At 59.7% G+C, this 113219-nt stretch carries 109 protein-coding genes and 2 tRNA genes (1 of these 111 cut by a window edge); 57 read left to right on the top strand and 54 right to left on the bottom strand.

All coding sequences use genetic code 11. The features are described from left to right. Positions 1-441: 441 nt before the first annotated feature. Positions 442-648, bottom strand: coding sequence for a hypothetical protein (locus PQQ86_RS15735; RefSeq protein WP_408268379.1), 207 nt, complete (start codon positions 646-648; stop codon positions 442-444). Between the two features lie 14 nt (positions 649-662). Here PQQ86_RS15735 and PQQ86_RS15730 point away from each other — a divergent pair, with 14 nt between their 5' ends. Continuing rightward, complete coding sequence (locus PQQ86_RS15730; RefSeq protein WP_408270309.1) at positions 663-908, top strand: plasmid related protein; 246 nt, start codon at positions 663-665, stop codon at positions 906-908. 3 nt (positions 909-911) lie between these two features. Next, a complete protein-coding gene (locus tag PQQ86_RS15725; RefSeq protein ID WP_408268377.1) occupies positions 912-1577 on the top strand; it encodes a hypothetical protein in 666 nt (221 codons plus the stop codon). Here PQQ86_RS15725 and PQQ86_RS15720 read toward each other — a convergent pair whose 3' ends face one another. After that, positions 1578-1892, bottom strand: coding sequence for a helix-turn-helix transcriptional regulator (locus PQQ86_RS15720; protein WP_408268375.1), 315 nt, complete (start codon positions 1890-1892; stop codon positions 1578-1580). 210 nt (positions 1893-2102) lie between these two features. On the opposite strand from PQQ86_RS15720, the gene PQQ86_RS15715 reads away from it, so the two are divergent. Continuing rightward, entirely contained in the window at positions 2103-2681 is a 579-nt protein-coding gene (locus PQQ86_RS15715) for a hypothetical protein (protein ID WP_408268373.1), read from the top strand. Between the two features lie 409 nt (positions 2682-3090). On the opposite strand, the gene PQQ86_RS15710 is transcribed toward PQQ86_RS15715, so the two are convergent. Continuing rightward, positions 3091-3621, bottom strand: a complete 531-nt coding sequence (locus tag PQQ86_RS15710; protein WP_408268371.1) for a hypothetical protein — start codon at positions 3619-3621, stop codon at positions 3091-3093. A 1012-nt stretch (positions 3622-4633) separates the two neighbouring features. Here PQQ86_RS15710 and PQQ86_RS15705 point away from each other — a divergent pair. The 3 genes from PQQ86_RS15705 (at position 4634) to PQQ86_RS15695 (ending at position 6791) form a co-directional block, all read left to right on the top strand. Beyond that, the gene (locus PQQ86_RS15705) at positions 4634-4918 is read left to right on the top strand and encodes an H-NS histone family protein (RefSeq protein ID WP_408268369.1); all 285 of its coding nucleotides are present in this window, start codon (positions 4634-4636) and stop codon (positions 4916-4918) included. A 549-nt stretch (positions 4919-5467) separates the two neighbouring features. Beyond that, positions 5468-5659 (top strand): hypothetical protein, encoded by a 192-nt coding sequence (locus tag PQQ86_RS15700; protein WP_408268367.1) that lies wholly within the window; start codon positions 5468-5470, stop codon positions 5657-5659. A gap of 331 nt (positions 5660-5990) precedes the next feature. Beyond that, entirely contained in the window at positions 5991-6791 is an 801-nt protein-coding gene (locus PQQ86_RS15695) for a DUF2634 domain-containing protein (RefSeq protein ID WP_408268365.1), read from the top strand. 91 nt (positions 6792-6882) lie between these two features. Here the strand turns inward: PQQ86_RS15695 and PQQ86_RS15690 are convergent, their stop codons facing one another. The 3 genes from PQQ86_RS15690 to PQQ86_RS15680 form a co-directional block, all read right to left on the bottom strand. Then, a complete protein-coding gene (locus tag PQQ86_RS15690; RefSeq protein WP_408268362.1) occupies positions 6883-7701 on the bottom strand; it encodes a hypothetical protein in 819 nt (272 codons plus the stop codon). 204 nt (positions 7702-7905) lie between these two features. Further along, on the bottom strand, positions 7906-8859 hold the full coding sequence (locus PQQ86_RS15685; RefSeq protein ID WP_408268359.1) for a hypothetical protein: 954 nt from the start codon (positions 8857-8859) through the stop codon (positions 7906-7908). Between the two features lie 250 nt (positions 8860-9109). After that, entirely contained in the window at positions 9110-9856 is a 747-nt protein-coding gene (locus tag PQQ86_RS15680; protein WP_408268357.1) for a hypothetical protein, read from the bottom strand. A 212-nt stretch (positions 9857-10068) separates the two neighbouring features. Here PQQ86_RS15680 and PQQ86_RS15675 point away from each other — a divergent pair, with 212 nt between their 5' ends. Next, a complete protein-coding gene (locus PQQ86_RS15675) occupies positions 10069-10509 on the top strand; it encodes a hypothetical protein (RefSeq protein ID WP_408268355.1) in 441 nt (146 codons plus the stop codon). Here the strand turns inward: PQQ86_RS15675 and PQQ86_RS15670 are convergent. From PQQ86_RS15670 to PQQ86_RS15650, 5 genes are all read right to left on the bottom strand, one after another. Beyond that, on the bottom strand, positions 10494-11654 hold the full coding sequence (locus PQQ86_RS15670; RefSeq protein WP_408268353.1) for a hypothetical protein: 1161 nt from the start codon (positions 11652-11654) through the stop codon (positions 10494-10496). The two genes, PQQ86_RS15675 and PQQ86_RS15670, sit on opposite strands and share 16 nt — an antisense overlap. Positions 11655-12145: 491 nt before the next feature. Continuing rightward, entirely contained in the window at positions 12146-13168 is a 1023-nt protein-coding gene (locus tag PQQ86_RS15665; RefSeq protein WP_408268350.1) for a hypothetical protein, read from the bottom strand. Next, positions 13168-13437, bottom strand: a complete 270-nt coding sequence (locus tag PQQ86_RS15660) for a helix-turn-helix transcriptional regulator (protein ID WP_408268348.1) — start codon at positions 13435-13437, stop codon at positions 13168-13170. The genes PQQ86_RS15665 and PQQ86_RS15660 overlap by 1 nt, the downstream gene beginning before the upstream one ends. A 191-nt stretch (positions 13438-13628) precedes the next feature. Further along, positions 13629-14351 carry a hypothetical protein gene (locus tag PQQ86_RS15655; protein WP_408268345.1) on the bottom strand — a complete coding sequence of 241 codons (723 nt, stop codon included), beginning with the start codon at positions 14349-14351 and terminating at the stop codon, positions 13629-13631. A gap of 531 nt (positions 14352-14882) precedes the next feature. Continuing rightward, positions 14883-15089: a cold-shock protein gene (locus PQQ86_RS15650; RefSeq protein ID WP_007180614.1), complete on the bottom strand. Its 207-nt coding sequence runs from the start codon at positions 15087-15089 to the stop codon at positions 14883-14885. 552 nt (positions 15090-15641) lie between these two features. Here PQQ86_RS15650 and clpS point away from each other — a divergent pair. Both clpS and clpA read left to right on the top strand, forming a co-directional pair. After that, positions 15642-15956: an ATP-dependent Clp protease adapter ClpS gene (clpS, locus tag PQQ86_RS15645; protein ID WP_006050100.1), complete on the top strand. Its 315-nt coding sequence runs from the start codon at positions 15642-15644 to the stop codon at positions 15954-15956. Continuing rightward, positions 15953-18250, top strand: coding sequence for an ATP-dependent Clp protease ATP-binding subunit ClpA (gene clpA, locus PQQ86_RS15640; protein WP_074282414.1), 2298 nt, complete (start codon positions 15953-15955; stop codon positions 18248-18250). Before clpS ends, clpA begins: the two co-directional genes overlap by 4 nt. 131 nt (positions 18251-18381) lie before the next feature. On the opposite strand, the gene dut is transcribed toward clpA, so the two are convergent. The 6 genes from dut to PQQ86_RS15610 all read right to left on the bottom strand — a co-directional run bounded on the left by dut (position 18382) and on the right by PQQ86_RS15610 (position 25873). Further along, positions 18382-18828: a dUTP diphosphatase gene (dut, locus tag PQQ86_RS15635; protein WP_054042650.1), complete on the bottom strand. Its 447-nt coding sequence runs from the start codon at positions 18826-18828 to the stop codon at positions 18382-18384. Between the two features lie 14 nt (positions 18829-18842). Beyond that, on the bottom strand, positions 18843-19862 hold the full coding sequence (locus PQQ86_RS15630) for an LLM class flavin-dependent oxidoreductase (RefSeq protein WP_408268341.1): 1020 nt from the start codon (positions 19860-19862) through the stop codon (positions 18843-18845). Positions 19863-19944: 82 nt separating this feature from the next. Next, entirely contained in the window at positions 19945-21159 is a 1215-nt protein-coding gene (gene coaBC, locus PQQ86_RS15625) for a bifunctional phosphopantothenoylcysteine decarboxylase/phosphopantothenate--cysteine ligase CoaBC (RefSeq protein ID WP_408268338.1), read from the bottom strand. Positions 21160-21363: 204 nt separating this feature from the next. Further along, positions 21364-21870 (bottom strand): signal peptidase II, encoded by a 507-nt coding sequence (lspA, locus tag PQQ86_RS15620; protein WP_093638890.1) that lies wholly within the window; start codon positions 21868-21870, stop codon positions 21364-21366. Further along, positions 21870-24707, bottom strand: coding sequence for an isoleucine--tRNA ligase (gene ileS / locus PQQ86_RS15615; protein WP_408268335.1), 2838 nt, complete (start codon positions 24705-24707; stop codon positions 21870-21872). The genes lspA and ileS overlap by 1 nt, the downstream gene beginning before the upstream one ends. A gap of 170 nt (positions 24708-24877) precedes the next feature. Then, on the bottom strand, positions 24878-25873 hold the full coding sequence (locus PQQ86_RS15610) for a bifunctional riboflavin kinase/FAD synthetase (protein ID WP_408268333.1): 996 nt from the start codon (positions 25871-25873) through the stop codon (positions 24878-24880). Between the two features lie 118 nt (positions 25874-25991). Here PQQ86_RS15610 and purN point away from each other — a divergent pair, with 118 nt between their 5' ends. The 6 genes from purN (at position 25992) to nadC (ending at position 32924) form a co-directional block, all read left to right on the top strand. Further along, on the top strand, positions 25992-26645 hold the full coding sequence (gene purN, locus PQQ86_RS15605; RefSeq protein WP_408268331.1) for a phosphoribosylglycinamide formyltransferase: 654 nt from the start codon (positions 25992-25994) through the stop codon (positions 26643-26645). Beyond that, positions 26642-27901: an RsmB/NOP family class I SAM-dependent RNA methyltransferase gene (locus PQQ86_RS15600; RefSeq protein WP_408268328.1), complete on the top strand. Its 1260-nt coding sequence runs from the start codon at positions 26642-26644 to the stop codon at positions 27899-27901. Before purN ends, PQQ86_RS15600 begins: the two co-directional genes overlap by 4 nt. 74 nt (positions 27902-27975) lie before the next feature. Next, positions 27976-29331, top strand: coding sequence for a mechanosensitive ion channel family protein (locus PQQ86_RS15595; RefSeq protein WP_408268326.1), 1356 nt, complete (start codon positions 27976-27978; stop codon positions 29329-29331). Between the two features lie 203 nt (positions 29332-29534). Then, entirely contained in the window at positions 29535-30731 is a 1197-nt protein-coding gene (locus PQQ86_RS15590) for a DesA family fatty acid desaturase (protein ID WP_054042639.1), read from the top strand. Positions 30732-30873: 142 nt separating this feature from the next. Then, positions 30874-32013: a quinolinate synthase NadA gene (nadA, locus tag PQQ86_RS15585; RefSeq protein WP_408268322.1), complete on the top strand. Its 1140-nt coding sequence runs from the start codon at positions 30874-30876 to the stop codon at positions 32011-32013. Further along, positions 32013-32924 carry a carboxylating nicotinate-nucleotide diphosphorylase gene (gene nadC, locus PQQ86_RS15580; RefSeq protein WP_408268319.1) on the top strand — a complete coding sequence of 304 codons (912 nt, stop codon included), beginning with the start codon at positions 32013-32015 and terminating at the stop codon, positions 32922-32924. Before nadA ends, nadC begins: the two co-directional genes overlap by 1 nt. Positions 32925-33008: 84 nt before the next feature. Here the strand turns inward: nadC and nadB are convergent, their stop codons facing one another. The 4 genes from nadB to radC all read right to left on the bottom strand — a co-directional run bounded on the left by nadB (position 33009) and on the right by radC (position 36344). Next, positions 33009-34607: an L-aspartate oxidase gene (gene nadB, locus PQQ86_RS15575; protein ID WP_408270308.1), complete on the bottom strand. Its 1599-nt coding sequence runs from the start codon at positions 34605-34607 to the stop codon at positions 33009-33011. Positions 34608-34845: 238 nt separating this feature from the next. Next, positions 34846-35013, bottom strand: coding sequence for a 50S ribosomal protein L33 (gene rpmG / locus PQQ86_RS15570; protein WP_006050116.1), 168 nt, complete (start codon positions 35011-35013; stop codon positions 34846-34848). A gap of 10 nt (positions 35014-35023) precedes the next feature. Further along, complete coding sequence (rpmB, locus tag PQQ86_RS15565; RefSeq protein WP_007180631.1) at positions 35024-35257, bottom strand: 50S ribosomal protein L28; 234 nt, start codon at positions 35255-35257, stop codon at positions 35024-35026. 241 nt (positions 35258-35498) lie between these two features. Next, positions 35499-36344, bottom strand: a complete 846-nt coding sequence (gene radC / locus PQQ86_RS15560) for a RadC family protein (protein WP_408270305.1) — start codon at positions 36342-36344, stop codon at positions 35499-35501. A 200-nt stretch (positions 36345-36544) separates the two neighbouring features. Between radC and PQQ86_RS15555 the strand changes: the two genes are divergently transcribed. The 7 genes from PQQ86_RS15555 (at position 36545) to PQQ86_RS15525 (ending at position 43603) form a co-directional block, all read left to right on the top strand. Next, positions 36545-37000 (top strand): FKBP-type peptidyl-prolyl cis-trans isomerase, encoded by a 456-nt coding sequence (locus PQQ86_RS15555; RefSeq protein ID WP_408268316.1) that lies wholly within the window; start codon positions 36545-36547, stop codon positions 36998-37000. A gap of 2 nt (positions 37001-37002) precedes the next feature. Continuing rightward, positions 37003-37962 (top strand): 4-hydroxy-3-methylbut-2-enyl diphosphate reductase, encoded by a 960-nt coding sequence (gene ispH / locus PQQ86_RS15550; RefSeq protein ID WP_408268312.1) that lies wholly within the window; start codon positions 37003-37005, stop codon positions 37960-37962. A 542-nt stretch (positions 37963-38504) separates the two neighbouring features. Next, on the top strand, positions 38505-39704 hold the full coding sequence (locus PQQ86_RS15545; RefSeq protein WP_408268310.1) for a branched-chain amino acid ABC transporter substrate-binding protein: 1200 nt from the start codon (positions 38505-38507) through the stop codon (positions 39702-39704). Positions 39705-39934: 230 nt separating this feature from the next. Then, positions 39935-40885: a branched-chain amino acid ABC transporter permease gene (locus PQQ86_RS15540; protein WP_074282431.1), complete on the top strand. Its 951-nt coding sequence runs from the start codon at positions 39935-39937 to the stop codon at positions 40883-40885. Positions 40886-40898: 13 nt separating this feature from the next. Then, positions 40899-42068 (top strand): ABC transporter permease subunit, encoded by a 1170-nt coding sequence (locus tag PQQ86_RS15535; protein ID WP_325045347.1) that lies wholly within the window; start codon positions 40899-40901, stop codon positions 42066-42068. Between the two features lie 18 nt (positions 42069-42086). After that, positions 42087-42887, top strand: a complete 801-nt coding sequence (locus PQQ86_RS15530) for an ABC transporter ATP-binding protein (RefSeq protein WP_408192355.1) — start codon at positions 42087-42089, stop codon at positions 42885-42887. Then, entirely contained in the window at positions 42887-43603 is a 717-nt protein-coding gene (locus tag PQQ86_RS15525; RefSeq protein WP_063497113.1) for an ABC transporter ATP-binding protein, read from the top strand. The genes PQQ86_RS15530 and PQQ86_RS15525 overlap by 1 nt, the downstream gene beginning before the upstream one ends. Before the next feature lie 111 nt (positions 43604-43714). Here PQQ86_RS15525 and PQQ86_RS15520 read toward each other — a convergent pair whose 3' ends face one another. Both PQQ86_RS15520 and PQQ86_RS15515 read right to left on the bottom strand, forming a co-directional pair. After that, entirely contained in the window at positions 43715-44182 is a 468-nt protein-coding gene (locus PQQ86_RS15520) for a GNAT family acetyltransferase (RefSeq protein WP_408268304.1), read from the bottom strand. 18 nt (positions 44183-44200) lie between these two features. Then, positions 44201-45385, bottom strand: coding sequence for an acetylornithine transaminase (locus tag PQQ86_RS15515; protein WP_408268302.1), 1185 nt, complete (start codon positions 45383-45385; stop codon positions 44201-44203). A 67-nt stretch (positions 45386-45452) separates the two neighbouring features. Between PQQ86_RS15515 and PQQ86_RS15510 the strand changes: the two genes are divergently transcribed. Continuing rightward, the gene (locus tag PQQ86_RS15510; RefSeq protein ID WP_408268299.1) at positions 45453-45719 is read left to right on the top strand and encodes a hypothetical protein; all 267 of its coding nucleotides are present in this window, start codon (positions 45453-45455) and stop codon (positions 45717-45719) included. Between the two features lie 40 nt (positions 45720-45759). Here PQQ86_RS15510 and PQQ86_RS15505 read toward each other — a convergent pair whose 3' ends face one another. Beyond that, positions 45760-46791: a CDP-6-deoxy-delta-3,4-glucoseen reductase gene (locus PQQ86_RS15505; RefSeq protein ID WP_408268297.1), complete on the bottom strand. Its 1032-nt coding sequence runs from the start codon at positions 46789-46791 to the stop codon at positions 45760-45762. Positions 46792-46885: 94 nt separating this feature from the next. Between PQQ86_RS15505 and PQQ86_RS15500 the strand changes: the two genes are divergently transcribed. Beyond that, entirely contained in the window at positions 46886-47920 is a 1035-nt protein-coding gene (locus PQQ86_RS15500) for an NAD-dependent epimerase/dehydratase family protein (RefSeq protein WP_408268295.1), read from the top strand. A gap of 120 nt (positions 47921-48040) precedes the next feature. On the opposite strand, the gene PQQ86_RS15495 is transcribed toward PQQ86_RS15500, so the two are convergent. Continuing rightward, complete coding sequence (locus PQQ86_RS15495; RefSeq protein ID WP_175050916.1) at positions 48041-48229, bottom strand: hypothetical protein; 189 nt, start codon at positions 48227-48229, stop codon at positions 48041-48043. A gap of 168 nt (positions 48230-48397) precedes the next feature. Continuing rightward, a complete protein-coding gene (locus PQQ86_RS15490) occupies positions 48398-49108 on the bottom strand; it encodes a pseudouridine synthase (protein WP_408268293.1) in 711 nt (236 codons plus the stop codon). 94 nt (positions 49109-49202) lie between these two features. On the opposite strand from PQQ86_RS15490, the gene PQQ86_RS15485 reads away from it, so the two are divergent. From PQQ86_RS15485 to poxB, 10 genes are all read left to right on the top strand, one after another. Further along, a complete protein-coding gene (locus tag PQQ86_RS15485) occupies positions 49203-50462 on the top strand; it encodes an MFS transporter (RefSeq protein WP_408268290.1) in 1260 nt (419 codons plus the stop codon). Positions 50463-50626: 164 nt separating this feature from the next. Beyond that, positions 50627-51592, top strand: coding sequence for a MurR/RpiR family transcriptional regulator (locus tag PQQ86_RS15480; protein WP_408268289.1), 966 nt, complete (start codon positions 50627-50629; stop codon positions 51590-51592). Continuing rightward, a complete protein-coding gene (locus PQQ86_RS15475; protein ID WP_408268287.1) occupies positions 51589-52581 on the top strand; it encodes an isoaspartyl peptidase/L-asparaginase family protein in 993 nt (330 codons plus the stop codon). The genes PQQ86_RS15480 and PQQ86_RS15475 overlap by 4 nt, the downstream gene beginning before the upstream one ends. Positions 52582-52681: 100 nt before the next feature. Next, positions 52682-54604 carry a dipeptide ABC transporter ATP-binding protein gene (locus PQQ86_RS15470; RefSeq protein WP_408268285.1) on the top strand — a complete coding sequence of 641 codons (1923 nt, stop codon included), beginning with the start codon at positions 52682-52684 and terminating at the stop codon, positions 54602-54604. Positions 54605-54718: 114 nt separating this feature from the next. Then, entirely contained in the window at positions 54719-56281 is a 1563-nt protein-coding gene (gsiB, locus tag PQQ86_RS15465; RefSeq protein WP_408268282.1) for a glutathione ABC transporter substrate-binding protein GsiB, read from the top strand. A 108-nt stretch (positions 56282-56389) separates the two neighbouring features. Further along, the gene (gsiC, locus tag PQQ86_RS15460) at positions 56390-57310 is read left to right on the top strand and encodes a glutathione ABC transporter permease GsiC (RefSeq protein WP_097390202.1); all 921 of its coding nucleotides are present in this window, start codon (positions 56390-56392) and stop codon (positions 57308-57310) included. A 7-nt stretch (positions 57311-57317) separates the two neighbouring features. Continuing rightward, positions 57318-58223 carry a glutathione ABC transporter permease GsiD gene (gene gsiD, locus PQQ86_RS15455; RefSeq protein WP_408268279.1) on the top strand — a complete coding sequence of 302 codons (906 nt, stop codon included), beginning with the start codon at positions 57318-57320 and terminating at the stop codon, positions 58221-58223. Then, on the top strand, positions 58220-59410 hold the full coding sequence (locus tag PQQ86_RS15450) for a DmpA family aminopeptidase (RefSeq protein WP_408268276.1): 1191 nt from the start codon (positions 58220-58222) through the stop codon (positions 59408-59410). Before gsiD ends, PQQ86_RS15450 begins: the two co-directional genes overlap by 4 nt. Continuing rightward, positions 59410-60243, top strand: a complete 834-nt coding sequence (locus tag PQQ86_RS15445; RefSeq protein WP_408268274.1) for a M55 family metallopeptidase — start codon at positions 59410-59412, stop codon at positions 60241-60243. Before PQQ86_RS15450 ends, PQQ86_RS15445 begins: the two co-directional genes overlap by 1 nt. A gap of 152 nt (positions 60244-60395) precedes the next feature. Continuing rightward, entirely contained in the window at positions 60396-62120 is a 1725-nt protein-coding gene (gene poxB / locus PQQ86_RS15440; protein WP_408268271.1) for a ubiquinone-dependent pyruvate dehydrogenase, read from the top strand. Positions 62121-62290: 170 nt separating this feature from the next. On the opposite strand, the gene PQQ86_RS15435 is transcribed toward poxB, so the two are convergent. Further along, positions 62291-63265 carry an alpha/beta fold hydrolase gene (locus PQQ86_RS15435; RefSeq protein WP_408192333.1) on the bottom strand — a complete coding sequence of 325 codons (975 nt, stop codon included), beginning with the start codon at positions 63263-63265 and terminating at the stop codon, positions 62291-62293. A gap of 214 nt (positions 63266-63479) precedes the next feature. Here PQQ86_RS15435 and PQQ86_RS15430 point away from each other — a divergent pair, with 214 nt between their 5' ends. Together PQQ86_RS15430 and PQQ86_RS15425 are read left to right on the top strand one after the other, a co-directional pair. Continuing rightward, positions 63480-64865, top strand: coding sequence for an amino acid permease (locus PQQ86_RS15430; protein ID WP_408268268.1), 1386 nt, complete (start codon positions 63480-63482; stop codon positions 64863-64865). Between the two features lie 141 nt (positions 64866-65006). Next, positions 65007-65231, top strand: coding sequence for a DUF6900 domain-containing protein (locus PQQ86_RS15425; RefSeq protein WP_408268266.1), 225 nt, complete (start codon positions 65007-65009; stop codon positions 65229-65231). A gap of 96 nt (positions 65232-65327) precedes the next feature. On the opposite strand, the gene PQQ86_RS15420 is transcribed toward PQQ86_RS15425, so the two are convergent. Both PQQ86_RS15420 and hemN read right to left on the bottom strand, forming a co-directional pair. After that, positions 65328-65412 (bottom strand) — tRNA-Leu (locus PQQ86_RS15420). Between the two features lie 106 nt (positions 65413-65518). After that, positions 65519-66904, bottom strand: a complete 1386-nt coding sequence (gene hemN, locus PQQ86_RS15415; RefSeq protein ID WP_408268264.1) for an oxygen-independent coproporphyrinogen III oxidase — start codon at positions 66902-66904, stop codon at positions 65519-65521. A 232-nt stretch (positions 66905-67136) separates the two neighbouring features. Here hemN and PQQ86_RS15410 point away from each other — a divergent pair, with 232 nt between their 5' ends. From PQQ86_RS15410 to PQQ86_RS15400, 3 genes are all read left to right on the top strand, one after another. Next, positions 67137-67466, top strand: a complete 330-nt coding sequence (locus tag PQQ86_RS15410) for a YkgJ family cysteine cluster protein (RefSeq protein WP_408268261.1) — start codon at positions 67137-67139, stop codon at positions 67464-67466. Positions 67467-67555: 89 nt separating this feature from the next. Then, complete coding sequence (locus PQQ86_RS15405) at positions 67556-68149, top strand: DUF1439 domain-containing protein (RefSeq protein WP_408268258.1); 594 nt, start codon at positions 67556-67558, stop codon at positions 68147-68149. Between the two features lie 77 nt (positions 68150-68226). Continuing rightward, positions 68227-69063, top strand: coding sequence for an undecaprenyl-diphosphate phosphatase (locus PQQ86_RS15400; RefSeq protein WP_408268255.1), 837 nt, complete (start codon positions 68227-68229; stop codon positions 69061-69063). Between the two features lie 83 nt (positions 69064-69146). Here PQQ86_RS15400 and trmB read toward each other — a convergent pair whose 3' ends face one another. Further along, complete coding sequence (gene trmB, locus PQQ86_RS15395) at positions 69147-69941, bottom strand: tRNA (guanosine(46)-N7)-methyltransferase TrmB (protein ID WP_408268252.1); 795 nt, start codon at positions 69939-69941, stop codon at positions 69147-69149. 383 nt (positions 69942-70324) lie between these two features. Between trmB and PQQ86_RS15390 the strand changes: the two genes are divergently transcribed. After that, positions 70325-70708 carry an aggregation-promoting factor C-terminal-like domain-containing protein gene (locus PQQ86_RS15390; RefSeq protein ID WP_408268249.1) on the top strand — a complete coding sequence of 128 codons (384 nt, stop codon included), beginning with the start codon at positions 70325-70327 and terminating at the stop codon, positions 70706-70708. A 3-nt stretch (positions 70709-70711) separates the two neighbouring features. Next, entirely contained in the window at positions 70712-71191 is a 480-nt protein-coding gene (locus tag PQQ86_RS15385; RefSeq protein ID WP_408268246.1) for a hypothetical protein, read from the top strand. A gap of 358 nt (positions 71192-71549) precedes the next feature. Here the strand turns inward: PQQ86_RS15385 and PQQ86_RS15380 are convergent, their stop codons facing one another. Next, positions 71550-71831, bottom strand: coding sequence for a helix-turn-helix domain-containing protein (locus PQQ86_RS15380; protein ID WP_408268244.1), 282 nt, complete (start codon positions 71829-71831; stop codon positions 71550-71552). A 151-nt stretch (positions 71832-71982) separates the two neighbouring features. On the opposite strand from PQQ86_RS15380, the gene PQQ86_RS15375 reads away from it, so the two are divergent. The 3 genes from PQQ86_RS15375 (at position 71983) to PQQ86_RS15365 (ending at position 74632) form a co-directional block, all read left to right on the top strand. After that, complete coding sequence (locus PQQ86_RS15375) at positions 71983-72813, top strand: hypothetical protein (RefSeq protein ID WP_408268241.1); 831 nt, start codon at positions 71983-71985, stop codon at positions 72811-72813. A 10-nt stretch (positions 72814-72823) separates the two neighbouring features. After that, positions 72824-73621 carry a hypothetical protein gene (locus PQQ86_RS15370; RefSeq protein ID WP_408268238.1) on the top strand — a complete coding sequence of 266 codons (798 nt, stop codon included), beginning with the start codon at positions 72824-72826 and terminating at the stop codon, positions 73619-73621. Between the two features lie 66 nt (positions 73622-73687). Then, on the top strand, positions 73688-74632 hold the full coding sequence (locus PQQ86_RS15365; protein WP_408268235.1) for a hypothetical protein: 945 nt from the start codon (positions 73688-73690) through the stop codon (positions 74630-74632). A gap of 165 nt (positions 74633-74797) precedes the next feature. Here the strand turns inward: PQQ86_RS15365 and PQQ86_RS15360 are convergent, their stop codons facing one another. From PQQ86_RS15360 to PQQ86_RS15340, 5 genes are all read right to left on the bottom strand, one after another. After that, positions 74798-76000 carry a hypothetical protein gene (locus PQQ86_RS15360; RefSeq protein ID WP_408268233.1) on the bottom strand — a complete coding sequence of 401 codons (1203 nt, stop codon included), beginning with the start codon at positions 75998-76000 and terminating at the stop codon, positions 74798-74800. Next, positions 75997-78060 (bottom strand): PIN domain-containing protein, encoded by a 2064-nt coding sequence (locus PQQ86_RS15355; protein WP_408268230.1) that lies wholly within the window; start codon positions 78058-78060, stop codon positions 75997-75999. The genes PQQ86_RS15360 and PQQ86_RS15355 overlap by 4 nt, the downstream gene beginning before the upstream one ends. Beyond that, positions 78057-78527 (bottom strand): hypothetical protein, encoded by a 471-nt coding sequence (locus PQQ86_RS15350; protein ID WP_408268228.1) that lies wholly within the window; start codon positions 78525-78527, stop codon positions 78057-78059. The genes PQQ86_RS15355 and PQQ86_RS15350 overlap by 4 nt, the downstream gene beginning before the upstream one ends. 349 nt (positions 78528-78876) lie before the next feature. Continuing rightward, positions 78877-80235 carry a relaxase/mobilization nuclease domain-containing protein gene (locus PQQ86_RS15345; protein WP_408268225.1) on the bottom strand — a complete coding sequence of 453 codons (1359 nt, stop codon included), beginning with the start codon at positions 80233-80235 and terminating at the stop codon, positions 78877-78879. Continuing rightward, on the bottom strand, positions 80232-80636 hold the full coding sequence (locus PQQ86_RS15340) for a plasmid mobilization protein (RefSeq protein ID WP_408268222.1): 405 nt from the start codon (positions 80634-80636) through the stop codon (positions 80232-80234). The genes PQQ86_RS15345 and PQQ86_RS15340 overlap by 4 nt, the downstream gene beginning before the upstream one ends. 577 nt (positions 80637-81213) lie before the next feature. Here PQQ86_RS15340 and PQQ86_RS15335 point away from each other — a divergent pair. Both PQQ86_RS15335 and PQQ86_RS15330 read left to right on the top strand, forming a co-directional pair. After that, complete coding sequence (locus PQQ86_RS15335) at positions 81214-84300, top strand: TrlF family AAA-like ATPase (RefSeq protein ID WP_408268219.1); 3087 nt, start codon at positions 81214-81216, stop codon at positions 84298-84300. A gap of 197 nt (positions 84301-84497) precedes the next feature. Further along, on the top strand, positions 84498-85655 hold the full coding sequence (locus PQQ86_RS15330) for a helix-turn-helix domain-containing protein (RefSeq protein ID WP_408268217.1): 1158 nt from the start codon (positions 84498-84500) through the stop codon (positions 85653-85655). A 1-nt stretch (position 85656) separates the two neighbouring features. Here PQQ86_RS15330 and PQQ86_RS15325 read toward each other — a convergent pair whose 3' ends face one another. Continuing rightward, positions 85657-86652, bottom strand: a complete 996-nt coding sequence (locus PQQ86_RS15325; protein ID WP_408268215.1) for a hypothetical protein — start codon at positions 86650-86652, stop codon at positions 85657-85659. A gap of 189 nt (positions 86653-86841) precedes the next feature. Here PQQ86_RS15325 and PQQ86_RS15320 point away from each other — a divergent pair, with 189 nt between their 5' ends. From PQQ86_RS15320 to PQQ86_RS15310, 3 genes are all read left to right on the top strand, one after another. Then, positions 86842-87360, top strand: a complete 519-nt coding sequence (locus PQQ86_RS15320) for a hypothetical protein (RefSeq protein ID WP_408268213.1) — start codon at positions 86842-86844, stop codon at positions 87358-87360. A gap of 127 nt (positions 87361-87487) precedes the next feature. Continuing rightward, complete coding sequence (locus PQQ86_RS15315; protein ID WP_408268210.1) at positions 87488-88786, top strand: Spo0J and IME4 domain-containing protein; 1299 nt, start codon at positions 87488-87490, stop codon at positions 88784-88786. 342 nt (positions 88787-89128) lie between these two features. After that, on the top strand, positions 89129-89503 hold the full coding sequence (locus PQQ86_RS15310; protein WP_408268207.1) for a hypothetical protein: 375 nt from the start codon (positions 89129-89131) through the stop codon (positions 89501-89503). 22 nt (positions 89504-89525) lie between these two features. Here PQQ86_RS15310 and PQQ86_RS15305 read toward each other — a convergent pair whose 3' ends face one another. The 7 genes from PQQ86_RS15305 to PQQ86_RS15275 form a co-directional block, all read right to left on the bottom strand. After that, positions 89526-90500, bottom strand: coding sequence for a replication initiation protein (locus tag PQQ86_RS15305; RefSeq protein WP_408268205.1), 975 nt, complete (start codon positions 90498-90500; stop codon positions 89526-89528). A 65-nt stretch (positions 90501-90565) separates the two neighbouring features. Beyond that, positions 90566-91195 (bottom strand): hypothetical protein, encoded by a 630-nt coding sequence (locus PQQ86_RS15300; protein ID WP_408268203.1) that lies wholly within the window; start codon positions 91193-91195, stop codon positions 90566-90568. A gap of 3 nt (positions 91196-91198) precedes the next feature. Beyond that, positions 91199-92599, bottom strand: a complete 1401-nt coding sequence (locus PQQ86_RS15295) for a tyrosine-type recombinase/integrase (protein ID WP_408268201.1) — start codon at positions 92597-92599, stop codon at positions 91199-91201. A 108-nt stretch (positions 92600-92707) separates the two neighbouring features. Then, positions 92708-92781, bottom strand: a tRNA-Gly gene (locus tag PQQ86_RS15290). Positions 92782-92867: 86 nt separating this feature from the next. Continuing rightward, positions 92868-93431 carry a YggT family protein gene (locus tag PQQ86_RS15285; protein ID WP_093638987.1) on the bottom strand — a complete coding sequence of 188 codons (564 nt, stop codon included), beginning with the start codon at positions 93429-93431 and terminating at the stop codon, positions 92868-92870. Positions 93432-93649: 218 nt separating this feature from the next. Further along, positions 93650-93970 carry an EthD family reductase gene (locus tag PQQ86_RS15280; protein ID WP_408268198.1) on the bottom strand — a complete coding sequence of 107 codons (321 nt, stop codon included), beginning with the start codon at positions 93968-93970 and terminating at the stop codon, positions 93650-93652. A gap of 77 nt (positions 93971-94047) precedes the next feature. Beyond that, positions 94048-94986, bottom strand: coding sequence for a Rossmann-like and DUF2520 domain-containing protein (locus PQQ86_RS15275; protein ID WP_408268197.1), 939 nt, complete (start codon positions 94984-94986; stop codon positions 94048-94050). 243 nt (positions 94987-95229) lie between these two features. On the opposite strand from PQQ86_RS15275, the gene PQQ86_RS15270 reads away from it, so the two are divergent. The 3 genes from PQQ86_RS15270 to PQQ86_RS15260 all read left to right on the top strand — a co-directional run bounded on the left by PQQ86_RS15270 (position 95230) and on the right by PQQ86_RS15260 (position 97170). Further along, complete coding sequence (locus PQQ86_RS15270) at positions 95230-95391, top strand: hypothetical protein (protein WP_167470520.1); 162 nt, start codon at positions 95230-95232, stop codon at positions 95389-95391. 365 nt (positions 95392-95756) lie between these two features. Continuing rightward, positions 95757-96059, top strand: a complete 303-nt coding sequence (locus PQQ86_RS15265; RefSeq protein WP_408268194.1) for a hypothetical protein — start codon at positions 95757-95759, stop codon at positions 96057-96059. A gap of 145 nt (positions 96060-96204) precedes the next feature. Further along, the gene (locus PQQ86_RS15260; RefSeq protein WP_408268192.1) at positions 96205-97170 is read left to right on the top strand and encodes a threo-3-hydroxy-L-aspartate ammonia-lyase; all 966 of its coding nucleotides are present in this window, start codon (positions 96205-96207) and stop codon (positions 97168-97170) included. 80 nt (positions 97171-97250) lie between these two features. Here PQQ86_RS15260 and PQQ86_RS15255 read toward each other — a convergent pair whose 3' ends face one another. Both PQQ86_RS15255 and PQQ86_RS15250 read right to left on the bottom strand, forming a co-directional pair. Continuing rightward, complete coding sequence (locus tag PQQ86_RS15255; RefSeq protein ID WP_408268189.1) at positions 97251-97928, bottom strand: LysE family translocator; 678 nt, start codon at positions 97926-97928, stop codon at positions 97251-97253. A gap of 125 nt (positions 97929-98053) precedes the next feature. Next, positions 98054-99622, bottom strand: a complete 1569-nt coding sequence (locus PQQ86_RS15250; RefSeq protein ID WP_408268186.1) for a UbiD family decarboxylase — start codon at positions 99620-99622, stop codon at positions 98054-98056. A gap of 609 nt (positions 99623-100231) precedes the next feature. Between PQQ86_RS15250 and PQQ86_RS15245 the strand changes: the two genes are divergently transcribed. Next, entirely contained in the window at positions 100232-101416 is a 1185-nt protein-coding gene (locus PQQ86_RS15245) for a transglycosylase SLT domain-containing protein (protein WP_408268184.1), read from the top strand. Positions 101417-101563: 147 nt separating this feature from the next. Here the strand turns inward: PQQ86_RS15245 and PQQ86_RS15240 are convergent, their stop codons facing one another. The 4 genes from PQQ86_RS15240 to ribBA form a co-directional block, all read right to left on the bottom strand. After that, complete coding sequence (locus PQQ86_RS15240; protein WP_408268182.1) at positions 101564-102760, bottom strand: pyridoxal phosphate-dependent aminotransferase; 1197 nt, start codon at positions 102758-102760, stop codon at positions 101564-101566. A 141-nt stretch (positions 102761-102901) separates the two neighbouring features. Next, entirely contained in the window at positions 102902-103336 is a 435-nt protein-coding gene (gene nusB, locus PQQ86_RS15235; protein WP_054037337.1) for a transcription antitermination factor NusB, read from the bottom strand. Beyond that, positions 103333-103839 (bottom strand): 6,7-dimethyl-8-ribityllumazine synthase, encoded by a 507-nt coding sequence (gene ribH / locus PQQ86_RS15230; protein ID WP_054037335.1) that lies wholly within the window; start codon positions 103837-103839, stop codon positions 103333-103335. The genes nusB and ribH overlap by 4 nt, the downstream gene beginning before the upstream one ends. Positions 103840-103889: 50 nt before the next feature. Next, positions 103890-105026 (bottom strand): bifunctional 3,4-dihydroxy-2-butanone-4-phosphate synthase/GTP cyclohydrolase II, encoded by a 1137-nt coding sequence (gene ribBA / locus PQQ86_RS15225; protein WP_408268179.1) that lies wholly within the window; start codon positions 105024-105026, stop codon positions 103890-103892. 203 nt (positions 105027-105229) lie between these two features. Between ribBA and ilvD the strand changes: the two genes are divergently transcribed. After that, positions 105230-107092 (top strand): dihydroxy-acid dehydratase, encoded by a 1863-nt coding sequence (gene ilvD, locus PQQ86_RS15220; RefSeq protein WP_408268178.1) that lies wholly within the window; start codon positions 105230-105232, stop codon positions 107090-107092. A 159-nt stretch (positions 107093-107251) separates the two neighbouring features. On the opposite strand, the gene PQQ86_RS15215 is transcribed toward ilvD, so the two are convergent. From PQQ86_RS15215 to PQQ86_RS15200, 4 genes are all read right to left on the bottom strand, one after another. Then, entirely contained in the window at positions 107252-107887 is a 636-nt protein-coding gene (locus PQQ86_RS15215) for a riboflavin synthase (protein ID WP_408268176.1), read from the bottom strand. A gap of 15 nt (positions 107888-107902) precedes the next feature. Continuing rightward, the gene (gene ribD, locus PQQ86_RS15210) at positions 107903-109072 is read right to left on the bottom strand and encodes a bifunctional diaminohydroxyphosphoribosylaminopyrimidine deaminase/5-amino-6-(5-phosphoribosylamino)uracil reductase RibD (protein WP_408268174.1); all 1170 of its coding nucleotides are present in this window, start codon (positions 109070-109072) and stop codon (positions 107903-107905) included. Positions 109073-109144: 72 nt separating this feature from the next. Continuing rightward, positions 109145-110428 carry a glutamate-1-semialdehyde 2,1-aminomutase gene (gene hemL, locus PQQ86_RS15205; RefSeq protein ID WP_408268171.1) on the bottom strand — a complete coding sequence of 428 codons (1284 nt, stop codon included), beginning with the start codon at positions 110426-110428 and terminating at the stop codon, positions 109145-109147. A 91-nt stretch (positions 110429-110519) separates the two neighbouring features. After that, positions 110520-111017, bottom strand: coding sequence for a hypothetical protein (locus tag PQQ86_RS15200; protein ID WP_200576154.1), 498 nt, complete (start codon positions 111015-111017; stop codon positions 110520-110522). A gap of 249 nt (positions 111018-111266) precedes the next feature. Between PQQ86_RS15200 and PQQ86_RS15195 the strand changes: the two genes are divergently transcribed. The 3 genes from PQQ86_RS15195 to PQQ86_RS15185 all read left to right on the top strand — a co-directional run. Next, complete coding sequence (locus PQQ86_RS15195) at positions 111267-112487, top strand: Bcr/CflA family multidrug efflux MFS transporter (protein WP_408268168.1); 1221 nt, start codon at positions 111267-111269, stop codon at positions 112485-112487. A gap of 190 nt (positions 112488-112677) precedes the next feature. Next, a complete protein-coding gene (locus PQQ86_RS15190; protein ID WP_408268166.1) occupies positions 112678-112908 on the top strand; it encodes a hypothetical protein in 231 nt (76 codons plus the stop codon). A 78-nt stretch (positions 112909-112986) separates the two neighbouring features. Beyond that, positions 112987-113219 carry the 5' portion of a RidA family protein gene (locus PQQ86_RS15185; protein WP_408268163.1) on the top strand. It continues 172 nt past the right edge of the window, so the window shows 233 of its 405 coding nt (coding positions 1-233); its start codon is at positions 112987-112989; the stop codon falls past the right edge of the window.

Below are 113219 nucleotides of genomic sequence, written 5' to 3'. Positions count from 1 at the left end.
CTGCCAAACACCTGAAATTGCTTGATTTGCACAAAAAATAAGCAGACTTGCCCGTTTTTCCTACGAAGAGTGTGCCCCGGACGCAACGTTGCACTGCAGCAATAATTACAAATCTTTCGTTGTTGGCGAGCGGGACGTGGAGCGGCTGACGCTTTGAATCCATGCTTTCCCGCTTAGCGTGGGAAGGATGGCCCACTGGTGGGGCTGTAATCGGGTCAGAGAGCGATTTCTACGTCCGGAAGTCCCTAGGAAATCTCTTGCAACACCCGGGTCGGGCAAAATAGCGGGCCGGGATGCCGTTTGATCGATCCCTTTTATTTATTCGGCCATTTGTGTTACATTTCGCTCGATGAGTGGCCGATTTGGGGCGTTTTTCGACCATTTATGAAGAAAAATGCCAGTTTTTCGGTGTCCGCCTGATTCGCTCAGGTGACTTGACCATCAACCTCGACTTCCGGCATCTTCACGCCCGGCAACTGCCTCCGATAACGTCTCCGCTGAGCCGAAACGTACTGCTGCAGCCTCGCGTTTCAGCTTTTTCACCCAACTTGAGCCTTTGATACCGGAATCCAGCCGGGGATGACGCTCGCGCAAAATATTCAGTACACCTGACAATGAAACAGAGCAGCCGAAAATTTCTTTTTCCACTAGGCCGCACCGTGATGACGCCCGGCGCACGCGAACTGATGCACCGCACCGGAACTCACCCCTTCCAACTATTGCTGCGACACCAGCGCGGTGACTGGGGCGTGCTGGATGCAGAGGACCGCGCCGCCAATGAACGCGCCGTGATATTGGGCGGGCGACTCCTGAGTGCGTACGAAGTCGGTCCAGGCAAGGAAAAACTTTGGGTGATTTCGGAGTGGGACCGCAGTGCGACCACGATTTTGCGCCCGGACGAGTACTGACCCATGAGCTTCGTCGTGCAGCGGTTTCACCCGCTCATCCGTCCGGGTCAGAGTTTGAGTGCGGCTGGATCGAAGCTTCCCGTTCATAGTCAGCAGGGCCAGTGGGATTCGGCGTGCGCGCTGTATTGCGTAGCGATGGCACTGCAGATTACCGGGCTGATTACCGACTCATCGTGCATCGCCACGCATCGGCGGCGGCTTGAAGCTGCATTCTGGAAAAGAGCAGTCAGCTACTTCTTCACGGGGGCGACGTTCCGGGAACTTGAAGCGCTCATTGCGGAGCTCGACTGCGGCATGCGAACGAAGGTTGCCGAAAGTGGGGTGCACCGGGAAGTCATCGCATTCATCGAGCGCGAACTGGCGAGAAAGAGACTGGTGATATGCAGTTGGCGCGGAGTCGGGGAATCGCATAGCCACGCGGTACTAGCGATCGGCGTTCAAGGTGTCGAGGATGCCCGTCGGTTCGATGGGCAAACACTGCTGCTACTCGATCCTGCCGAAGGGCCACCCGCGAAAATGGCGACGTGCAACGCGCGACTTCACTATGCGGGCAGGGAACCCGGCAAGTGGCCACGATACGCAACGTACACCACCATCGACGCGACGTTTTCGGTCGTACTGAACGGGGCAATCTCTATCGACGGGAGCGAGCCGCAGAAGCCTCCGTAGCTACCGAAGTGGTCGGCGCTTAGGCTGAGGGCTGACATCTGTGCGGTGCTCATCGGATGGCTTGAGGGCGAGCTTCAATGGCTCAAACAGGTCAGACAACGTAATGCCAAGCACGTAGCAGATAGTCGCCAGCGTCTCTACCGTGGGATTCGCGATGCCGCGCTCGATAGCACTGACGCGAGTCCGATCTAGACATGCCTCGTACGCCAGTTCCTCCTGAGACTTATCTGCTTCGATCCGACATGCTTTGACGCGCTTGCCCACGGCTGTCGCCACTGCGTTACGCCGGTCTCGGATTTTTGGTTTCGTAGCCATGGCGTACAGAATGCGTTTCCGACGCCTTCATAACCACGGTTTATAATAGTCTTTTAAATGAAGTTTATAGGCATCATGTTTACGGTAAAATCGCCTCGCTTTGGGTTGCTGCAAGGGTGGCTAACAGGAAACGGGGATGGAAAACATGTTGCATATCCGGATCGCGGTCAATTCTGGATATGTGAATGCAATCGAAGGAAATCAAAAACCATGAAAATTTCACGAATTTCAGCTATTGCTTTAGCGGCCCTCGCACCTGCCATCGCGAACGCCCAACTGAGCCAAATTCTTGGCGTGATCCATTCGGCTCAAATCGCCGTCGCCCAAACGGCGCAAGTTCAGCCTCAGCAAGACACCGCGCAATTGCAGGCGCAGCAAGCTCAGCAGAAGCGGATTGACTACCAGACGCAGCATCCCGTGTGCAACGCCAACTGCCCGCTCGACCCTGCGGACCAAGCGAAGTACGACGCGCAACAGCGACGGGACCAACAGGAAGGACAGCAGCAGCTACAAGCTGCCCGGAATGTATTGGCGATATGTCCCGATCTGGCAAACGCAAAGTTCAACTCCGCCGAACGGATCATTCGCTGCCGGAACAAAGGACTTACGGAGGAACAGCAAATGACGGTTGTGGGCGGATTGCCGCCTTTGGCCCAGGCATATGCGGCGTCTATGGTCCAAGACGTATACGAGGACAACGTCACTGATCCGAGCAGAGGGAAATCAATCTCCGACTATTACAACGCTTGCCTCCAACGCGGGACGCCATGCGCCCGACCGAAGTGGTAAGCAGCTCCGTTGACTAGCTGACTTCTGGCCATTCTGGTCGAGGAAGTCAGGAAAGAATTCGCTGTCGAATCCCTCGCGCTTGTGGCGATACCGACGGGCGGCTTTGTGTTCGCGAATCGGAAGATGTTTTTCAAGTACCGGTTCTGAATCTTGCGCGGCCTCGGAAAAATTCTGAGTTACTGTAGTACACGCACTTCTCCTGCGAGCAGCGCATTGCTGCTCGCAGGAGGGCAACTCTGATTCGGTGATCGCGTCGCTCACAACGTACCGCAACTGACACTCCTCGACCCGTTGCAGGCGGTGATTTTGACGCCACAGAGCTGAGGGCTGTTAAGCGCACGGAAGTGTCGAGCGGGAGTCCTGCCTTTAAATGCAGCAGAATCGGAAAGGAAGATTGCTCTACGACGGCCTAGCAGAGCACATTGTCGTTGGTTGCATGATGGTACCAAAACTCAAAGGCTTTATAGAGCACTTCAATTCCATCACGCACTCCTTCGTCGTCGATGATCTCCAGGCGACCTACGGCGTTTTCTACCTCCGATGTCTTATCAACATCGTCTGGGGTCATTCGCGCCGCCGTGATCCCCGCGCACACAACGTGCTTCGAGCCATTACAGATGGATTGACAGACATTCAACTCGGGGCACGCGCTTACGGCCCACTTAACAAGGTCGTCCTTCGTCAGTCGACGCCCAGTCACGCCCAGCAGGTCTTTCAATTCCGGCTTGTCGCGGGCTGCGGCAGCTATCCCGTTCCACACCCAGTCGTTCATATGCCACAAGGTGATCGCGCAATTAATCGCAGCATCACGACGGTCATCGTTCGATGCTGCGTTTGTGCACCGCTGATATTCGCGCCAAGCCTTCTTGACCATAGAGTGTGCTGTGTTCAATCCGAAGCTTCCGGTCGCAGACAGAAGATGATTGCTCATAACGCTCATAGTTTGATCCTTTGATGTGCCTCGTTGTCGTTGCGATTTTGAAACAGGTATAGAGCATCGAACGCCACGAGAGCAGATCGCGTTCGATCGCCGCCAGCCTACCCGAAAGCTGCCTCCGACGGGCGACTCCCTGTGGCCGATCACTGTCCCGCGCGGCCCGCATATGTGGTGCGATCTCCGAAATGCGTCGCGCGACAGCACGCGATGTGTTGAAGATGATCGACGAGTATAAGAGAACGGTCACGGCTCGCCAGCAAGCCGACATTCTATGGTGATCTATAAGGCAACTATCGAATGGGATAAAAATGACTGAAGACAGGAATTTCGACAACGCCGAGCGTGCCGACCTGCTATGTTTTCTTGTGCTGGCACAATTCATCGGTCACGCAAGCACGGGCGACTGGCTACGGACTGGTCACTTAGTAGAGGCCGCGCGGATGTGGACGGCGTCAAATTCGGCGGACTGTGACTGGCTCGATCGGCGAAGCTGGCGCGGATTTCGGCTGATCTTGCGCCTCAGTTCCTGACATTTCCGTGGTTCATGGGCCCGGCCAGAATGGTCGCGATGTTCGTAGATGGCTGGCGGCTGAATTACCGCTTGCCAATCATGCGAGGCATGCTTGATGTGTGCGTGGAACATCTGACGCAGCATCGGTGAAAACTCAGTCCAAAGGCGGCGGGTAGCTAGACTGGACTTATCGTCATGAGGCCTTCGCTGCAAAAAACGTTCGCTCTCCCTTTGAGGCGTCCGGGAATTATTTGACGCTAGTTCTGCAAGGACAGCTTCCCGCTTGTTAGCAAACCTTATCCAGTCCAACCCGAAAAACCATTCTTGGCCGAACCCGGAAATCTGAGAATTTGGTACTACCAACTCTTGTGGCGCTTCAGCTGTTTCCGTCTTCGCTTGTCGTCCCGGTCGCGGAACGCCTACGGATAACGGAGCAGTAGAAGGCAAATCTGATAGCATCGGTATCGGAAATTTTTCCTGTAACCCTATCTGGAGATTGAAACCATGGCGAGCAAGTCCGTTGCTGAATTGCGGGCGCAACTTGAAAAGACACAGGCGGAACTGGAAGCGGCTATCGCGGCAGAGTCAGTGGCTGTGCTCGCTGACATCCGCGAGAAGGTTGCACTCTATGGCTTCACCGAAAAAGATGTGTTTGGTCGCCGCCGAGCCGTCGGCCCGGTGGAAGCGAAATATCGGGACCCAGAAAGTGGCGAGACGTGGACCGGCCGCGGGCGAGCTCCGGCCTGGATCAAAGACGCGAAGAATCGAGATAAATTCCTGATCAAATAGCTATCCACAAAGGAGTCGTCAAGGCTCCCTTTATGCGCAGGTGTCGCTGTGGCTCTCAAAGAGAGCGGCAGCGCATCGACGGACGACAATTGCAACGCATCAGGCGTGTGTGTGCCACTGAGCCGCACGAAATAAACCCGTTCAGCGTTCAACGACGCACCCAACGTGTTTGATGCATTGCTATCCGAATAATCAGACGTAGTTTGGTTGTCGATGTTGCGAATGGCGTCGATGGTGGTGTGGTGGTGGCACTGGACGGCAATGTCGAACCAGATGGCCGCGATACCAGACGTGTTTGCACACTACACGCGGGCGCGCTTCTGCTGTCACTGGCGAGAGCATTATCAGCAACACTGCCAGCAAGCTCAATAAAACAAAGAATTTCGACACAGTGCCCCCGGTTCAATGCGCGGCATTTTACCTCGGAGCAACCACGCCGGATCGTCGTTCGCCCGAACTCGTTCAGCGATGGGATAATATCGACAGCGTTCGGGCGGTAGTTATCTGGCGCCCCAACAGACCTCAGGCAGAGCAGGTAGGAGATAGACCGTGGACTATAACGTTTCCTACGAGCACAGCCTCGCGAGTGCGCCGAACGATTTCATTGTTCATGTGCCGTCCCAGTTAGTCACCGACGTTCCTGCGACCGTGCCGCGTGCCCTGCTACCCGAATTTCTCGCCGATCTTATCCGGCAGCGTTCACCGCAGATCGGTCGAATCCGAAATTTGCGCCTTCTTTGACAACTCGGGGACCCAAGGTATGGCCGGACCAAATCGTCACGACTTTTCGGAGAAGACCAAGAGATTGCTCGCACTTCGGGCGGATCATCGGTGTTGCTTTCCTGGCTGCGAAATCCGAACTTCCAGTCCGGGCGAGGAGTCGCCAAGTGCCATTGTGAGCATCGGTGTGGCGGCTCACATCCACGCAGCGTCCCCCGGAGGACCTAGATATCTTGAAGGAATGACAGCGGAGCAACGCTCTGACATCACAAACGGCATCTGGATGTGTGCGAACCACAGCGTCCTCATCGATAGAGAGCAGGTGCGGTACCCGGCAGACGCATTGCTCAGGATGAAGTCGGATCACGAAGAGCGGCTGTCGCAAGGAATGCATGCGGGGTCCGAGTCAAATCATCCGACGGATTTTGTCGCCATCGGCCAGAGTCTTGTTTTCTCCGGTGAACTCATCGGAGCAAGCGGAACGGAATGGCGTGTGCGCATCGATCACTTCCTGATTGGTGACCTGTCCGAACTGATTGACTTCGGCGAGCGTTTCTCTCACGTTGATCCATACGATCGCTATATTCTGGTTAATGCGTTAGGTGACGGGCGGCAATTGATTGCGGCACCTAAATGGGAGAAGACACATGAGGGATATGTTGTGTCGTGCGCTGTGCGCGCGGGTTTTCCGCGCACGAACGTACACCGACTGCCAGCGGACCTGGCGCTCAACGAGGCGCACGACCTATTCTTGGTGAACGGAGACCTTGCAATGGTGTCCGGTTTGGATGCGTTCCCGCAAAAGATCAAGATGTGCCTCTCGACGCTTCGCGGCGAAGTTTTATTCCATCGGAACTTCGGGACGCGAATCAAAGAGTACTTCGATGACCTCAAGGGGTCGTCATGGCTTCCGCGTCTCATCAAACTGGAAGTTATCCGCTTGGCCTGCATACCTTACCGCGACCCCGTCGGGTTGCGGGAATACACGCCGATGCATAGCGTGAAGCGTGTTCGGAGTGTCGATCAGGTCGCGAGTGACGCCGAAGCGGACTGGCAGCCTTTCCGGTTTCTGCTTGACGTCGAAGGTGTTGGGCCTTGGCAGTGCGATATCTCAATCTTCATCCCTCGGGGCCAACGACAACACCTTGGATGATAAAACCCGGTTTGGGCGCGTACGGATTTGGCTTGTGCGTTGACCACGTTCGCTCAGTGCTAAGACCTGTTCCGTGAAACTGGTCTGCGCATCAGGGCCATTTCCTCTTGCGCAGTACGTACCCGCGTTCATCATAGAGCCACTCCAGAAATTCTTGCATCTGCGGGAACGGAGGAACTGACAAACCTAACCCATACGCCCGGCGGCTTAAGTCTGAAATAAGGTCTCTCACCGGGGATAGCAATCTGACGACGTAAAGCACCGCGTGCTTTGTTGCTTGTTGGTGAAGTCCCGGCAGTAAGAGGGCCTGCTCTGTCGAGAGTGGCTTCGTGTCCAGCCCTTGCATGAGTGTAAAAGTCTTATCCGAGATCGCTTCCGATATGATCTTCGCGGTTTTGCCTATTCGCGCCTTTGATCGGGGCGAGATATCTACGCGCAGGATCGATTCGAGGATTTCGTTGAAGTGACTGAGTGGGTCCTTACGTGCAGGTGGGGCACTCAATGCATCGAGGTTGTGATATCTGGTCGTTTGCGCGAAATCACTCAGCAGCGCGAGTATTTCTCGGGCAATTGGTTGCAGGTCATCTACTTTGGGAAGCGTCATATCTTCGTCGTACGGGATCGTAGCGCATGACCGATAGAGTTGCTGAATGTCATGTCCGTACTCTTTCAGTTGCTTTCGCGTGGGCACCTTCAGATCATTCTTCAACATATGATCGATAATAACCGTTGCTTTCAGCAGACGCTCGAAACCTATCGATAGGTTGAATAGGGCCGCGTAGAACGCGCCCTTGTTGTGCACATCCGCTGAGCGAAGCTCGGTCAATCCCGTCGTCAGGCACGAAGAGATCAAATGTCCTTCCTGCTGGAGCAAGAGGAATGATGACGGCAACGATGAGATAGTTGGCATGTTTTTCTGGTAACCGCGCAGGGCACCTTAGGCGGTGTAGCGATGGAATACTACCTAACAATGTCATGATATCCGCGGGGGGCGCTTCCCGCTTATAACGCCGATAATATCGAGCGCTGCGATTTCGAAATCGCCCGCCTGCCGTGCCTCGCGGATATGTCTGGAAGACAGCAGGGAAACAACGCGGTCTCGCTGCATGCGCTCTCAACTACGGTGGCCGTGTGTGCTTGGAATCTTGTGGCGCACGGAGCCGCGCAAGAATGCTTCGATGCTGATCAGTCGTTCTTCACGATCACCTTTTCGTTGCCACGGAGCACCAAGAACGAAAGTGTGAGATGTGCCGTACTTCTGTTTGGCCGACAGGCTGCTATCCGGTTGCAGTTCCCACTCCGGCTTTATCTCGAGGAGCGAGGTGCCTACCACCGAAACGTCAAGAGCCCACGAGAATTCGTTTCGACGGTACCAGTCTTCTTTTACCATGGCGAAGTATGCTTCGCGCTCATCGTCCGACAGGCGGTACAACGCCGCGACACGCTCCATGGCGATATCCAGCCGCCCCCTAATTCCGGCTAGGCCGAGATGAAATGTTTCGTGGCAGTCGGCGCATACTGGAATCAGCTTGACAAGGCGCTGAACACCGCACAACGCGCCTCGATGAGTTTGCCCGTCTTCGCCGGGTTCATAGTACTTCCAGATTTCATGGCAATCCAGCTTTCCTGCGGCACCGCAAAGCAGGCATCGATGTCCCGTTTCCATAAACGCGGATTGGCGGAGTCGATTCCAGCATGGCCACGTCAAAAGGTTCGAGAGACTTGATCCCCATGACGTTTCTGGAATCGAATCGGCAAGAAACGGTCGTACGCTCCTTTTGGCGGCATATGGCAAAAAATCTTCGATCGGCGGCAGATCGGCACCGGATTCTCCGAAGAGGAATACGCCATCTTCCCCTACAAGGACGCCTGCAGCCGCGTTTGCACATTGTCGAGCTTCCTGCTGCTTGAGAAGAAACAGTCGGTTCCGACTGTCGAACAGCACTTTACTGAGTTCGGATATCGTGCAGATTCCGCGCAGTTGCCAAAGAAAGGTGCCGGAGTCATCTCGAACCCTGAAGTCGCATCCGTCAATAACCACCGTTCGGAATTTACGAGTGAGTGTCATCGTTTTTTTTAGAAGCAATGCCTACGAATCGGGTCGACGCTGCCCTCAGCCGCTGACCCGGCCCTCTGCATCTGTGCCGGACTGCAAGTCGTAGCACAAGCGATGTGCAGCCCTCCCGTTAACAGGCAACCATGGCATCGCCCGCGAATACCTGGCATTCTCCGTGGACCAAGGCGGGGACCGGCGATTAGGTAAGCTAGTGCATCCGCCAAATATTGAATGCGATTGCCAATCGAGTTCGCTACCCACATCACACATTCACTTGCCGCTTCACCACAGAACGCCCACCTTCATCGACGAGTTTCTTTTCAGCGATCTTGAAGACAAGGTGTAGGATCGACCACATCAACCCAAAAATGAGAGCCGCTACCGCAAGACCGACCCACTCTCGAGCGGGGTGTGTCGTAGCAGGATCATTGAAGTTCATCAAAAGCTCGCTAAAGGGCTTCGATAACCCGGCAGCAAGAAAGAAGATCACACCCGCCGCTGCGATCATAGTTGCGAGCCAGCCGACCGCGGTCAAGAAGGGCATATTGCGCCCCGCCGACACCTCTTTCCCGACGACAGTGGCAGGAACGTACGCAACCCGCTGCGGTGCCTTGCCTCGCGTGATCAAAAATCGCGTCTCGTACTTTGCCCGTTCCCAGTCATGCTTCAGCAACAGAGCGACTCGCGCCGTTACGTCATCAAGAGCGACCAATCGTTGTGTGGCAGGTGCGGTCACTATACGATCGATGTTACTGAGAATCGAGCGATCAGCTTCGTCCTGAGGGTTCAGACGAAGCTGAAACTGAAGACGCAGACGCTGAACTTCTTGAAGCTGTCCATTTCTCGTAGCCATCGTGAGCTTGTCCGCGAGTTCGCGGATATGTTCACGCCATTTTGTCCGTTCTTTCGTAACGCTGTCGACGTGGATATTGCGCGCAGCAACCCGCATGGTCGCGAATGCGCTGATAATAGCGCCGGTCGCGGCAGCCCCTAGAATCTCGGTAAGCATTTTCTGGTTTCGATATATGTGATAAGCAAATCGATTACGTACACTATATCGACATGACGACAGTGAAACTTGAGAACCACCGATGAAGGGAGTTCGCTGGCCTTAAAAAATGCGCAGCGCATACAGCCATATTGGCGCTATGCGTCTTTGGATGTGCGCGTTGATTGATAGCGCGCCCAATGAAGGGGATTCTGGAATATCGGGGTTGCCAAATGGCAAATGCAGAACTGAGCTTCACGAGAGAACCGTCACCGACCTCGGATCAAAAGAGGGAGTTGGCCGCGACACTGGTGTTGCTGGCTTTGACGGCGCAGCGGGTGCTCCGCGTTGCCGACAAGTTCGATGCATGGACCCCGACGCTTGGCGCGTGCCATGAGAACGTTAGGCGCTGGGTTGAGTCTCATCCCGCTCACAAGGCTGTGCGCGGCTGGCTCGACGTGTCGTTTCTGGCGCTGCCGCCTGCCAGGCGATTCACCGCACACTCGGTCGTTGCCGACGAGCATGGCGATCTTTTTGATGTGACGTTGGGTGCATCTGATCCGGGGTGCACATTCATCCGGCACCCCGGTAGTGACGAGGATTTTTTTTACTACGCATTCACACCTGGTGAGCACACCATCGAATATGTACCACCGGTTCAGGCAATTCGATGATCGAGTTTGCTGGCCGTCGAAGTATGGTTGCACTGCGTGCGCGTTTCCGCTCGCGCTACGGGGCTTGCTGCGCGCGGCGCAACGTCTTCCAGCGGCGGAGCTTCTCGCTGACTATTGCTTTCGTTGTTGGCATGGAACGCAGCAGCAGGGAATAGCCCCGTTTTACGCAACTCCGCGCACGCCTGTGCCCACATGGTATCCGGCTTCCACCAGCTGGCCTTATGCGAGCGCCAGAAAGCATTTATTTCACGCACATCCGACGTTCCTTTGTAGTGCTCAAGCGCGGCCTTCACGCCGCGATCACGGCACAGCGACATAAACTCATCTTCCAGCTTCTTTGGCAGCGTCGAACCTTGGCCATTCAGGTCGGCAAACGTGAAGCGAGCAAACCGGTTTTCGAGTTCACCGAGTTTGTGCAGCAGCAGACCGCGCAACTTCTTGCCACGCACTTCAACGCGTACGACAGGCGGTGCGCCATGCAGTTGCTCTAGCTGTTTGATGAAGTTCGCCGTTAGCGGCTCGTTGCGGCGGCCGTGCTTTGCAATGTTGAGGATCGCGCGGTGCCGACGTTCCGCGCTCTTGTCGTAGACCGAGGTCATGTAGTCCGACTTTTCGCTGCCGAAATTGTAGGTTTCAATGATCCCTGCCGAGTTCACCGTTTTGCCGAACACGGTGAACTGCTGCGCGTTACTGTAGGAGATCAGCATACGGCTCAGATCAGCATGCACGATATCAACCGCGAAGTCGATGTGATTCAGTAACGCACGGCGCGTCAGGCTACGATACGACGCCCCGACAATGCGCGTCATAATTTCGTGAAAATGCTCGACATCACCGACCGCGAACTTTGCCGGGTTCATCGTTACTGAGATGCCGCCCTTCTGGCGCTTGAGATCAAGAGCGCCAATCTGCACCAGCGCCTTCGATTTGCCGGGCAGAGGAATGTTGAAGCTGAAACGATACCGTTTGAACTTGACGAACGCGGGCGTGCAGAAGCCATCGTCAATCTCTTTTTGAATGCGGCGACGAGCACGTTCGAACAATGCTTGCTGATTGGCAAGCGGCTCGCAACCCCATGGCAACAGGAATACAAGACCGTCAACGACGGGTCTTTTCGGAGTGGGAGTTTTAATGCATAACTTCATGATGGGGCCTTCGAGAATTTGTTGAGCGGGCGTTCTTGTGCGAACGTCGGTTGCATCAGCATCATGCGATCAGGCGCATCGAACAAAGCAACGCCTACTGGATGGCTATTCGATTCGTGAGTGCGGCTGCGTGTGAATGCGCCTGCACGCGTGTCAGCGATACACGTTCATTTACATTTTTGGCGCGAGAGGGCAAGTGCACGGATTTGCGAACTGCGCTGTATTGAGCGTCCGGACTGCTACTACTATGAATATCTAGTACATACAGGGGATACACTCTTATTAGACTCTTCGCGGCCGGATGAGCGGATGTGTCTGTCCATCGCAAGGCAACATTAGCGCGGTGTTCTACTGGGAGTGTGAATGGTGACTGAATCCTCAGCACGGGACGATGCTTCGAGAAGCACAACACCGACTGTACTTCCGTTGCCGCTTATGGCATCGATCGGCGTAGCGCCGGTTGCGTGAGTTGCAACCGGCGCGCGCAACGACTACGCGAGCGCTTCGGACTCGTCGGGATGATCCGGCGAGCCTTTGCCAGCGTCATCGATTTCGAGTGCCTCAGCGTGCTGCGCAATCGACTCGTCCGACATTGCCTGACGACGAACTGGGCGCATTCCGTCGAGGCACCGCTTTACGCTCGACTTGTGTCGGTCGACCAATTCGCCGATTTCGGCGAGCGATTTACCGGCGGCGCGGAGCTTCCAAATGAAGCGATCGCGCAGCGACTTTGCAACGAACGGTTCGAACGTCCGCACGTAACCATCGTCAGTCAATGTGACGTTACAGATTACCTTGCCGTAGCCGAGTCCGTGCATGTCGGCGAGTCGCAACGCTTCGATGGAGAAGGCTAGATGTGCGCCGGGGTCTGGTTCGCAAGCTGCCACTTCGAGGTATTCGTCGCAGAAGTCCCGGATGCTTGGCACTTGTTCCTTGCTCGGGCACACGATGACCAGCAACACGTAAGCTTCCGCTTTCTGCGCAGTGGCTCGAATCTCGCACATCCCGGCGATTAGATGTTCCGGAGACAACGAATCGCAGGACTGCGCGAGCGTCACCCAGCCGTTTTCGGCATCTTTAATGATGGGGAGCAGCGTTTCCAGTCCCTCATCGTTGCAGAACTTGAAATTCGGGCGCGAGCCGGAAATATGGAAGGTACGTTCGATCGCGGTTTCGATTCGCTTCTCCAGTTCCGCACGTGCCTCAAGTTCATCCATTGCCTGCGGCATGCCGGAGTGCAAGGACCACATGAACTCCGCGGCCGGAGCTGGGATATCGGCAACCACGCCGAAATTCAAGTACTGCGCTTCGATTGCATCGCGAGCGTCGCGGACCAGATGCTTGTCGGGGACCACCATAACCGTTAGCCCGGTCAACGTCGGTTTGAGGAATTTGCGGAGCGCATCGATCGCTGTTACGTGAGTATTCTCGGTACCCGAAGTGCAGGTGCCCGTTGCTTCTTGAGGCAACTGTTTTTCCGCTGTGGCTGGCGTGGGGCGCTTCTTGAACGGCATTACGCACCCTCCGAGATGGTGACACCGCCGATACGGTTGTTCTCGGTGAACGCCTCAGCTACGGCTCCTTTAGCGTCGCGTTCTGCGATGCGTCGAGCAATATAGGCCTGCACTTCGCTCAGTGGCCACGCGACCATGCGTGGCCCGATGCTTACGCCTTTCTTGAATTCGCCATCTGCAATGCGCTGGTACAACGTGCTGTTCGACCAGCCCGTCATTTCGAGGACCTGACGCTTGCGAATCAGCGCCTCAACTAATGCTTCACTCATTTTCCAACTCCGTTCAGATTGATTCGGATAGGTCTCGTCAGACCCGATTCGGCTAACCTGAACGGATTGAACAACGGGAGCAGTGCGACTTTGGTGCATCTTCCCAGACGTCGCGAACTTACCGCGAAATCGGTGCAACTTCCCAACCAGAGGGAAGGGAAATTCCCAAAGTATTCAAAAAAGATGGTCCGTCAGTCGATCCTGAAGAAGTCGTCCAGTGCTGCGGCTGCCGCTCTGAAGCGTTTGCGGTTCGCTTCCGCGCCGAACCCCGAAATGCTCGGCTTGCCGTGTCGCTTAGCCGTGGATGCAACGATCTTGTTCACCTCCTTGGCTATCTGTGACTTGTTGAGCTTGCCTCCGGAAATCAATAAAGCTCGGTCGATATCGCTGTCTCCTTGTAAGGCTTTCTCAAGGAGCGTGAGCAGCGCACCCATGCGTACCAGGTCGTACCGCTCCCCTTTGGGCGCGTCTTCGAGAGAGTGTGTGGATGATGCTGTAGTCGCCAAAGCCACTTCGGTCGACGACAGTCCCGCCTCGAACATGCTTAGGTCATTCCAGCCGATGTCTTTCGCGAACGCTAGAAATTTGTCGAACATCACGAAGCGATCGCCCGGGTTCTTTCCAGCTCGCAGATGTTCAATTGCTGGCAGATGTTCGTGCACGCTATATCGAGCGATAGCTACTTCGCAGCGGCGTCTGTATTCCTTGTACCGCTCGGCATCGTTCGCGCGTAGCACGTGCCGGTTTTGGACAGTCGGATTCACGTTCATGGAGAGCAGCACAGCAACCCATAGGCGGCCGCCGCCTTTCTCACGCCATGTTTTCCAGTCGGGGGGCGAGGGTAAAGCATTAACTGTCACATGATGTGCTGCGGTGTTGATGTCGTTGGCAGATTTGTACGGATTCGACGCCATGTTGCTGAATATTTGTGTGTGGTGGTTTCTACTGGTACTTGTGCTGGGTGGGTTCAAAATCGGTTGCAGAACAGGATACCTCGCTTACCGCGTTCGACGTGGCCGTCGCATCTGGGCCGACGTACGAAGACGACGCATTCCCTATGGCAGTCGGGAGTTAATGAGGGGTAGATTGAGGGGAATTGGATGTATGTAATTTTCTTCGTCAATAGCAGAAGGGGTTTGCGGAGAATTTACATAGAATGATCGAACATGTAAGCGATTCGCGCTGGTTTTTCCAGCCTGAGTCAAAACCCCGGTGCCGTGAGGCGGCCGGGGTTTTTTTACGGCCAGCGGCAGCGGGTGAGCATCGAAAGTGTTCGGAAAGGAGACGAATGTCCGATATTTGGGTATTCGCGTTATCGAGGTCTCAAACGACGCTTCAAACGACACCTCAAGCGATGGTCGCGATTTGCCGTAAATCAGAATGTGCCACCCAAAAAAAGAAACCCGGCATAAAGCCGGGTTTCAAAGGACGGGTAACGAACAGTATCAGGCTGGTGCCTGAATGTTCGATGCCTGTTTGCCTTTCGGGCCTTGCACGACCTCGAAGGTTACTTTTTGACCTTCCTTGAGGGTCTTGAACCCATTCATCTGGATGGCCGAGAAGTGTGCAAACAGATCCTCACCACCTTCGTCAGGCGTGATGAATCCGAAACCTTTTGCGTCATTGAACCATTTGACCGTACCAGTTGCCATTCCAACTTCCCCTGTAACTCATGTCACTACCACGAGCCCTCGAAAAGCTCGACGACCGCGCGATGCAGCCGCTCCCTCCTCACAAGCTCACCATCGGCATTTTTTCGATTTATGGCTCAGTGAAAAAAGTGCCAGCTTGATTGTTGAGGCTCTTTATTCGAGTGTCAAGAAAATTTTGAGACGCCGTTGTCGCGTTGCAAACAGGCGTTTTCCAGGGTTTTTCCCGCTTTTGTTTTCTTATGTGCGGTTGCCCAAGCGGGCTGTCTTGAAAAGTCGCATAATCGACTCACATGCTGTTCTGCGGGTCGCACACTGTCCGCTGGCCGGGGGCAGGCCGCCAGCCAGCACGGGCAGGTTGTGCGATACTCGATCCGACTGCGGCGCAGCACGGCCGCGACGCATCACAGGATAGGGGCCGGCTCCGCAATCGGCTCGTCGAATGACGCACCGCTTGGGGTATTTACCCATCAGGCGGGAGCGAACGGGCTCACCGGCCGGTTGGCCGGGTTTTGACAGGATTGCGGGCCTGTCCTAGTTGTTTAGAATGGGTGTATGGCGATTATCCCGGACAAGCAGGACGGCACCGTACTGGAGCGGCAGGAAAAGAAGCTGAAGCCGCCTTCCATGTACAAGGTAGTGCTGCTGAATGACGACTTCACGCCAATGGAATTTGTCGTGATGATCGTGCAGGAATATTTCAATAAAGATCGTGAAACCGCAACGCAGGTGATGTTGAAGGTGCATCGCGAGGGCAGGGGAGTTTGTGGGGTCTATACGCGGGACATCGCGTCGACCAAAGTCGAGCAAGTCGTTACCCACGCACGGCAGGCCGGGCATCCGCTGCAGTGTGTGATGGAGGAAGCATGATTGCCCAGGAACTGGAAGTCAGCCTGCACATGGCGTTCATGGAAGCACGCCAGGCGCGGCACGAATTCATAACGGTCGAACATCTTTTGCTGGCACTGTTGGACAATCCAACAGCGGCGGAGGTGTTGCGTGCATGCGCGGCCAATATCGAGGATCTGCGCCAGAACCTGCGCAACTTCATTCATGACAACACGCCGACCGTGCCTGGCACGGACGACGTCGACACGCAGCCCACGCTGGGTTTCCAGCGTGTGATCCAGCGCGCGATCATGCATGTGCAATCCACCTCGAATGGCAAGAAGGAAGTGACCGGCGCGAATGTGCTGGTGGCGATCTTCGGCGAGAAGGATTCGCATGCGGTGTACTACCTGCAGCAGCAGGGCGTGACGCGTCTGGATGTGGTGAATTTCATCTCGCATGGCATTGCCAAGACCAGCAGCACGGACGCCGCGAAAGCGAGCGACGCGAATGCCGAGTCCGACGAAGCCGCTGCGCAGAAGGAAACGCCGCTCGCCCAGTTCACGCAGAACCTGAACCAGATGGCGAAAGACGGCCGCATCGACCCGCTGATCGGGCGCGAGTCGGAAGTCGAGCGCGTGGTCCAGGTGCTATGCCGTCGCCGCAAGAATAATCCGCTGCTGGTCGGTGAGGCCGGCGTCGGCAAGACCGCGATCGCCGAAGGGCTCGCCTGGCGCATTACGCGCGGCGAAGTGCCGGATATTCTGGCCGATGCGCAGGTGTATTCGCTCGACATGGGCGCGCTGCTCGCCGGCACCAAGTATCGCGGCGACTTCGAACAACGCCTGAAGACGGTCCTCAAGGAATTGAAGGAACGTCCGCACGCAATCCTGTTCATCGACGAAATTCATACGCTGATCGGCGCGGGCGCTGCGTCGGGCGGCACGCTGGACGCATCGAATCTGCTGAAGCCGGCTTTGTCGTCGGGCACTTTGAAGTGCATCGGCGCGACCACGTTCACGGAATATCGCGGCATCTTCGAAAAAGACGCGGCTTTGTCACGCCGTTTCCAGAAGGTCGACGTGACCGAGCCGACCGTCGAACAGACGGTGGCGATCCTGCGTGGCCTGAAGTCGCGTTTCGAAGAGCACCACGGCGTGAAGTATTCGTCGGGTGCGCTGTCGGCGGCGGCTGAGTTGTCGGCACGCTTCATCACGGATCGTCATCTGCCGGACAAGGCGATCGACGTGATCGACGAAGCGGGTGCGGCGCAACGCATCCTGCCGAAGTCGAAGCAGAAGAAAACCATTGGCAAGAACGAGATCGAAGAAATCATCTCGAAGATTGCTCGTGTCCCGCCGCAAAGCGTGTCGCAAGACGATCGCAGCAAGCTGCAAACGCTGGATCGCGATCTGAAGAGCGTGGTGTTCGGGCAAGACCCGGCCATCGACGCGCTGTCGGCCGCGATCAAGATGGCGCGTGCAGGCCTCGGCAAGCTGGACAAGCCGATCGGCGCGTTCCTGTTCTCCGGCCCCACGGGCGTCGGCAAGACGGAAGTGGCGAAGCAACTGGCGTTCACGCTGGGGATCGAGCTGATCCGCTTCGACATGTCGGAATACATGGAGCGTCATGCGGTCAGCCGCTTGATCGGCGCGCCGCCGGGCTACGTGGGTTTCGACCAGGGCGGTTTGTTGACCGAAGCCGTCACGAAGAAGCCGCATTGCGTGCTGCTGCTCGACGAAATCGAGAAGGCGCATCCGGACATTTATAACGTGCTGCTGCAGGTGATGGACCACGGCACGTTGACGGACAACAACGGCCGCAAGGCGGATTTCCGCAACGTCATCATCATCATGACGACGAACGCGGGCGCCGAGGCAATGGGCAAGGCGGTGATCGGCTTCACGAACCGTCGGGAAACCGGCGACGAGATGGTCGACATCAAGCGCATGTTCACGCCGGAGTTCCGTAACCGTCTGGACGCAACGATCAGCTTCCGCTCGCTCGACGAAGAAATCATCATGCGCGTGGTCGACAAGTTCCTGATGCAACTGGAAGATCAGTTGCACGAGAAGAAGGTCGACGCGCTCTTCACCGACGCGCTGCGTGCTCACCTCGCGAAACACGGTTTCGATCCCTTGATGGGTGCGCGGCCGATGCAACGTCTGATCCAGGACACGATCCGTCGTGCGCTGGCCGACGAGTTGCTATTTGGCAAGCTGATGAACGGCGGGCGCGTGACGGTCGACGTGGATGCGGAAGACAAGGTGCAGTTGACCTTCGACGAGCATCCGGCGCCGCGTAATCCGAATCCGGAAGCGGTTGAGGTTGAATAAGTCGGTCGAGTAAACGTTTCGGTTTCATCTGAAAGCAGAACGGCGCGGGTTGAACCCCGCGCCGTTCTGCTTTTTGCGTTGTGCGAAACGCTTGTTGGCAGCAAGCGGAGCTTCAACGCCTATCGTTAGTTCTAGTGCTTGCCGGTGCTGCCGAACCCACCCGCGCCACGCTCGCTGGTTTCGAAATCGTCGACGATATTGAACTCAGCTTGCACGACCGGCACGATCACGAGTTGCGCGAGGCGTTCCATCGGATTCAGCACGAACGTGGTCGTGCCGCGATTCCACGTCGATATCATCAGTTGCCCTTGATAATCTGAATCGATTAGGCCGACCAGGTTGCCAAGCACGATGCCGTGCTTATGACCCAGACCCGAACGCGGCAGGATCAACGCGGCATAACCCGGATCGCCGACGTGAATCGCGAGACCTGTCGGCACCAGTGCGGTTTCGCCGGGTTTGAGGGTTAACGGTTCGTCGAGACAGGCGCGCAGGTCGAGCCCCGCGCTGCCGGTGGTTGCGTAGGCCGGGAGTTGTTCGCGCATGCGCGCATCGAGAATCTTCAGGTCGAGTTTCATGCAGGTTCGAAGGTTTAAGGAGTGGAGGCCGGGCGTCCGAGTTGGAACGCGTCGGCGAGAAGTTCATAGGAGCGCAGCCGGGCGCGATAGCTGCCCGCTACGGTGAGCACGATCAATTCGTCGGCCTGGAACCGCTCCTGCAAGGCATGCAGCCGTTCAGCGACGGTTTCCGGCGTGCCGATGATGCTGCGCGGCTTCTCGCGATCGATCACCAGCCGCTCGCGTTCGCCATACTCCTGCGCGACGCCTTGTTCGATCGTCGGGATCGGCTCGTTCAGACCGTAGGCCATTTGCACGCGGCGCAGGTCGACGGCCTTTTCCAGATCGGCCGCTTCCTGTTCCGTGTCCGCGCAAATCACGAAGACTGCGGCGGCGAGATAGGGCTGTTGCGTTTCCAGGCTGGCTTTGAAGCGCTCGCGATAGGCAAGCGCCACCTGGTGCCCAAAATGCGCGTTGATGAAATGCGCGAACGCGAAGCGGATACCAAGCTGCGCCGCCAGCAGGCCGCCGAATTCACTCGAGCCGAGCATCCATAGTTGCGGGCGTGTAGCGATCTGCGGCTGCAGCAGCACGCCGTGCGCAATGTGATCGTCCGGCAACGTACCGTGCATCAGGCCGACCAGGTCGGCAACCTGCTGCGGGAAAATGTCGCCGCGGTTGTAGGCGCCGGCTGCGACCGCCTGCGCTGTTTGCATGTCGCCGCCCGGTGCGCGGCCTACGCCGAGGTCGATCCGATTCGGGAATAGCGCTTCGAGCATCATGAATTGCTCGGCGACCTTGAACGGGCTGTAGTACGGCAGCATCACGCCGCCAGAGCCCAGGCGAATGCGTTTGGTGACGCTGCCAAGGCGCGCCAGCATGACCTCGGGGCAGGGGTTCGACACGCCGCGCAAGCCGTGATGCTCGGCACACCAGTAACGCGTGTAGCCGAGGTCGTCAGCCAGCTGCGCGAGTTCGACGGTGGCGGCAATTGCGTCCGCCACAGAGTGCCCGTCGATCACGGGCGTTTGATCGAGCACGGAAAGTAGCGTCATGTCAGTACTGCTCCAGATACAGATAATTCGGTGCGCTGGAGGCGCTCGCGGCGAACGCAGCTTGCCACCGCCGCGAGCAGCTTTAGCGGATCAGACTTGTGTCGGGCAGACGCTTCGCAATTTCGACGATCAAGGCGCGCGCGAGCGTCTGCTTGTCGGCGCGCGGCAGTTTGGTTGCACCACCTGCTTCGAACAGGATGACCTCGTTGTCGTCGAGTCCGAACGTGAGCGGGCCGAGATTGCCGATTAGAAGCGGCACCTTCTTGCGCGCGCGTTTTTCTTCACCATGCACTTCGAGGTCGCCGCTTTCCGCTGCAAAGCCGACGGCGAACGGAGGATGCGGCAGCCTGGCGACCGCTGCCAGGATGTCCGGATTCTCGACGAACGTGAAGGTGGGCAGCGCGCGCTCGGCGGTCTTCTTGATCTTGTGTTCGCTGGCATGATCGACGCGCCAGTCGGCCACCGCGGCCACGCCGATGAAGATGTCGGCGTCGGCGACCGAGCGCATCACCGCGTCGTGCATTTGCTGCGCAGTTTGCACGTCTTGGCGGAACACGCCCCACGGCGTTTCCAGCGCCACCGGACCGGCAACCAGATGCACCTCGGCGCCGGCTTGTTGCGCGGCGCGCGCCAGCGCAAAGCCCATCTTGCCACTCGAACGATTGGTGATGCCGCGCACCGGATCGAGCGGCTCGAAGGTCGGGCCGGCGGTCAGCAACACGCGACGGCCGGACAGGATCTTCGGTGAGAAGAATGATGCGATTGCCTCATACGTGGCGGCCGCTTCGAGCATGCGCCCGTCACCGACTTCGCCGCACGCTTGCGGACCCGAATCGGGGCCGAGCACTTCGATGCCGTCCGCGCGCAGCTGCGTGACGTTGCGTTGGGTGGCCGGGTTCTGCCACATCTGCCGGTTCATCGCCGGCACGACGAGCAGTGGGCAATCGCGTGCGACACACAGCGTCGACAGCAGATCGTCGGCCATGCCGTGTGCGAGTTTGGCGAGGAAATCGGTAGATGCGGGCGCAATGACGATCGCGTCGGCTTCACGCGAGAGATCGATGTGCGCCATGTTGTTCGGCACGCGCCCGTCCCACTGGCTCGTGTAGACCGGTCGGCCGGACAGCGCCTGCATCGTAACGGGGGTGATGAACTGCGTGGCCGCTTCGGTCATGACGACCTGCACGGTCGCGCCGGCCTTGGTCAACAGACGCGTGAGTTCGGCGATCTTGTAGCAGGCAATGCCGCCCGTCATGCCGAGGACGAGGTGTTTTCCTGCGAGTTCTGCGGTTGCCAACGAAAGCCTCCGACAAAGCGTGGTGGCCGGTGGTGGCACTGTCCACCGCCACCTGCCTTCAAACCGGACATGCCGCTCGGCCGTGTCCGTGACAGCCGGGCATGGCCTTTAAACATGGTCTCTAAGCGTGGCCCCGGAGCATAGTCACTGAGCACAACCCAGCCTTGGCCCTGATATCAGGCCAAAGCGGGCAGGTGACCCGCGTTACCGCGAGCCGCGCACGCGCCGCAACTCGTCGAGCACGAGCAGGATCGCGCCGATCGTGATCGCGCTGTCAGCGAGATTGAACGCCGGCCAGTGCCACGTACGTACGTGGAAATCGAGAAAGTCGATCACGTGGCCGTACGCCAACCGGTCGATCACATTGCCGAGCGCGCCGCCCAGAATCAGCGCGAGCGCCGTGCAGAACATCTTCTGCCCGCCGTGGCGCTTGAGCAGATAACAGATCACCAGTGCCGCGACCACACCGAGCGCGGTGAAGGCCCAGCGCTGCCAGCCGCCCGCCATCGCGAGGAAGCTGAAGGCGGCGCCACGGTTGTACACGAGGATCAGGTTGAAAAACGGCGCGACCTCATGCGGAACACCGTAGGCAAACACCTTCTGGACCGCGATCTTGGTGAGCTGATCGAACAGGATCACGATCAGCGCGACACCGAGCCACGGCGCCAGCGAACCACCGGCGGCTGACGATTTCGACATGGTTTTCGCCATTATGCCGCGCTCCTCGCTTCACCGTTGCCGAACAGATTGCTGAAGCAACGGCCGCACAGGGTGGGGTGCTCCGCGTTGGCGCCGACATCCGCACGGTAGTGCCAGCAGCGTTCGCACTTCAAGTACTTCGAGGCGATCACTTCGACGCCTTCTTCCGCTTCGCTGTCGACCTTCACGACGTTCGCCGCCGACGTGATCAGCACGAACTTCAGGTCGTCGCCGAGGCTCGTGAGCGCATCGTAACGCGCGCCGCTCGCGCGGATTTCGACTTCCGCCTGCAGCGACGAACCGATCAGGTTCGCAACGCGTGCTTCTTCCAGTGCCTTGGTCACATCGCTACGCGCGGCGCGCAGCAGTGTCCATTTGTCGAGCAGATCACCCGCTTCCGGCACCGCCGGGAACGCGTGATAGGTCTCGGTGAAGATCGTTTCGCTGTTCGGCGAGAAGATCTTCCACGCTTCTTCGGCCGTGAACGACAGGAACGGTGCGATCAACCGCAGCAGGCCGAGTGCGATGTGATACAACGCGGTCTGGGCCGAACGGCGTGCGACGGAGTCAACGGCCGTGGTGTACAGACGGTCTTTCAGCACGTCCAGATAGAAGCCGCCCAGGTCTTCCGAGCAGAACGTCTGCAGTTTCGCGACCACTGGGTGGAACTCGTACTTGTCGTAGTGCGAGAGGATGTCGTTTTGCAGATTCGCCGACAGCGCCACCGCGTAACGATCGATCTCGAGCCAGTCTTCGACTGGACGCGCGTGTTGCGCGAAGTCGAAGTCCGACAGGTTCGCGAGCAGGAAGCGCAGCGTGTTGCGGATGCGGCGATAGCCTTCCGTCACGCGCTTCAGGATTTCCTCGGAGATCGCCAGTTCGCCCGAGTAATCGGTCGATGCGATCCACAAACGGATGATTTCCGCGCCGAGGCGGTTCGCCACTTCATGCGGGTCGATACCGTTGCCGAGCGACTTGCTCATCTTGCGGCCTTCGCCGTCGACGGTGAAGCCGTGCGTGAGCAGCGCGTTGTAGGGCGGGCGGCCGTCGAGCATCGAAGCCGTCAGCAGCGACGAGTGGAACCAGCCGCGGTGCTGGTCCGAGCCTTCCAGATACAAGTCGGCCGGGAACTGCAGTTCGTCTTTATGCGAGCCGCGCAGCACGTGCCAATGCGTCGTGCCCGAATCGAACCAGACGTCGAGCGTGTCGCGGTTCTTCTCGTACATGTTGGCGTCATCGCCGAGCAGTTCGCGCGGGTCGAGCGTTTGCCACGCTTCGATGCCGGCCTTCTCGACGCGTTGCGCGACTTCTTCGAGCAGTTCTAGCGTGCGCGGGTGCAGTTCGCCGGTTTCCTTGTGCACGAAAAACGCCATCGGCACGCCCCATTGACGTTGACGCGACAGCGTCCAGTCCGGGCGATTCGCGATCATGCTGAACAGACGCTGCTTGCCCCACGACGGATAAAATGCCGTGTTCTCGATACCTTCGAGCGCGGTTTCGCGCAGCGTCTTGTCGGTGTCGTTCGGCTTCACGTCCATGCCGGCGAACCATTGCGAGGTCGCGCGGTAGATGATCGGAGTCTTGTGGCGCCAGCAGTGCATGTAGCTGTGCGTGTACTTTTCGGTGCGCAGCAGCGAACCGGCTGCCTGCAGGGCTTCGACGATCTGCGGATTGGCCGCCCAGATCGACAGGCCGCCGAACAGCGCGAGCGATTCGATATAACGGCCGTCGCCCATCACCGGGTTGATGATGTCCGAATCGGCCATGCCGTGCGCCTTGCAGGACACGAAGTCCTCCACGCCGTATGCCGGCGACGAGTGGACCACACCCGTACCCGTTTCGGTCGTTACGTAGTCGCCGAGATAAACCGGCGCCGTGCGCTTGTAGGCCGGATGCGCGGAGGCGAGCGGATGATTGAAGCGCAGGTTGACGAGCTTCGCGCCCGGCGTGGTCGCGATGACCGTGCCTGCCAGGTCGTACAGTTTCAGGCACGCTTCAACGCGCTCTTCGGCCAGGATCAGCAAGCCGCGCGGTGTATCGACCAGCGCGTAGACGATTTCCGGATGCAGGTTCAGCGCCTGGTTGGCGGGGATGGTCCACGGCGTGGTGGTCCAGATCACGATGCCGCCTTCATTGCGCGGCAGCGCATTCAGGCCGAACGCCTGCGCGGTCTTTTCCGGCTCGGCGAAGCTGAACAGCACGTCGATGGTCGGATCGGTCTTGTCCTTGTACTCGACTTCCGCTTCGGCCAGCGCCGAGCCGCAGTCGAAACACCAGTTGACCGGCTTCAGGCCGCGGAACACATAACCCTTTTCCATGATCTTCGCGAGCGCGCGGATTTCGCCGGCTTCGTTCGTGAAGTTCATTGTCTTGTACGGGTTGTCCCAGTCGCCGAGCACGCCCAGACGGCGGAAGCCGACCTTCTGCTTCTCGATCTGTTCGGTCGCGTAAGCGCGCGCCTTCTGCATCACTTCGGCGGCCGGCAGCGACTTGCCGAACTGTTTTTCGATCTGGATTTCGATCGGCATGCCGTGGCAATCCCAACCCGGCACGTAGACCGCGTCGAAGCCCGCCAGATTGCGCGCCTTGACGATCATGTCCTTGAGGATCTTGTTGACCGCGTGGCCGAGGTGGATGTCGCCGTTCGCATACGGCGGGCCGTCGTGCAGAATGAACTTCTTACGGCCCTTGCTGGCCGCGCGGATCGTCTCGTAGACCTTGCGTTCCTGCCATTCCTTGACCCATTGCGGCTCGCGCTTGGGCAGGTCGCCACGCATCGGGAACGGCGTGTCGAGCAGGTTGACCGGGTAGCGTGACTGCGGTTTCGAATCGGCTTTCTTGTTGCTCATGATGAGGTCGCGGTGAATTCTTTCTAAGCGCAGCGAGGCTGCGGTATGCGCAAGATGCGCAGGGCGTTGAGCGCGCCCGGCAGGCATGTCGCGTGATCCACGGACGCCCTTCGATGCGCGCAGCAGTGGGTACATGCAGCGCTTCAGCGCGCTCGCATGTACCGCGGCGGCTATCTAATTCGGTCGGTGGCCGAGGTGGCGAAACCAGTGGAGCGGCTACCCGGCGTGCCGGCGCCGACGGCCGCGAACCACGCGCGCGCATTGGCGACGTCGCGCGCGATGGCGGCGGTCAGCGTTTCGAGGTCGACATATTTTTCCTCGTCGCGCAGCTTTTTGAGGAATTCGACGCGCACGAGTTTGCCATACGCGTCGCCGTGCCAGTCGAGCAGATGCACTTCGAGCAGCACGCGGCCGGAATCGTCGACGGTGGGGCGCAGGCCGAGGCTGGCGACGCCCGGCAACGGTTCGTCCGCCACGCCATGCACGCGCACCACGAAAATACCGGCGAGCGCCGGGCGCTTGTGCGCGATCGGCAGATTGAGCGTGGGGAAGCCGAGGTCGCGGCCGAGCTTCATGCCATGCACAACGTGGCCGCTGATCAGGTAATCGCGGCCCAGCGCGGCACGCGCGGAGTCGAGATCGCCTGCCACCAGCGCCGCGCGTACGCCCGAGCTGGAAATGCGCGCGCCGGATGGATCCGCCACGGTTGCCATCTGCTCGACTTCGAAACCGTGCTGTTGACCCGCGGCCTTGAGCGAGGTGAAATCGCCCGCGCGCCTGGCGCCATAGCGGAAGTCGTCGCCGATCATCACCCAGCGAGCATGCAGCCCATTGACGATGATCCGTTCGACAAACGCATCCGGCGACTGGCTCGCGAAGGTGTGGTTGAAATGCTCGACCACGACCCGGTCGACACCGTTGGTGCGCAGCGCCTCGAGCTTGTCGCGCAGCATGGCGATTCGCGGCGGCGCGCCAGCGGGGTTGAAGAATTCGCGCGGGTGCGGCTCGAAGGTCATCACGCAGACGGGCAGGCCACGAGCATCGGCGGCGGCCCGGACGTGGGCGAGCAAAGCCTGATGGCCGCGGTGGACACCGTCGAAGTTGCCGATGGTCAGTGCGCAGGGCGCACGGCTTTCGGCATTGGGAAGACCGCGGAAGACTCTCACGATAGCGGGTTTGAGGTAGGGCGGCCGATATGCCGCAAAGCAAACGATTATAAACGCTCAGCGCACGAGACGGCGGCGCGTCGCCGTTTCAGTGTCCCCCGAATGATAAAATCCGCGGATGAAAAAACTCGTCATCCTGATTTCCGGACGGGGAAGCAACATGGAAGCTATCATTCGCGCCTGCGCGGACGAAGGCTGGGCGGCGCAAGTCGCCGCTGTGATTGCCAACCGTCCTGACGCCGCGGGCCTTGCGTTCGCTGCGTCGCACGGCATTGCCACGGCGGTGGTCGACCACCGCCAGTTTCCCGATCGCGACAGCTTCGACGCCGCGCTGGCGCAAAAAATCGACAGCTTTGCGCCTGATCTCGTCGTGCTCGCCGGCTTCATGCGGGTGCTCACGGCCGGTTTCGTCGACCATTACGCCGGACGCATGCTGAACGTGCATCCGTCGCTGCTGCCGAGCTTTCCGGGCCTGAAAACCCATCAACAGGCACTTGACGCCGGCGTGCGGCTGCACGGCGCGTCGGTGCATTTTGTCACGTCGCAGCTGGATCACGGGCCGATCGTCGCGCAGGCGGCCGTCCCCGTTGAGGCTGGTGACACCCCCGCCATGCTCGCCGAACGCGTGCTGGCAACCGAACACATTATCTATCCACGCGCGGTGCGCTGGTTCGTCGACGGGCGTCTTGCTCTCGACGGCTTGCGTGTCACGCTTACGCCGCCGGAGCCGCAATGGCTCTTTGCCGGTCACACCGCCGGAGAGGGCGCATGAGATTACATGGTTTTTTGATTGGACAGACCGAGACTTTGCTGGCTGAAGTCCTGAAGCTGAACGGCCCGGCCGACGCAACGACGAGCCGCTTTTTCCGGGCGCATCCGAAGCTCGGGCACGGCGAGCGCGGCGTGATCGCCGAGGCGGTCTTCGCAGTGCTGCGCCGCCGGATGGAATTTGCCCATCTGGCCGAAGGCGGCGCGGGCAGCCCGGCGCGCCGCATGGCCTTGCTGGGTCTGATGCAGACGGCTGGGCGCACCGCGCTCAAGCCGTTTGTGTCGGAGACCGAATCGCACTGGCTCGAACACGTCGCGAAGATCGATCCTGAAAGCCTGCCTCTGCGAATTCGCCTGAATCTGCCCGACTGGATCTATCAGGCGCTCTCCAAGCGTTTCGAGCCCGCGGAACTGGCGCAACTGGCCGCAGCGCTGAACTACCCGGCACCGTTGGACCTGCGCTCGAATCCGATCAAGGCAAGCCGCGACGACGTGCTGAACGCACTGTCGAAGGCCGGCATCGAAGGCGGTGCAACGCCTTTCGCGCCGTTCGGCGTGCGGGTGGTCGGCAAGCCGCCGCTCACCAAGCTGGACGCGTTCCAGCACGGCTGGGTCGAAGTCCAGGACGAGGGCAGCCAGTTGCTGTGTTCGCTGGTCGCCCCCAAGCGCGGCGAAATGATCGTGGACTTCTGCGCGGGCGCCGGCGGCAAGACGCTGGCACTGGGCGCGGCGATGCGTTCCACCGGGCGTCTGTACGCCTTCGACGTCTCCGAGCGGCGTTTGGCCAAGCTCAAGCCGCGCCTCGCGCGCAGCGGGCTGTCGAACGTGAATCCGGTGCTGATCGACAGCGAACACGATGCGAAGATCAAGCGTCTGGCCGGCAAGATCGACCGCGTGCTGGTCGACGCGCCGTGCAGTGGCTTGGGTACGCTGCGCCGGAATCCGGACCTGAAGTGGCGCCAGTCGCCGGAATCGGTCGCCGAACTGGCACCGAAGCAGGCGTCGATTCTCGCCAGCGCCTCGCGTCTGGTGAAGAAGGGCGGCCGTCTCGTCTACGCAACCTGTTCGATTCTGGAAGCGGAAAACGAAGCCGTCGTGCAGCAGTTCCTCGCCGACCATCCGGACTTCGCTTTGGTGCCGGCGCGCGACGTGCTCGCTGAGCAGCGCATCGAGCTGGAAATGGGCGATTACCTGTCGCTGTGGCCGCACCGCCATGCCACCGACGGCTTCTTCGCAGCCGTGCTGGAACGCCAGAGCTAAACGCAACAGGCTATCTGCCGGCGCAGCGGGGTTCCTTTTCTGAACCCCGCTGCGCCGGCGATTTCGGCGACATCATGCAAAACCGCATTTTTCCTCATATGTTCGGCGACCTCGCGCGCGACTTCGGCCAGCCGGTGATGCTGTGGCAGGTCGGCGTCCTGCTCGTGACGCTCGCCGTTGCCTGGCTGCTCGCGCGCCTGTTGCGCCGCACACTCGATCTGCGGCGCCAGACGCGCTACCAGACCCTGCGTTTCGGCGCGGAAAGCCTGAACCGCGCGTTCTTCCCTCTGATCGGCGCGGTGCTCGTGTGGCTTGCACAGGCGATCACCGGCCAGTTCATGCACACCGCGCTGCTCGATCTGGCGCTGGTGCCGCTGTTCGGTATCGGTCTGATTTACATTGTGTTTTTCTTCGCGCGGCGGGTCTTCAGTCAAGACGGCGCGAACCATCCCTGGCTGTTCCTCGTCGAGAAAATCGTTTCGCTGATCGTCTGGATCGGCATGGTGCTCACCGTGATGGGCATCCAGGACGACGTGATCTCCTGGATGGGCAGCGTGCGTTTCCGGGTCGCGAATGCGCACATGACACTGCTTTCGCTTACCACGGGGCTTCTGTGGGTGTGCGTGACGATGATCGTCGCGATGTGGCTCGGCGCCACGTTCGAAGACCGCCTGATGCGCTCAAAGACGCTCGACGCCAACCTCAAGGTGGTGGTGGCGCGAGTCGGGCGTGCTGCGTTCGTGCTGGCGGCGGTGCTGATCAGCCTGTCGCTGGTCGGCATCGACATCACGGTGCTTGGCGTGTTCGGCGGCGCGCTGGGTGTCGGGCTCGGGTTCGGCCTGCAGAAGATCGCCAGCAACTACGTCTCGGGCTTCATCATCCTGATCGACCGCTCGCTGCGCATCGGCGACACGATCAACGTCAGCGGCTTGCAGGGCATGGTCACGCAGATCCGCACGCGGTATACGGTGGTGCGCGGCCTCGACGGCATCGAAACGCTGATTCCGAATGAAAAGCTGATTACGGACGTGGTGCAGAACCAGTCGTCCTATTTGACGCGCGGTTACGCCAAGGCGGCCGTGCAGGTCGCATACTCCACCGACGTCGAACAGGCGATGGCGTTGCTCGCCGGGGCCGCACAGGGCGTCGCGCGGGTGCTGCAGGAACCGGCGCCTACGCCCTATCTGGTTGGCTTCGGCCCCGACGGCATCAACCTCGAACTGGGTTTCTGGATCGAAGATGCGGCAACAGGCACGTCAGGCGTGCGCTCGGCCGTGAATCGCAACATCTGGCGTCTGTTCTCCGAACACGACATCGCAATTCCTTTCGCACAACGCGAAGTGCGAATCGTCGGCAATGTCAGCGACGCGATGCCGCAAGCGGTAACAATGACCGCTTCCGCGGCCAATCAGGCCGACAGCGCCCACTGACGGGCAGTTCGAACCCGCCGGCAGGTCCCAAAAAGACCTCCGGCGCGTTCCATCTGGTTGATAGCGCACAAAAAATCCCTATTTGTTACAAACACTTGGAACGCTTCAAGTAGAATATCGTCCAATCCCGCTGTATGCTTTCACTTTCTTGACACGCGCATTTCGCGTGTGTCTGGCGTCTCTTGTTCCACAGGTAAATTGCCTTGTTGAATTCCTTGCTCGATTTCCTTGCTCACGGTTTGCTGCACTTCTCGTGGTGGCAACTTGTGCTGTACACGCTGGTCGCGACGCACATCACGATCATTGGCGTAACGGTCTATCTGCATCGCTGCCAGGCGCACCGTGCGCTGGAGCTGCATCCGATCGTCAGTCATTTTTTCCGCTTCTGGCTGTGGATGACTACCGGCATGCTGACCGGCCAATGGGCCGCGATTCACCGTAAGCACCACGCCAAGTGCGAGACCGAAGAAGATCCGCACAGCCCGCAAACGCGCGGCATCTGGAAGGTGCTGCTCGAAGGCGCGGAACTGTACCGTTCCGAAGCCAAGAATGAAGAAACGATGCGCAAATTCAGTCACGGCACGCCGAATGACTGGATGGAACGCAACGTCTACACCAAGTATCCGATCCTCGGCGTGAGCCTGATGATGGTGCTGAACGTCGCGCTGTTCGGCGTCGTCGGCCTGACGATCTGGGCCGTGCAGATGGTGTGGATCCCGTTCTGGGCGGCTGGCGTGGTGAACGGCCTCGCGCACTGGTGGGGCTACCGCAACTTCAACTCGTCGGATGCGAGCACCAACATCTTCCCGTGGGGCATCATCATTGGCGGTGAAGAGCTGCACAACAACCACCACACGTATGCGACGTCGGCCAAGCTGTCGAACAAGTGGTACGAGTTCGACATCGGCTGGATGTACATCCGCATCATGTCGGCGTTCCGTTTGGCCAAGGTGAAGAAGATCGCGCCCACGCCGCGTCTGACCACCGGCAAGCTGGTCCTCGATCAGGATACGTTGCAAGCCGTGCTGGCAAACCGCTACGAAGTGATGGCGCGTTACGGCAAGGCGCTCAAGCGCGCATATCGCCAGGAACTGGCGCATCTGAAGGAAGTGGGCGCGCGCGAGAAGTATCAGGTGATGCGCGGTGCGCGTAGCTGGTTCCACAAGGAAGAAGCGGGTCTCGATGAACCGCAGAAGCGCCAGTTGCCGCAGATCTTCGCGAACAGCCAGAAGCTCAAGACCTACATCGACATGCGCAATGAACTCGCGGCGATGTGGGAGCGCTCGAATGCGTCGCGCGATCAACTTCTGGTCCAGTTGCAAGACTGGTGTCATCGTGCGGAACAGAGCGGTATCAAAGCACTGCAAGACTTTGCGATGCGCCTGCGCCGTTATGCTTGATCGTATGCCTGAGCGCGAAATCCATTAAAATTTCGTTACGTCACAAAACCCCGCGTTGGCGGGGTTTTGCTTTTTGGGCCGCGGCAATGTCAACGACATGCGATTGACAGTCCGCGGCGGCAGAGCGAAGGCAGAGGAGATCATGGATCAGCAGGCGATCAGGACCGTCGAATACGACCGGCCACAGGCGCAGGGCACGACCTGCGGGATCGGGCAGGCGTGGGCGAAGGTGCCCGACGTGCCGTCGGCGGAACAGAAGGTGGCGCTGAAAGAGCGCATCCGCGCATTGCTTAAGCGCGAGAAAGCCGTACTCGTCGCGCACTACTACGTCGACGCGGAGCTGCAGGAACTCGCCGACGAAACCGGCGGTTGCGTGGCCGACTCGCTGGAAATGGCGCGCTTCGGCCGCGATCATGAGGCGCAGACGTTGGTGGTGGCGGGCGTGCGCTTCATGGGTGAGACCGCAAAAATCCTGAGTCCGGACAAGCGCATTCTGATGCCAGATCTCGACGCGACCTGTTCGCTCGACCTCGGCTGTCCAGTCGATGAATTCTCGGCGTTCTGCGACGCGCACCCGGATCGCACGGTGGTCGTGTACGCGAACACCAGCGCGGCCGTCAAGGCCCGTGCGGACTGGATGGTGACGTCGTCGATCGGGCTGGAAATCGTTGCCGATCTGCACGCACGCGGCGAAAAGATCATCTGGGCGCCAGATCGGCATCTCGGTAGCTATATCCAGAGCAAGACCGGCGCGGACATGCTGCTGTGGCAGGGCTCGTGTCTCGTGCACGATGAATTCAAGGGCATCGAACTCGATCTGCTGCGCGCCGAATATCCGGGCGCGAAGGTGCTGGTGCATCCGGAGTCGCCGGCTAACGTGGTCGCGCAAGCGGACGTGGTCGGCTCGACCACCCAGTTGATTGAGGCCGCGCAAAAACTCGACGCGACGCATTTCATCGTGGCGACCGATCTCGGCATTCTGCACAAAATGCAACTCGCAGCGCCGGGCAAGACGTTGATCGCCGCGCCGACGGCCGGCAACAGCGCGACCTGCAAAAGCTGCGCGCACTGCCCGTGGATGGCGATGAACGGTCTCGCCAATCTGGCTGAGGTGCTCGAACGCGGCCACAACGAAATCTTCGTCGATCGGGCGATCGGCGAGCGGGCGCGTCTGCCGATCGATCGGATGCTCGGCTTCGCAGCGCGTCATAAGAAGCGCGTGCAAGCCAGCGGCGATCTCGCACGCGACGCGCAACTGTATTCGAACGTGGGAGCGGCGTAATGGGGGCGGTTGAAGGGGCTGTTGAGCGCAATCAGGTCGAGGCGGTGTCGCCGCTGTTAGCGGAGATTCATGCGCAGTACGGCGCGGCATTTGATGCAGCGTTGGCGCGCAACGTCGCCGACGCGCTGGCCGAAGATGTTGGCGCAGGCGATCAGACTGGCCGTCTTGTCCCCGCAGACGACGTGCGTGATGCACGCATCATCGTGCGCGAAGACGCCGTGCTGTGCGGCGTGCTCTGGTTCAACGCGGTGATGCGCCAGGTCGATCCGCGTATCGATGTGCAGTGGCGTTATCGCGAGGGTGATCGGATGACAGCGGATACGCCGGTCTGCGAGCTGCGCGGCCCTGTCCGTGCGCTGTTGACTGCTGAACGCAATGCGTTGAATTTCCTGCAACTGTTGTCGGGCGTGGCGAGCGCAACGCGCCGCTATGTCGACGCAATCGCCCACACCCAAACGCGCATCCTTGACACGCGTAAGACCTTGCCGGGCTTGCGGCTCGCGCAGAAATACGCAGTGCGCGTGGGTGGCGGAGCGAATCAGCGGCTTGCTTTGTACGATGGCATTCTGATCAAGGAAAACCACATCGCTGCGGCGGGCGGCGTCGGGGCCGCAATGGATGCGGCGCTCGCGCTGAATGCGGGCGTGTCGATCCAGATCGAAGTCGAAACGCTCGCGCAATTGGAAACGGCGTTGGCGCATCGCGCCCAATCCATTCTGCTGGACAACTTTTCGTTCGACGCGATGCGTGAAGCGGTGCTTATCACGGCAGGGCGGGCGGTGCTGGAGGTGTCTGGCGGGGTGAACTTCGAGACGGTGCGGACCATCGCGGAAACGGGCGTCGACCGCGTGTCGATCGGTGCTTTGACCAAAGATGTGCGTGCAACGGATTACTCGATGCGAATCGTCTGAACTACGCGCGCCTAAGCGTTCGCAATTAATGAAAAAGCCATCGCTGGGAAACCGGCGATGGCTTTTCCACTTCAGCTTCAGCAATCACACGTTGCGGTTACGCACATGTTCCGGCGACAACACCGATGGCAGCGCTTTAGGCAACGTGGCCGGCCAATCGCGGCTGAAGTGCAGACCGCGGCTTTCACGCCGTGAGCGAGCGCCTTCGACAATCAGCGACGCCACGTCGACGAGATTGCGCAGTTCAAGCAAATCGCGGCTCACCTTGAAATTCGCGTAATACTCGTGAATCTCGTCACGGAGCAAGGCAAGCCGATGCTTGGCTCGCGCCAGTCGCTTGTCGGTACGCACAATACCGACGTAGTTCCACATCAGGCGGCGCAGCTCATCCCAGTTGTGCGCGACCACCACTTCTTCGTCTGGGTCGGACACTCGGCTTTCGTCCCAGTCAGGCAGCGGCGCATGGACGGCGGCGCTGAAGCCTTCTTCCTCGATGGCTTGCGCGGCGGAGCGCCCGATCACGAGACACTCGAGCAAGGAATTGCTGGCAAGCCGGTTCGCACCGTGCAGGCCTGTGCATGACGTTTCACCGACCGCATAGAGACCCGCGAGGTCGGTCCGGCCTGCCAGGTCCGTCACGACGCCACCGCACGTGTAGTGCGCGGCGGGTACAACCGGAATCGGCTCTTTGGTGATGTCGATGCCGAACTCCAGGCAGCGGGCCAGAATCGTCGGGAAGTGTTCGCGCAGGAATTCAGGCGGCTGATGGCTGATGTCGAGATAGACGCAATCGATGCCGCGTTTCTTGATCTCGAAGTCGATCGCGCGTGCGACGATGTCGCGCGGCGCGAGTTCGGCGCGCTCATCGTGGTTCGGCATGAAGCGCGTGCCGTCCGGCAGCTTCAGAATGCCGCCCTCGCCGCGTACCGCTTCCGAGATCAGGAACGACTTCGCATAAGGATGGAACAGGCAGGTGGGATGGAACTGGATGAATTCCATGTTCGACACACGGCAGCCGGCGCGCCAGGCCATCGCGATACCGTCGCCGGTCGCGGTGTCAGGGTTGGTGGTGTACAGATAGACCTTGCCGGCGCCGCCGGTGGCGAGCACGGTATGCGGCGCTTCGATTGTCACGGTGCGGCCGCTTTGCAGATCGAGTGCATACAAACCGTGGCAGCGACGCCCCGGCAGACCGAGACGGTCGGACGTGATCAGGTCGATCGCGTAGTGGTCCTCGAGCAGGGTGATGTTCGGATGACGGCGTACACGTTCGCTGAGCGTGGTGACCACTGCATGGCCCGTTGCATCCGCCGCGTGAATGATCCGGCGATGGCTGTGGCCGCCCTCGCGTGTCAGATGAAAGCCGAGTTCGGCGGCGTCGTCTTTGGTGAACGGCACGCCTTGCTCGATTAGCCATTCGATCGCGGCTCGCCCATGCTCGACGATGAAGCGTGTCGCCGCCTCGTCGCACAGGCCGCCACCGGCGATCAGCGTGTCGCGCACGTGGTTTTCGATGCTGTCTGCCGAATCAAGAACGGCGGCGATTCCGCCTTGCGCCCAATCGCTCGCGCCTTCGGTCATCGATCGCTTGGCGACCACCGCAACCCGCCGGGTCTCCGCGAGGTTGAGCGCGACGCTCAAGCCCGCCAGACCGCTACCGACAATCGCTACATCGAATTCCATCGCCTGCATCTCCGTCTTTCGTTTTGCCATGACGGCATGCTGTGCGCATGCCGCTAAAACGAGAAAGGATACGCGTCGCGACGAATGAGGGAAAGCTGGCTGAACGGGATAAGACTGTCCTAAGTTGGCAAAGGACAGCGAATCAGCGCGATATTGGGAAGTTGAAAACAAAAAAGCCTCGCACGGATACGAGGCTTTTTTGCGAATCTTTTTGCCTTCGTCAGGCAGGAGCCAAGATTTATTTAATCTTGGTTTCCTTGTAGTCAACGTGCTTACGGACGACCGGATCAAATTTCTTGATCAGCATCTTTTCCGGCATGTTGCGTTTGTTCTTCGTCGTCGTGTAGAAGTGACCCGTGCCTGCGGTCGATTCCAACTTGATCTTGTCGCGTGCGCCTTTCGCCATGATTTACTCCTTAGGCTTCACCGCGTGCGCGCAGATCTGCGAGCACAGCGTCGATACCGTTCTTGTCGATCAGGCGCAGGCCGGCGTTCGAAACGCGCAGACGCACCCAACGGTTTTCGCTTTCCACCCAAATACGGCGGTTTTGCAGGTTCGGCAGGAACCGGCGCTTGGTTTTGTTGTTCGCGTGGGAAACGTTGTTGCCGCTCATCGGCGCTTTCCCAGTTACTTGGCATACGCGTGCCATGAGAGCACTCCTAATACGCTAATTCTGAGTTCGAACGCCGTGAAAGTTTCCCGAAAAGAGCCGCGCTGAGAGCTTATTGAAACTCGAGGCACGTTTCCTTTCCGGAACGCCTTGGTGGCTTCGGAACAGGGGGTTGGAAATAGGCAAACCGGAATTCTAGCAGAAAAAAAGCCGCAAAATCAAACCTTATTTGCGATGCCGAACTCGGCACGACGTTGCCGCGCCCCTGGTTGGCGCCGTGTCAGGGCCAGCCGGCGCGGGCAAAGGAGTACGTGCGATCCGCGCCGATCACCAGATGATCGATCAATTGTACGTCGATCAGCGCAAGGGCTTCGCGCAGCGTATGTGTCAGCCGGCAGTCGCTCGCGCTCGGCTGGACAGCGCCGGAAGGGTGATTATGCGCGACGATCAGGCTGGCCGCATTCAGGCTCAACGCCCGCCGCACGATTTCGCGCGGATAGACGGCCATGCGCGTGAGCGTGCCTCTTGCGCTCTCCTCGCAGCGGATCAGCCGGTGGCGGGCGTCGAGAAAGAGCGACACAAAGACTTCGTGCGGACTTCCGCCGATGCGCAGGCGCAGATAGTCTTGCACGGCTTCAGGCGAGTTCATTAACGAGCGGTCACGCATTCTATCGACCAGCGAACGCCGCGCCATTTCCATGATGGCAATCAATTGGGCCTTTTTCGCCGGCCCGATGCCGCGCAGGCCGTCGAAGTCCGAGTAAGTTGCGTCGAGCATGGCGCGTAGCGAGCCGAAGCGGTCGAACAGGGAGCGCGCAACGTCGAACACGTCGTGGCCCGGCAGCCCCGCGCCGAGCACGAGTACGATCATTTCAGTGTCGGACAGGACGCCCGGCCCTTCCTCGATCAGCCGCTCACGCGGCATGTCGTTTTTGTGCCATTTCCCGCGTACAAGCGGTCGGGGCAGGGGTGTGGCACCGTTCGCCGTGGCGTCGGCGGCGGTATGGCCAGCGGCGGCGCCGGCAGGCGGCGACGCCGGGGCGGGTGCGGCGACGGCGGGCGTGGCGCGCTCCGGCCAGGCCGCTTCAGGTGTCGTTTCGTCCATCGTGCTGGCATAGTCGGCCATATAGATATGCATCCTCCTGTTCTGGTTTGGGGCGGCGCGCGGTGCCCGGCCGAGCCGCGAAGCGCGCGACGGATGCAAGCCACCGCCCGCTATGTGGCTTACAATAGACGCTTTGCGCACGGCACCCTGACGGTTTGCCACACGCGTAGGCTGCGCCCGCGGCGCACGCGTGCAGCGCGCTTCGACAGAGCGAGCATTGCATGAGCATCATCGACATTTCCGAAGTGAAACCCGGTTCACATGTGACGCTTCACTACCGGCTTTCCCTTGCCGATGGCGCCGAAGTCATCAATACGTTTACCGACAGGCCGGCCACGCTGCTGCTCGGTGCAGGCCAACTTGCGCCGCCGCTGGAAGACATTCTGCTGGGTTTGAAGGTGGGCCACCATTCGACCTTTCAGCTAACGCCGGATCTGGCGTTCGGTCCGCGCAATCCGGAACTGATCCAGCGGGTCTCGCTGGCCACGCTGCGCGAAAACAGCATGATCGGCGAGGATTTTTCGCCGGGTGATCTGGTCGAATTCAACGCGCCGGGTGGCGGCCGCTACGCGGGCGTCCTCAAGGAAGTTGGCGAGACGTCGGCGTTGTTCGATTTCAACCATCCGCTTGCCGGCCAGGCGCTGGCGTTTGAAGTGAAAATCATCGGGATTCTGTAAACATGAGCATCACGGATACGACTCTTGCCGAAGCCGAGATCCTGCTGGCGCAGCCGCGTGGGTTCTGCGCCGGCGTCGATCGGGCCATTGAAATCGTAGAGCGGGCCATCAAGCTGCACGGCTCGCCGATTTACGTGCGCCACGAAATCGTTCATAACGCCTATGTCGTCGAGGATTTGCGCAAGAAGGGCGCAATCTTCATTGAGCAGCTGGAAGAAGTGCCGGCCGGCAATACGGTTATTTTCAGCGCGCATGGCGTGTCGAAAGCGGTGCGTTCGGAAGCCGAGTCGCGTGGCCTGCGGGTGTACGACGCCACCTGTCCGCTCGTGACCAAGGTGCATATCGAAGTCGCGAAGATGCGCCAGGACGGCTTCGACATCGTGATGATCGGCCACAAGGGCCACCCTGAAGTCGAGGGCACGATGGGGCAGGCGGGCGAAGGCATGCATCTGGTGGAAGACATCAAAGACGTGCTTGCCTTGCAGCTGGGCGATCCCGAGCGGATCGCGTTCGTGACGCAAACCACCCTGTCGGTCGACGATGCAGCCGAGATCATCGGCGCCCTGAAGGCGAAATATCCGGCGATCCGCGAGCCGAAGAAGCAGGACATCTGCTACGCCACGCAAAATCGTCAGGACGCGGTCAAGTTCATGGCGCCGCAATGCGACGTCGTGATCGTGGTTGGCAGCCCGAATAGTTCTAATTCGAACCGGTTGCGCGAGCTGGCCGAAAAGCTTGGCGTGCCTTCCTATATGGTGGACTCGCCAGACCAGATCGATCCGGTGTGGGTCGAAGGCAAGCGCCGGATCGGTGTGACGGCGGGCGCCTCGGCGCCGGAAGCGCTGGCGCAAGCGGTGATCGGCCGGTTGCGTGAGCTCGGCGTGCGCAACGTGCGCGCGCTCGACGGCATCGAGGAAAACATCGCGTTTCCGCTGCCGCGCGGGCTGGGTCTGCCTGCCTGACGATCAGCCGACGTTTCTGAAAGAAAAGCGCGCCCGAGGGCGCGCTTTTTTTACGTCCGTAGATTCGTGAGTCCGTCCAAAATAAAGTGCCAGATCATCGTGCCGAGTCGTTTTAAGTGTTCTCCCACACACATTCCTTTGAATTGTGATTTGGCTTTTAATCAATTTTTTAATGATGTGACCCCGTTTAAATCGCATCAAACGCGGTGCCCCGATTTTTGACGCACTAAAATAGTGCGTGCCTCCTGATATCAATGGAAACGTAATACTTAACGCGAACCACGGTGCAATCAGGGATCGGGCCAGATCGCTGCAACACTTGATGCCATTGGGTGCGACGATGGTGCAACTGATGCACGAAAAATAGTCGCAACCCGGTTGCGCCTTTTGCGGAATTTCCCTCTCAAAATAAGGTTGCAATGCAGGAAAACCCCACCGTTTCAACAATATTGCCCGTCGCATAATTGGAGTTACAATGCGCGCGTTCTCAAGGCCTCCGGGTCCCGAACAATAGATTTTGCAAGGCGCAGGAGACCTACTTAATGCGAGTCAAGTTTGCTTACGCCGTGTCCATCGTGACCGCGGTTGCGATGTTGACCGCGTGCGGCAAGAAGCAGGATGGCGAGGCGGGAGCGGGTGCATCGGCTGCCACGGCGGCAGCGGCACCGGCAAGTGAAGCAACTGTCGTGAAAATCGGTCATGCGGCCCCATTGACCGGCGGCATTGCGCATCTTGGCAAGGACAATGAAAACGGCGCGCGTCTGGCGGTCGAGGAAATCAATAAGCAAGGCTTGACCATCGACGGTCACAAGATTCAGTTGGAGCTCGACGCACAAGATGATGCAGCGGACCCGAAAACGGGTACGGAGGTCGCCGAAAAATTTGTCGACGATCACGTTGTCGCCGTAGTCGGGCACCTGAATTCAGGCGTCTCGATTCCGGCGTCGAAGATCTATAGCGATGCCGGGATCGTGCAGATCTCGCCGTCGTCGACAAATCCGGGGTACACGCAGCAAGGTTTCAAGACGACTTATCGGGTGGTCGCGACCGATGCCCAGCAGGGCCCGGCGCTGGCCAACTACGCGACGAAAGTGCTCGGCGCGAAACGCATCGCGATCGTCGACGACTCGACCGTATACGGTAAGGGACTGGCCGACGAGTTCGCGAAGACGGTACAGGCGAGCGGGGCGAAGATCGTCGCGCGTGAAGCCACGAATGACAGGGCTACGGAGTTTCAGGCCGTCCTTAGAAAGATCAAGAGTGTTCAGCCGGACGTGATCATGTTCGGCGGAATGGACGCGACGGGCGGGCCGTTTGCCAAACAGGCGGCGGCGCTCGGTATCAAGGCAAAAATCCTTGGCGGCGACGGTGTGTGTACCGACAAGGTGGGTGAGCTGGCGGGAACCGCCGTGCAAAACCTGGTCTGTTCGGAGGCGGGACTCGCGCTTTCGAAAATGGACAAGGGAGCGGACTTCGAACAGAAGTACGTGGATCGCTTCCACACGCCGGTGCAGATTTACGCGCCGTTCACGTATGACGCTGTGTACGTGATTGTCGATGCAATGAAGCGCGCTAATTCGATCGAGGCGCCCAAGGTGCTGGCTGCGATGCCGTCCACCGATTACAACGGGGTAATCGGCCACATCGCGTTCGACGACAAGGGTGATTTGAAAGAGGGCGCCATTACGCTTTACGACTTCAAGGACGGCAAGAAAGCGGTTCTCGACGTCGTCAAGATGTGATGACGGGATGTACAGCCTGACGGCACCGAAACCACCCAACGGTGCCGTTTTTGCATCCGCCATCGGTTCGTCCCCGACTGCAACCCAGTCGTAGCACGAACCGGACAGCGGATAACCCTTACCGGTCTTTTACATCAGTACCCGCAGTGCCGTTGAGATTAGCGTACCGCATCACCGCCCACCGGCTGATGAAGTACGCGAATCCAGTCGCACGGGCTAAGGAGCAATAAATGGATATCTTCATCCAGCAGGTCCTCAACGGGCTGGTGCTTGGCAGCGTTTACGCCATCATCGCACTGGGCTATACGATGGTTTACGGCATCCTGGGCATTATCAACTTCGCGCACGGCGATGTGTTGATGGTGGGCGCGATGGTTGCGCTCTCAGCCATAGGCGTGCTTCAGAACCACTTCCCCGGCCTCGGCAATGTGCCGACGCTCATCATCGCGTTGATCATCGCGGCAGTGGTTTGCTCGCTGGTCGGCTACACGATCGAGCGCGTGGCCTACCGGCCGTTGCGTAAAGCGCCGCGCCTCGCGCCGCTGATCACCGCGATCGGTGTGTCGATCCTGCTGCAAACCCTCGCGATGATGATCTGGTCGCGCAACCCGCTGCCGTTCCCGCAGCTGTTGCCTACTGACCCGATCAACGTGATCAAGGCCACCGACACGACGCCTGGCGCCGTGATCTCGATGACCGAAATCGTGATCATCGTGGTGGCGTTCCTCGTGATGGGCGGTCTGCTGCTGCTGGTTCACAAGACCAAGCTCGGCCGCGCGATGCGTGCGATCGCTGAGAACCCGGGCGTTGCCAGCCTGATGGGCGTGAACCCGAACTTTGTGATCTCGGCGACCTTCATGATCGGCTCGGCGCTGGCCGCTCTCGCCGGCGTGATGATCGCGTCCGAATACGGCAACGCACACTTCTATATGGGCTTCATCCCAGGTCTGAAGGCTTTTACCGCGGCGGTGCTGGGCGGGATCGGCAATCTCGGTGGGGCGATGGTGGGCGGCGTGCTGCTCGGTCTGATCGAACAGTTGGGGGCAGGCTATATCGGCAACCTCACGGGCGGTGTGTTCGGCAGTAACTATCAGGACGTGTTCGCGTTCATCGTGCTGATCATCGTGCTGGTGTTCCGTCCGTCGGGTCTGTTGGGCGAACGTGTTGCTGATCGAGCATAAGGAGTAGACAGACATGACCTCAATTCAACCGATCGAGCCGTCCACGACGCTCATCCCTGAAAAGAACCTGACGAAGACGCTGACCGTCGGCATCATCACCGCGATCTTCGTGATCGCCGCGCCGATGATCATCGGCGCGGCAGGCGGCAACTACTGGGTCCGCGTGCTCGACTTCGCGATGCTGTACGTGATGCTCGCGCTGGGTCTCAATGTGGTGGTTGGCTTTGCCGGCCTGCTGGACTTGGGCTACATCGCGTTCTATGCAATCGGCGCGTACGTCGCGGCTCTCCTGAGCTCGCCACACCTGACCTCGCAGTTCGAGTGGATTGCGCATCTGTTCCCGGGCGGCCTGCATGCGCCGATCTGGATCATTGTGCCGATTGCGATGGGACTCGCCGCGACCTTCGGGATCCTGCTCGGTGCGCCGACCCTGCGTCTGCGTGGCGACTACCTCGCGATCGTGACCTTGGGCTTCGGGGAAATCGTGCGGATCTTCATGAATAACCTCGACCGTCCGGTGAATATCACCAATGGTCCGAAGGGGATCACGGGGATCGATCCTGTGTCGGTGGGTGGCTTCAGCCTCGCGCAGACGCATTCGCTGTTCGGCATGCAGTTCCCGTCGGTGTACTTGTACTACTACCTGTTCGTGCTGTGTTCGCTGCTGGTGATCTGGGTCTGTACGCGTTTGCAGCACTCGCGTATCGGCCGTGCATGGGCCGCGATCCGCGAAGACGAAATCGCCGCCAAGGCGATGGGCATCAACACCCGCAACGTGAAGTTGCTGGCCTTCGCGATGGGGGCGTCGTTCGGCGGGTTGTCGGGTGCGATGTTCGGCTCGTTCCAGGGCTTCGTGTCGCCGGAGTCGTTCACGTTCTGGGAATCGGTCGTGGTGCTGGCGTGCGTTGTGCTCGGCGGCATGGGCCACATCCCGGGTGTGATTCTCGGTGCGGTGCTGCTTTCGGTGTTCCCGGAGTTCCTGCGTTCGACGATGGGTCCGCTGCAGAACGCGATCTTCGGCCACGAAATCGTCGATACGGAAGTGATCCGTCAGTTGCTGTACGGCCTCGCGATGGTTGTGATCATGCTGTACCGCTCGGAAGGCCTATGGCCGGCGCCGAAGCACGAAGACAAGATTGCGAAACTGGCGAAGCGCAGCGGCAAGAAGCCGGTGCGCGCTTAAGGCCCGGGGAGAAATCATATGAGCGATAACGTAAACAATAGCGTAGGCAGCGACCAGATCCGCCTGTCGGTGAAAGGCGTGAACAAGCGCTTCGGTGGCCTGCAGGCATTGTCCGACGTCGGTCTGCAGATCAAGTCGGGCCAGATTTATGGCCTGATCGGTCCGAACGGCGCCGGCAAAACGACCTTCTTCAATGTGATCACGGGTCTGTACACGCCGGATTCGGGCGAGTTCAAGCTCGACAACGTGGAATACACGCCTACCGCTGTCTACCAGGTGGCGAAGGCGGGGATTGCGCGTACGTTCCAGAACATCCGTTTGTTCGGTGGCATGACCGCGCTGGAAAACGTCATGGTTGGGCGCCACGTGCGCACGAAGCATGGCCTGATCGGCGCAGTGTTCCAGACGCCGGCCGAGCGCAAGGAAGAGCGCGAGATCAAGGAGCGTGCAATCGAACTGCTGGAGTACGTCGGTATTGCGCAGTACGCGGACTACACGTCGCGCAATCTGTCGTACGGTCACCAGCGTCGTCTGGAAATCGCCCGCGCACTGGCAACGGATCCGAAGCTGCTTGCACTGGATGAACCGGCTGCCGGCATGAACGCAACGGAAAAAGTCGAGCTGACCAAGTTGCTCGACAAGATCCGCAGCGACGGCAAGACGATTCTTCTGATCGAGCACGACGTGAAACTGGTGATGGGTCTGTGCAACCAGATGACAGTGCTCGATTATGGCAAGGTGATTGCCCAGGGTCTGCCGCATGACGTGCAGAGGGATCCGAAGGTGATCGAGGCTTATCTGGGTGCGGGGGTCCACTAATGGCAACGGCAATGTTGAAAATCAAGGGCCTGCAGGTCAACTACGGCGGCATCCAGGCAGTCAAGGGCATCGACCTCGAAGTTGCGCAGGGCGAACTGGTCACGCTGATCGGCGCGAACGGCGCGGGCAAGACCACGACGATGAAGGCAATCACGGGGCTGAAGCCGTACTCGGCAGGTGACATCGAGTACATGGGCCAGTCGATCAAGGGCATCCCGGCGCACGAACTGCTCAAGCGCGGTCTCGCGATGGTGCCGGAAGGCCGTGGCATCTTCTCGCGCATGTCGATCGTCGAGAACATGCAGATGGGCGCGTATCTGCGCAACGATACCGACGCCATCAAGGCAGACGTTGATCGCATGTTCGGCTTTTTCCCGCGCCTGAAGGAACGGGCGACGCAATACGCGGGCACGCTCTCGGGCGGCGAACAGCAGATGCTGGCGATGGCGCGCGCGATCATCAGCAAGCCGAAGCTGTTGTTGCTCGACGAACCGTCGATGGGTCTGTCGCCGATCATGGTCGAGAAGATCTTCGAAGTGGTGCGGGCGATCTCGGCTGAAGGCATGACGGTGCTGCTGGTCGAGCAGAACGCGCGTCTCGCGTTGCAGGCGGCGAACCGCGGCTACGTGATGGACTCGGGTCTGGTGACGATGTCGGGTGACGCGAAGCAGATGCTGGATGATCCGAAGGTGCGGGCAGCGTACCTGGGTGAATAAGTTGGGCAAATGAGCCGGGTGAATAACCCGGACCAAGTTTGCCTTAGCCGCAAAAAAGGCCGCATGCGCCTCAATCGCGCATGCGGCCTTTTTCCATTCAAGCGATTGCGCTTAAGCCGCCGGCGTTTCCGCCAGTTCGCCCAATCGTTTGCCGAGACTGATCACAGCATCCGCACGATAACCGAGCGCTTCATAGAACGCGCGCACATCGTCCTTCGCGGACAGCACCTGCAAATTCAGCTTCGGGCAGCCACGTTCGGTCAACGCGTGTTCGACATGTGCGACCAGCCGCGTGCCGATGCCGTGACGACGCAACGATTCATCCACCGCAAGCGAATACAGCCAGCCTCGGTGCCCGTCGTAGCCGCCCATCACCGTGCCGACGATACGCCGGTCGAACACTGCGACAAAGAACAGTTCCGGTTGCGTCGCCAGCTTGTTGGCGATCGACAGATGCGGGTTGCGCTGTGGCCTCGTCACGTCCCGATACTCGGGGAACGCTTCCTGCCACAGCGTGACCACGGCGTCGGTGTCGCTCGCTTCAAAGCGACGGATCGATAGCGTTGCGGTCGTCGTCATACGCGCTTCCCTGTGTGATTACAGCGTGTCGAGAATCGAACGCAGCATCGCCATCATCTGGTCGATTTCTTCATTCGTGACGTTCAGTGCCGGCATGAAACGCAGCAGGTTCGGACGCGCCGCGTTCAGCAGCAGGCCATCGGGCTGCATCACGCGAGCCTTCTCGACGATCTGGTTGCCGATGTCCTTGCCGAGCAGCAGCGCGCGCAGCAGACCTTCACCGCGTTCGCCTTCGAAACCACGCTCTTCCGACAGTTCGAGTAGCTTCGCGCGCAGATATTCGCCGCGGGCGCGCACGCCTTCGAGGAAGCCCGGCGCGGTCATTTGCGAGATCACCGAGAAGCCGACCGCGGTCATCAGCGGATTGCCGTTGTACGTACCGCCCTGGTCGCCCGCTTCGAACACGGCGATTTCGGCTTTGGCGAGCAGCGCTGCGAGCGGGACGCCGCCGCCGATGCCCTTGCCGAGCGTCATGATGTCCGGTTCGATGCCCGACAGTTCATACGCGAACAAGGTGCCGGCACGGCCGCAACCGCTTTGCACTTCGTCGACGATCAGGAGCAGGTTGTGCTGTTTGGTCAGCGCGCGCAGTTGCTGCATGAACTCGCGCGTGGCGGGAATCACGCCGCCTTCGCCCTGAATCGGCTCCAGCATCACCGCGACGGTCTTTGCATTGATCAGCTTTTCGACCGAAGCGATGTCGTTCAGATCTGCCTTCGGGAAGCCCGGCACTTGCGGTGCGTAGATCGTGTCCCAACCAGGCTTGCCGCTTGCCGACATGGTGGCGAGCGTGCGGCCGTGGAAGCTGTGGTCGAACGTGATGATTTCGAACGCGCCGTCCTTGAACTTCTTGCCCCACTTGCGCGCGAGCTTGATTGCGCCTTCGTTGGCTTCGGCGCCACTGTTCGCGAAGAACACCTTGTCGAAACAGCTGTGCTGGGTGAGCAATCCGGCGAGCTTCGCCATCGGCTCGTTGTAGAAGGCCGGCGACGGATTCAGCAGCAGCTTCGATTGCGTGTTGAGCGCTTCGATCATGCCGTCGTTGCAATGGCCGAGGCTGTTGACCGCCCAGCCCTGGATGAAGTCCAGATATCGCTTGCCGTTATTGTCGTAGAGCCACGAGCCCTTGCCGTGCGTGAAAACGATTTCGGGCCGGTTCGTGATGTACATCAGCGACTCGATCGGGTACTCATTGAAATTCATGACGGCAAGCTCCAGACAGCGGGGTGAAGGGTGAGTGAGCGGTTGGCCTCAAATGAAGCAGCGGCCGGTGAAAACAAAAAAAGCAAACAAAAAAGCCACGGCATGCCGTGGCTTTCATGATTCGAACTGCTTGCGCCTTTGTGCGGCGCGAATCCGTGACGAAGCCAGCGGCGCCCCTAAGGGAGCGGCGAGCGGCGACGTCGGAGTTCGGACTGGATGCGGTTCATGCGCGAAAGAATACGACAAGAAAAGCGCTGGTGTAAACCATGAATTTGCACAGATTCGCGTCAACGCGGATTTATGCAAGTCTGCCAGCGTGCCTATTTCGTTTTGATGAATGGGTCGATCGTCAATCGATCGACCCATTCACTCCCTCAAACCGCGTTCGCCAGATCCGCCGCGCTCGTGAAGGAGTCCGCGTAGAACTCGTCTTCCGGCAGCCCATGATGCTGGGTGAAATCGCGCTGTGCCGACTCCACCATCACCGGTGCGCCGCACGCGTACACTTGGTACGGCGACAGATCCGGCAGATCCTCGATCACCGCGCGATGCACGAAACCGACGCGACCCGTCCACGCGTCGCCCGCGTCCGGTTCCGACAGCACCGGCACGAACTTGAAGTTCGGAATCTCGCGAGCCCATTGCTCGGCGAGTTCGAGCAGGTACAGGTCCTTCTTGCGGCGCGCGCCCCAATAAAGCGTCATCGGCCGGTTCAGGTTCTTGAACACCGCATGTTCGACGATCGCCTTCAGCGGCGCGAAGCCCGTGCCTGAGGCCAGCAGCACGATCGGCTTGTCCGAGTCTTCACGCAGGAAGAAGGTGCCGAGCGGAGCTTCGAAGCGCAGGATGTCGCGCTCCTTTATCGTGTTGAACACATGGTCCGTGAACGCGCCGCCCGGCATATGACGGATGTGCAATTCGATCGGGCCTTCCGCGTGCGGCGCGTTCGCCATCGAATAGCTGCGGCGTTTGCCGTCTTTCAGAATGAATTCGAGGTACTGGCCGGCCAGATATTGCAGACGTTCGTTAGCGGGCAATTGCAGCTTCAGCACGACGACGTCGTCGGCCTTGCGCTCGATCGCGTTCACGCGGCACGGCAGTTTCTTGACCTGCACGTCGCCTACGCCGGCTACTTCGCGGATATCCACTTCGAGATCGGAGCAGCCCGTCGCGCAGCAGAAGAGGGCCATGCCGCGCGTCTTTTCGTCGTTCGACAAGGCCGACGACGAATGCTGACGCTGTTCGATCTGACCGCTGACCACGGTGCCTTTGCATGAGCCGCATGCGCCGTTCTTGCAGCCGTACGGCAAACCAATGCCCTGGCGCAAGGCCGCGATCAGGACCGGTTCGTCCTGTTCCACCTGAAACTGCCGGCCGCTTTGCCGGAGCGTGACGTTAAATGCCATAGAGTGTTCGAAATCGAAAAGTCGGTAATCGTTATCGGACCCGCGGTGCAACTGTGCGGTACCTGCCGCGCTTGACGGCTACAATGCGTCCACCATGAAAGCGACACGAAATTTACGCCGGCCGCGCGTGTTGATTGTTGGCTGCGGTGACGTCGGCATGCGCTGCGTGCCCCTGTTGCGGCCACACGCGCATGTCTTCGCGCTCACCAGCCACGCCGAGCGCAGCGCCGAATTGCGCGCCGCTGGCGTCACGCCGCTGGTCGGCGACCTGGACGCGCGCCACAGCCTGAAACGGCTTGCCGGCCTCGCGCCGACGGTGCTGCATCTCGCGCCACCGCAAAAGACCGGCGACGACGACCGCCGCACCCGCGCCTTGCTCGCTACGTTGAGCGCGCGCCGTGATCGGGCGATGCGTGCCGCACGCGGCGCGGCGGCGCCGGTCGGGCGGCTGCGCCGCGGGTTGCGCAACATGAGTGCCTCATGGGCGGAATCTGAAGCAGCCAATATTGTACCCGACAGGGTGCGCTGGACCGCCGCGCCGCGCGTGCCCGTGAGGCTGGTGTACGCGAGCACGACTGGCGTCTACGGCGATTGTGGCGGCGCGTGGATCGACGAGACGCGCGCGTCGCAGCCGGCCAATGCGCGCGCCAAACGGCGCGTGTCGGCCGAGCGGCAATTGCGCCGCGCCACCGCGCGAGGCGTGGTCGCCGCCAGCATCGCGCGGATTCCGGGCATCTATGCGAGCAACCGCCTGCCGCTCGGGCGGCTGGAGAAGCGCACCCCGGCCTTGATCGACGCCGACGACGTCTACACCAACCATATCCACGCCGACGACCTCGCCGCGATCCTCGTGCGTCTCGCTACCCATGGGCGGCCGGGGCGCGTGATCCACGCGTCCGACGATACGTCGCTGAAAATGGGAGAGTACTTCGATGCGGTGGCCGATGCGTTCGGTCTCGAGCGTGCGCCTCGCATTACGCGCGCCGAGGCGGAAGAGCAGATCGAGCCGACCTTGCTGTCCTTCATGCGCGAATCGAGGCGGCTTGTGAATCGGCGTCTCAAAGAAGAGTTGCGCGTGCGCTTGCAGTATCCGAGTGTCGGGGATTTTTTCGCGCAGCGTGAAAATTGAAAACGCGCCGACAGGCGGCGCGTTTTCAAGATATTCGGCCGCGAGCAAATCAAATGCTCGCCGCGCCATGCATGACCCGGCCAGATTTCACTCGCGTCGGCGACGCCCTGCCTCGCTGGCTTACGTCAGCGCCGGCAATGCCTCCAGCAACAGGAAACACAGCATTGCGCCGATCAGCGCGCCGATCAGGTTCGGATGATATTTATGCCGCAGCCGCATCATGACCAGCAGTCCGCCGACCAGGACGATTCCGAGACACGTGAAAGCAATCATCACGGACGAAATTTCAATAGTGTCGTGGATGACCATGGCGCCCCTCCCTGAGACCTTTGTAGTCTTTGTTTAAACGAGTATAGAGCGACTTGTAAGGAAGAGCATGCTGCAATGCAGCGTGTAATCAGGTGTCCGCGAGAGCCTATGTGTGGGGGCGCACACGATTCTCCTGACGCATCAAGGCTCTAAAGGGGACCTACCTGTTTACCCGCTCCGTAAAGATCCGAGGTCGGTTTCGTCGAGCCATTGCCACGCGCCTTCCGCGAGCGTCGCGGGCAATGCGAGTCCGCCGATCCGCTCGCGATGTAGCGCCTCACAACGGTTGCCGGCTGCCGCGATCATTCGCTTGACCTGGTGATATTTGCCTTCCATCACGGTAAGGGCCAGCGCGTGCTCACCGCGCGCCTCTACGTCGACGGCGACGATCGGCTTGGGCTCGCCGTGCAGCAAGACTCCGTCGCGCAAGGCACTCAACTGGGCGTCGTCGATGGGATGGCGCGTGGTCGCGATATACAGCTTCGGCACTTTGCGTTTCGGCGACGTGAACATGTGCACGAACTTGCCATCGTCGGAGAGCAGCAGGAGGCCGGTCGTGTCCTGATCGAGGCGGCCCACGCACTGCACGCCGCGTTCGGCGAACTGCGGCGGCAGCAGGCTGAACACGCTCAGATGATGCTGCGGATCGCGCGAACATTCATAGCCGGCAGGTTTGTTCAGCAACAGATAGGCGTGCTCGCGATACGGCCAGACGGCCCCGTCCACGCTGAAGGAGAAGGTGCTGTCGTCGGTTGAGAAATCGGCGTCGGCATCGGCGCAGACGGAGCCGCCGATGCTCACGCGACCGTCGCCGATTAGCGCCCGGCATTGACGGCGCGAGCCGAAACCTTGTGTGAAGAGGATGCTTTCGAGATTCATGGCGAGCGAAGAATAACACCGCAAGAAGCGGAGCGCCGCGCTGCGCCATAGCGACGACGATGGTCTTTCCCCATCCCGTCGCAGGAGTTCATCGATGCACGCCGCTTCCTCTTCGTCGTCTTCATCCGCGATCCGTCTGCCGGCCGCTTTCCAGCGGCTCGCATGGTCGAATCTGGTCGCGCAATCCGCTGAGCAGATCAGCCTTGCCGCCGCACCGCTCGTCGCCGTGTTCGCGCTCGGCGCCGGCGCACGCGAGACCGGCCTGCTGCAAACCGCGCAGACTTTGCCGTTCCTGTTGTTGTCGATTCCGCTCGGCGTATGGGCCGACCGCCGCTCGCGCCGCACGTTGATGACGCTCGCCGAAAGCGTGCGCGTGATCGCGATGTTGTGCGTGCTGCTGCTGTTGATGACGCATGCGCTGAGCTTGCCGCTGCTCGCCGCGCTCGGCTTCATTGCCGCGACCGGCACGGTTGCCTACAACATCGCGGCGCCCTCGCTGGTGCCCTCGATCGTGCCGCGCGAGGCGTACGCCCAGGCCAACGGCCGGCTCGAATTGGCGCGCAGCGTCGCGTATTCGGCGGGACCGGCGCTCGGCGGACTGCTGGTTGGCTGGATCGGTGCGGGATGGGCGTATGGCTGCGCGGCCGGGCTATCGGCGCTGGCCGTCGCATTGCTCGCGGGGCTGCGCGAACCGTTGCGAGCGGCTGCTCCCCAGCGCCACTTCCTGCTGGAACTGCGCGACGGTACGCGCTTTGTGCTGCGCGACGCGTTGCTGCGGCCGATGCTCGCCACTGCGATCTTCTTCAACCTCGGTTTCTTCGTGCTGCAGGCGGTGTATGTACCGTACGCCGTGCATCGGTTGGGCTTGAGCGCTTCGATGGTCGGTGTGACGCTCGGCGCGTACGGTGTCGGCATGGTGTGCGGCGCGCTGGCTGCACCGGCCATTGCGCGGCGTCTCGCGTTCGGCCGTGTGCTGATCATCGGACCGTCGTGCGGTTTGCTCGCTTCGCTCGTGATGGTGGCGACGATCGTCACGCCGTCGTTCTGGCTCGCGATGCTGAGCTTCTTCCTGCTCGGCGCCGGACCGATTCTGTGGGTGGTCGGCTCGACCACGCTGCGTCAGGCGATCACACCTGAACGGATGATGGGCCGCGTCTCGGCGCTCAACAGCACCGCGACCTATGGCGCGCGGCCGCTGGGTGCGCTGCTCGGTGCGGCGATCAGCGCGCGCTGGGGAATGGACGCGTGTCTGGTCGCGGCTGCAGCGGCTTTCCTTGTGCAGGCGCTGATCATCGTGATGTCGCCGGCGGCGCGGCTCGCGCACATTCCCGAAGGCGCAGCGGTTGCACAATGAAAACTGGTTTTCATCGGATGGCACGCGTTGCATGTCGACGTGCTCACAGGCGTCCGTGAAAACCCTCGAAAATGAAAATGAATTTTTTTCGGCGAGTTTTCTATGTAAATATACTTTCATTCATTTTGATTACAGCCGCCGCGCGACCGCGTCGGCTCACTCGCATGATCCATCACTCGTCCGTTGCTTCGAACCCCGCCGAGCAGGCCATCGCCGCGCGTATCGCCACGGCGATGCCGACCCTCACGCCGATCCATCGGCGCATGGGCGAATACGTGCAGGCGAATCTGTTCCGCGCGGCGACCATGCGGATCGACGAACTGGCGAGTGTGGTCGGTGCGTCGGTGGCGACGGCGAATCGCTTCGCTCGCGCGCTCGGCTTCGACGGTTATCCGCAGTTTCGGGAAGCGCTCGTACGCGGTTTCGAGGCGACGCTCGCGCCGGTCGAGCGGTTGCGTAGCGCGCAGGAATCGCTCGCTTCCGGCGACGATCTGATTGACGCGTCGCTCGAACAGGCCGCCACCAATCTGCAATCCACGCGTTCTGCGATCGACAGCGCCGCCGCCGAGGCCGCCGTAGAAGCGATCATCTCCGCGCGTCGCGTCTTCGTGCTCGGCGCGGGTTCGAGCGCGTTCCTCGCAGGCCTGATGGAGCACGGTCTGATGCCGTATCACGACAACGTGCAATCGCTCGCGTTTGTCGGCGGACCGTCACACGCCGCGCGGCGTCTGTTCGCCTCGAATGAAGGCGATCTGGTGATCGGGATCGCGTTTCCGCGCTACGTCGAAGACACGATCGAGCTCGCGCGGCGTGCGGCAAGCCGCGGGGCACGTGTGCTTGCGCTAACCGACAGCCCGCGCTCGCCGCTCGCGCAATTCGCCGATCTCTCGCTCTATATCCGCTCCGAGCGGCGACTCGCAGCCAATGCCGATTCGGCCGTGCTGGCCGTCATCGAAGCGCTGTGCGACGCGGTCGCCTACCGGGCGAAACGCTCGGTGAAGGCCGCCGCCGAGGTCACCGAGTTCGTGCTGCCGTGGCTCACCGATCCGCAAACCATGGCCGCCGGCACGAGTGAACAACCCGCGCGCGTTTCTACCCGCACCACCCGCACTACCAAAGCCAAAAAATGAACTCCAACGCAGTCATTGCCATTCACGGCGGGGCAGGCACGATCCTGCGCGCATCGATGTCGGCCAGCGCCGAAGCCGACTATCACGCTGCCTTGCACGCTGTGCTGAGCACCGGACAGCGCGTACTCGCTGACGGCGGCAGCGCGCTCGACGCCGTCAGCGAAGCCGTCCGTCTGCTCGAAGACTGTCCGCTCTTCAACGCAGGCCGCGGCGCGGTCTACACAGCGGCCGGCACGCATGAACTCGACGCAGCCATCATGGACGGCAGCACGCTCGACGCTGGCGCGATCTGCTGCGTGACGCGTGTACGCAATCCGATTCTGGCGGCGCGTCGAGTGCTCGAGCGCAGCGAACATGTGCTGTTCACCGGCGCAGGCGCTGAAGCCTTCGCGGCCACGCAAGGACTTGAATTCGTCGAGCCCGAGTATTTCCATACTGAAGCACGTCATCGCCAATGGCAACTCGCACGCGGGCAGCAGCGCGCAATGCTCGATCACGACGGCGCGACGTTGGCCTCCGCGTCATCGTCAAGCGACGACGATCCCACGCCGCACGAGCCGATCGATCCGAATCGCAAGTTCGGCACGGTAGGCGCGGTCGCGCTCGATCAGCATGGCCACGTTGCAGCTGCTACATCGACAGGCGGTGTCACCAACAAGCAGGTGGGCCGGGTCGGCGACACGCCGCTGATCGGCGCAGGCTGTTACGCGGACGACGCAACCTGCGCGGTCTCGACCACCGGTTCCGGCGAGATGTTCATGCGCATGGTGGCCGCCTACGACGTCGCGGCGCAGATGGCGTACCGCAACGTCTCGCTCGAAGAAGCAGCGCACGACGTGGTGATGAACCGCTTGCCGAAGATCGACGGACGCGGCGGTCTAATCGCCGTCGATGCACGCGGCAACGTCACGCTGCCGTTCAACACCGAGGGTATGTATCGCGGTTTTGCGCGAATCGGCGAATCGCCGGAGACGGCGATTTATCGCTAGCGCGGTCTTGCTGCGCCGTCGCTTGAACCGCTTGCTTGAGTTGCCGCTTGAATTTTCGTTTGAATCACCGTTAGCCGTGTTCGAATCCAAAGGAACCATCGTGCCGACTTCATCGCACACCGCCCGTCCGCTTATCGAAACCTTGCCGCCGCAACGCGTGCTTGCGGTTGACGATCTGTCGGTCGCATTTCGCAGCGGCGACAAGACCGTCAACGCGGTGCGCAATCTCTCGCTGACCGTCGAGCGTGGCGAGACGCTGGCGATCGTCGGCGAATCGGGCTCGGGAAAATCGGTGACATCGCTCGCCCTGATGCGGCTGATCGAGCATGGCGGTGGGCGCCTTGCCGGCGGCAGCATCACCTTCCGGCGCCGCGACGGCAGCGTGCTCGACCTCGCGAAAGCGTCGTCCGGCACGATGCGTTCGATTCGCGGCGCCGACATCGCGATGATCTTCCAGGAGCCCATGACCTCGCTGAATCCAGTGTTCACGGTGGGCGATCAGATCAGCGAAGCGATTGCCTTGCATCAAGGGAAGAGCCGTTCTGCCGCGCACGCCGAAACGCTGCGTCTGCTCGAACTCGTGCGCATTCCGGAAGCGCGCCGGGTGGCCGCACGTTTTCCGCATCAGCTATCCGGCGGTATGCGTCAACGCGTGATGATCGCGATGGCGCTGTCGTGCAAGCCCGCACTGTTAATCGCCGACGAGCCGACCACGGCGCTCGACGTCACGATCCAGGCGCAGATCCTGCAACTGATTCGCGGCCTGCAGGACGAGATGAACATGGGCGTGATCTTCATCACGCACGACATGGGTGTAGTGGCCGAGGTGGCCGATCGCGTGCTGGTGATGTATCGCGGCGAAAAAGTGGAAGAGGGGGCATCGGATACGCTGTTCGCCGCGCCGTCGCATCCTTATACGAAGGCATTGCTTGCGGCGGTCCCGCGCCTTGGCGCGATGCAGGGCACCGATCAGCCCGCCAAGTTTCCGATTCTGTCCGTCGAGCAGGCGGCGCTCACCGGTACCGACGAAGCCGTTCGTCCCGCAGCCGCCGTCGCGCAAGAAACCCAACCGCTGGTCCACGACAGCACGCCGCCGATTCTGCGCGTGCGCGATCTGGTCACGCGCTTTCCGGTCAAGAGCGGTGTGTTCGGGCGTTTGACGGGCCGCGTGCATGCGGTCGAGAAAGTCAGCTTCGATCTGCGCCCGGGTGAAACGCTCGCACTGGTCGGCGAGTCGGGTTGCGGTAAATCGACGACCGGCCGATCATTGCTGCGCCTGGTTGAAAGCCAGAGCGGTTCGATCGAATTCGACGGCAAGGAAATCAGTTCGCTCACAGGCCCTGCGTTGCAGGCGCTGCGCCGCAATATCCAGTTTATTTTCCAGGACCCGTTCGCTTCGCTGAATCCGCGCTTGACGGTCGGCTTCTCGATCATGGAGCCGCTGCTCGTGCACGGCGTCGCTCAAGGCGCGCAAGCACAGGCACGCGTGGCGTGGCTGCTCGAAAAGGTCGGGCTGCCGCGCGAGGCCGCAGGCCGCTATCCCCACGAATTTTCAGGTGGGCAGCGGCAACGCATCGCGATTGCGCGTGCGCTGGCATTGAATCCGAAAGTCGTCATCGCCGACGAATCGGTCTCCGCACTGGACGTCTCCGTGCAGGCGCAGATCGTCAACCTGATGCTCGATCTGCAACGCGAGCTCGGCGTTGCGTATCTGTTCATTTCGCACGACATGGCGGTGGTGGAGCGAGTCAGCCATCGCGTAGCGGTGATGTATCTCGGCCAGATCGTCGAGATCGGTCCGCGCCGCGCGGTGTTCGAAGCGCCGCAGCACCCGTACACGAAGAAGCTGATGGGCGCGGTGCCGGTCGCCGATCCGGCGCGACGTCACGCGAAACGCATGCTCGCCGCCGATGAAATTCCGAGTCCAATCCGCTCGCTAAACGACGAGCCGGTCGTGGCGCCGCTGATTGCGGTCGGACCGGATCATTTCGTGGCTCAGCATCGGGTCGGGGGCGCTTACTAGGCGCGATAGACGCTTACCCACGCGCAGACCTGAACCACGCACTAAAACTGAAGCCAAACTGTTTTCTCTCGCAGCACATAACCCTGTTTCAATTCGCAGCCTGGAGCCAACCTCATGAACCTGCTGGTCCCGTCTTCTCCGTTTCGTTTGCGCGCGCTGGTCAGCGGCGGCGCGGTGGTGTTCGCGATGCTCGCCGGCAGTGTGGCGCACGCCGATACCACGGCCGTGATGGCCGTTGCGTCGACCTTCACGACGCTCGATCCGTACGATGCTAACGACACGCTGTCGCAAGCCGTCGCCAAGTCGTTCTATCAAGGCCTGTTCGGTTTCGACAAGGACATGAAGCTGGTCAACGTGCTGGCCGACAGCTACGAAGCGAGTCCGGACGCCAAGGTTTACACGTTCAAATTGCATCACGGTGTGAAGTTCCAGGATGGTACCGACTTCAACGCCGCAGCAGTGAAAGCGAACTTCGACCGCGTGACCGATCCGGCGAACAAGCTCAAGCGCTACAACATGTTCAACCGTATTGAGAAGACCGAAGTGGTCGATCCGTACACGGTGAAGATCACCCTGAAGGCGCCGTTCTCGGCGTTCGTCAACGTGCTGGCGCATCCCTCGGCGGTAATGATTTCGCCTGACGCCCTGAAGAAGTACGGCAAGGACATCGCGTTCCATCCGGTCGGCACAGGTCCGTTCGAACTGGTGAAGTGGGACCCGGCTGGCGACCTGACGGTGAAGAAGTTCGCGGGTTACTGGAAGAAGGGTTACCCGAAGGTCGATGCGATCGACTGGAAACCGGTGGTCGACAACAACACACGTGCTGCATTGATGCGCACCGGTGAAGCGGATTTCGCGTTCCAGGTGCCGTTCGAACAGGCGGCGCAATTGCAGTCGAGCCCGAAGGTCGATCTGATTGCTTCGCCGTCGATCATCCAGCGCTATATCAGCATGAACGTCAACCAGAAGCCGTTCGACAATCCGAAGGTGCGTGAAGCGCTGAACTACGCGGTCAACAAGGATGCGCTGATCAAGGTCGCGTTTGCCGGGTACGCAACGCCAGCTGAGGGCGTGGTGCCGCAAGGTGTCGAGTACGCGACGAAGCTCGGCCCCTGGCCGTACGATCCGGCCAAGGCGCGTGAGCTGCTGAAGGAAGCGGGTTATCCGAACGGTTTCGAAACAACGCTGTGGTCCGCGTATAACTACTCGACCGCGCAGAAGGTGATTCAGTTCGTGCAGCAGCAATTGGCGCAAGTCGGCATCAAGGCGCAGGTTGAAGCACTCGAAGCGGGTCAACGCGTCGCCAAGGTGGAAAGCGCGCAGGATCCGGCGACCGCGCCGGTGCGCATGTACTACGCAGGCTGGTCGTCGTCGACGGGTGAAGCGGACTGGGCGATCACGCCGCTGCTCGGGTCGGTCTCGTTCCCGCCGAAGATGGTCAACACCGCGTACTACAAGAATGACACGGTCGATACCGATCTGAAGCAGGCGCTCGAAACCACCGACCGCACGCAGAAAGCCGCGCTCTACACCGACGCGCAAAAACGCATCTGGGCCGACGCGCCGTGGATCTTCCTCGTCAAGGAGAAGGTTGTGTACGCGCGCAGCAAGCGTTTGTCGGGCGCATATGTCGCGCCGGATGGCTCGTTCAATTTCGACGAGATCGCGATCAAGTGATGAGCGGACCGTTCGGCGCGGCGTGTTCTTCACGAACGCACTGGCCGGACGGTCGTGTACTGCTCTGAAAGATCTTTCGTTGCCCGCATCATTGCCGGATTGGGTTTCATGCTGAACTTCCTCGTCAAACGTATCTTCGGCCTGCTGCCGACGCTCTTCATCGTCGCCGTGCTGGTGTTCCTGTTCGTGCATCTGTTGCCCGGCGATCCGGCGCGCCTCGCGGCCGGTCCCGAAGCGGATGAGGCGACCGTTGCGCTGGTGCGTGCCGATCTCGGCCTCGATAAGCCGATGCCGCAGCAATTCGCCAACTTCTTCCTGAAGATCGCGCACGGCGACTTCGGCACGTCCACGCGCAGCAAGCGGCCGGTCAGCCAGGAGATCGGCGAGCGCTTCATGCCGACGTTGTTGCTTACGCTCGCGAGCATGGTGTGGGCAGTGGTGCTCGGCATGGGGATCGGGATCGTCTCGGCGGTGTGGCGCAATCGCTGGCCGGACCGGCTTGGCATGACGCTCGCGGTGTCGGGCATTTCGTTTCCCGCGTTCGCGCTCGGCATGCTGCTGATGGAGATCTTTTCGGTGAAGCTCGGCTGGCTGCCGATTGTCGGCGACGGGTCCTGGAAGAGCTACGTGCTGCCTTCGCTCACGCTCGGCGCGGCAGTGGCGGCGGTGATGGCGCGCTTCACGCGTGCTTCGTTCGTCGAGGTGATGAATGAAGATTTCGTGCGCACCGCACGCGCCAAGGGTGTGCCCGAACGACTCGTCATCGTCAAACACTGCCTGCGCAACGCGATGATTCCCGTTATCACGATGATGGGGCTGCAATTCGGCTTCCTGCTGGGCGGCTCGATCGTAGTCGAAGTGGTATTCAACTGGCCGGGCCTCGGGCGCCTGCTGGTGGATGCCGTGGCGATGCGCGACTATCCGGTGATTCAGGCGGAAGTGCTGTTGTTCTCGCTTGAGTTCATCATCATCAACCTGGTTGTGGACGTGCTGTATGCCGTCATCAACCCGACCATCCGTTTCAAGTGAGGCCCGCATGAGCATCTTAGCCACCGAGGCGAATGCGGCCAAGGCCGCTCTCGTAGAAAACGCGATTCGTACGCCATGGAGCGAATTCTGGCGCAAATTCCGTAAGCAGCATGTGGCGCTCGGCGCCGGCATTTTCGTGCTGCTGCTGGTCGCGGTTGCGATTCTCGCGCCGCACATCGTGCCGTACGATCCGGAGAATTTCTTCGACTACGACGCGTTGAACGCGGGCCCTTCGGCCGCGCACTGGTTCGGCGTCGATTCGCTGGGCCGCGATATTTTCAGCCGCATTCTGGCGGGTTCGCGTATTTCGCTCGAGGCCGGTTTTCTGTCGGTGGCGATCGGCGCGGTGATCGGTACCTTCTTCGGCTTGCTGGCCGGTTACTACGAGGGCTGGTGGGACCGCATCACCATGCGTGTCGCCGACGTGCTGTTTGCCTTTCCCGGCATTCTGTTGGCGATCGGTGTGGTCGCGATTCTCGGCAACGGCATGATCAATGTGATCTGCGCGGTGGCGATTTTCAGCATCCCGGCGTTTGCGCGGCTCGTGCGCGGCAATACACTGATGCTCAAGCAACTCACGTATATCGAAGCGGCGCGCAGCATCGGCGCATCGGACTGGACCATCATCGTGCGGCATATTCTGCCGGGGACGATTTCGTCGATCGTGGTGTACTTCACGATGCGGATCGGTACGTCGATCATCACGGCGGCGAGCCTGTCGTTTCTCGGACTCGGCGCGCAACCGCCGATGCCGGAGTGGGGCGCGATGCTCAACGAAGCGCGCGCGGATATGGTCACCGCGCCGCATATCGCGCTGTTTCCGAGTCTGGCGATTTTCCTCACCGTGCTGGCATTCAATCTGCTCGGCGACGGTTTGCGCGATGCGCTTGATCCGAAGCTCGACCGGCCATGAGTTCGGCTGGAACGGTAGGCGAAAGCGCGCCGCATATCGGTGTGTTGCCGAGCGGCCCGCGCGGAACGATTGCCGACGTAGAAGGTGTGACGGTCGGACATTGCACGCTGGATGATGGCGCTGTGCAAACCGGCGTGACCGTGATTCGTCCACATCGTGGCGATCCCTTTCTAGCGAAGGTGCCTGCGGCTGCTTCAGTGATCAACGGTTTCGGCAAAAGCATCGGGCTCGTGCAGGTCGAAGAGCTCGGCGTGCTGGAGACGCCGATTGCGTTGACCAATACGTTTGGCGTGGCCGCTGTCGCACAAGCGCAGATTCGCGCTGCGATTCATGCCAATCCTCAAATCGGACGCGAATGGTCCACGGTCAATCCGCTAGTGTTCGAATGCAATGACGGATACCTGAGCGATATTCAGGCGCTGGCTGTCAGCGAGCGGCATTTCACCGATGCATGTGAAGCGGCAAGCGCTGATGTCGCGAGCGGTTCGGTCGGCGCGGGAAGGGGCATGTCATGCTTCGATCTGAAGGGCGGGATCGGCAATGCGTCGCGCGTCATTGGGGTAGCAGGGCGGAGCTATACGGTTGGCGCATTGGTGCTGGCGAACTTCGGTCGCCTGCCGATGTTGACGATCGACGGCACGCCGCTCGGTCGTGTGCTGGCCGAACGCGCGGGTGGATCTGCTGCGGCGAGTTCGGCGGGCTTGGCAACTTCAGCAACGTCAGCGGCTTCGGCCAACTCAGCGACCTCGACCACCTCAGCCATCTCAACCAGCCCAGCAGCCTCAGCGATTCACTCGGCCGCCTCGAAACCCGAACAAGGCTCGATCATCATGATCGTCGCCACCGACGCGCCGCTCGACGCTCGTCAACTCAAGCGTCTGTCATTGCGCGCCGCGGCCGGTCTCGCACGAACCGGTTCGGTGTACGGCCACGGCAGCGGCGACATCGCGTTGGCGTTTTCAACGGCCTACACCGTGCCGCACGAATCCGACTTTGTCGCCTTGCCGCCCGTGCTCGCCGACGCACGCCTCGATCCGTTATTTCGTGCCTGCGCGGACAGCGTCGAGCAAGCGATCGTCGATGCGCTATGGCGTGCCACGTCTGTGACGGGCCGCGACTGTCATCGTCGCCTGTCGCTGCACGACACCGCACCCGACCTCGCTCAACTTCTCAAGCAATCTTCCTGATGAAAGTCCTGATTTCCGTCGACATCGAAGGCGTAGCCGGCGTGTTCCATCCCGAACAAACGCGTGCGGGCAACGGCGAATACGAAGCCGCGCGCCGCTGGATGACGCTCGAAGCCAACGCCGCAATCGAAGGCGCGTTTGCAGGTGGCGCCACACACGTATGGGTCAACGATTCGCATGGCGGCTTTCGCAATCTGCTGCCCGATCTGCTCGACGCGCGTGCCCAGGTGGTGCTCGGCAAACCGCGTACGCTCGGCATGATGACCGGACTTGAATACGGCGCGGCGCTGGTGTTCATGATCGGCTATCACGCGAGGTCGCAAACGCGCGGCATTCTCTCGCATACGATCAACAGCTTTGCGTTCGCGCGTGTTGCGCTAAACGGCGTCGAAGTCGGCGAGGCGGGATTGTACGGAGCGCTGGCGGAAGAATATGGCGCACAGGTAGTGCTTTTGTCCGGCGACGATGTATTCGCCGAGGAAACCGCGCCGCGCTTTCCGGGCGCGCGTTTCGTGGTCACCAAGAGCGCGACGGGACATGCGAGCGGCGTCACGCAAACGCCGGCAAGCGCTCGCGACGCGATCGAAATTGCCGCACGCGAAGTGGTACGGCACTACATCGATAAGGGGCACGCGCCGCAAGCCACGCGCGCTGCCGCGAAGCCTGTCGAATGCGAGTTGCGCGTGCAAACTACCGTACTTGCCGATCTGTTCTGCCAATGGCCGACGCTCACGCGCGTTGACGCCGTCACGTTGCGCTTTGGCGCGGAGTCGGCGGAACATGCGGTGCGCATGCTGAACTGCCTGTCGGCGATGTCGTTCATGCTGCGCTGAGTCGTGTGACGAGGAGCGATGCCGGCCCAGCGCGGCCGTCCATCACGCTTACGTTTCGATAAAACGCTGCCCGCGCGGTGACACGTTTGGCGAGGAAGCGGTACTCTCTGCCATTCCAGAGGTACCGTCTCTCTCACTTAGCGGAGTACAGCATGGGTAAGCAGACTATCGCGGATTATCTGGCCAGAACACTGGCGGCAGCAGACGTCGAACGGATTTGGGGCGTGACCGGCGACAGCCTGAACGGCCTGTCGGATAGCTTGCAACGGCTCGGATCGATTCGCTGGATGCATACGCGCCACGAAGAAGTCGCGGCCTTCGCCGCCGGCGCCGATGCCGCGGCCACTGGCAAGCTCGCCGTCTGCGCGGGCAGTTGCGGTCCCGGCAACCTGCACCTGATCAACGGCCTGTACGACTGTCATCGTAATCATCAACCCGTGCTCGCGATCGCCGCGCACATCCCCTCCTCGGAAATCGGCCTCGGTTACTTCCAGGAAACCCATCCGCAAGAGTTGTTCAAGGAGTGCAGCCACTACGTCGAGCTGGTGACGAACCCGTCGCAGTTTCCACGCGTGCTGGCTCGCGCGATGCGCACTGCGATCGAAGAGCGCGGCGTCGCGGTGATCGTGCTGCCCGGCGACGTCGCGCTTGGCGAAGCGCCTGATGAAACGCCGGCGTGGGCTGGCACGCTCGAACGCTCGACGGCGGTGCCCTCCGGCGCGGATCTCGACCGCCTTGCCGATATGCTGAATCAGGCGGGCGGTGTGACGCTGCTGTGCGGCAGCGGCTGCGCGGACGCGCATGACGAAGTGGTGGCCTTTGCCGATCAACTCGCCGCGCCTACCGTGCATGCATTGCGCGGCAAACAATACGTGGAATGGGACAACCCGTTCGACGTCGGCATGACCGGACTGATCGGCTTCAGCTCCGGCTATCACGCGATGATGTCGTGCGACACGCTTGTGATGCTAGGCACCGATTTCCCGTATCGCAACTTTTATCCGTCACATGGCAACGTGGTGCAGATCGACCGCCGCGGCTCCGCGCTCGGCAAGCGCGCGCCTTTGAAGCTGGGCCTTGTCGGCGACGTCAAGGCGACCCTGCAGGCGCTGTTGCCCATGATCAAACCCAAGACCGACCGGCGCTTCCTCGAGAACGCCCGCAAGCACTACGCGGATACGCGCAAGGACCTCGACGATCTCGCCCGCCCATCCGATCCGGGGCGCGCGATTCATCCGCAATACCTGACCAGCATCATCGACAAAGTGGCGAACGAAGACGCCGTATTCTCCGCCGACGTCGGCACGCCGACCCTCTGGGCCGCGCGTTATCTGACGATGAACGGCAAGCGCAGTCTGCATGGCTCGTTCAATCACGGCTCGATGGCCAATGCGATGCCGCAGGCGCTGGGGGCGCAAGCGGCGCAGCCGGGGCGCCAGGTGATTTCGCTATCGGGCGACGGCGGGTTGTCTATGTTGCTCGGCGATCTGCTCACCGCGCGCCAACTGAATCTGCCGATCAAGGTGGTCGTGTTCAACAACAGCACGCTCGGCTTCGTTGCGATGGAGATGAAGGCGGGCGGCTACCTCGAAAGCGGTACCGATCTCGCCGCCACCGACTTCGCGGCGATTGCGCGCGGCGCCGGCATCTACGGTGCACGGATCGAACTGTCGGAAAACATCGAGCCGGCGTTGCGAGAGGCATTCGCGCATCCTGGCCCTGCGGTGATCGACGTGGTGACGGCAAAGCATGAACTCGCGTTGCCGCCGAAGATTCAATGGGCCCAGGCGAAGGGTTTCAGTTTGTATATGCTGCGGGCGGTGCTCAATGGCCGCGGTGATGAGGTGGTTGAATTGGCGACTACGAATTTGCGGTGAGCAGCGTTGGAGTCGCAGAGCGCCGGAGCTTCAGCTATGGTGCGGCTTTAGCGCTCGAGTGTGGTTGAGTGAGCTTGGTTGCGCTTGAGTGCGCTTGAGTGTCAAAGCGTTTTGCTTGCATTGGCGTATGCGCGATCCCTCTCGCGCATACGCATCAAACCGGCTGCGGTCTATTGTTGCCGGCTCAACTCCCGCGCCGCCCGATCGATCACATCCGCAACCGCTCCCGCATGCGACACCGGCACGAGATGGCTCGATGAGATCGGCACGATCTTCGCGCCCATCCGGTTGGCCATGAACTGTTCGACTTCAGGCGATATCGCACGGTCCCTCGTTGTCACGATGTACCACGAAGGCTTTTCGCGCCACGCGACCTGACTGACCATTTCGCTGAAGGCCCTGGCGGCGATCGGCTGCTGCGCGGCGGAGAGCACGCGCGTCAGATTCTCGGGCACATCGGCGGCGAAGTCGGCGTGATATTTGCCGCGGTCGAGCCACAAGAAGCCCGTCGGGTCCGCGGTGATGCCTTGACTCGCGGGCGCCGGCGCCGCGCGCTTCATCAGGTCCATCGTAGATTCGTGCAGGTCCGGTGCAATCGCCGCCACATAGACGAGACCGGCGACGTTCGGCGCGTTCGCGCCGGCCTCGGTGATCACGACACCGCCCCATGAATGCCCCACGAGGATGGTCGGGCCATCCTGGCGCGCGAGAACACGGCGGGTGGCGGCAACATCGTCGGCGAGCGACGTGAGGGGGTTCTGCACCGAACTCACGTGATAACCCTTCTGCTGCAATTTCGCGACGACACCGTTCCAGCTCGACCCGTCGACGAACGCGCCGTGAACCAGCACGACGTTGCGTACGGGGCCGGTCATCGGTGTTGCGGGTGGTTTGGCGGCAGTCGCCTTCGGAGTAGCGGGTGCTGCGGGCTTGGGAGCGGTGGCGGCAGGCGTCGCGGGTACTACGGCCGGTGGGGCGGGTGGCGGTGGCGGCGCGGGTGCTTCCGGTGCGCTCGACTCCATGCCCGGCATGTCGGCTGGTTCGGCGGCGGGTTCTGCCGTGGGCGCCGCGGTTTGCGCGAGGGCACCCGCCGCAGCGAAACAGAGACACAAAGCAGCGGCGCAAAGCAGACGTTTGGGCAACATGTTGAATCTCCGAAGGCAGAAACCTCGACTAGGGCAACATACAGAAGCCCCACGCCAGTGACAATCACTATCCGCGCCGTTAGGTGCGGCGCAGAACCAAGCGCGGGTTGCTCCCAGTATTTAGGTAATATCGGCCGCGGTAAAATTTCAGGTTCTGCCGGGGCGGACCATAAGTCTGATCGGGCGATCGATATCCATACACTGGGGCGCAATTTTGAATAGTGCACAGCAGCAAGACGGCCTGAAGCGCGGGCTGAAGAATCGTCACATCCAGCTGATCGCGCTGGGTGGGGCGATCGGCACGGGCCTGTTCCTCGGCTCCGCCAGCGTGTTGAAGGCCGCCGGCCCGTCGATGATTCTCGGCTACGCGATCGGCGGCATCATTGCCTTCATGATCATGCGCCAACTCGGCGAAATGGTCGCGCAGGAACCAGTTGCCGGTTCGTTCAGCCACTTCGCGTACAAGTATTGGGGTGATTTTCCCGGTTTTCTGTCCGGCTGGAACTACTGGGTGCTGTACGTGCTCGTGAGCATGGCCGAGCTGACCGCGGTCGGCACTTACGTGCATTACTGGTGGCCGGGTGTGCCCACGTGGGTATCGGCGCTGGTGTGCTTCGTCGTCATCAACGCAATCAATCTCGCCAACGTCAAAGCGTACGGCGAAACCGAATTCTGGTTTGCGATCATCAAGGTGGTAGCGGTGATCGGTATGATCCTGTTCGGCGGCTATCTGCTGATCAGCGGCCATGGCGGGCCGCAAGCCTCGATCACCAATCTCTGGGCTGACGGCGGTTTTTTCCCGCACGGTTTTCATGGCCTGTTCATGATGCTCGCGGTCATCATGTTTTCATTCGGCGGGCTCGAGTTGATCGGCATTACGGCTGCAGAAGCGGCTGATCCGCAAAAGAGCATTCCGAAGGCCGTTAATCAGGTGATCTACCGGATTCTGATTTTCTACATCTGCTCGCTGGCGGTGCTGCTTTCGTTGTATCCATGGAATCAGGTCGCGGCCGGCGGCAGCCCGTTCGTGATGATCTTCTCGCAGATTGGCTCGACGCTGACGGCGAACATCCTCAACGTGGTGGTGTTGACCGCGGCGCTGTCGGTCTACAACAGCGGCGTGTATGCGAATAGCCGCATGCTCTACGGTCTCGCGGAACAGGGCAACGCACCGCGCGCGCTGATGAAGGTTGACCGGCGCGGCGTGCCGTATATGGCGATTGGTTTGTCGGCGCTCGCCACGTTCACCTGCGTGATTATCAACTATCTGATTCCGGCCGAAGCGCTCGGTCTGCTGATGGCGCTGGTGGTGGCCGCGCTAGTGCTGAACTGGGCGCTGATCAGCCTGACGCATCTGAAGTCGCGCAAGGCGATGGTGGCGGCGGGCGAGACCCTCGTGTTCAAGTCGTTCTGGTTCCCGGTCAGTAACTGGATCTGCCTCGCTTTCATGGCGCTGATCCTCGTGATTCTGGCGATGACGCCGGGCCTGTCGGTCTCGGTATGGCTCGTGCCCGCGTGGCTCGTCGTGATGTGGGCCGGTTATGTGTTCAAGCGTCGGCGTGCGGCGACGCATGGCGGCGCGCAGGTGGCAGGGCGGTAAGGCGGATATTGGGTGCCGGCGCCATTGGTGTCGGACCGCTCAATGTCGAGAAGAGCTTCAATATGCGGCGTAACGCCACATATTGCTTATGCAATTATTGCCTAAGCTGATAAGTGCAATGTCGCACGTCAGGAGCCAAACATGAACGCCACCATCGAACACGACGCACGTCTGGAATTGTTGCTGTCGATCGCGCATGAAACGCTCGGTATCGCGACGTTCGAACTGAGCGGCAAGCCGAGTGCCGATTTACGCATCGTGCGTGTCGATAGTCTCGCGCGAGCGCTGGAAGCGGCCTACGACACCGGCCTCATGGTCGGTCATCGAGTGAGCTCGAATAAAAGTCCGGCTGACCATTTTCAGTAGTGCGCTTTGGACGATTTGCAGAAGGCAACAAAAAACCCCGCGCAGCATGACTGGGCGGGGTTTTCTGATCTTTTACGGTACTGCTGGAATTTCTTTTGGTGCCCAGGGCCGGAATCGAACCGGCACGCCTTGCGGCGGGGGATTTTGAGTCCCCTGCGTCTACCAATTTCACCACCTGGGCAGGTCTTGCAGCGCACGTGCCAGAGTATGGCTCGCGGCGAAGACGCAGATTATGGCGGAAAATTTGGCGACGGGCAAGCCGGTCGCCTTCTTCGTATGCTTAGCCCTCAAACCGTGCGTGAAAATCGTTCGAGCGTCTGCTGACCGAGATAGCGGTCGAACACCATCGCGATGTTGCGCACGAGCATGCGTCCGGCCATCTGCACTTCGAGCTTGCTCTCACTCACCGACACCAGCCCGTCCTGCTCGAAGCCGTGCAAGCGCTCCAGTTCCGGCTCGAACGTATCGGCGAAGCGGATGCCGTACGCGGCTTCGAATTCGTCGAAGCGCAGTTCCAGATTGCACATCAATTGCGTGATCACATCGCGACGCAGACGGTCGTCCGCAGTGAGGCGCACGCCGCGCGTGATCGCGAGCTTGCCCGCATCAATTGCGGCGGCGTAGCCTGGCAGGTCCTTGACGTTCTGCGCGTACACGTCGCCGACTTTGCCGATCGACGACGCGCCGAAGCCGATCAGATCGCATTCCGCCCGCGTGCTGTACCCCTGAAAATTCCGATGCAATGTGCGCTGCGCTTGTGCGCGCGCGAGTTCGTCGGTGGGCAGCGCGAAGTGATCCATGCCGATGTAGACATAACCCGCTTCGGTCAGGCGCTCGACTACCCGCTGGAGGATCGCAAGGCGCAGGGCAGGCGAGGGCAGCGTGGCCTCATCCATCTGCCGTTGCATCTTGAAGAGCTGCGGCATGTGCGCATACGCGAACACCGAAAGACGATCGGGTGCGAGTCTGATCATCGTGTCGAGCGTGCGGCTGAAGCTATCGACCGTTTGATGCGGGAGTCCGTAAATCAGATCGACGCCGATCGAGTGGAAGCCGGTATCACGCGCGGCTTGCATCACCGACGCAGTCATCTCGAACGGCTGAATGCGATTGATCGCCTGCTGCACTGTCGGATCGAAATCCTGCACGCCGAGACTGAGCCGGTTGAAGCCGAGCGTGCGCAAATGCGCAATGGTCTCGGGCGACGCTTCGCGCGGATCGACTTCGATCGAATATTCGCCTTCGGTATCGGGCAGCAACGTGAAGAGTTCGCGCGCCGCGGCCATCAGTTCCGCCATTTCATTGTGCGACAGGAACGTCGGCGTGCCGCCGCCCCAATGCAATTGCGACACGGGGCGTCGCGTGTCGAAACACGCGGCCTGCAAAGCCATTTCGCGCTTCAGGTGCTCGACATAGGGACGGGCGTGCGCGCGGTTCTTGGTGGCGACCTTGTTGCAACCGCAGTAGAAGCACACGGTGTCGCAAAAGGGGATGTGGAAGTACAGCGAGAGATCGGTGGCAGAGGCGCCTGGGTCTGCGGCGGCGCGCAGATAGTCGGCGGGATCGAAATCGTCGCGGAACTGCAAGGCGGTCGGATAGGACGTATACCGTGGACCGTTCGCGCTGTATTTGGCGAGCAGGTCGGGGCGGAATAGGGTGTTGGCGGTGGTCATGGGGCGCTCGGGTTTGACGGCCACCCTTGACGAGGCACGAGCCGGCGGATTCTCGGGACCGGTTCGAACAGCGCAAACGCCTCTTGAGCGTGGCCTTTCGTATCCATCAAGTTTATGTGAGCGACCCTTCGCCGAATTGTGTAAAAAGGTCGCACAGGATGCAATGGCACAATGCGGGTCTGGCGCTGCGTTGTGTGTCGTGTTGCATGTTTTCGAGTTCAGGAAAAATGTCGTGAGTGATGTGTCGAACAGCGTTGTGAAGCGTGAGTCCCCGTTCCATGTGACCGATCATGCGTGCCGCCCCGATTGCGGCGCGTGCTGTATCGCGCCGTCGATTTCGAGCCCGATCCCCGGTATGCCGAATGGCAAACCGGCGGGTGTGCGCTGCGTGCAACTCGGCGATGATCTGCGCTGCGCGATCTTCGGTCAGCCGGAGCGGCCGGCGTGCTGTTCCGGACTGCAACCGCAGACGGACATGTGCGGCACGAGCCGCAGCGAGGCGCTCGCATGGCTCACCCAGCTTGAAGCGCAGACTCAACCGCAACCGGTGGTGCGCCAATAGCGCGCGGGAACGATTCCGCCACGTCATCCATCCGGACCAACAACCCAACGCAACCGCATGCTCGAGAAGGCTTCCACAGGAGATTTCGCATGACTCGACCCGCTGCGCCGACCCGGCGCCGCTTCCTGCTTGCCGCGCTGACAGGCTGCACCGCGCTTGGCATCACCGTGTCGCTGGCTGCCTGCGCGACATCGACTTTCCCGTTCATCCCCTCGCATTACACGTTCTCGCAACAGCAGGTGCAGGACGCGGTGCAGCGCAAATTCCCCTATCAGCGCACGGTTTCGCAAGTGTTCGACGTCGCGCTGAGCAATCCGGTGGTCGGCTTCCTGCCGGACGCGAACCGCGTCTCGGTGAAGCTCGACGCCCGCCTCGCGAGCCCGTTCATGCCGCAACCGGTCGACGGCGTATTCACACTGTCGAGCGAACTGGCCTACGACGCCGCCAGCAAGTCGGTCGTGCTGAAGTCGCCGAGCGTCGACAACGTCAGCGTGAGCGGCCAGGCGCAGGCCTACACGCAACAGATCAATGCCGCGGCGGCTGTGCTCGCTACGCAGTTGCTGACCAACTACCCGATCTACACCTTCAAGCCCGAACAGCTGCAATTTGCCGGGGTGAATTACGAACCCGGTACAATCACCATCCTTACAAACGGCATACGCGTGCAAATCGTCGAGAAATGACGCTGCGCGGCCGGCAGGGCCGCGCGCACCGTGCCGACCCTGTTCGTTTCGACTATCTATAACAACGAGGGTCACGGATGGACTGGCTATTGGCTTGCAAGGCGCTGATTCTGGGCGTCGTCGAAGGGCTGACGGAATTTTTGCCGGTGTCTAGCACCGGCCATTTGATCGTCGCGGGCAGTCTGCTCAATTTCACGGATGAACACGCGAAAACTTTCGATGTCGTGATCCAGCTCGGCGCGATTCTGGCCGTGTGCTGGGAGTTTCGCCGCCGCATCGGCAGCGTGGTGGTCGGCTTACCCAGCCGGCCCGACGCGAGGCGCTTTACGCTGAATGTGATCATCGCGACGATTCCGGCGATTGTGCTCGGCCTGCTGTTCGAGAAGGCCATCAAGGCAGCGCTGTTTTCGCCCGTGCCGGTCGCGTTCGCGTTAGTGGCGGGCGGGGTGGTGATTCTGTGGGCGGAAGCACGTCAGCGCGCGCGGGGCGACGTGGCGGCACGTGTTCAGAACGTCGACAATTTGAGCCCGCTGGATGCGTTGAAAGTCGGCCTCGCTCAATGTTTTGCGTTGATCCCGGGCATGTCTCGCTCGGGTTCGACGATCATCGGCGGGATGCTGTTCGGCCTCGATCGGCGCGTTGCTACGGAGTTTTCTTTCTTCCTCGCGATTCCGATCATCTTCGGCGCGACGGCTTACGAACTCTATAAAGACTGGCATCTGCTGTCCGTCGACGCGCTTGGCAGTTTCGCGCTCGGCTTCGTAGCGGCCTTCATCAGCGCCTTCGCCTGCGTGCGCTGGCTACTGCGCTACATCGCCGCGCACGATTTCACCGTGTTCGCGTGGTACCGGATCGGCTTTGGACTGTTGATCCTGCTGGTGGGTTACAGCGGCGCGTTGAGCTGGGCGGACTGAGCCTCCACTTGTTTTTCGCGTCATGAAAAAAGCCCGCGTTTGCGGGCCTTTTTGCTTATGGCGAGCACAACTGCAGTGCGGTTTTATACCGCGCCGCGCTTCCTGAACACCAGATCCCACACACCATGCCCGAGCCGCAGCCCACGGCGCTCGAACTTCGTCACCGGACGATACTCGGGACGCGGCGCGTAGCCGTCAGCGGTATTTTCCAGAGCAGGATCGGCGCCCAGCACCTCGAGCATCTGCTCGGCGTAGTTCTGCCAGTCGGTCGCGCAATGCAGATAGGCGCCTGGCTTCAGACGCGAAACCAGCAACGCGACGAACTTCGGCTGGATCAGCCGGCGCTTGTGGTGGCGTGCCTTGTGCCAGGGGTCGGGAAAGAAGATATGCACGCCGTCGAGGCTGTCCGGCGCGATCATCTGTTCGAGGACTTCGACTGCGTCGTGCTGAATGATACGGATGTTCGACAGCGTCTGCTCACCCATCAGCTTCAGCAGCGCGCCGACGCCTGGCTCGTGCACTTCGACGCCGAGGAAGTCGTCGCCGGGACGGTGCGCGGCGATCTCCGCGGTGGTCGCGCCCATCCCGAAGCCGATTTCCAGCACACGCGGCGCTGCGCGGCCGAACACACTGTTCCAGTCAGGTTGCTGCGGCGCGAAGGGCACGACGAAGCGCGGGCCGAGTTCGTCCATCGCGCGGCGCTGGCCGGTCGATACGCGACCCGCGCGCGTGACAAAGCTGCGGATACGGCGACGATGCAAGGCTTCGTCTTGCGGGGTGTCGGCAGTCGCGTCGGCGTCGGCCGGTTGGCTTTCGGCTTCGGTGGAAGGCGGCGGGAGTTCGTCGGGCAGGCCGGCGTCGTTTGGATCGTGGATCATTATCGATACTGCTTACTAGGGTGAGGGCCTGGCGGCTTGCATGGCGTGTTGCGAGGCACCGTTTGCGCTTGCGCGGCATGGGCAGTTCGCAGGCGCGGTTCGCTCGAATCGCTATGCCGGGCCGCTGCCACTACAAAAAAGCCGCCTTCATGGGAGGCGGCTCGTGCTGGATTCTGCTGAAGGCTCAGCAGGAAGGTGGAGCGGGCGTTGCAAGTGCGCGTAAGGTAGCACACCCGAAAAGGGTGCGTCCAGACGGTGGCCGCCTTGGGGGGAGCCTGAATTCGGCATCAAGATTACGTTTTCATAACCGCGACAGCCATTCGTATGATTTAATCGAGCTGTAAGCCATCCCGTTGCAACGATTATCAAAACGAAAATCCACTATGGGCAAACACGCACACAATCATCGTCAGGCAAAAGCCGCCAAAACGGGTTGGGTCGCTATCGATCCAACTGCGGTTCCGACTACTTCCCAGAATGCACTTCGCAAGGCAATGGCCATTGAAGGCGTGCCGCTCACGCAATTCAACGATTTACTGTGGCTCATGGCGCAGGAATCGAGTGGTGTGGTCGACGTGCGCAATGGGAAATCGTCCGCACGCGGGCTTTATCTATTGCTGCGGCCTCAATATGAATTGAATCCGAATGGCGAAAAATCTTTCGGTAATGCGGTTGAAGAATGTCAGGGCGGGATTCGCTATATTCTCGGGCGCTATCACACCGCGGCATCAGCGCGGCTGTTCTGGGAAAAACATCACTGGTATTGAGCAATGAAAAAGTTTCTCTTGATGAGCTTCGTCTCGGCCATGTGCTGGATGGGTGTCGCGCACGCCGCTGATACTGGCGCGCCGCGCTTTGAAGACTTCGCAGTCAGCGACACATTTGCAGGCAAAGCGGCGAAAGTGCGGCTCGTATCCGCGGACGACAAGGAGTATGCGACGCGTATCCGCGAAGCCAGCCGGCAGAAGCCGAACTTCGCGGGGCACTATGTGCTGGCAAGCTGGGGCTGCGGGGCGTCCTGCGTGTCCAGCGTGGCGATCGACGCGAAGACCGGACGCGTCACGTGGCTTCCTTTTACGGTGTGCTGCTGGGACGTGGATGTGAAGGAGCCGATCGAATTCCGGCGCGACAGCCGCCTGCTGGTGGTTCACGGCAGCAGGAATGAAGCGGGCAGCGGGACGTACTACTACGCGTTGGACAAAGACGATTTCAAGCTGGTCAAGGCGATCGAGAAGGCTGCGAAGAACTAGCGGCAGCTCGCGCAATGGCGCGTTGACACCACGCGGACTCATCTTGCGTTTGTGCGATTTCTCGAATGACAGACGGGGAGGGCGTGGCGGGTGGGAAGTGCGGCAAGGTGCTGCAGATGCAGATCCTTTCGCGAAGCCGCCTGGTTAATCGCCAGGCTGGCTGAAAAGAATCTGGAGCGGGCGATGGGAAACTGCTCCAACTTCCCGGAAATGCCCGCCAGCCGGTCCTCCACTCACATTAGCGCCCAAAAAACAGGCAAAAAAGTGTGGGTGAAAAGCGTGGGTATTCAACCCAAGCAGGCGCGGAGTATAACAAGTATCCGAATCGTCGAGCTACGAGGGGAACTGCCCGGCGCATCTATTTCGCTGCCGTATCGTCACCGCTCACATCATCTAGGTCGCCGAAAAACTCTGACGGGCGAACCCCCAGTGTTCGTATGATTTTCATGATGTTGATAAGTGCGAGATTGTGTTCGCCGCGTTCGATTCCGCCCATATAGCTCCGGTCAATACCACAAGCATCCCCGAACGCCTCTTGTGAGAAGCCCTGCTGTCTGCGTCTTCGTCTCACGGCTTCGCCGAACGCTACTACGGCGGGGTGCTTAGCCTTGATTTGGCTGGGAGTAGAGGAGGTTGCCATACCCAATGTTTCCTCCAGAGTGAATAAAACTCCACGGGATAAGAGAACACGGGATATAAATTCGCGGGATATGGTTACAGTTTGCGCTATGATCGCACCCAGCATGGCGGATGCCGTGTCCTGTTCAATCAACTAGAAACATGGGTGCGATATGCGAGGCAAATTAACAGCGGCAGTGATAGCGGTTTCGCTAGCCGCTTGTGGCGGTGGGGGCGGCGGCGACAACCAAACGAACTCGACGACTACCACCACGCCTGCGGCGGTGGTCCCGACTGACGCACAAATCCGTGCTGACATTGCAATCAGCCAAGGCACGACAAGCAACACTCCTATCTGGGATACCTCCGGAGCATACGGCGCGATTGGCAATCCCTATAAAGGCAGCGTGGACGGTCTGCACTCGTATCGCTGGAACATCGAACGCGATGGCCTGATTCCCTTTCTGGACACAAGCAACAGTGCGACCGTCACTACCGCTCTGAACAACCTGGAAGCGGCGATCGGCAAAACCGTGTTTAACCGCCTTCCGGCAACGACGAACCCGGCATCCGTCACACGAGGGGTGATCTTCAACAATGCGACGCCGCCGACTGCCAGTGCAAGCGAGCCAAATAACTGCGGTCAGCTGTATGCAAATCGTCAGAATATTTTCAGCCAATGGGTTGATCCGACCTATTCCATCGATCCGCCGCTCGCCGCTGATTGGCAAGCAGAAGTGGATTCCAGCCCGCTCATCGATCCCCGCCCGACGTTCAACGTCGATGTCGATTTCAGCAATGTCAGTTGCGCACCGTTTGAGCCGCTGGTTGAGCATGAACTCGTGCATGCCCTCGGTCTGACCAATCACTTTGACGGCTTTGGACAGGGCAGCGGTGGCAACTGCAACGGCGCGATTTGCACCGATCGCACCTATCCCGTTCTGAAAACCCTGTATGCCAATCCGCCGATGACTGTCATCAGCAACATGACCATCGCCCGCTGAGAGATCGCCCATGAAAAAACTGATTGCCCTGCTGACTGCCATCGTTGCATTTGCCGTTCAAACGCCTGCATCGGCTCAAGTCATCGCATCTGTGAATATGAATTGGGATCAGGGCTCATATCCGGCCCACTTCATTGATAACTACAAGGACAGCTTTATCCGTAATTTTGCGAGCGTGCCGAACATCGATCCGAAACAGGTGGCGTTGCTGACCGTTCCGGGCTTCTACAAAGAACACAACCCATACAAGCAGGCCGATGTGGTGAGGGCGAGCGTAGGGAAGCTCAAGAGCTTGTCATACGGCAAGGATGGGCTGGTTGCTATCACGGTAAATCGCGCCGCTGAATTCGATCTGACTAACCCCGCGACCGGCGAATACAAAGTGGATTTCTCCTTCCCGCATGATGCCGGCGAAGTGAAGGGCTTCCATTTCTCACTGACCGGACAACCGAACTATGACTACGGTTTTAACTATGCCTTCTCGTTCGCTCAGACGAAGAAGAACGGCGTGGTGAAGACTCTCGGTCAAGCTCGGGCACGACAGATTGAAGATCTCATCGGCGGTCAACGTGATCAATACGGCCACGTTCTGCTGCCCGTCACCTTCTACGTCAAGCTCAAAACCGCCAAGGTGGATGAAGCCTACGAGCAGGGAATAAAGGCAACCATTGGTGTTGAGATCGAATCCGCTGACATTGCGTTCGGCGACGCGAATTCGGTCAAAACCATTTCGCATCTGGACAAGCAGGACATCCAGTCGCCGGCCGCCACAGCGAAAGATGGCACGGTTCCGCGCGGCTGGTATTGACGCATAGCAAGCCTGCGGCTACCTGCCCCGCAGTTCATCCGGCAGGATTCATATAGGGGAACCGCGATGCACAGCGACGATAATCGCACAAAGTCGGGCAGCTATTTTATCGACGGCGAGGGCGACGTGTTCGCCAGCGTTCAGCAACAGATAGAAGCCGGGGCATTGCCTACAGACGGACCGACCGCCGCCAATTTCAAGCTGGGCGCGCACCGCTTCAAGAGCCAACAGGTTCAAAGCGATCCCCTTCCGTATTTAGGCCCGGCAATGGATGTCACGGATGGTCTTGAGCGGGTGCTGGATTCTGCGTCGGCGGCTGTCCGGCTGGCATTCCGTTTCTTTCCTTTCGTCGTGCCGCTGCTGATTCTTTCTCGATATAGTGATCGCTACATTCCCTTCGGCATGACCTATCTGCTCATGAACCTGCTTCGGTGGGCAAGCGTTCCGTTGTTTATCTATCAAGCGGTGCGAGGCGTCGTGCGTTTGTCACGACGTTCGGACAAGGCGGAAAATCGTGGGATTGGGTCCAGGCCGATATACGAGCGCATTCAATTGCCGGATGGCAAAGTTGCGGTTACGTTCCGGCAGCGACGTCTGAATTTCGTGGCCGCCGATATCGTGACGGCAGTGCCAGTTATCGGGGCGATTCTTGCAGGACTTGCTGCATGCTTCTATGTAGCCGTCAACGATAACCTGCTGGTCGGGGTGCTACTGATGCCTGTTGCAGTTCTCACGCCAATGCTGGTGGTGCATCGTCTCAACTGGCGAACCCACACGATCACGATTGAGCCGGGTGTTGGCATTCGATCGGGCAGTCAACTCGTGAGCTACAAAGACGTCTACGATTTCGGTTGGCAAGCTTCGCAACGCACCGGCAAAGGTGGCTATCTCAGCATGACGGATTCCGTCGCTTACGCGATGATGAACGGCGGCAAGAAAGTCCTACTTACGAAAGAAATGCGTGGGAATACTGCAGCAAGCATCTGTGGACTGATTCGCGAGCTCGCGTGATCGGCAGCGAACTGAGCAATCGCGATGATTCTTCCATTCTTGAACGGCTTATCCACGGTTTTCGAAGCGGCCCCCTGTGAGGGCCACGAGCTAGAAAACGGTGGACAAGCCGCCCGATCAACCCCAATGCTTTTTCTTGCCATCATACGGTGCTGAGAAGTTATTTCAGTCGACTGGTTTCCTTCTTGTCGTTCGACGCGATGTCTTAGCCTTATTTTCGTCCCGCTCGTTGGCAAGCAAGCCTTGAATGCGCTGCTCCGCCAGAAGATGAAGAGCATGCAGGAATTCGCGCTGGCGAAGGCCATTGTCTCCCCGCCCGCCGGCCGTTTCGTACAATTCATCGAATAGCGACGTAATATCGTCATCCGAAAGAATTGGCGAAGTCGCACTTACTTTGCTACGTGACGTGGAAGCCTGCCCTTCGCGCTTGGCCTCATTAATATAAAAGTGCGCTAAGTTAAGGGCGTCGTCCGCATCGCTCAACGCCTCTAATTCAACCTTATCCTGCAATCTACTACGGAATGCTGGTAACGCAACGGAATACCGCCGCAAAGCATCCGGCGTGATCGCCAGCAACATGAAGAGATGTTCCGGAAGTGCGTCTATGATGGCACGCATGGCCGAGAGATAGCGAACGACCTGCGTAGCACTCAACGTCCCGTCCTGTTTCTCCAGCTCATCCAACAGCAAAAAAATCCCCGAGAGTTTTTTGGCTTTGCTGCTGACGAATACCAGATCACGAAATGCAAGCGTCCTAGACTCCAACGTATCAAGACGAAATTGAACACCGAGGAGTTCCCTGTGCCTGTTCAATATCCGTAACCCTTGGAGCCATTCCCAGAAGGCATTCGCGACGTCATGAGAATCTTCCTCACTGGCATCGGACATCCCTATCGCTAGCGCTTGCAGAGCTATTCGCATCTCCCGGCCCTTAGCTTCTTCAATGACGCCCTCGTCCTCGCTAAGAGCCTCACCCAGTTCAATTAGCCGCGAAACGTCAAATTCCTGCATCAGCCGTCTTAACGTCGAATCAAAAGATGCTTCGGGATCGGAGAGATATCGAACCAGATAGAAACCCTCCGTTTCCGAGAGGATCTCCGTCAATTCTTGTTCGTAATAGTTAAGCAGGTTTGTTTTCCCTACGCCTTGAGACCCCTCGACCACAACAACTTGTGAACGATGATCGCGCATGAAACTCACTATGCGCTGGTCTATCACCTCGTTTGCTGCCGTTGGCGCGTGTGGATTGCCGTTGGTTTGGGACGAAGGCGGAAACGGATTCCTTCGGAATCCATATGTTTCGAATATTTTTCCAGAAGAAGTGGATGCATTGGCGATGCGTTCGGATAGCCGTTCTCTTAAGCTCATTTCGCCATTTCCTCCAATCGAAAGCTGGTACTAGATTTTCCGGGGATAAGGAAATCTCCACGATATAGGTATTCTGTCCTGACCAAGGGTTTGTCTCGCTCAACTGCGAGAGTTCGGATCATTTTTCGATCATGGCGAGTGTCCGTCGTCGATCCCTCGGTGATTAGATGAATCAATTTAGCCGCGCGAGCTTCCGCTAGACGCGATCTCGCATTCAACGGATGGATTCCGTCGCTTCTAATTAATTCCTCAAGCCAAGCACCCACTGAAGCGAGCTTTTCGCCCTTCGCAATTTGAGCGAACCGTTTCAATGCAATTTCCGTGAATGCCTTGGGGTTAGGGTTCGTCGTCGTTGCGTAAAATCCTTCCCCAGCGATGGGCGCTCCGATGCAGCAGAACTCAGCCAGTCCTTGGTAGCCCGATAGCACTCGCGAGGGGAAAGGGGATTTACCCTCGGAAAATTTCCTTTGTTCCTCTAGAGTTTGGAAGAAAAGGTTGCACGAGGGGATCAATTTCAGCACGTCCGTCATCGCTTTGAAATCGGCTGTCACACAAGCGTTCCAAAGCGAATCCAGCCGTTCTGTGCCGATCCAGTTGCTTTTCTTGTCCGCCAGAATAAACTCTCCCGACTCCAGTAGGCGCCGATAGTCTGCCCACGTTTTTTCGGATATGTCGGCTTGACTCAACAGCGTTTTTTGTGCGATCAGTTTCCTCGCGCCTAGTATCGCCACCAAGTCAAATAGTCGCTCGGCGGAGAACCGAATCATGGAGGTGGTTTCATCGGCTCGCTTCTGGACGACCGCTTCTGCGACGGGCTTAATTTCCATCATCGCGGATCCAAGCTTTTCGGTCTGGGTCCCAGCTTGCGAGGACGGCCGCGTTACGATGCCGTCGCCGGCCTCAATTCCGCCTTCTGTCCGAACCCAAAAAAGATCCTCGCGCGAATGAAACGGCGACCACGTTAAATCGTCACCGATTGTCGCAACTTCGACGTACGCTGAGTCGTCAGGAAGTGCGATGCGTGCATTGCCAAATGCAACAGCTAATTCCCATAGCACCTGAGTTAGGGGGACGACGCTAAGAGCGCCGGTCAGTGGGTTAAAGCCCGATCCTGTAACTATCTTTCCGAGGAAGTCGCTGGCTACGGGGGAGGCGTAAAAGATCGGCTCGATACCTTCGGACATTGCCATTCGCGCTAACCCCTGATCTGCGGTCAAAAGATATACCGCATGTCCGGGTGCAGAATACGACTGGTGTTGCCGAGCAACTTCCAAGATCAAGCGATCGCAAAAACTGCGCACAGGGGCGCTTAAGTTCAAGTCGGCAGTTTCGCCGCTCTCCTTCTGAAAAGCGCTTCGCAGTGGCTCGCTCATCACGGCGGTTCGCTCAATCTCGACATCGGATTGCAATTCGAGGCGTAACAAAGTCCGCTGCGACCCTTGACTTATTATGTGCTCATATAGCATCCCAGCCTTAGATTTAGGAGAACGCCGCTGCGCAAAATATCGATCGCCCAAATTTACGATCTCCATGTGTGCGATAGCTGGGATCTTTATCCGGGCTGCCGGATGAAGGTAGCGAGCGACGAAGTCCAACGCCCCTTGCGCGATGGCCGCTGTGTCCGTCACTACCGTCACGGGGCGTCGGAAGGGGAATTCAGCGAGACTATCGGCGTCAAAAGTTGGAAGGGTAAGTCCTAGCCTCGCAGCCGTTGCCGCAACTAGATCAAGAACTCGCTCAATTTTTGCCAACTCTTTTTCCGCGCGTGCCTTGTTATTACCCTCGGCTGGCGGAACGTCGAGCGACTGCACCAACCCGCTTCGTATTGCCTCCGACGTGGGCACATGCCATTCATAGCATCCCGATCGATCAGAGTTATCGACAACTGAGAATTCAGTGTCTTCCACGGGCAAGCTGATTTGACCCAAGTCGAGCCGCTTTTCTCCGAAGCATTTATCTTCGTTTACCGAAATGACAAATTTCCTGTCGGAGGTCTTCTTGAACAGGTTGTCAAGAATGGTTCCAGCCGCAGCCGGACTAAGCAGTTTGAAGTGGCTCATCGGATAGTCACTGAGGCATCGGGCGCGTTTCTGAAAATCCCATAAATCCACGCTACTTGGTTGTAGAAAGCGAGGAGGGCGTTTATGCCGAATACGATGGCGGGATCTTCAGGGTCGTTTTGTCGACTGGCTGTCCATTTGGAGGTCTTAGACGTCGCAATCGGACGCAACTCTTCCACAAGGCGACCAAATTTTGCGATGTTTCTTTCGACTGGGGGGAGGAGTGCGTCGAACTCGTCTCGAAGCTTCTCCATGAGCAACACGCGGTTCTCGTCGTCTTCCAAGCCGCCCCAAATGTCCTCGCGCGCTTGCCATGAGAAAACCTCTCGATGGAGCCAAGTGTCCGTCGAAAAGGATGTGTTTATTATTGGGTTCGAGCCGGATGGCGCGTACATAGCGAGAGCTTTCCCCGGTCGGTAGGCTCGCCACACGGTTATTTTCAAACTAGCCGTCGTGTCGTTGGTCATTAAATTTCTCTTTTCGAACAGGCACTTACGGGCGTCAGTCGAATTCTGGACCCCGGACCGTGTAATTTTACAGGTCACCGTTGACTTCGGGAAATTTAATGGCTCCCTCACACTGTCCGGCGCCTTCTGCGACCGTTGGCCCGAATTTCTGCTTGATGCGGCGGAGCCGTCGGTTGTTGCATCGAATTGACGCCTTCCTTGCCCCTTTTGAGTCCGATAGCTCATTTTCCGAACCTTTCACCGACCACGCGGCATTCCAGTCGCTGCTTCTGCTCCCGGACTCAGATACCCTACATGCATCTTTGAGTGGCAAGGGCTTGTGTCGTTTGGTGCGGGCAGCGGAGGCTGGTCAGTTTCCCCTCATGCCGGACAAGCTGTTCAACTGGTGAATCTTCGCCTGACCAAGCTGAATTTGCAGCCGAGACCTCTGTTCCATCAGCTTCGCCAGTCGACGTTCGGCTTCCGCACGCTGTTTCGGTGTTTTGGCCGAATTCACGTCTGCCGTCGCCGCGTTGATGTTTGATTGAACCTCGCCAATAGCTGCCACGATATCGCTGAAAACACCCGAATCAGACGGTGTGTCGGAGCCATGAATGGCTTGCTCTCGCATGCTGTGCATACTGCCAATGACGGCGGCCTTGTCGCGGGTGGTCCAGGTGGTCGGACGGGTTGCGTGGACGGCTCGGGCTTCCTGCAATGTCTGCCGAGCGATGAGTTTGATGGCGGTAAATTGTGATTTCATGTTGCTGGTCTCCTTACGGTTTGTTGTTATTGGTTTGTATGTTTGCCGTTCGCGAGCTGCTTTGAACCGATGGCTACGAAGCACGCGGGGTGACAGGTAGGCTTTCACATTGAACTGACGGCGAACTTCAACGAGCTGGCCCAATGTCGTGCGCGACTGCTGGAATTCAGTTACCGACAGGCGGTGATCCTGCTTTGCGTCCCGAGCGGAAATCGCCAATTCGGCGTAGTTGGCATCCGCGTTATAGAGCGGGCCGCGAAAGCGTTTGGCTTTTGCCGCGCCGGGAAACTTCATTGAAATGTAGTCTCGCCCCTTGCGGGTCACTTCAACGCCGTATTGCTCGCTCAGGAAGTCGCATAGCTGATCGCGGTTTGCTACCTGTCCGGTGCGAATCGCCCTCGTCAGTCGCTTATGCAGATACAGCTTGTTGCTGCGATCTTTGCTGCCTTCCGGGGTGTGTCTCTCGAAGTCACTCAAAGCCAATTTGAGTGGATCGGGCACAACCTGAGCATAGCCGAGCTGGTGATTGGTCACCTGCGTGAAAGCCTCGTATAGCTTGATGTTCTGCTTGCCCGGTGGGTGAATATTCATCCGTTTGCCTGTGGTCATCTCAACCATAGGCACGACGAAATGAATTTCCGTGTTGCCTTTGTCACGGTGCAAGACAAACAGGCTATTGAAATGCTCAGGCGCGAGTCCCGGACAGACAGTCTTCTTGAATGAGCGGATGACTTCATGCATCTGGTCGCGTGTCGGCTGTTCGTTGTCGCGAAATGCAATCGCGCCGGACACATATTTATGTTTTCGCTGTATGTTGTTGATGACGGCGATGGTCAGGTCTGGACTGCCTTCCAGGACTTCGGGGGCGACCGCGCGTTTCTGGCCGGTATGGTCACGGTCACTCATGAGATAGTTGACGGGGGACTCGCCACGCGAAATCCCCGCCTTGAATACACGCACAATCATGCAGTGCCTGTGCCCCTCGCTTGCTTCACTTCCTTCCAGACTTCTTCTGCGATGTCCTGAACTTGCATGAGCACCAGCAGGATTTCTTCATCCGGCTCGCGGCCGTCCTTCAGTTGCACGGCGATTTCGGCGACGTAATTCCCAATGAGATTGATGGTCTGCAACCACGCGAGTTCATCGTTGCTCGGGTGAGCCGTTTTTCCGTTCAATCCAGTTTCGCGAAGGTATTGGGCGAGATTGTCGTAACCAGCTGCGATGGCCTTTTCGCCGAGCGTCGCATGCTCTTGTGGGCTGACCCGGATTTCAACCCGCTTGGTTCTGCGATGAATGTTTCCGTCGATGCCGGACTGGCCGGCCTGTTTCTTGATTAAGGCGTCGGCCTCGTTATATTCGTATTGCATATCGGCTCCTGTTGTCATGGTTATTGGGCCGTGCGTTGCGCTAGTCCGTGTCTGTCTCGCTGGTGTTGCTTGTCAGGGGACTGGGGGGAAACCCCAGAAATATCGTTTATCGTGGATTCATCCAGGATAAATATCGTTTATCGTGGATGAACCCAGGATAAACGTTGACCTTGTTTGGGTTTGCTTCGTTCGGCTTCCTTTACAAATACCGGATTTTTTTCGGATAGCAAGGATCATCCGACGAACGGTTCCGGGCGGATACCGCTCAAGCGGCATCCTCCAGATTCCTTGGCTGTAGATTGAGACCCGAGAAATCAGGATTTGACCCAGATGGAATGGACCCCCTCGGCCTTTCGTTACACGGTAATATAAGCGGAAGTCAACCAAGGTTCGGCGCTGCGCGGCGATCGCTTTCCGATCTAAAATATTTGTCCGTAGATGCCGCCTGACACAATCAAAACGAAGTCAACCGTCACAGATCAGGCATGGTCAATCAGGTACAGCTGATCCGCTGCGCGGATCGGACCTTGCCCTATCGACGATGAAGATAACGGATTTCCAGAGGCCAGGAGGGAGCATGGGGGTTAAATATTCACGGGGCGCAGAGTGGCGGATTTGGGACCTACAGGTTCACACGCCTTACTCTGCATTGAACAATGGCTTTGGATCTGACCTCGAAGCTTACGCCAAGATTTTTTTCACCAAGGCGATTGAGAAGAATATCGCGGTTATCGGTGTCACCGACTATTTTTTGGTTGACGGGTACAAGTATCTGCGCGCGCTTCAGCAAGACGTAGATCGGCTTGCAAGCCTGATCGGCAAGGATAAAGTTCAAGCGGCGCAAGAAATTAAGCTCTTTGCAAATGTCGAGCTAAGGACCAATATTTTGGTCAACGGCAATAGGGTGAACTACCATGTAATTTTCTCGGATGAAGTCTCCCCTGATGACATCAGAGATAATTTCCTTGCTCGATTATCGTTCACAAGCGAAGGAAATCCCGCCGGAATCGACCAAGAGGCATCCCTCACGCGTGCAAATCTTGAGCACTTGGGGCGAACGTTGAAGGCGCAACACGAAAATTTCCAGAAGCATTCCGATATTTTCGTAGGATTGATGCAAGCTACGATTGATACCAAGACGATTTCAACCGAATTGCAGAAGCAAGAGTCACTATTTGCGAATCGGTATGTTTTCTGCGTTCCTTGCGACGAAGACTTATCCAGCGTCAGCTGGAACGGGCAAGGTCACATGTTGCGCAAGGTCTTGATTCAGAAATCGCACATCTTGTTCTCTAGCAATGCGAACACTCGCGCGTTCGCGTTGGGGCAGCGACACAACTCTCCGGAGGAATACCTCGCCGAGTTTCGCACATTTAAGCCCTGCCTCCATAGTTCAGACTCTCATGCTGTTGACGAACTGTTTGAGCCGGACGATGCACGCTACACGTGGATAAAAGCGGATCCGACATTTCGAGGTCTACTCCAAACGATCAACGAGCCAGATGGCCGTGTCTATGTCGGTGCTAGCCCGCCGAGCTTGGAATCGGTGCGCAGCCGAACGACCAAGATCGTGCGTGAGCTCACCATTCGCAAAACAAGTGACTCAAACCTTGCGGAAGCATGGTTCGATCATCAATTACCGTTAAACCCCGAGCTTGTTGCAATCATTGGAAACAAGGGAAGCGGCAAGAGCGCACTGGCAGACATCCTGGGGTTAATTGGCAATACCCCGCGTCACGGCGAATTCAGTTTTTTGCACCCTGAGCGCTTTCGAGATCGAAAAAGTAACAAGGCCAAGCATTTCGAAGCGTTCGCCAGTTGGGGCGATGGCACGAGTACCGAACCCATAAGGCTCGATGAGACACCGCCAGAAGGTGTACTCGAGACCATCAAGTACATTCCGCAGGACTACCTTGAGACGATCTGCAATGAAGTGAGCCTCGGCAGCGACGGGCAGTTCTACGCTGAGCTCCAGAACGTGATTTTTTCGCACGTTTCCCCGGCAGAGCAATTGGGTCATGCGTCGCTCGACGAGCTTCTGCGTAGCCGTTCGCAGGAGACGCAGAAAGCGATCGACTTTCTCGTCGATCAGATCAAGTCGATGAATCGTGCGATCGTCGCCCACGAGGACCGACTGTCACTAGAACACCGGCGAGCACTTGACGCCCAACTTGAAGCCAAGAAGCGAGAGCTGCAGGCGCACGATCTTGCCAAACCGGACGTGGTTGTGGCACCGGATGTCGATCCAGCGTTAGCGGAAAAGAGTAAGCAGACGGCCGACGAGTTGCAGAAATTGCAAGGGCAACTCGACGCAATCAATGGCGAAGTTACGTCGATCAACTTGAAAATCACCGACGAAACGAAGCGCCGAACGACAGCAGAGAGATTGCTGGGTAAGTTGGGTAACCTGAAGCGGCAATATGAGGCGGCTGTCCAAGATGCTCAACTCGATGCTACCGAATTGAGTGTTAGTTTGCCGATCCTAGTCGACATGGATCAGACGATTACCCAAGTAGAAACCATACGCAGTCAAGCGGAAGAGAACGGGAAGCAGTTAAATTTAAAACTTAGCCCGGAAACTGCTGGAGGGCTGTTTCAACAGAAGGAAGCGGTTGGGAATAGCGCAGCCAAAATCACGGCAGATTTGTCCGCACCGCAAAAGGCCTACGAGGAATACAAAGCTGCTTTGAAGCGATGGGAAGAAGCACGCGACGCAATCGTAGGGACTGTTGAGCTCCTCGGCAGCGTCACCCAAATACAAATTGCAATCGCGCAGCTTCCGGCGGTTGCGCTTCAGGTCAAGGAGTTGCGTCGTGTTCGTATGCAAAAGGCCGGCGAGATATATCGTGAGAAGCAGAAACTTCGCGATGACTATGCTCGGTACTACGGGGCCGTTCAAAAGTTTTTAGCGGAACACCCGCTCGCACGGGGCGGCCAGATCAAACTAACGTTCAACGTGGCAATCGCTGAAGAACGCTTCGCACCGAAATTCCTGAAATTCGTGAGCCAGCGACGTGTCGGCACGTTCTCAGGTATAGAGGAAGGAGCAGAGCTGCTCAAACTAATGCTAGCTAGCACAGACTTCGACCTACCTCGAGCTACGATGAAGTTTGTGCTGCGGCTGATGCGAGCGTTGCGGGAAGACCGACGCCCAGGAAGAAACAATGCTCGTCTCGAGTTGAAAGCGCAACTTGCGCAGAGCGTCACCCCCGAGGAACTGTACGACTTCGTGTTCAGTCTCAGTTATCTCGAGCCGGTGTATAGCCTTCGTTGGGATGGCAAGACACTCGAGCAACTCTCTCCTGGGGAACGAGGGAACCTGTTGCTCATCTTCTATCTATTGATTGACCGAGACGACATCCCGCTCGTCATCGATCAACCGGAAGAGAACTTGGACAATCATACGGTCTACCGAACGCTCGTGCCTTGCGTCAAAGAAGCAAAGCGACGCCGACAGGTGATTATGGTTACGCACAACCCGAACTTGGCGGTTGTGTGTGATGCCGAGCAAATCATTTATGCTGAAATTCGAAAGGATCGAGGCAACGAGGTGACCTATCTCAGTGGTTCCATCGAGGAGCCCGAGATCAATCGAAAAATCGTCGATGTTCTGGAAGGTACGCGGCCCGCGTTCAACAAACGCGATGCAAAGTACTTTTCGTAAGGCACGCGAGTTACTTTGTTCGACGGCTCGCTTGTCTTCCGTCGACCCATCGCGAGCACTCCTCGAATTCAGTCGAAAGACGGATGCGCGCTCGTCATGCCTGCCGCTTTGGCGGCAGGCTTCCGCCCAAGCGGCAGGCAAGCGGGATTCGATACCCGCTCGCCTGCCAAAGTCATCCACCGTTACGCCTATTTCGCATGACATCAACTGAACTTCGCCTTCGGCTCAGCTTGCTTCCCGCCAAAACCGTTTTAACCGGTGCCCATGTCGCTGCGTTGGCAGATGTACTGCTACCTGTTCCAAAGTCTGATTCGCTCGCCGGTCGCCCGCTGACCGAATCCGATCTGAGTAATGTACTGGGAGAACCTGAATCGACGTTGCAGGGTTGGCACGCAGCAGGGCAGGGATCACGAATTCGTTATCGTGCCGGTGACGTCCGTGAGTGGCTGGACCGCCGCGCTGTGCCGCATGGTTTGGCTGCCTATTCGGACCAGTTCGAAGAAGACGGCGAAACGTATGAATGGGGTGAGCCAGTTCCCGCCATTATTGTTGACGGCCGGATGACCGGCGTCTTTGCCAAGCTGGACGAAGAGGTTGAGCCTGACGGCTACGAGATCCTGCGAATCGCCTCGCCGGTCGTCGCGGCCTACTCGCCGACGAACCTGACGCGAACGCAGTTTAACGATCTGCTGAAGGTGGTCGATGCACTCGGGACATTCGGACAGGAAATGTCAACCTCCCCCGACAACGCGGCGGCGACCTTCGACCAATGGCAGGACAAGGCAAGCCCTGACGCGCGGCTCCTGTTTTTGCGGATATCGCTGGGTCATGCAACGGGCATCTCCAGCGATGTGTTGGCAACGATTCCTGCGGACCTACGACAGCGGATCAATCCCGCAGAATGGTTGTATCGGCTGTGGCTGGATCACGGCTTCTGCGCACTCGATATGGGTGGTTTGCAAGCCACGATGGACGATCAAACTGCCGCACTGAACCGGAATGCAATGGTCGCCAAAAGCGATGGCGCTATCGTATTTCACGGAACGATCGCACACCTGCTTGCGGACACGACGGGAGCATTTTTCAATCTTAAGTCGCCTGTCGAATGCGACGGCCCGTCGTGCCATCAGTCATATACCCAACTGCTCCTCAGACTGCTTCGTGACGGCATGCTCACTGACCGCCCGAATCGCGACAAACAGACTGCCGAAACGATCGGCGACCAGATATATGCGGGCAACCCGGATGCCGCATGGTTTCGCTATGTGGTATCGAAATACCGCCAGAAGGACAAGCTTGAAGCGGAGCTGCCGATCCGTAAAGGTGTCGTCAAGAAAACGAGCATTAAGGTTTGATTCAATTGCTTCCGTCTGCCTGATCGGGACCGGACGATAGTGGCCGGAGCCCGAGCTCGTCTCGCACGCGCACTGCGGATGCCAGATCCTGTCGGGCGAGATGGTATTCAATCGCAATGGTCCCGACCAGATCCCGGATGCCCTCGAAAATGCGATGGTGTTCGAGAATCGATTTGACGGGGCCGCTGATCAGGTTGATAACCATGGACTCGAAAAGGTCGGCATCTTCGCTCTCTACCATCGCAAGACGCCAGGCAGTCAGAGCCAGAGCGACCCGGTATAGGGTCGGCTGAAAATATCTGTCGCTGATGGACCGCATAACGGGATTGTCTGCTGGCCGCATGGGTCTGTGTCCGCTTCTGGCTACCGCCCATGCGGCAGGCTCGGCAAATTCGCTGAGTACCGCGTCGGTACGTGAACGCGTTCCGCGCTCAATCCCCATGTCGTCCAGCATGTCGTCCAGATAATGTGCGAAATCGGCATGTTCTTCGAGCGGGCGCCATAACGGGACATTCGTGCGATCCTCCTCCGGTCCGACCTCAAGCACGAGCCTTGCACCTCGGCAGACGCTGTTCTGCTCGACGAGGCTGATCGCGGCTCCGTCCGGGGCACGCTCTCCTGTGCCATAGCGACTCCATGAAAGCTGCGGCAGCTTCTTGAACGGATCGGAAGTCGGATTTTTCTTCGTCCATTCGATGCCGAAAATCACGCGGTTAAGTTCGGCATATCCCTTCGCGCCAGTCCTGCGTAGCAGATCAACGACCCATGCACGGGTCCGCATACCATCGAAAATCGCACGTGGCCTCTGTCCTGACTGAGCTGGGTTTGACTTGCTCGAACTATCTGATTTGGGATCGCCAGTATCTGCCGATGCCGCTTTCATATTGTCCTTTCCCTTGTTTGCCATGCTCTGCGCCATTCCATTGCCGGAGTAATCCATTTTAATGCGCGCATGGCCATCATGTGCGCAATCGTTATTTACGGACGTATAGCTCATCCTTTGCGGACCACAGAACGGTTAGGCCGAAGCGTTGTGAAACAACGGTGGGAACGGAGACGCGATGCTCGCATGGCGGTCATGCACGCAATCGTTATTTTCGGACTTATGGCTCATCCTATGCGGACCGCAAGAGGGTTAAGCGGAAAGCCATGAAGCAGTTTGGGAGCCAAGAAACACGATGCTCGCATGACTGTCATGCTGACACTGGTCCTCAAGGCAGCAGAGGCGGATCATTTCACTATCGACACGACGCAGACGAAACCCGGGAAGTTCGAGACGCCAGTGAAGATAACCAAACCTTTCATTTACAGGAGAAACAGTATGAACAAGCAAGCTAAGCAACAGAAAAAAATCGACCCATTTGTTGTCCCGAACGGCGGCGACACCTATGAAATCACGACAGTGGACTGCACGGTCGACGGATGGCGCTTCCAGCGACTTCAGAATATCCATAAAGGCCAGTCTTATACGGTTCTTCGAGTAGCGGATATCGCCAATGGAGTCGCTTTCCTGAAGGTTCAGCCCAACTGCGGGGGAATCCATCAGCAGTTTCTGAAAGACAGTCCTATCGTCATCACGCTCGACCGTACAAAGGAGTACCAGAAATACACCGGTCTGAGCCATGCCCAGCTTCGTAAGATTACTGTTGGGGCCGGCATTGAATTGATGGACAGCCTGTTCGGCTCGACAGAAGCTCCGAACTAAAAGTAGTCAATGTTTATGGGAAGGCGTCTTCCTATAAGAGTAGTAGTCCTATGTAGTTGTTGTATCAAAATTCCCCTGTTTCCATGGTGGACGCAGGGGGTTTCAGAATCTAACCTTGGAGGTTTATATGCAATTTATCAATCACGATGTAAATATTTACGAACAGTTTGAAGTCCACTCGGCAGCGAGCCTGTTTCCAGCCATGCGCGACGATGAGTTCGCCCAGTTGAAGGCCGACATCCGGGAACACGGTCAGAAGATGCCGATCCTTGTGTATCACAACAAGATCGTGGACGGCCGTCAGCGGCTCCGTGCCTGCCGCGAGCTTGGTATTGAGCCCGTCTTTGTGGCGATCGGAGACCTTGGCATGCCTGTGCAATCGTTTGTCGCCAGCCAGAACCTGCATCGCCGTCACCTTGACGATAGCCAACGGGCAATGATCGCGGCCCGCCTGACAAAAACCAAGGTCGGTGCGAACCAGCATACCGCTCAGGCGGTATCCCAGAAACAGGCAGCGGCCGATCTGAAGGTGTCGGTCGACTCGCTGCAACGGGCCGGCAAGGTTATTCAGTCCGGTCATGAAGGGCTGATCGAGGCGGTCGATTCGGGAAAAATCGATGTCAGCAATGCCGCAGCACTTGTGAGCCTGTCGCAGGAAGAGCTGGACGAACTGGTGAAGAAGGAAGCAAAGGACATGGTGGAGCAGGCGAAACAGGCCCGTGCTGATGACCGCGAGCGGCTACGACAGGTAAAGCTGGCCCAGCTTGATAACATACGAGCCGGGAACAAGCCTTTCGACCATTCTGTTGGCACGTTCAATGTGGTGTATGCGGACCCACCATGGGACTACCTCTCTGAATTGAGTGTGGGCTATCCGACGATGAAGCTGGACGAGATATGTAATCTGCTTCACGACAGCAAAGCGGTTGCATACGATGCCGTACTGTTTCTCTGGGTACCTGCCTCGCTCATGGCGGAAGGGCTGAAGGTGATCGATGCATGGGGATTCAAGTATCGAACTCAGGCGATCTGGCACAAGGGAGGAAGCGGCATGGGCCCATATTTCCGTGTGAACCATGAGGTGCTGATGCTGGCGACTCGTGGCAACACCATGCCTGAAGTTCCGGCCAAATCTCGCTTCACTTCGGTGTTCCAGTACGACCGCCGTGCACACAGCCAGAAGCCGGATGAGTTTTACGAAGTGATCGAGAAGATGTACCCGGAACTCCCGAAGATGGAACTGTTTCGCCGTGGTATGCCGCGCGACGGATGGTACTGCTGGGGCAACGAAGTTCAGAATCGTCCAATCGCCCAGCTTGAACAGCAGATCATTGATGCCATCCAGGTTGAACAGGTGGCCGGCGATATGGAGCACGTGTCAGAAATGGGCAATGCCTCAAACGATACGATGCTGGAAGCGGCGTAGCGGGACAACATCCTCTGCCAGTGAGCACATCGCGGAGTGATTGAAACAGGTAGGTTGAAGGCTGATGCAGTAAAAGAATGGTCGAAATGTGCTTCGGCCATTTTTTATTTGTATTTGCCCTTTGGGCTGGCTATTCCTTGCTATGTTGCGTCTGGATCTCTCTTTCCCCTTGGTTTGCCGGCCGCTAGAGCGGTATGCTGCCGTTGGCTGGACGCTGACGCGATCCAAGCATGCGGGCTAATTACCTGATGTACGCCGTGGCGGTCGAAAAATGGTGATTTCTTCCAGACCAGATCAACATCACAGATGAGGTAGTGAATGCGTAGGACATTGCAGAATCCAATGTTGCTAACCATCGCTACATTGCTGGTGGTCGTAATATCTATCCGTTCCGACATCGGAGCCACGTCGTGGATGTGGTTTCAACGATCAGGGGCAGTCGTTGTTCTAACCGGTGCATTGCTCGGCTATCGGAGCATCGTTCGACTCGGCAAGCAGGGCGTTGGAGGCGCATCCGTGCAGTGGGCTAAGGGCACGCTTCTGTCGGTGGATGATTCGGGGCCTATCCAGAAGGCAAAGATTAAGTACGACCGAGAAACTACGGAACGCTTCCGGCAAGATGAACTGGACAAAATCGCGGGCTATATCGGCGTCTGGATGATCGTTCTCGGAACGCTGATCTGGGCGTACGGCGATCTGCTTGGGAAGGTGCTCTAGTCGCCAGGCATAGGAGCGGTTATCAACGATTCCCCAGATGGGCGACCGCTTCTCCATAGTATTTGCGCACGGTCTTGATGTTCATGCCGGTATGCTCCATGAGCAGGCGGGGACTAAGTTCGTTACCGTAGGTCGGATGCAGATGGATGGCGGCTGCTATCAGCGTGTCCAAGGATTTTTGCCTGCGCATGGCATTGGTGTACTCCGCGCCGCATCGCATGCGTTCAACGGCGGGTTCGTCGGCAAAGGTAAGGACACGCGGGCGATAGTGGAGTTCGTGGCGTTTTTTCCATGTGCCGGTTGCCACTGATTTTGCCGTCGCCTTGACCTCAGAGTAGGGAAGTGATGCGTCGAACGTCTCGTCTATCTCGATGGCTTTCGCCAGCACCTCGCGGTGCCATGCTTCAACATTCGCATGGGCGTGTACCGCGCCGTAGGCCCAGAATCTCAGGGTGTGGAACAGCTCGTCATTCCTGCCGCGAAAAACAATATCGTCGGGTAATCGCTTGGCCGCAGACCGTTTCGGCAACTCGATCCATTCCGTAAAGTCGGTCAGATCATAGTGCGTCGGGAAAGTGATCACCTCCCATCCCGGATGCAGCGGATTCTTGGTCAGGGTGTGATTGAAGGCGGTATCCGCCGATAGTCGTGATTCCATCTCCGACTGGATCGCCTCGAAGTAGTCCTGTGGCGCGCTGCGGCTATTCTTGTGATAGGCGACGGGGGTATTAAGCCGGTAGAGCATGTGACAATGCCCGTTCTTCCGGTTCACGGTGATGATGGTTGGGGCTGGCAGGTTCACATCTTCAAACCTGAATGCGGATGCGGGCCTGTCTATGTCGAAGCTCAGATAGGCGCGGTAGATAGGGTTCAGACCGCAGTACGCAAACTGGTCGACCTTCTCGCGCTTGCGGAATTTGGTGCCTTCGGAAAAATCGTTGGTTGTGACTACGGCTTCGTTCAGGTGGTTATAAAATTCTTCTAGTTGTGGGTTCATTTATTTTGTTCGTTGTTCTTAACAACAAACAAAATTAACGGGCCAAAGTCAAGGCCCGTTGCCTATTAAATTGCCTGGGCGGTTGCTTCCTCCGGCTCCGGCGTATTTAGAATTCCCTGAAGCGCTTGGATTGCTGTCATCAGCGTGCCCTCTTCGCGGCGATCACCGATCTGCGGGAAGACACGTTGCAATGTGCTGAGTCCCCACCATTGGCCGGCGCGGGTATCCAGATTGGCAACCGGGACCCAGAGCCATTCGTCGTAGTGACGAACCTCGATCTCGTAGGCCTGTGTCTCGGCATTGATTCGCAACTTGCAGCATCGAAGGTATGTGCTTGGTCCGGTTGCTTGGCCGGTCGCGACCACGGGACTGCTATTCAGGTAGATGAGAACCAGCTCTTTATAGATTTCCACCTGCTCCCTGATGTCATCGAAAAGCGCCGATGACCAACCACTGCGATACTTGATCTCGACTAGATACTTCGCTGTCTGTTCCCGATTCATCACCACGAGGTCTGGAAGGGCTCGCATCGCCTTGGGATAGTCGAGTCCCGCGTATTCCAGTGCCGTCAGGCAGGCCAGCTCGCGCACCAGGTTTTCAATCCCTGAGTCGATGACGCGATACCCCGCGTCATCGAGGATCGCTCGAACGATGCCCTCGCTCAATTCCTTCTTGATGCGACTCTGAAAGTTCATCGCCTAGAACACCGTGAAGGCCAGACGGTGGTTGAAGTTGGCGAAGTCTAGCCGGTCATGGAAATCGAGCATATCAATCGCCTGCTTCAAACGAGGCATCGGGATCGGGTGCAGATAGTCAAAATGGGCGGTTACCTTGTCAACGTGACCGGTCAGCTGAAAGAGCGTGCTGCTGTTGACGTTCAGGCTTGCAAGCCGCGTGATGACTGTGTGCCGAAGCGAGTGGAAGCAGGTCGTGGGATCTTTCACGCCGATTTTGACGAGGTACTCAGAAAAACGTCTGGACAGGTTCTTCTTGGTGCCGTTATGCCCGTCCACGAGATACCAGAACAGCCTGTCGTTTTCCCGATTTTTGACTGACGTAGACATTTTCACAAAGTCTAGGAAGCCAAGTTCGATCAGCTTCGAATGGACGGGGATGTTTCGATTACCCGCCTCGGTCTTTGCATCCGATACACGGAAGAAGACTACGCCATCCTGTTCCTTGATATCGCTCAGTTCGATCGAGGTTGCTTCCTCGATGCGCATGCCGGAATATAGGCACATGAGCGGACCCCAGAAGTAGTCGGGCTTGATCGCAAATTTTCGATAATGTCGCCAGTCGAAGATAACGGCGAGGTCATCGTCGTAAAACATTTCGCGCCTCTTGATGTTGTTTTTTGCGTGCTTGATGAACATACCGTCTACAGGATTCGTCTTCTCGTCGCTGTATCCATTGCCGCTGGAAAACTGGAAGAAGCTTTTAAGGTGCGAAAGATACTGGTTGATCGTATGGGCGACCTTGCCTTCATTCAGCATTCGCGTCTTGAACAACTTAATGTCTTCTTTGGAATAATCGTCCACGATTCGATCGTCGGCCTGGCCGAGAAAGAGTTTGAGTGACTGCTGGTGCTTGTACACGGTCGCGGGAGCAAGGGTGGCTTCCGCTTCCTGCATGTACATTGGCACAACCTCACTCATTTTCCGTACGACGCGGTTTGGCGAGGCAACCGGGGCAGCAGCAATTGCCGCCGGAAGTGAGGCGGCAGTCCGGGCATTTGGCGCGAAGTGCTGTGGCTCGCCAGCAATCCGAGCTGACATTGAGATTGATCGAAGCTTCGCCATCTGTTCAAGGATTTTCAGCCCGCGCTCCTGCTCGTCTGCCGTATCCGCCTCGAAGACCCCTTCGTCCAGATTGATTTTGATGAGTTGCCTGATTTTGCTCAGGTCGATCGGTTTGCTCATTTCGATCCCGTAGTTCAGCAGCGTGGCGATGGCCCGCGCCTGTTTCTGATTTCTGGTCCGAAGCGAAGTATAAATGCTCGTCTGATGAATGGCGACGGCGATGCGGCGGGGCAGGGTATAGCGGAAGTAGAAGATGCCCGTCTTGTTGTCACGGACGAGGCGAGGGACTTTGATTGGCACTGGAATGGCTCCAAGTGCCTATTTCTTGAGCAGACTGTGGGTGCGAGGTGTGGGTGGGATTCTCCATCACCATGCTCAGAGCCTTATCTGGCGGGCCTGAGAGGGTTTTGGAGCGGGCGATGGGAATCGAACCCACGGCTCTAGCTTGGGAAGCTAGGGTATTACCATTATACGACGCCCGCAGAGCGCACGATTCTACTCGGGAAGGGGCGGTTAGCGCAAATCGCGCTGCCGCCACCCTTGTTCCACAAGGCGCACCGGGCGCCGTTCAGATCACGAAGTAGGTCAACTGAACGGCCGCACGCGTGACCACCATCAGCAGCACCTGCACGATCACGAACAGAAGGATCGGCGAGAGGTCGATTCCGCCGAGTTGCGGCACCACGCGACGCAGCGGATTCAGGAACGGCGCGGTCAGCTGGTACAGAATCGGCATGGCCGGCGAGCGCGGATTGAGCCACGACAGCAGCGCCATCAGAATCGTCATCCAGATGATCAGGTTCAGCGCCCACTTGATGACGGTCAGCACGGCAACGATCAGCAGTGTCGGCACGAGCGTGAGCGGATCGGCGCCCGTGAGCACCACCATCAGCACCACATAAACGATTGCCGCAATCAGCGCTGCGACAAGACTCGCCCAGTCGATGTTGCGGGTGCTATGCAGAATATGCCGCAAAGGCAGCACGATCCAGTTGGTGGCTTGCAGCACGGCGTTCGTGACAGGGTTGTACGGCGGCATGCGCACGACCTGCAGCCATGCGCGCAGCAGCAACGCGGCGCCGAACAGCGTAAAGACGGTATTGAGCAGAAAACGGGCGATATCGCCAAACATCTCGTGTCCTTATCCTTCGGAAGGCGGCCGTCAATCGGCCGCAGGGTGCCGGCGCTGACCGATCGGTGCGCCGGCGGGTTCATTTGGATTGCCTGCGCCGTTCCCGGGGGAGGGCGCGTTACGCGTCACAAATGGGGATGCAATGCTTCAATTTCCAGATGCTCGAGTCAGGCCAATCGGCGAACCGCATGCAGTCAGGCCACACCCGCCACGGGATATCACACAGAAATCTTGATTTCGCTGATCAGAATCGTACCGTTACCGCCGTCGGTGTAATTCGGAATGTCGGCAACCAACCGCTCCGAGGCCGACTTGAAGACTTTGTAGAAGTCGTCCGTGCCATCAAACAGGAAGTGGCCTGCGGCGACATACGGCGGCGGCGTTCCCGGCGGCCCGGCATTAATGCCGACGTCGACCGACCAGCCTCTCAGCGACGGCCCGAACAGCCTGGCCGCGAGCGGCATGTGCGTGACGCAGTAATAATCCACGTCGAAGTGGCCGTTTTCCCGATACGGATAAAGGATGCTGACCTTGATCATTGTGCGTTCTCGTCTGTTGGTCCCGAAGCGCGGCGCTGGCGGATTGCGCGCGGCGCCGGACGTCACATTATCACGGCTTACTTGACGCTTGCACCTGCTGCGGCCTGATTCAGCGACCGGTTAAGCGATTCTTCCACCGCCTCGGCAATCGTCCCGATCGCGGCGGGCGGTTTCACGCGGCGTTCGGCCAGTCCGACCGCGCGCCGCGTCAGCAAACCGTACAGCGCGGCATGATCGCCGCCAAGGCCTTCGAGCAACGCCAACTGCTTTTCCACAACGCCCGTATCGCCGCGTGACACGGGGCCCGCAAGCGCGTTGGGCAGGCCCTTGTCGCGGGCGGTTTCGATGGTGCCGGAGAGCATCGGCAGCAGCGCGCGCAGCGCGTCGTCTTCGGCAAAGCCCAGCGTGCGCCACAGCGCGACGCATTCAGCGAGGCTGCACAGCGCGAAGCTGGCGGCGTAGTGCGCGGCGGCGTGATACAGCATCCGGCCGCCCGCTGGAATCGACAGCGGATGGCAGCGCAGGGCGACGGCCAGCGCCGTCAGCGCCTCCATGAGGGCGCCGTCGGCCTCGATCGTCACCGAGCAGCCGGCGATCCGGTCCAGGTCGGCGAGATCGCCGCTAAAGAGGTACAGTGGGTGAAAGCCGCCGATCGAGGCACCTTGGTCGCGCGCCGGCGCCAGCAACTCCACCGGCGAGGCGCCGCTGCAATGCACGAGCGCTTTGCTGTATGGGCCGCTTGCCGTGTCCGCCGCGAATCGCAGTGTGTGCGCTGTCGTACCGATGCTGTCATCGGGAACGGCTAAAAAGACGATATCGGCTGCGTCGACAACCTGTTGTGGATTGTCGAATGCAGAGCAATGTTCGATTTGACTGGCAAGCCGGCCGGCCGAGGCCGCCGAGCGGCTTGCCACCGCCGTGACAGGATACCCGGCGCGTGAAAAGCTCAGCGCGAGACAGCGCGCGAGCCGCCCCGCACCGATGAAGCCGAGGCGCGGCAGAGAGGGCTGGGACATGGTTGCGTGCTCCAGGCGGGATACTTGAACGGGAATGCAGCAGTATCGCCCATCCGTCCGGCAGTAGTGCGTCCCGGTGTGGGTATTCCTCTGATCAGTCCGCGCGCGATATGGCGCGTCTGGTCGGTCATCCGGCCACACGCGCCCCGCGGGTCCGAAAACTGCTCACAATTTCCTTCATGCTCCGGTTTTGCAGTTGCTGTTCTGGGTTTTTCGTCTCGCAGTCAGATTCGGGAGGTAACGATGAATATTTTTTCTTACCGAAAGCACTTGCGGTTCCTGACGCACTCGCAGCGCCGTCGCTGGTGGGATCAGAAAAAGCGCCTGACGCCACGCGTGCGCATCAGTGGCGCGTATGTTCCGCCCAACGTCTCCCGAGAATTCGCCTATGTGAAGGTCGGCTGAAAATACCGTCTGCTCGAGAGGGTAAGAGATGCCCGGTGCGATTGCACCGGGCATTTTTCATTTGAGCCGTCAGGATTGAAGCTAATTTGTAATCAAAGATTACTGACAAGTGGGAGCCTGGAGCTGTGAGACCCGCAAGGCAGCGGATTCGCGCCCGCTCGATCGCTGGCAAACCCTTAGTTCTCAGTCCGTTAGACAGCATGTCCCGGCGGCCGCGCGCCGGCGCACATTCAGACCTATTGCCGCCAATTGCAATTTGCAACAAATGCGAACATCTATGCGTGGTCTTTTTCGATACATTGATTTCATAGCATGCAAGGCATGCGAAGTCGGCGACCTTAGTGGGCCGCGCCAGGAGAATAAAAGTGAAAAAGATCGTTCCGTTTGTCGTTGCCGCCGCACTCGGCGTGGGGTTCGCTACTGCTGCTGAGGCGCACGTTTCCGTCGGTATCGGTATTGGCATTCCGGTTGCGCCGGCGTATCCGGTTTATGCCGCGCCGCCGCCGGTCTATTACGCGCCGCCGCCGCCGGTAGTTTATGCACCGGGCTATTACGCACCGCCGCCGGCAGTCGTGGTGGGTGGGTATTACGGTGGCTACGGCCGTCCTTATTATCACCACGGCTACTACGGCCGCGGCTATTACGGCCACGGCTACTATCGCCGCTAATCGCGGGCAGAGCACAGCATGTGTTGACGGCGTAACGCCGGCTTGATTGCCGGGTTGCGCCGTTTGTGTTTCTACTGCGGCATACCAAAGCATCGGCGAAGCTGGGAGAATGGCTGTTTCGCCACTGCTCTGGAGAGTTTCGTCAATGCAAGCGCTTCCCGCTCCCACTTTCGACGACGTGCTCGACGCCGCTGCGCGTCTCGAAGGCGTCGCCCATCGCACTCCCGTTCTAACCTCGAGCACGTTCAACGAGCGCACGGGAGCGTCGGTGTTCTTCAAGTGCGAAAATTTTCAGCGCATGGGCGCTTTCAAGTTTCGCGGTGCCTACAACGCGATTTCGCATTTCGACGCGGAGCAACGTAAAGCGGGTGTGTTGACATACTCGTCGGGCAATCACGCGCAAGCGATCGCGCTGTCGGCGCGTCTTGCCGGGATTCGCGCCACGATCATCATGCCGCACGACGCACCCGCCGCCAAAGTTGCGGCGACCAGGGGCTATGGCGGCGAAGTGATCAGCTACGACCGCTACACCGAGAATCGCGAAGAGATCGGCCGGCGGCTCGCCGAAGAGCGCGGCATGACGCTGATTCCGCCGTATGACCATCCGCACGTGATCGCCGGGCAGGGCACGGCAGTGAAGGAGTTGATCGACGAAACCGGCCCGCTCGACATGCTGTTCGTTTGTCTCGGTGGCGGTGGACTGATCGGCGGCAGCGCACTGTCGGCGGCGGCATTGAGCCCAGCGTGTACCGTCATCGGCATCGAACCCGAAGCGGGCAACGACGGTCAGCAATCGCTCGCACTCGGCGAGATCGTGCATATCGATGCGCCGCGCACGATTGCCGACGGTGCTGCTTCCACGCATCTCGGCGACTACACGTTCGCCATCATCCGGAAGCTGGTCGCGCAGATCGAAACGGTCAGCGACGAACAGTTGATCGAGACCATGCGTTTCTTCGCGCAGCGCATGAAGATCGTGGTCGAGCCGACGGGTTGCCTCGCCGCGGCTGCAGTGCTCAACGGCATCGTGCCGGTGAAGGGCCAGCGCGTGGGTGTGGTGGTGAGCGGCGGCAACGTCGATCTGGCGAAGCTGGCGCAGTATCTCGCCTGATAGGCTGCTTGATCGTTTTTGCGCCGCGCTGCGCACGTTGAAATTCAGGGAAGACGGCTCGCCAAGGCGAGCCGTTTTTTCTAGCTCGCCACCTGCGCCGTCTGTACGATCAGATCGCGATACCCGTTCACGATCACGCTATACGAGAAGTACGCGAACAACAGCGCCGACAACACGTGGCACGCGCGCAGCAAACCGGTGCCGGCGCGTTTGCGTCCATGGCTGCCGAGTCCGCAGATAAAGATCGTCCAGCACAAGCCGCCCAGGAAGAAGCCGCCGAGGAATACCGGTGCCGTCGTCGCACTGGTGGCACCGGCTTTTGCAATCAAAGCACCGCCGACTGCAGCGAACCACAGAATCGCTGACGGCGACGACATTGCCAGCAACGCGCCGCGCAAGAAACCGCGCCAAGGAGAAAGGTGCGGCGCGTTGGCATCCGCTTCGCCGGCAACTGCAGACGCTGTCGCCGGGAACAGCGCTTCACGCGCCATCTTCCATGTGAGAAACAGCAGAACAGCCGCGCCGCCGATCCACACGACCCAGCGCACCGATTCGAACTGCAGCAGCGCAGCCATTCCCGCGAGCGCGAGCGCCGCGTAAACGAGATCGCCGAAACAGGAACCCAGGCCTAGCCAGAAGCCCGGTTTGAAGCCGTGCGACAGCGTCAGTGAAATCATCGCGACGTTGACGAGACCGATATCCAGACACAACGACAACGACAGAAAAAAACCATCCGACATCATTGAAAAGGCATGCATCCGCGCAACTGCTCCATCAGTTTTGTTATTCAGACTTGTTCAAGCGCGAGCGATCCAGCTGGTGAGCGGATCGCTTCGATGCCGACAGAATCCCGACATTCAGTGATGTGATTCGAGGCCTGTTTTTACAGTCCCAACTCATTCCACAAGGTGTCGATGCGTTTTTTGACCGCGCCGTCCATCTCGATCGGGCGGCCCCATTCACGATCGGTTTCGCCGGGCCATTTGTTGGTCGCGTCGAGTCCCATCTTCGATCCGAGACCCGCTACCGGCGAGGCAAAATCCAGATAGTCGATCGGCGTGCGATCGACCAGCACGGTGTCGCGCGCCGGATCGATACGCGTGGTGATCGCCCAGATCACTTCCTTCCAGTCGCGGATATTCACGTCCTCGTCGACCACAACGATGAACTTCGTATACATGAATTGCCGCAGGAAACTCCACACGCCGAACATCACGCGCTTGGCGTGACCCGGGTAGCTCTTCTTCATCTGCACGATCGCCATCCGGTAGCTGCATCCTTCGGGTGGCAGATAGAAATCGGTGATTTCGGTGAACTGCTTCTGCAGCAGCGGCACGAACACTTCGTTGAGCGCGACGCCGAGCACGGCGGGCTCATCGGGCGGTTTGCCAGTGTAGGTGGAGTGATAGATCGCGTCGCGCCGCATGGTGATGCGCTCGACCGTGAAGACGGGAAACCACTCCTGCTCGTTGTAGTAGCCGGTATGGTCGCCATAGGGGCCTTCCAGCGCGTGTTCGTAAGCGGCGGACGCGCCCTTGGCCGGACGCGGCGGTGCGCCCGAGGGAGCAGGCGACGGCGTGCCTTCCTGAGGATAGATGAAGCCTTCCAGAACGATTTCCGCGCGCGCGGGCACCTGCAAACCGTCGACGCCCGGCGTGATGCACTTCGCGAGTTCAGTGCGGCCGCCGCGCAGCAACCCGGCGAACTGGTATTCGGAGAGCGTGTCGGGCACCGGCGTAACCGCACCGAGGATGGTCGCCGGATCGGCGCCCAGCACCACGGCCACGGGATATGGCTTGCCCGGATTCTGCAGCGCGAACTCGCGGAAATCGAGTGCTCCGCCGCGGTGCGCGAGCCAGCGCATGATCAGTTTGTTACGCCCGATCAGTTGCTGGCGATATATGCCTAAATTTTGTCGGCTCTTATTCGGGCCTTTTGTGACGGTCAGGCCCCATGTGATCAGCGGCCCCGCATCGCCCGGCCAGCAGGTCTGAATCGGCAGCTTTCCGAGGTCGACGTCGTTGCCTTCCCAGACGATTTCCTGGCAGGGCGGTGCGCTCACTGTTTTGGGCGCCATGTCCCACACCGCCTTCGCGAGCGAGAACAGTTTGCCGGCGTCCTTGAGTCCCTTCGGCGGCTCCGGTTCTTTCAATGCGGAGAGCAGACGGCCGACGTCGCGCAGTGACTCCAGTGCCGCGCCATCGCCTTCACCTGCTTGCGCGTTGATACCCATGCCGAGCGCGACGCGGCGCGGCGTGCCGAACAGGTTGCCGAGGACCGGAAACGCGTGCTGCTGCTGGCTCTCAAACAATATCGCCGGACCGCCGGCGCGCAGGACGCGGTCGCACAGTTCGGTCATTTCGAGGACGGGCGAGACGTTTTGCGAGATGCGGCGCAGTTCACCGATCGTTTCGAGACGGCCGACGAAATCGCGCAGGTCTTTGTATTTCATCTGGTGCGGTAGAGAGCCGCGCAAGCGGCAAAAAAGGTAGGGCGCCGCAGGGCTTCGCGGTGCCAGAACGATTGTCGATTTTACCTGTGTTGGCAGTCGCACGTAGATTGGCCAAACGGCTGACTTAGGAAGGACTAATTGAGATAGCTCAAGAAGCGCGCACCGCGCGGTTCTTAACGGACTGAACACTGTTCATTATTACAATTAGTTATACATTTGCCTATCTATAGTGTTGACGATCTATAAAACCGTGCATAGAATCCGTCCACATTGGTTGCAGGGCGTGAACGTTTTTACCGCCGCCCCGGTCCCTTCAGACGCAACGCGTCACCGCTTACCGACCCCCTGCACGGTATTTGACGGTCTTACTGAAGTCCTCGCCAGCGCCTGTTGACGCTGGTTTTTCGCGTGGGAGCCTCCGCCTGCATGTTTTTTTGGCATGCCGCGGGCCATCTTTTCAAGATGGCTCCCCACAAACGGTATTTGCCGTTTTCCCGACGTCGCTGCTGCCCTAACCAGACAGAGCGCGCGATGTCTTGACTCTGCGAATGTGTGTTACCGCCTGTTCGACTGGCGGAGTTCGCGGATCATGCAACATGGGAGATCTGAATGAACGCCTGGTTATCGTGGCGTCCCGATGAACGTATTGCGCAAGTTGTGCGTGGTGCGTTGCGTCGCGGGACGCGAATGAGTCATCACCTGTTCAGCATTGTCGGCGGAATCGCTGTCGTGCTGGCACTCGCGCTGTGGCTGATGCCGACGTGGCGTGGCACCCTTGCCGCCAAGCTGATGCCGGTCATTTCCGCCGCTGTGCAAGCCGGTCCCGCCCGTCTGCTGCAGGGCCACCCGCTGCCGGCTTTCGGGCCCCCCGGCGCGTCCTCTGACGACTCGCTGTCCGCGAATTCGACCGGTAGCGACGCCGCCAGCGTTGCGAACAACGGCAACAACGGCAACAACGGCGTCACCGCCAGCAATACCAGCTACGACGGCGCCTTCGACGGCACCGGCACGTCCGGTATGGGCGTGGCCGCATTGAACGGCCTCGATCCGCGCACCATGCAGAGCGTCTCCGCGCTGGCACGGCTGATTCCGGCGCAGCGTGTCTCGGCCGATGCACGCGACGATCGTGTGCTGGTTTCGACCCGCGAGCAGGATCTGGTTTCGTCGTATCTGGCGCGGCGCTATCGCGTTGCTCAGGAGCCCGTTAGCGAGCTCGTGAAGGCAGCGTTCGACACCGGCCGCGAAGTCGGTCTCGACCCGCTTCTCCTGCTGTCCGTAATGGCAATCGAATCGGGCTTCAACCCGTACGCCGAGAGCGGCGTGGGCGCGCAGGGCCTGATGCAGGTGATGTCCAAGGTTCACTCGGACAAGTTCCAGTATTTCGGCGGCCAGAGCGCGGCGCTTGAACCGGTTGCGAACATCAAGGTGGGCGCGCTGGTGCTGAAGGATTGCATCGCACGCGGCGGTTCATTGCCGGGCGGTCTGCGTCTCTACGTCGGCTCGACCTCGCAGGACGACGGCGGCTACGGCGCCAAGGTGATGGCTGAACGTGGTCGTCTGCGCGATGTAGCGCGTGGCCGCAAGGTGCCGATCAACGCGCCGCAGGCTCCGGTTCTGACGGCGTCGAATACGACTACGGCGGCATCGACCAACGGCAAGCGCGTGCAGATGACGCTCGATGCCGGTCATCCGCTGAGCGCGGCAGCGCCGGTGAAGACGCCGGTGTCCGAGCAGGACGACGCCAGTTCCAATGCGACCAAGCATGTGGCATCAGCCTCGGAGCTGGGCGCTTGAGGTTGACGTAACCCGGTGCGCCGGGCCAAAGAATGGCCGATGCAAAAAAGGACACTCGAGAGTGTCCTTTTTCTTTTGTGGCTTGCATCTGCAGAGGCGCGCTTCGCCGAACCCTTGGGGCACTCAAACCGTGATGCCTCTATCCAGTCAGTGCCGTCCGAAGAGCTTCGCCAGCCGCTCGACCGCTTCTTCCAGCTTCGGCAGCGCGGTGGCATACGATAGCCGGATGTAGTCCTTCGGCGCGTGCGTGCCGAAGTCCATGCCGGGCACCAGCACGACGCCCGCGTCGTGTAGCATCGCTTTGGTGAGCGCCGCGCTGTCTCCGGCCGCCTGATGCGCGACCGTGCGGCAATCGGCGTACACATAGAACGCGCCGTCCGGCATCACCGGCACCGAAAAACCCAGCGATTCGAGCGCCGGCGCAATGAAGTCGCGGCGGCGCTTGAATTCGAGGCGGCGCGCTTCGTAGATAGCGATCGTGTCCGGTTCGAAGCAGGCCAGCGCTGCATGCTGCGCGAGCGCCGACGCGCAGATGAACAGATTCTGCGCGAGCTTTTCGAACGCGCCGACCATGCCGGGCGGCACCACCAGCCAGCCCAAACGCCAGCCGGTCATGTTGAAGTACTTCGAGAAGCTGTTGACGGTGATGACGTCGTCGCCGAACGAGAGCGCTGAGACGGGCTTCGCGTCGTAGCTCAGACCCTGGTAGATCTCATCGACGATCGTAAAGCCGCCACGCGCCCGCACGGTCTTGACGATGCGTTCGAGCTCAGCCGGTTCGATCGAAGTGCCCGTTGGGTTAGACGGCGACGCCAGCAGCACGCCGCGGGTGTGTTCGTTCCACAGGCGTTCGACGTCGGCGGCGGTCAGCTGGAAGCGTTCGGCCGGCCCGCTCGGCACCATCACCGGCCTGCCTTCCGCCGCGATCACGAAGTGTCGGTTGCACGGGTAGCACGGGTCAGGCATCAGTACTTCATCGTCGCGATCGACTAGCGCCGCGCAAGCCAGCAGCAGCGCGGCAGACGCGCCCGCGGTGACGACGATCCGCGCAGGATCGACGCTGACGCCGTAGAACTCAGCGTAATGCGCCGAGATCGCCTCGCGCAGCGCGTGCAGGCCAAGCGCGTTCGTGTATTGCGTCACGCCGCGGCGCAGGGCGCTCGCGGCCGCTTCGATGACCGGCTCGGGTGCGGTGAAATCGGGTTCGCCGATGCCCATGTGGATGATGTCACGCCCTTCGCGCTCGAGCAGCGCGGCTTCCTTGGCCAGTTCCATCACATAGAAAGGCTGGATGGCGTCGACACGGGCAGCAAGCCGCACCAAGGGTTCGGTCACGGAGTTCATACGATCAAATCCAGTTCAGAAGCAAAAGCGGGACGGCGCATGGCACATGGGTTCATGTGCGCTGCGGCGTCCTTGCAAGCGCCCAACGGCATGGGGCTTGCGGCATGGAGCAGGCGCGTGACGAGGCCACGCGCCCCATCCTCAATGCTTGCGAGCCGCCTGCGTTTCGGCAGCGCGCAATTGCGCCGACAGCTTGTCCAGCACGCCGTTCACGTACTTGTAGCCGTCCGCGCCGCCAAACGTCTTGGCGAGTTCGACCGCTTCATTGATGACCACGCGATAGGGGATATCGACGTGATTCTTCAACTCGAACGCGGCGACCAGCAGCACGGCGCGTTCGACCGGTGAAAGCTGATCGATCGGGCGGTCGAGGCACGGCGCGATATCGGCGGAGAGTGCTTCCGAATCGCGGATCACGCCGTGCAGGATGGCGTCCAGATGTTCGTGGTCGGCCTTGTCGAAGCCTTGCGCGCCGCGCAGTTGCGCGTCGATTTCACCGCCGGGCGAACCCGACAGCAGCCACTGGTAAAGCCCCTGCGTGGCCAGTTCGCGGGAGCGTCGGCGTGCGCTCTTCATGCCTCTTCCTCTTCTTCGTCTTCTTCTTCGTCGTCACCGCCGAGTTGCTCGAGCGCGACCGAGAGGTTCGCCATTTCGACGGCCACGCGCGCTGCGTCACGACCCTTCTCGGTCATGCGCGCAACGGCCTGTTCGTCGTTTTCGGTGGTCAGCACTGCGTTCGCGACCGGAATGCCGAAGTCGAGGCCGATGCGGGTGATGCCCGCGCCGCTTTCGTTCGACACCAGTTCGAAGTGGTACGTCTCGCCACGAATCACCGCGCCCAGCGCGATCAGTGCGTCGAATTGCGCGCTTTCGGCAAGCTTCTGCAGTGCCAGCGGGATTTCCAGTGCGCCCGGCACGGTGACCAGCAGCACGTCTTCGCCGGTCACGCCGAGGCGTTCGAGTTCTTCGATGCACGAATCCGCGAGACCGTTGCAGACGGGTTCGTTAAAACGCGCCTGGACGATGCCGATACGCAGTCCGTCGCCGTCGAGATTCGGTTGGTATTGTCCGATTTCCATGTGAATTCCGTAGTGTTTTGAGTTGGCGCTTAAGCGCGTGAATGGTCGGATCAGCCTTGTTGCGGAGCCTGTGCGGTGCTGCCCGGCATGGGCACGAAGCCGGTGACTTCCAGACCGTAGCCGGACATGCTGCCCAGCTTGCGCGGGTTCGACAGCACCTGCATCTTGCCGACACCCAGCTCACGCAGGATCTGTGCGCCGATGCCGTACGTTTTGAAGTCGACCGGCCGGCGTTTGAGCGCCTCGGCTTTTTCCTTCGAATCGAACGCTTTGAAAACGTCGACCAGATGATCCTTCGAATCGCCGCAGTTCAGGAGCACGATCACACCGAGGTCGCGCTCGGCGATCTCTTTCATCGCCGCATCCAGCGTCCATGAGTGAGTCGATTTGCCGACTTCGAGCAGATCCAGCATGGACAGTGGCTCGTGCACGCGCACCGGCGTTTCCTGCTCCGGGTTCGGTGTGCCGCGCACCAGCGCGATATGCGGCTGGCCGCTCGGCTGGTCGAGATACATCACCGCGCGAAACGCGCCGTGCGCGGTTTGCATGGTGCGTTCGCAAATGCGCTCGACGATCGATTCCGTGCGGCTGCGGTAGTGAATCAGATCCGCGATCGTGCCGATCTTCAGATCGTGTTCTTTGGCGAATTCCATCAGGTCCGGCAGGCGCGCCATCGTGCCGTCGTCTTTAATGACTTCGCAGATCACCGCGGCCGGCGTGAGGCCTGCCAGCGCGGTGAAGTCGCAGCCGGCCTCGGTATGGCCGGCGCGCACCAGCACGCCGCCGGGCTGCGCCATGATCGGGAACACGTGTCCCGGCTGCACGATGTGCTCGGCCTTGGTGTCCGGTGCGACCGCCACGGCGATCGTGCGGGCGCGGTCGGCGGCCGAGATGCCCGTGGTTACGCCTTCGGCTGCTTCGATACTGACGGTGAACGCCGTGCCGTACTGCGTGCCGTTGCGATAGGTCATGAGCGGCAGGTTCAGCAGCTTGCAGCGTTCCTGCGTGAGCGTCAGACAAATCAGGCCGCGGCCGTAGCGGGCCATGAAGTTGATCGCTTCCGGCGTGACGAATTCGGCGGCGATCACGAGGTCGCCCTCGTTTTCGCGGTCTTCTTCGTCGACGAGGATCACCATCCGGCCTGCTTTCAGTTCGGCAATGATCTCTTGAGTGGAGGCGAGCGTCATGTTGGCGGAGTTTTTCGAAGAAAGCGCGTATTTTACGCCACGCGCGCCCTCAAGTCGCCTGGGCCGGATGGCATAGGCCGTTTGGTGAGGCACTTAGGGCTGTCTGGCGGCGGTTTGACAGGGCGGCGTTGCTATAATTCGTCGCGCCCGCGAAGGCTGCCTCCAGAAACCAACTTCCCCGCTAAACCCGTTCGAGAAAGATCATGCCGCACTATCGCTCACGCACATCGACTCATGGCCGCAACATGGCCGGCGCCCGCGCCCTGTGGCGTGCTACCGGAATGAAAGACGACGATTTCGGCAAGCCGATCATCGCGGTGGTGAACTCGTTTACCCAGTTCGTGCCGGGCCACGTGCATCTGCGCGACCTGGGCGCGCTGGTCGCGAAGGAAATCGAAGCGGCCGGCGGTGTGGCCAAGGAATTCAACACCATCGCGGTGGACGACGGCATTGCCATGGGCCACGGCGGCATGCTGTATTCGCTGCCTTCGCGCGAGCTGATCGCCGACTCGGTGGAATACATGGTCAACGCGCACTGCGCCGACGCCATGGTCTGCATCTCCAATTGCGACAAGATCACCCCGGGCATGCTGATGGCCGCCATGCGCCTGAACATCCCGGTTGTCTTCGTGTCCGGCGGTCCGATGGAAGCGGGCAAGGTCAAATCGCCGACGGACGGCCAGGTGATCGCCAAGATCGACCTGATCGACGCGATGATCAAGGCGGCGGACCCCAAGGTCAGCGACGCTGAAGTAGCGGAAATCGAACGCAGCGCCTGCCCGACGTGCGGTTCCTGCTCGGGCATGTTCACCGCGAACTCGATGAATTGCCTGACCGAGGCGATCGGTCTGGCGTTGCCCGGCAACGGTACGATCGTCGCCACGCATGCATGGCGTAAGGGCCTGTTCGAACAGGCCGGGCGCCTCGTGGTGGACCTGTGCCGCCGCTACTATCAGGAAGAAGACGTGTCAGTTCTGCCGCGCAGCATCGCCAGCAAGCAGGCATTCGAGAACGCCATGGCGCTCGACGTGGCCATGGGTGGTTCGACCAATACTGTGCTGCACCTGCTGGCCGCCGCGCAGGAAGCCGGCGTCGATTTCACGATGTCCGACATCGACCGCATCTCGCGCAAAGTGCCGTGCCTGTGCAAAGCGGCGCCCGCCACCGACAAATACCATATCGAAGACGTGCACCGTGCCGGCGGCATCCTCGGCATTCTCGGTGAACTGGCCCGCGCGGATCTGCTGGACCTGTCGTGCGGCAACGTGCATAGCGGCACGCTGGGCAATGCCATCGCCAAGTGGGACGTCGCCGGTGGCGCGGATGAAGAAGCACAAAAATTCTTCCGCGCGGCCCCGGGCGGTATTCCGACCACCGTCGCGTTCAGCCAGGAAGCCACGTTCGCATCCCTGGATACCGACCGCAAAACTGGCTGTATCCGCAGCAAGCAGGACGCGTATTCGAAAGACGGCGGCCTCGCCGTGCTCTACGGCAACCTCGCGGAGAAGGGCTGCATCGTCAAGACCGCGGGTGTCGACGAATCGCAGTGGATTTTCTCCGGGCGCGCGCGTGTCTTCGAGAGCCAGGATGACGCCGTCGAGGCCATTCTGGGCGACAAGGTGGTGGCGAGTGACGTGGTCGTGATCCGTTACGAAGGTCCCAAGGGCGGCCCCGGCATGCAGGAAATGCTGTACCCCACGTCGTATCTGAAGTCCAAGGGTCTGGGCAAGACCTGTGCACTGTTCACCGACGGCCGTTTCTCCGGCGGTTCGTCAGGGCTCGTGATCGGGCATGCGTCGCCGGAAGCAGCCGAAGGCGGCACGATCGGTCTGGTGGAAGATGGCGATGTGATCGAGATCGACATTCCCAGGCGCAAGATGCACCTGGTAGTGTCGGACGAGGAATTGGCGCGCCGTCGCGAAGCCATGGAGGCTCGTGGCGACAAGGCGTGGATGCCGGTGGATCGTGAACGCGTGGTGTCGCAGGCGTTGCAGGCCTATGCGGCGTTGGCGACTTCAGCGGACCGTGGCGCCGTGCGGGACCTCTCGCAATTGAAGCGCAAGTGAGACGTAGTTGAAGCTTAGCTGACTGGCTCGCTGAAACAGGAGTCGTGAGATTGGGCGGCGTTCGCAATGGACGCCGCCCGTATGTAACCCGAACAGTAGACCGCTTCCGGTCAACCCCGCCGGACTACGGCAACGGACGGGCAGCGCCCGCCAAGCCGATTACTTCAAAGACTGTTGGCCGTCCTGCGATGCCGAGAGCATCCGCTCCACATATCGCGCAATCAGATCGATTTCCAGATTCACCTGCGAACCCTCGCGCAAATTCTTCAGCGACGTCACCTGCACCGTGTGCGGAATCAGATTGATCGAGAATTCGCAGCCGTCGTCACGATCCTGAACCGAGTTGACCGTCAAGCTCACGCCGTTGACCGTGATCGAGCCTTTGTAAGCCAGATAACGACCGATTTCACGCGGCGCGAGCACGCGCAGTTCATGCGATTCGCCGACCGGCGCGAAACGCGTGACCGTGCCGAGACCGTCCACATGGCCGGAGACGATATGGCCGCCGAGCCGGTCGTGCGCGCGCAGTGCTTTCTCGAGATTGACTTCGCCCGGCTCGCCGAGGCCGACCGTGCAGTTCAGGCTTTCGCGCGACACGTCCACGTCGAACGAATGTGCGCCTTTTTCCACCACCGTCATGCAGGCGCCCTGGATCGTGATGCTGTCGCCAAGCTGCACGTCTTCGAGATCGAGGCCGCCGGCTTCGACGTTCAGGCGCACGCCCGCGTCGCCGTCCGCGCCGAGGGGTTTGACTGATTCGATGCGGCCTACCGCCGCGACGATTCCTGTAAACATCGTGCTAATCCTTGATCAATTCGAAGTTGGTTGGGGTGCGGGCTCGGTGCCGGCTTCGGGAGCCGGATGCGGCACGGCGCGGGGCACAAAGCGCGCAAGAATCCGCAGATCGTCGCCGATCCGGTCGACTGCATGGAAGTTCAGTTGCGTGCGGCCGTCGAGCGTTTCCGGTGCGTTCAGATTGAACATGCTCATCGAGTCTACGCCAAGCAGGCTGGGCGCGAGATAGACCAGCAGTTCGTCGACGCAGCCTTCGCGCAGCAGCGAACCGTTCAGCTTGTAGCCCGCCTCGACGTGCAGTTCGTTGACGTTACGCGCGCCGAGTACTTTCAGCATGGCGGGCAAATCGACTTTGCCGGACGCGTTCGCCAGTTGCACGATCTCCGCGCCGCGATCGCGCAGTGCGGCCGCTCGCTCGGCGTGACGTTCGTCGAGATTGCCGCAAAAAATCAGCGTGGGTGCGCCGGCCAGAATCTGCGCGTCAGGCGGCACGTCGAGCTGGCTGTCGATCAGCACGCGTTGCGGCTGGCGGGGCGTGTCAACGGCGCGCACGGTCATGCGGGGGTCGTCCTCCCGGACGGTGCCGATGCCCGTCAGAATCGCTGACGCGCGGGCGCGCCACGCGTGACCGTCGGCGCGCGCCGCTTCGCCGGTAATCCATTGACTGACGCCCGACGGCAAACCGGTGCGGCCATCCAGCGAGGCGGCCACTTTCATGCGCACCCATGGGCGGCCACGCGTCATGCGCGACACGAAGCCGATGTTCAGTTCGTGCGCTTCGTTGGCGAGCAGCCCGCAACGCACTTCAATGCCGGCGTCGCGCAGCATTCTGAGGCCACGCCCGGAGACTTGTGGATTCGGGTCTTCCATCGCCGCGACCACGCGCTCGACCTGCGCTTCGATCAGTGCGTTCGCGCACGGCGGCGTGCGGCCGAAATGGCTGCACGGTTCGAGCGTCACGTAGGCCGTGGCGCCGCGCAGATCATGGCCGCGCGAACGCGCGTCCTTCAACGCGCGAACTTCGGCATGATCCTGGCCGGCCGGTTGCGTGAAGCCTTCGCCGATCACCTCGCCGTTCTTGACGAGCACGCACCCGACGCGCGGATTCGGGTCGGTCGTGTACATGCCGCGCTTGGCTAGCGCGAGCGCGCGTTCCATATGGACGAAGTCGGTTTGCGAAAACATCGGTGTCCGGTCGGGTACGGTGGCTAGGCAGTATTGAACCTGGGTTCGGGCGGTTTGCGTGTCTTGCCGGCTTCAGGCCGCGAGCGAGGCGAACGCGCCGCGCGCCGCGTCGATCGTCGCGTCAACGATCGCGTCGTCGTGCACGATCGACACGAAGCCCGCTTCATAGGCCGACGGCGCGAAGTACACGCCCGCGTCGAGCATCTTGTGGAAGAACGCATTGAAACGCGGCACGTCGCTCTTCGTGACTTCGGCAAAGCTGGTCGGGACCGACTCGGTGAAGTAGAGGCCGAACATGCCGCCGAGCGAATCGGCCGCGAACGGCACCTTCGCTTCACGCGCGACATTCGCGAGACCTTGCGCAAGACGCGTCGTGCGAGCGGCAAGCGTGTCGTAGAAGCCCGGCGCCTGGATCAGTTGCAGCGTCTTCAGGCCCGCGGCGACGGCGATCGGATTGCCCGACAGCGTGCCTGCCTGGTAGACGCCGCCGAGCGGTGCGAGATGAGCCATGATGTCGCGCCGGCCGCCGAAGGCCGCGGCCGGCATGCCGCCGCCGATCACCTTGCCGAGACACGTCAGGTCCGGCGTGATGCCGTAGACCTCTTGCGCGCCACCCAGGGCGACGCGGAAACCGCACATCACTTCGTCGAAAATCAGGACCGAACCGTACTCGGTGCACAGGCGCCGCAAGGCTTGCAGGAATTCGGGCGTGGCGCGCACGAGGTTCATGTTGCCCGCCACCGGCTCGACGATCACCGAGGCGATTTCGTTGCCGAACGCCTTGAACGCTTCTTCGAGTTCCGCGACGTTGTTGTACTCGAGTACCGTGGTGTGCTTGGCGATATCGGCCGGCACGCCCGCCGAAGTCGGATTGCCGAAGGTGAGCAGGCCCGAGCCGGCTTTGACCAGCAGGCTGTCCGCGTGACCGTGATAGCAGCCTTCGAACTTGACGATGCGGCTGCGGTTCGTGAAGCCGCGCGCGAGACGCAGTGCGCTCATGGTCGCTTCGGTGCCGCTCGAGACCATGCGGACCTGTTCGATCGACGGGACCAGTTTGCAGATTTCTTCGGCGATTTCGATTTCGGATTCTGTCGGCGCGCCGAACGAGAAGCCGTTAGCCAGCACGCGCTGGACGGCTTCCAGCACTTCAGGATGGACGTGGCCGAGGATCATCGGGCCCCATGAGCCGATGTAGTCGATATAGCGTTGGCCGTCCGCGTCCCAGAAGTACGCTCCTTCGGCGCGTTCGATGAAACGCGGCGTGCCGCCCACCGAACGGAAGGCGCGGACCGGCGAGTTCACGCCGCCGGGGATGGTGCGCTGTGCGCGTTCGAAGAGGGTCTGATTATTGGACATGGCGATGGCTGGAAATTGGGTTGCGCAGCGGCGCGGGTAGCCTGGAGGCGGCTGACGCGGCGCTGGGATGAGTACAGAAATTGTACCGGAGTCAGCGTGAAGAGGTTTTGGGTATGGCCAAGCCGGGGGATGTGTCGAGCTTTGGTGGCTTGCGCTTGCCCGTGAGCTCCGCCCAGCGCTTCTCCAACGCACCTTCCGCCATGGGCTTGATCACGGTGCCTGAACTCTGTGCGTCCCATGTTTGCACCGAAAACGGATGCGTACGCAACATCTCACGTGGAATCACGACACCCTCGTGTGCGTCGACCACCCAGTCGTAGACGAAGTCGATGCACAAGCGGTAGCCGCGCTTCGTCGCCGGGTCAGGGACCTCGTACGGCGCGCGCGTTACGTAGCCCGAGCCGAAAATGCCCTTGGGTTCCTGTGCAACACGGTGCAGAAACACGCGGTCGCCCGGCAGGATGCTGCGGGCAAATCCGCAACCCCAGACATCAGCCACCGCTACGCCTGCGGCGACCCGTTTCGCCACGTCGGGCAACTCGGGCCACGGCCATTTCTTGGGGCTCCAGATCAACAGGAAGGCAGTCATGACAAGGTCGGAACAGGGCAGTGTGGAAGGCGTAGCGGACAGGTTTGTGTCACGCCCCGAAGCGTTCTGGCGGCAGCTTAACCGATCGACGGCGCGCTTGTCGCGAGGCATGAACGGCCCGTGATCATTCGGACCTGGACGCCTCGGACGGTTTAGCTGTCGCGTACAATCGAGGTCGTCAAGCTGCTGCTTTCCCTGTTTCACCGTGTGTCGCTGCCGATAAAGGCGCGGCGCTTCATCTGGATTCCCATGTCTCACGTCACCCGAAGCCGGCCCGATGGCCGGCTGATTCTGTTGCTCGGTGCGCTTGCCGCATGCGGGCCGATTTCGATCGATATGTATTTGCCGAGCCTGCCGACTATCTCGCAGGCATTCGCCATCAGCAACGGCGCCGCGCAAACCACGCTTACCAGCTTCATGTTCGGCTTTTCGATCGGCATGCTGCTCTATGGTCCGCTGTCGGATACCTATGGCCGCCGGCCCGTCCTGCTCGGCGGCATCATCATGTATGCGCTGGCAAGCGTGGCCTGTGCGCTGTCGTTTTCGATCGGATCGCTGGTGATATTCCGCTTCGTGCAGGCGCTCGGCGCGGGCGCGGCCTCGGTGCTGGCGCGCGCGATCGCTCGCGACGCGCACGGGCCGACCGATGCCGCGCGTGTGCTGTCGATGCTCGCCATCGTCACGTCGATCGGGCCGTTGCTCGCGCCGCTGATCGGCGGGCAGTTGCTGTTGCTCGGTGGCTGGCGCGTCGTCTTTATCGTGCTGACGCTGTTCGGTACGGTGTGCGCGGTGACCGCGTTCCTCAAGGTGCCGGAAACCTGGCCGCCCGAAAAGCGTGCGCATTCAGCGCTGCTGAAATCGTTCGGCGCCTATGGGAAATTGCTGCGCGATCCGGTCGCGTGGGGGCACATGCTGTGCGGCGGCATGGCGTTCGCGTCGATGTTCGCGTACATCACCGCGACGCCGTTCGTGTACATCGAATATTTCCACGTATCGGCGCAGCACTATGGCTTTCTGTTCGCGCTGAATATCGTCGGCATCATGTTCGGCAACTTGATGAATACGCGCCTCGTCGGCCGGCTCGGTTCGCTACCGATCATTTCGTTCGCCGCGACCGTGAGTTGCATCGCGTCCCTGTTCGTCTGTCTCGTCTCGCTGACGGGGTGGGGCGGGTTGTGGTCGATCGTTTTCGGTTTGTTCTTCGTGGTTGGCGTGGTGGGGTTGTTGTCCGCTAACTGCACGACCGATCTTATGCATCGGTATCCGTTGAATGCCGGCGCCGCGGCCGCTGTGTTCGGCGCGGTGCAGTTGGCGCTCGGCGCGTTGGCGAGCCTCGCCGTCGGACTCTGGCAGGATGGCTCGCCCAAGGGCATGGGCATCGTCGTGGGCGTCGCGGGCGTGCTGTGTTACGGCGGGCGGATTCTGGTAATCAAATGGCACGGGATGAAGGTACCTGTCGCTGCTGTTTGACGGCATCGTACGCAGGGATTCTTCGCCGAACGCGGATCATTGTTCCTTAGCGCGAAACGCGCGGCCTCCCTGCTTCTTCGTCTTGCGCGAACCAACGTGTCTACGGAAAACACCAGGTGTTGCGTGCGCGCGACCGTGCGTTTTGATTTGCGTTGCTATGATGGAGTCACTGTTCCTCGGAGCGGCAATCATGGCGATCAGAGATTTGATGAACGGCGAACGGCAACATGCTGCTTTCGCTGAAGCGCAGAAGCTGGCAGACAGCGGCGCCTATCACGATTACACAGACATCGAATACGTCTTGCGCTTTGATTACGGTTTGTCTGATGTATCAGCGCTGCTCGACAGCCAGTTGATACATCGCGACCTGAATCGCCGTTGCGCCGATGCGCGTGAGAAGCTGGATGCGCTTAGCGTCTGACGCGGGCGGTGAGTGGCGTGCAGCGTCCTGTGCATAGCCACGCGCCGCGGAGGCGCCATCCACTTTGGAGTTGCATTCATGGCTGTTAGCCAGCACGACCCGCATCTGCCGCACATGGACAATCCCGCTGGTTTGGCAAAACCGGGTGGCCATTACAGTCATGTCGCGATTGCGAATGGTTTTGTTTTCGTCTCGGGACAGTTGCCGATCAACGCACAGGGCGAGAAGCTTGCTGATGCCTCGTTCGAGGTCCAGGCCGAGCAAGTGTTAACGAATGTCCAGGCTGCGCTCGAAGGCGCCGGTAGCAGCAT

The organism is Paraburkholderia sediminicola (assembly GCF_046026675.1).
In the GTDB taxonomy this organism is placed as follows: Bacteria; Pseudomonadota; Gammaproteobacteria; order Burkholderiales; family Burkholderiaceae; genus Paraburkholderia; species Paraburkholderia sediminicola_F.
The sequence above is the reverse complement of the archived record's forward strand: the minus strand, read 5'-3'. Positions and strand labels throughout refer to the sequence as shown.

What these genes read in the sequence shown, in the direction of transcription:
- PQQ86_RS15730 (WP_408270309.1), top strand. Translation starts at nt 663, where the DNA reads ATGACGCCCGGCGCACGCGAACTGATGCACCGCACCGGAACTCACCCC.
- PQQ86_RS15725 (WP_408268377.1), top strand. Translation starts at nt 912, where the DNA reads ATGAGCTTCGTCGTGCAGCGGTTTCACCCGCTCATCCGTCCGGGTCAG.
- PQQ86_RS15720 (WP_408268375.1), bottom strand. Translation starts at nt 1,892, where the DNA reads ATGGCTACGAAACCAAAAATCCGAGACCGGCGTAACGCAGTGGCGACA.
- PQQ86_RS15715 (WP_408268373.1), top strand. Translation starts at nt 2,103, where the DNA reads ATGAAAATTTCACGAATTTCAGCTATTGCTTTAGCGGCCCTCGCACCT.
- PQQ86_RS15710 (WP_408268371.1), bottom strand. Translation starts at nt 3,621, where the DNA reads ATGAGCGTTATGAGCAATCATCTTCTGTCTGCGACCGGAAGCTTCGGA.
- PQQ86_RS15705 (WP_408268369.1), top strand. Translation starts at nt 4,634, where the DNA reads ATGGCGAGCAAGTCCGTTGCTGAATTGCGGGCGCAACTTGAAAAGACA.
- PQQ86_RS15695 (WP_408268365.1), top strand. Translation starts at nt 5,991, where the DNA reads ATGAAGTCGGATCACGAAGAGCGGCTGTCGCAAGGAATGCATGCGGGG.
- PQQ86_RS15690 (WP_408268362.1), bottom strand. Translation starts at nt 7,701, where the DNA reads ATGCCAACTATCTCATCGTTGCCGTCATCATTCCTCTTGCTCCAGCAG.
- PQQ86_RS15685 (WP_408268359.1), bottom strand. Translation starts at nt 8,859, where the DNA reads ATGACACTCACTCGTAAATTCCGAACGGTGGTTATTGACGGATGCGAC.
- PQQ86_RS15680 (WP_408268357.1), bottom strand. Translation starts at nt 9,856, where the DNA reads ATGCTTACCGAGATTCTAGGGGCTGCCGCGACCGGCGCTATTATCAGC.
- PQQ86_RS15675 (WP_408268355.1), top strand. Translation starts at nt 10,069, where the DNA reads ATGGCAAATGCAGAACTGAGCTTCACGAGAGAACCGTCACCGACCTCG.
- PQQ86_RS15670 (WP_408268353.1), bottom strand. Translation starts at nt 11,654, where the DNA reads ATGAAGTTATGCATTAAAACTCCCACTCCGAAAAGACCCGTCGTTGAC.
- PQQ86_RS15665 (WP_408268350.1), bottom strand. Translation starts at nt 13,168, where the DNA reads ATGCCGTTCAAGAAGCGCCCCACGCCAGCCACAGCGGAAAAACAGTTG.
- PQQ86_RS15660 (WP_408268348.1), bottom strand. Translation starts at nt 13,437, where the DNA reads ATGAGTGAAGCATTAGTTGAGGCGCTGATTCGCAAGCGTCAGGTCCTC.
- PQQ86_RS15655 (WP_408268345.1), bottom strand. Translation starts at nt 14,351, where the DNA reads ATGGCGTCGAATCCGTACAAATCTGCCAACGACATCAACACCGCAGCA.
- PQQ86_RS15650 (WP_007180614.1), bottom strand. Translation starts at nt 15,089, where the DNA reads ATGGCAACTGGTACGGTCAAATGGTTCAATGACGCAAAAGGTTTCGGA.
- clpS (WP_006050100.1), top strand. Translation starts at nt 15,642, where the DNA reads ATGGCGATTATCCCGGACAAGCAGGACGGCACCGTACTGGAGCGGCAG.
- clpA (WP_074282414.1), top strand. Translation starts at nt 15,953, where the DNA reads ATGATTGCCCAGGAACTGGAAGTCAGCCTGCACATGGCGTTCATGGAA.
- dut (WP_054042650.1), bottom strand. Translation starts at nt 18,828, where the DNA reads ATGAAACTCGACCTGAAGATTCTCGATGCGCGCATGCGCGAACAACTC.
- PQQ86_RS15630 (WP_408268341.1), bottom strand. Translation starts at nt 19,862, where the DNA reads ATGACGCTACTTTCCGTGCTCGATCAAACGCCCGTGATCGACGGGCAC.
- lspA (WP_093638890.1), bottom strand. Translation starts at nt 21,870, where the DNA reads ATGGCGAAAACCATGTCGAAATCGTCAGCCGCCGGTGGTTCGCTGGCG.
- ileS (WP_408268335.1), bottom strand. Translation starts at nt 24,707, where the DNA reads ATGAGCAACAAGAAAGCCGATTCGAAACCGCAGTCACGCTACCCGGTC.
- purN (WP_408268331.1), top strand. Translation starts at nt 25,992, where the DNA reads ATGAAAAAACTCGTCATCCTGATTTCCGGACGGGGAAGCAACATGGAA.
- PQQ86_RS15600 (WP_408268328.1), top strand. Translation starts at nt 26,642, where the DNA reads ATGAGATTACATGGTTTTTTGATTGGACAGACCGAGACTTTGCTGGCT.
- PQQ86_RS15595 (WP_408268326.1), top strand. Translation starts at nt 27,976, where the DNA reads ATGCAAAACCGCATTTTTCCTCATATGTTCGGCGACCTCGCGCGCGAC.
- nadA (WP_408268322.1), top strand. Translation starts at nt 30,874, where the DNA reads ATGGATCAGCAGGCGATCAGGACCGTCGAATACGACCGGCCACAGGCG.
- nadC (WP_408268319.1), top strand. Translation starts at nt 32,013, where the DNA reads ATGGGGGCGGTTGAAGGGGCTGTTGAGCGCAATCAGGTCGAGGCGGTG.
- nadB (WP_408270308.1), bottom strand. Translation starts at nt 34,607, where the DNA reads ATGGAATTCGATGTAGCGATTGTCGGTAGCGGTCTGGCGGGCTTGAGC.
- rpmG (WP_006050116.1), bottom strand. Translation starts at nt 35,013, where the DNA reads ATGGCGAAAGGCGCACGCGACAAGATCAAGTTGGAATCGACCGCAGGC.
- rpmB (WP_007180631.1), bottom strand. Translation starts at nt 35,257, where the DNA reads ATGGCACGCGTATGCCAAGTAACTGGGAAAGCGCCGATGAGCGGCAAC.
- radC (WP_408270305.1), bottom strand. Translation starts at nt 36,344, where the DNA reads ATGGCCGACTATGCCAGCACGATGGACGAAACGACACCTGAAGCGGCC.
- PQQ86_RS15555 (WP_408268316.1), top strand. Translation starts at nt 36,545, where the DNA reads ATGAGCATCATCGACATTTCCGAAGTGAAACCCGGTTCACATGTGACG.
- ispH (WP_408268312.1), top strand. Translation starts at nt 37,003, where the DNA reads ATGAGCATCACGGATACGACTCTTGCCGAAGCCGAGATCCTGCTGGCG.
- PQQ86_RS15545 (WP_408268310.1), top strand. Translation starts at nt 38,505, where the DNA reads ATGCGAGTCAAGTTTGCTTACGCCGTGTCCATCGTGACCGCGGTTGCG.
- PQQ86_RS15540 (WP_074282431.1), top strand. Translation starts at nt 39,935, where the DNA reads ATGGATATCTTCATCCAGCAGGTCCTCAACGGGCTGGTGCTTGGCAGC.
- PQQ86_RS15535 (WP_325045347.1), top strand. Translation starts at nt 40,899, where the DNA reads ATGACCTCAATTCAACCGATCGAGCCGTCCACGACGCTCATCCCTGAA.
- PQQ86_RS15530 (WP_408192355.1), top strand. Translation starts at nt 42,087, where the DNA reads ATGAGCGATAACGTAAACAATAGCGTAGGCAGCGACCAGATCCGCCTG.
- PQQ86_RS15525 (WP_063497113.1), top strand. Translation starts at nt 42,887, where the DNA reads ATGGCAACGGCAATGTTGAAAATCAAGGGCCTGCAGGTCAACTACGGC.
- PQQ86_RS15520 (WP_408268304.1), bottom strand. Translation starts at nt 44,182, where the DNA reads ATGACGACGACCGCAACGCTATCGATCCGTCGCTTTGAAGCGAGCGAC.
- PQQ86_RS15515 (WP_408268302.1), bottom strand. Translation starts at nt 45,385, where the DNA reads ATGAATTTCAATGAGTACCCGATCGAGTCGCTGATGTACATCACGAAC.
- PQQ86_RS15505 (WP_408268297.1), bottom strand. Translation starts at nt 46,791, where the DNA reads ATGGCATTTAACGTCACGCTCCGGCAAAGCGGCCGGCAGTTTCAGGTG.
- PQQ86_RS15500 (WP_408268295.1), top strand. Translation starts at nt 46,886, where the DNA reads ATGAAAGCGACACGAAATTTACGCCGGCCGCGCGTGTTGATTGTTGGC.
- PQQ86_RS15495 (WP_175050916.1), bottom strand. Translation starts at nt 48,229, where the DNA reads ATGGTCATCCACGACACTATTGAAATTTCGTCCGTGATGATTGCTTTC.
- PQQ86_RS15490 (WP_408268293.1), bottom strand. Translation starts at nt 49,108, where the DNA reads ATGAATCTCGAAAGCATCCTCTTCACACAAGGTTTCGGCTCGCGCCGT.
- PQQ86_RS15485 (WP_408268290.1), top strand. Translation starts at nt 49,203, where the DNA reads ATGCACGCCGCTTCCTCTTCGTCGTCTTCATCCGCGATCCGTCTGCCG.
- PQQ86_RS15480 (WP_408268289.1), top strand. Translation starts at nt 50,627, where the DNA reads ATGATCCATCACTCGTCCGTTGCTTCGAACCCCGCCGAGCAGGCCATC.
- PQQ86_RS15475 (WP_408268287.1), top strand. Translation starts at nt 51,589, where the DNA reads ATGAACTCCAACGCAGTCATTGCCATTCACGGCGGGGCAGGCACGATC.
- gsiB (WP_408268282.1), top strand. Translation starts at nt 54,719, where the DNA reads ATGAACCTGCTGGTCCCGTCTTCTCCGTTTCGTTTGCGCGCGCTGGTC.
- gsiC (WP_097390202.1), top strand. Translation starts at nt 56,390, where the DNA reads ATGCTGAACTTCCTCGTCAAACGTATCTTCGGCCTGCTGCCGACGCTC.
- gsiD (WP_408268279.1), top strand. Translation starts at nt 57,318, where the DNA reads ATGAGCATCTTAGCCACCGAGGCGAATGCGGCCAAGGCCGCTCTCGTA.
- PQQ86_RS15450 (WP_408268276.1), top strand. Translation starts at nt 58,220, where the DNA reads ATGAGTTCGGCTGGAACGGTAGGCGAAAGCGCGCCGCATATCGGTGTG.
- PQQ86_RS15445 (WP_408268274.1), top strand. Translation starts at nt 59,410, where the DNA reads ATGAAAGTCCTGATTTCCGTCGACATCGAAGGCGTAGCCGGCGTGTTC.
- poxB (WP_408268271.1), top strand. Translation starts at nt 60,396, where the DNA reads ATGGGTAAGCAGACTATCGCGGATTATCTGGCCAGAACACTGGCGGCA.
- PQQ86_RS15435 (WP_408192333.1), bottom strand. Translation starts at nt 63,265, where the DNA reads ATGTTGCCCAAACGTCTGCTTTGCGCCGCTGCTTTGTGTCTCTGTTTC.
- PQQ86_RS15425 (WP_408268266.1), top strand. Translation starts at nt 65,007, where the DNA reads ATGAACGCCACCATCGAACACGACGCACGTCTGGAATTGTTGCTGTCG.
- hemN (WP_408268264.1), bottom strand. Translation starts at nt 66,904, where the DNA reads ATGACCACCGCCAACACCCTATTCCGCCCCGACCTGCTCGCCAAATAC.
- PQQ86_RS15405 (WP_408268258.1), top strand. Translation starts at nt 67,556, where the DNA reads ATGACTCGACCCGCTGCGCCGACCCGGCGCCGCTTCCTGCTTGCCGCG.
- PQQ86_RS15400 (WP_408268255.1), top strand. Translation starts at nt 68,227, where the DNA reads ATGGACTGGCTATTGGCTTGCAAGGCGCTGATTCTGGGCGTCGTCGAA.
- trmB (WP_408268252.1), bottom strand. Translation starts at nt 69,941, where the DNA reads ATGATCCACGATCCAAACGACGCCGGCCTGCCCGACGAACTCCCGCCG.
- PQQ86_RS15390 (WP_408268249.1), top strand. Translation starts at nt 70,325, where the DNA reads ATGGGCAAACACGCACACAATCATCGTCAGGCAAAAGCCGCCAAAACG.
- PQQ86_RS15385 (WP_408268246.1), top strand. Translation starts at nt 70,712, where the DNA reads ATGAAAAAGTTTCTCTTGATGAGCTTCGTCTCGGCCATGTGCTGGATG.
- PQQ86_RS15380 (WP_408268244.1), bottom strand. Translation starts at nt 71,831, where the DNA reads ATGGCAACCTCCTCTACTCCCAGCCAAATCAAGGCTAAGCACCCCGCC.
- PQQ86_RS15375 (WP_408268241.1), top strand. Translation starts at nt 71,983, where the DNA reads ATGCGAGGCAAATTAACAGCGGCAGTGATAGCGGTTTCGCTAGCCGCT.
- PQQ86_RS15370 (WP_408268238.1), top strand. Translation starts at nt 72,824, where the DNA reads ATGAAAAAACTGATTGCCCTGCTGACTGCCATCGTTGCATTTGCCGTT.
- PQQ86_RS15365 (WP_408268235.1), top strand. Translation starts at nt 73,688, where the DNA reads ATGCACAGCGACGATAATCGCACAAAGTCGGGCAGCTATTTTATCGAC.
- PQQ86_RS15360 (WP_408268233.1), bottom strand. Translation starts at nt 76,000, where the DNA reads ATGAGCTTAAGAGAACGGCTATCCGAACGCATCGCCAATGCATCCACT.
- PQQ86_RS15355 (WP_408268230.1), bottom strand. Translation starts at nt 78,060, where the DNA reads ATGAGCCACTTCAAACTGCTTAGTCCGGCTGCGGCTGGAACCATTCTT.
- PQQ86_RS15350 (WP_408268228.1), bottom strand. Translation starts at nt 78,527, where the DNA reads ATGACCAACGACACGACGGCTAGTTTGAAAATAACCGTGTGGCGAGCC.
- PQQ86_RS15345 (WP_408268225.1), bottom strand. Translation starts at nt 80,235, where the DNA reads ATGATTGTGCGTGTATTCAAGGCGGGGATTTCGCGTGGCGAGTCCCCC.
- PQQ86_RS15340 (WP_408268222.1), bottom strand. Translation starts at nt 80,636, where the DNA reads ATGCAATACGAATATAACGAGGCCGACGCCTTAATCAAGAAACAGGCC.
- PQQ86_RS15335 (WP_408268219.1), top strand. Translation starts at nt 81,214, where the DNA reads ATGGGGGTTAAATATTCACGGGGCGCAGAGTGGCGGATTTGGGACCTA.
- PQQ86_RS15330 (WP_408268217.1), top strand. Translation starts at nt 84,498, where the DNA reads ATGACATCAACTGAACTTCGCCTTCGGCTCAGCTTGCTTCCCGCCAAA.
- PQQ86_RS15325 (WP_408268215.1), bottom strand. Translation starts at nt 86,652, where the DNA reads ATGAGCTATACGTCCGTAAATAACGATTGCGCACATGATGGCCATGCG.
- PQQ86_RS15320 (WP_408268213.1), top strand. Translation starts at nt 86,842, where the DNA reads ATGACTGTCATGCTGACACTGGTCCTCAAGGCAGCAGAGGCGGATCAT.
- PQQ86_RS15315 (WP_408268210.1), top strand. Translation starts at nt 87,488, where the DNA reads ATGCAATTTATCAATCACGATGTAAATATTTACGAACAGTTTGAAGTC.
- PQQ86_RS15310 (WP_408268207.1), top strand. Translation starts at nt 89,129, where the DNA reads ATGTTGCTAACCATCGCTACATTGCTGGTGGTCGTAATATCTATCCGT.
- PQQ86_RS15305 (WP_408268205.1), bottom strand. Translation starts at nt 90,500, where the DNA reads ATGAACCCACAACTAGAAGAATTTTATAACCACCTGAACGAAGCCGTA.
- PQQ86_RS15300 (WP_408268203.1), bottom strand. Translation starts at nt 91,195, where the DNA reads ATGAACTTTCAGAGTCGCATCAAGAAGGAATTGAGCGAGGGCATCGTT.
- PQQ86_RS15285 (WP_093638987.1), bottom strand. Translation starts at nt 93,431, where the DNA reads ATGTTTGGCGATATCGCCCGTTTTCTGCTCAATACCGTCTTTACGCTG.
- PQQ86_RS15280 (WP_408268198.1), bottom strand. Translation starts at nt 93,970, where the DNA reads ATGATCAAGGTCAGCATCCTTTATCCGTATCGGGAAAACGGCCACTTC.
- PQQ86_RS15275 (WP_408268197.1), bottom strand. Translation starts at nt 94,986, where the DNA reads ATGTCCCAGCCCTCTCTGCCGCGCCTCGGCTTCATCGGTGCGGGGCGG.
- PQQ86_RS15270 (WP_167470520.1), top strand. Translation starts at nt 95,230, where the DNA reads ATGAATATTTTTTCTTACCGAAAGCACTTGCGGTTCCTGACGCACTCG.
- PQQ86_RS15260 (WP_408268192.1), top strand. Translation starts at nt 96,205, where the DNA reads ATGCAAGCGCTTCCCGCTCCCACTTTCGACGACGTGCTCGACGCCGCT.
- PQQ86_RS15255 (WP_408268189.1), bottom strand. Translation starts at nt 97,928, where the DNA reads ATGCATGCCTTTTCAATGATGTCGGATGGTTTTTTTCTGTCGTTGTCG.
- PQQ86_RS15250 (WP_408268186.1), bottom strand. Translation starts at nt 99,622, where the DNA reads ATGAAATACAAAGACCTGCGCGATTTCGTCGGCCGTCTCGAAACGATC.
- PQQ86_RS15245 (WP_408268184.1), top strand. Translation starts at nt 100,232, where the DNA reads ATGAACGCCTGGTTATCGTGGCGTCCCGATGAACGTATTGCGCAAGTT.
- PQQ86_RS15240 (WP_408268182.1), bottom strand. Translation starts at nt 102,760, where the DNA reads ATGAACTCCGTGACCGAACCCTTGGTGCGGCTTGCTGCCCGTGTCGAC.
- nusB (WP_054037337.1), bottom strand. Translation starts at nt 103,336, where the DNA reads ATGAAGAGCGCACGCCGACGCTCCCGCGAACTGGCCACGCAGGGGCTT.
- ribH (WP_054037335.1), bottom strand. Translation starts at nt 103,839, where the DNA reads ATGGAAATCGGACAATACCAACCGAATCTCGACGGCGACGGACTGCGT.
- ribBA (WP_408268179.1), bottom strand. Translation starts at nt 105,026, where the DNA reads ATGACGCTCGCCTCCACTCAAGAGATCATTGCCGAACTGAAAGCAGGC.
- ilvD (WP_408268178.1), top strand. Translation starts at nt 105,230, where the DNA reads ATGCCGCACTATCGCTCACGCACATCGACTCATGGCCGCAACATGGCC.
- PQQ86_RS15215 (WP_408268176.1), bottom strand. Translation starts at nt 107,887, where the DNA reads ATGTTTACAGGAATCGTCGCGGCGGTAGGCCGCATCGAATCAGTCAAA.
- ribD (WP_408268174.1), bottom strand. Translation starts at nt 109,072, where the DNA reads ATGTTTTCGCAAACCGACTTCGTCCATATGGAACGCGCGCTCGCGCTA.
- hemL (WP_408268171.1), bottom strand. Translation starts at nt 110,428, where the DNA reads ATGTCCAATAATCAGACCCTCTTCGAACGCGCACAGCGCACCATCCCC.
- PQQ86_RS15200 (WP_200576154.1), bottom strand. Translation starts at nt 111,017, where the DNA reads ATGACTGCCTTCCTGTTGATCTGGAGCCCCAAGAAATGGCCGTGGCCC.
- PQQ86_RS15195 (WP_408268168.1), top strand. Translation starts at nt 111,267, where the DNA reads ATGTCTCACGTCACCCGAAGCCGGCCCGATGGCCGGCTGATTCTGTTG.
- PQQ86_RS15190 (WP_408268166.1), top strand. Translation starts at nt 112,678, where the DNA reads ATGGCGATCAGAGATTTGATGAACGGCGAACGGCAACATGCTGCTTTC.